This window comes from Pseudomonas sp. Tun-23181 (genome assembly GCF_057415455.1).
The window spans coordinates 2,243,177-2,356,087 of the sequence record NZ_CM171630.1 but is presented as its reverse complement, the minus strand read 5'-3'; the positions used below and the strand labels follow the sequence as shown (position 1 = coordinate 2,356,087).

Sequence of the window (112,911 nt, the reverse complement as noted above, 5' to 3'; positions counted from 1 at the left end):
CCCTGGGGGTACTGGTGGGGTTCTGGGGCATCGGCCTGGTGCTGCTGGGGGGGGATCGTTGGCGGGGCAGGCGGTTGCCGGGGATGGCGCAGTCGCGGTGAATCGCTGGGGCCCCATTCGTGGGCAACTCCCACAGGGGCCGAGTCGACCACAAATGATGCGCTTTGCAGGGGCCCTCTAGGGGAGGGCTTGCCGGCGATGGGGCGCGAAGCGGCCCCAAACGGCATCGGGGCTGCAAACCTCATTCGTCGTCAGCGCTACCGTCCACACGCCAGTAGGCCGCAGCCTTCAAGGCATCCTCCGGCACACCTTTCTCCAGCAGCAACGCCTTGGCTTGGCGGGTCAGGGTTCTTTCCAGGGCGATCCAGCCGTACAGCCGGCCCGCTGGCAGTGCCAGGTGTCGCACCCGGTCGAGCAGGTCTTCCTCGTGGCGACGCACCCAGATCACTTCCACCTGGGCCTTGCTCGGTAGTGGCTGGCGTTCCTGTTCATCCTCGACCTGGATCACCGCCAGTACCTGGCGGCCGGTCGGCAGTTCCTCCAGGCGCCGGGCGATGGCGGGAATGGCGGTCTCGTCGCCGACCAGCAGGTAGCTGTCGAAGATGTCCGGCACCACCATCGAGGCGCGTGGGCCGGCGATGTCCAGGGTCTGGCCTGGCGTGGCCTGGGCCGCCCAGGTGGAGGCGGGGCCGTCGCCATGCAGGACGAAGTCGATGTCCAGCTCGTTGGCCTGCAGGTCGATACGCCGTGGCGTGTATTCGCGCATGGTCGGGCGAGCGCCGCCGTCGCGGCCCAGGTCGCGGGCATCGATGGCTTGTTGCTGCTCGGGCGTGAGGGCGAACAACAGCTTGATGTGGTCGTCGCTGCCGAGGCTGGTGAAGCCGGCGAGCTCAGGGCCGCCGAGGGTGATGCGGCGCATGCGCGGGGTCAGCTCGGTGACCCGCAGTACCTGCAGGCGGCGTTGCTTGATCGTGTGGTTGACGCGGTGGATGGTGTCGCTCATGGGGTGTTCTCCTGAACGGAATCGGCCGGCCCGGAGGCGATGGCCTTGGCAGTGTCGTTGAGCAGCGTGCGCACCCGCTCGATCTCTTCGGGCGACCAGCGTCCGCTGTGCATGTGCAGCGCGTGGCGCAGGTTGCCGACGGCTTCGTGGATTTGTGGGGGGCGGTCATGGCCACGCAAGGCGCGCTTGCTCACCTCAATACGCATGCGCACGCCGTCCAGCGCCACAGCCTGGGCGAGCAGGGCGTCGCGGCCGCTGTCGGTGATGGCGTAGAGACGTTTGCTGCCCTGCACCTGGCCGCTGATGAGTTCGGCCTCCTCGAGGAAATTGAGGGTCGGGTAGATCACCCCTGGGCTGGGGCTGTAGCTACCATCGAAGAGGCTTTCGATCTGGCGGATCAGGTCGTAGCCGTGGCCGGGTTGTTCGGCGAGCATCGACAGCAGCAGGAGCTTGAGATCGCCCGGGGCGAACACTCGAGGGCCGCGCTCGCCGCGACCAGGGCGGCGTTCGAATGGGTCATGGTCACGCATGCAAGGCTCCGTCTTTGACGATATATCGCTAGATATTACTCAAGATATATCTTTAGACAAGCCTTGAATGATGATGATTATCATCTGGATATTCGATGCATTTCCCAGGGCTCGGGTAATGCCCATTCAAGGGGCCGCGTGCGCGACCTCCGGCGCCTTGCATTGGGTGGCGCTGCCCGGTTCCAGGTACGGCATGAGGATCGGCGCCATGCCCTTGAGCACCTGCACCGGCAGGGCCGAGGTGAACTTGAACGCTTCGGCCGCGCGCCCTGGGACGAAGGCGGTGAGGGTGCCGAAGTGGTTGTCGCCGAGGAAGAACACGAAGGTGGCAGTACGGTTGAGCGAGCGCGAAGCGATCAGCCGGCCGCCGGCGCCGAAGCTTTCGATGCGGTTGTCGCCGGTGCCGGTCTTGCCGCCCATCACCAGCGAGGTGCCGTCGTGCAGCTTGAAGCTGCCGGAGATGCGCCGCGCGGTACCGGCATCGACCACCTGCGACAGGGCGCCCTTCAGGGCCCGGGCGACTTCCACCGGGAGGATCCGCTGGCCACGGTCCGGGTCGCTGATCAGCTTGGTCTCGTAGGGTGTATCGGCGGCGAAGTGCAGGGTGTCGATGCGCAGGGTAGGCAGGCGCACGCCATCGTTCTGGATGATGCCGACCAGCTCGGACAACGCCGCGGGGCGGTCGCCGGAGCTGCCGATGGCCGTGGCCAGGGACGGCACCAGGTGGTCGAACGGATAGCCCACGCGCTTCCAGCGCTGGTGGATATCCAGGAAGGCCTCGATCTCGACCATGGTGCGGATGCGGCTGTCGCGGGCCCCCTGGTGGCGGCTCTTGAACAACCAGCTGTAGACCTCCTGGCGCTCGAAGCGGCTGGCGTTGATGGTCTCGGTGAGCGAGGCGCCGGGGTTCTTCAGCAGGTAGCCGAGCAGCCATAGGTCCAGCGGGTGGACCTTGGCGATGTAGCCCTGGTCGGGCAGGTCGTACTTGCCGGGGCCATAGGCATCGTACATCTGCGACAGGCGCCCGTCGGTGAGCTTGGCCAGGGCTTGCTTGTCCTTCTGGCTATGGGCGCGGACGAAGGCGTTGAAGGTTTCCTGGCCGGCCTCGGGAAACAGGTAGCGGTGCACCGCGGCCAGGCGCTGCGGGGTGACGCGCATGCTGTCGAGGAAGGTGTCCAGGCGCTGCTGGGAGGTCTTGCGCTGGTACTTGCGCCAGAAGCGCATCAGGTAGCTGGTGCCTTCGCGATCGGCGAAGCGGGCCAGGTACTCCTGGCGGCGCGGGTCGGCATCGTCCTTGAGCAGCGGCTCGCGGTTGTAGGGCTGCTGGTAGGTGACGTAGCGGACCAGATCGCGCATCAGGCGGATGAACGGCAGGTTGATCGACTCGCGCAGGGCCACCTTGAGGGTCGGGTTGCGGCTGTTGTCTTCCTTGCGGAAGTTGTTGAACACATGCATGCCGCCGCCGGTGAAGAAGGCTTCGCCGGTGTTGGCCGAATACTTGCGCTCCAGGGCGGCATCGAGCATGGCGTCGAGGTTCTGGTCCTTGCTGTTCTGCATCAGCCAGTCCAGCGACCAGCGGGTGATGCGGTCAAGGGCTGCCACCTCGACCTGCTTCAGCTCGGCCACCGGCTTGCCGGCGTACTTGTCGTGCAGTTCGGCGATGATTTCCAGGTAGGTGGTCAGGACCCGCAGCTTGGCCGTCGAACCGAGCTCCAGCTTGCTGCCTTCGTTGATGTCGAACGGCTGGTCGGTGCTGTCGGTCTGCACCCGTACCCGCGAGCCGTCGGCCGTACGCTCGAACAGAGTGAAGCTGTAGCGCACCTGATCGGTGGTCTTGGGCGTGAGCAGGCGCTCGCCGATCAGCCCAATCTGGGCGGCGAACTCGGGGTCGGAGAGGTTCCTCAGGTACTGGCTGACCTGCATCTGCAGGTCGGCCTGCAGGGTACTGGTGGCTGACAGGTCCAGGCGATCGAGGTCGTACAGCGGGCGATTGAGCATGGCCGCCAGGCGGTTGCGGGCCAGGCTGATGCCCTTGTTGGTGATGATCGGCACGATGGTCGGCTGGGCCACCCAGTCACGGTACACCGCCTTGCTGGCCAGTGCCGCATCGGCCAGCGCCTGGTCGATCACGCCATTGGCGCTCAACACGCGGATGTGCGCATCGGTGAGCCGCGCCAGGTCTACCCGGCCCTTGGTCAGGTAGTGGGATGGCCGGCGCTGGGCAATCATCAGCGACAGCACCTGACGCAGGGCCAGGCCGCGCTCGGCCATGCTCTGGGCATCCGTGGCGGTGGAGGCCAGGGCCCGGTTGACCTGGGTGAAGTCGGCGCCATACCAGACCCGCAGCCCTTCGGCCATGCCATGCACTTCGCCATGGCCGGGCACGGCCGACAGCGGCACGCTGTTGAGGTAGTCGCGCACGATGCGTTGGCGCGCCACCGTGGTATCCGGCCCGCCCTGGTAGGCGCGTACGCTGGCGGAAATCATCTGGCGGATCTTCTCGGCGCCGGAAACGGTCAGCCCGTCGGGCGAGTGGCGGTATTTCTCCAGCTGGGTGGCCAGGGTGCTGCCGCCAGCGGACTGGCCGGGCAAGGCCAGGTACTTGGCCACCTGGCTGTACGCCGCCTTGGCGAAGCGCGGCCAGTCCACGGCCGGGTTGTTGCGTGGATCGTTCGGGTCGAGCAGTTCGCGGTTCTCGATGAACAGCAGGCTGTTGACGATCACCGGCGGGATCGAGGCGAAGTCCGGGTACAGGTGTTGTGGGTATTTGTATTGATAGAGGGTGTCGCCGCGGCAGTCGGTGATCGACAGGCCGGTCTGGATCTTCTCCACGTAGGGCGCGAACAGGCCGTGCTCGACATAGTTCATCAGCGCCGGCGAAAAACGCACCTGTTCGCTGATCAGATAGTCACGCTTGAGCAGGCGTGGCAGGAACTCGCCCAGCGAACTGTAGCCCAGGCGTTTGTCGAACGGGCCGTCGCCTGGGTAGATGATGGCATCGCTGGGGCCCGGCTCCAGGGAGTAGGTGAGGGTGCTGGCCAGGCGGCTGAACTCCCGAGACTGCAGCTTCGAAGTCTGCACTTCGTCATAGACGGCGAAGCCGATGGCGATGATCGCCAGCAGCAGGACCAGGACGATCAGCCTCCACCACAGGCGGCGTTGGCGTGGGGTCTTTGGCAATGGGGCTTCAGCCAGATGTGTTTCGGGTGCTTCCATTCTGGTTGGTTCCGATTGCCACAGTGCGCCCATAGTCTTCAATCCGGCCGGGTATTTTCGTCTTGCTTGTCTGAAGCTTAGACGTTGGCCGGATTTGGTGAAAAATTTGTAAGAAGCGTCGAAAACCGAGGTGGGAATATGCGGCTTTGGTGCTGCTTCCATTCTTCGGCAATGTTGCTATGGTAGCCGCCCCGATCCGTGGAGAGGGGCTGGAAGGGCTTGAATGCCCTCCGCGAAAGGCTTTTTGACCGAGAATTCTCGCCAAATTTCCTTGTTTATATAGTGAAAAGCCCTACCGGCGGATTCCTATACTGCTCGACCCCTTCGCCCTGCCGGCTGCCTTGCGCAGCGGTGGACGGGCTGGCCCACAAGGCTCGCCCGGCAAGACGACACCCGGCCCATCGGCAGGGTCGGCTCTGCACGAAGGTCATATCCAATAACAAAATGAGGTTGTATTGCTATGCCAGTCGGCAACCACCCTGCCCATGGTGAGACCGCCCAGGGCGGCCCACTCAAGCGAGAACTGGGCGAACGGCACATCCGTCTGATGGCGCTGGGCGCCTGTATCGGTGTCGGCCTGTTCCTCGGTTCGGCCAAGGCCATCGAAATGGCCGGCCCCGCGATCATGCTTTCCTACATCATTGGCGGCCTGGCGATCCTGGTGATCATGCGCGCCCTCGGCGAGATGGCCGTGCACAACCCGGTCGCCGGTTCCTTCAGCCGCTACGCCCAGGATTACCTCGGCCCGCTGGCGGGCTTCCTCACCGGCTGGAACTACTGGTTCCTGTGGCTGGTCACCTGCGTCGCGGAAATCACCGCCGTGGCCATCTACATGGGCATCTGGTTCCCTGACGTACCGCGCTGGATCTGGGCCCTGGCGGCCCTGGGCAGCATGGGGGCGATCAACCTGATCGCGGTCAAGGCGTTCGGCGAGTTCGAGTTCTGGTTCGCCCTGATCAAGATCGTCACCATCATCGCCATGGTCCTGGGTGGCATCGGCATCATCGCCTTCGGTTTCGGCAACGACGGCGTGGCCGTAGGCATTTCCAACCTGTGGAGCAATGGCGGCTTCATGCCCAACGGCGTGACCGGCGTACTGATGTCGCTGCAGATGGTGATGTTCGCTTACCTGGGCGTGGAAATGATCGGCCTGACCGCTGGTGAAGCGCGCAACCCACAGAAGACCATTCCCCAGGCCATCGGCTCGGTGTTCTGGCGCATCCTGCTGTTCTATGTCGGCGCGCTGTTCGTGATCCTGTCGATCTACCCGTGGAACGAGATCGGCAGCCAGGGCAGCCCGTTCGTGATGACCTTCGAGCGCCTGGGGATCAAGACCGCTGCCGGCATCATCAACTTCGTGGTGATCACCGCCGCGCTGTCGTCCTGCAACGGCGGTATCTTCAGCACTGGGCGCATGCTCTATAGCCTGGCGCAGAACGGCCAGGCACCGTCCATCTTCGCCCGCACCTCGAACAACGGCGTACCGCGCAATGCCCTGCTGCTGTCGATCGGTGCGCTGTTGCTGGGCGTGCTGGCCAACTACCTGGTCCCGGAGAAGGTGTTCGTCTGGGTGACCTCGATCGCCACCTTCGGTGCGATCTGGACCTGGGTGATGATCCTGCTGGCCCAGCTCAAGTTCCGTGTCGGGCTTTCCACTGCCGAGCGCCAGGGCCTGAAGTACCGCATGTGGCTGTGGCCACTGAGTTCCTACCTGGCGCTGGCCTTCCTGGTGCTGGTGGTGGGGCTGATGGCGTACTTCGAGGACACCCGCGTGGCGCTGTACATCGGCCCGGCGTTCCTGGTGCTGTTGACGGTGCTGTACCACGTGTTCCGCCTGGCGCCCAAGGGCCAAGCGCAAGGGGTGGCGAGCACCGCCTCCTGACCCAGTGGGCCTGGGGCTGCAAAGCAGCCCCAGGCCACGATGAATGCTTCAGGCCGCCACCTCGCTGTGCGGCTCGAAGCTGTCGGCCCGGGCCAGTTGCCACATGCGTGAGTAGAACTGGCCATTGACCTCGCCGGTGAGCAATTCACCGGGCTTGAGGAACACGTGCATCTGCGAGAACAGCTTGATCTCGGTGGCGCTGATGCGTCGCACCAGGTGCTTGGCCTCCAGCTGCGACGGATGCTCAAGGCCCGCCGCGGCGAGCATCTCGGCCAGGGCGCGCAGGGTGTTGTGGTGGAAGTTGAGCACCCGCTGGGCCTTGTCCGGGACTACCAGCGCACGCTGGCGCAAGGCATCCTGGGTCGCCACGCCGGTCGGGCACTTGTTGGTGTGGCAGCTCTGCGACTGGATGCAGCCGATGGCGAACATGAAGCCGCGTGCCGAGTTGGCCCAGTCGGCACCGATGGCCAGCACGCTGGCGATGTCGAAGGCGCTGACGATCTTGCCGCTGGCACCGAGCTTGATCTTGTCGCGCAGGTTCAGGCCGACCAGGGTGTTGTGCACGAACAGCAAGCCTTCGCGCAGCGGCACGCCGATATGGTCGGTGAACTCCACAGGGGCCGCACCGGTGCCACCCTCCTTGCCGTCGACGACGATGAAGTCCGGCAGGATGCCGGTTTCCAGCATGGCCTTGGCGATGCCCATGAACTCCCAGGGGTGGCCCAGGCAGAACTTGAAACCCACTGGCTTGCCGCCGGACAACTCGCGCAGGCGGGCGATGAACTGCATCATCTCGATCGGCGTGGAGAACGCGGTGTGGCGTGACGGCGAGATGCAGTCCTCGCCCATGAGGATGCCGCGGGTCTCGGCGATTTCCTTGGTCACCTTGTGCTTGGGCAGGATGCCGCCATGGCCCGGCTTGGCGCCTTGGCTCATCTTGATCTCGATCATCCGTACCTGCGGGCTGCGCGCCTGTTCGGCGAAGCGCTCGGGGTCGAAGCGCCCGTCTGGCGTGCGGCAGCCGAAGTAGCCGCTGCCCAGCTCCCAGATCAGGTCGCCGCCGTGTTCGCGGTGGTACGGGCTGATGCTGCCTTCGCCGGTGTCATGGGCGAAATTGCCGAGCTTGGCCCCCTGGTTCAACGCACGGATGGCATTGGCACTGAGCGAGCCGAAGCTCATGGCCGAGATGTTGAAGATCGACGCCGAGTAGGGCTGGCTGCACTGCGGGCCGCCGACCTCCACGCGAAAGCTCGCCGGGTCGGCCAGTGGCGCCGGGCGCATGGAGTGGCCGATGAACTCGAAGCCAGACTCATAGACATCGATGAGGGTACCGAACGGTTTGTCCGAGGCTTCGTTCTTGGCCCGTGCGTAGACCAGCGAGCGCTGTGCCCGGGAGAAGGGCAGGGCGTCGCTGTCGGCTTCCAGCAGGTACTGGCGGATTTCCGGGCGGATGCCTTCGACCAGGTAGCGGATATTGCCGAGGATCGGGTAGTTGCGCCGTACCGCGTGGCGTTGCTGCAGCAGGTCGAACAGGCCGATCAGGCTGAGCACGGCGGTGGCCAGGGTGAATGGCCACAGCCACTCGTGGTGGAGGAACGGCAGGCTGGCCAGGGTGAACAACACGCAGGCAGCGAAGAAGGCATAGCGACTGAGAAGTGACAGGCTCATACGGGGTCCTTGCGAATGGCTCGGTCAGGCTCAGGGCCTGGGCAAACCCCGACCATAGCCCGGTTGGACGGCGCTTTGCCAGCGTGCAGGGGAGGAGAAAAATGAAAAATCGGGTATCGAAAATCATTCTCGATAAATTATGTTATAAAGTATCGATTCAAACCTGAGGTGATTCACCATGAAACCCGATATTCATCCCGCCTACCGTCCTGTGCTGTTCCATGACACCGCTGCCGATGTGTATTTCCTGATCGGCTCCACCGTGGAGACTGACCGTACCCAGGTGCACAGTGATGGCCAGACCTATCCCTATGTGGCCCTGGATGTGTCCAGCGCCTCGCATCCGGTCTACACCGGCCAACAGCGCAAGGCTACCGTCGAAGGGCGGGTGGCTGGGTTCAACAAGCGCTTCGCCGGGTTTGCCGGCAAGGTCAGGTGATACGGTTGCGCTGCTTCATTCGCAGTTAAGGGACCTGGTTGCCATTTGGGGCGCGAAGCGGCCCCAAATGACTGTGGCCATCCACCTCGCCAAGCCGCATCAGCCCGAATACACGTCCCGCAGCAATTTCTGCCGCCAAACCTCCTGCTCCGCCCCTGGCGCCTCGACGAGAAACCGATACTGCCCGGCAACCCGCGTCGCCACTGCCACTCCGTCCCGGTACAGCAGGCGATTGCCGCCCACCGCCGGCACCTTCGCCCCCGGCAGCAAGGTTCCTAGCAGGTTCAACGGGTCGCACGCACTGACCATCACCAAGGCGCCGTCCATGCCCCGGCGCCTGACCTGGCGCAACAGCCCGACCGCCTCCGGCAGGGCGAACTGCTCGCCGGCCAGCCCGGCGATGAAGCGCCCACCGCGAATCTCCCCTCGCGCCTCCAGTCGATGATAGCAGCGCAGCAGGTCGCGCCAGGGCGGCAGCACATCGCTTTCCCGTTCCAGCAGGCGCCAACAGATCACCCCGTAGCGCCGCAGCAAGGTACGGGCGATGTGTTCCAGGCGCTGCTCGGTGTCCGCAGTGCCGCCCCCACGCCGGAGCAGCGCCCAGCGTCCGGCATGGGCCATGCTGCTGGACAGCGGCGGATGGCCACGGCGGCTGTTGCGCGACGTGCGCTTCGCCGCCGGCAGGATCAGGCTGCGCAGGCCGCTGAAACTGTCGGCCCCGACCAACCCCGAACCCACCAGCTCCTGCAGCGCCGTTTCCAGTTCGCTGGGCAGCAGATGGGCCTCGTGGGCCAGTTCGTCGAAGAACAGCGCACCCTGCTCCCGAAGAGCCTGGTGCACCCGTTGCGCACGCGGCGCCAATTGTTCGGGGTCGGGGGTGTTGGCCAGGCTGCGCCACAGCCCGAGGTGTTCGCGGGGCAGCAGCACCAGGGGCGTGCTGGACAGCGTACTGGTGGACACCGTGGCGGCCAGCCGGCTCCAGGCCCATTGACCGCTGCGGCAGGCATCGTCCAGCCAGTACCGGCTGTAGTCCTCGATCCGCGCCGGCAGCAGCTCCGCCTCCCAGGCCCCCGCGGCGCAGGGAAAACCCTGCAACTGGCCGAGCGCCTCGGCCACCGCCTGCGGGCCGCGCAGCCGCGTCCCGGTGGCCAGGTGCTGCCAGTCGAACAGAAAGCGCATGAAGTCCTGCAGGCTGACCGGTTCGATCTCCCGGCGCAGGCGTTTGATCGTGTAGCGGTGGATGCGCGCCAGCAGGTGCCTTTCGCACCATTGCTGCGCTTGCTGGCCGGGGCTGAAGTGACCACGCAGCACATAGCCTTCGCCCTCCAGGCGAGCCAGCGCCTGCTCGATGTCCGGGCTCGGCTGGCCCAGGGGCGCGGCGATCTGCGTCACCGTCAACGGGCCGAAAGCGCTGAGCCGGGCACGCAGCAGTTCGGTCAGCGCGGTATCGGCGTCGATCGGTTGGTCGAAGCCGGGCAGCAGCCCCAGGGGTGGTTCGAGACGGCCCAGGGGATACAGGGCCGTCAGCAGGTCGAGGCGTTCGCGGGCCAGCCACAGGGCCTGCCCTGCATCCTGCAGCAGGCAGGCGCGACCGGCCTTCGCCAATTGATCGAGCAAGCTCTCCCAGCCAGCATTGGCCTGTGCTTCCGCCCGGCTGATCGCGCCCAGGCTCATCAGCGCTTCGTGCATCTCGTCGGTGCTGGCCGGTTGCGGCCAGGCTTCGTCCCTTACGGCGGCGATGGCCTCGGGATCCAGCGCGCCCAGGTCGTCGCTGCTGCTTGTCTCGTTCCAGCGTCGGTTGAGCACGGCCTGGGTGCGGCGCTCCTCCAGCGGGGCGTCGTCGAGGAAGGTATACGGCCGTGCATTGAGGATGGCCGAGGCCAGTGGCGAAGGGGCGGGCAGGTCGCGGCTGAGCAGGCGCACCTCGCCGTTTTCCATGCGCCGCAGCAGGGCCAGCCAGCCTTCGCAATCCATGGCGTCGTGCAGGCAGTCGTCGAGGGTCTGCGCCACCAACGGATGGTCGGGGATCTGCCGCTCGCCGACGATGTTCTCGAGGCAAGCGATCTGGTCGGGGAACACCGCGGCGACCAGGTCCTCGCTTTTCATTCGTTGGATCTGCGGCGCCACTTTGCGTCCGCCGACATAGCGCGGCAAGGCCAGGGCCACGGCTGCGTTCCAGCGCCAGCGCACCCCGAACAGCGGGGCGTCGAGCAGGGCCTGGACCAGGATCGGCTCGGCGCTGCGGCTCGCCAGGTAGCGCCAGACCTCGTCCAGCTCGAAGCTGTGGCTGGTGGACAGCGACAGCACGATGGCGTCCTCGCTGGCCGCGGCCTGCAGTTCGAAATTGAAGGTCCGGCAAAAACGCTTGCGCAGGGCCAGCCCCCAGGCACGATTGATACGGCTGCCATAGGGCGAGTGGATGACCAGCTGGGTGCCGCCGGACTCATCGAAGAAGCGCTCCATCACCAGGGTCTGCTGGGAGGGCAGGGCACCGAGGACCTGGCGGGTACGGCCCAGGTAGTCGAGCAACTGGCTGGCGCTGTCCGGGGCCAGTGCGTAGTTTTCCTGCAGCCATGCCAGCACCGTGGCGATGTCGCCGGCGCTGCGCTGCAACTGTTCATCGAGCCGTGCCTGCAGGCGGGCGACTGCGGCGGACAGCTCGTCACTGCGCCCGGGAGCTTCGCCCAGCCAGAACGGGATGGTCGGCGGCAGGCCATGGGCGTCCTCGACCCGTACCCGCCCGGGCTCGACCCGCAGGATGCGGTAGGAGGCATTGCCCAGCTGAAAGATGTCACCGGCGATGCTCTCGACCGCGAAGTCTTCGTTGACGCTGCCGATGTTCAGCGCCTGCGGCTCGAGCAGCACGGCATAGTCGGCGGTCTCGGGGATGGTGCCGCCGCAGGTCAACGCGGTCAGTTGGCTACCCCGGCGCCCGCGCAGGGAACCGCTGACGGCATCGCGGTGCAGGTAGGCGCTGCGCACGCCCTGGCGGCCATTGAAGCCTTCGGCGAGCATGCGCAGCACGGCCTGGTAGTGTGCTTCGTCCAACTGCGCGTAGGGCGTGGCCTGGCGCAGGCAGTGGTACAGCGCCTGCTCCGGCCAGGGCTGGTTGCTCACCTCGGCGACGATCTGCTGGGCGAGCACGTCCAGCGGGGCCCGGGGGACATGCAGCTCGTCCAGTTCACCACGGCGCACGCAGTCGAGCAGGGCCACGCATTCGATGAGGTCGTCCCGCGAGGTCGGAAACAGCCGTCCCTTGGGCACGCCGTCGATCTGGTGCCCGGAGCGGCCGACGCGTTGCAGGAAGGCCGCGATCGAGCCGGGCGAGGCAATCTGGCACACCAGTTCGACGTCACCGATGTCGATACCCAGTTCCAGCGAGGCGGTGGCCACCAGGACCTGCAGCTCACCACCCTTGAGGCGTTGTTCGGCGGCCAGGCGATATTCCTTGGCCAGGCTGCCGTGGTGCGCCGCCACCGCCTGCGTGCCCAGGCGCTCGCCCAGGTGACGGGTCAGGCGTTCGGCCAGGCGCCGGGTGTTGACGAACACCAGCGTGGTGCGGTGCTCGCGGGCCAGGGCGGCGATGCGGTCGTAGACCAGGTCCCAGACATCCGTGGCCATGACCGCGCCCAAGGGTACGGGCGGGACTTCGATGGCCAGGTCGCGGCGGCGGGCGTGGCCGATGTCGACGATGGCGCAGGGGCGCTCGTGCCCCACCAGGAAGTGTGCGACGCGCTCCACCGGTCGTTGCGTGGCAGACAGCCCGATACGCCGCAAGGGCCTGGCGCACAGCGCCTGCAGGCGTTCCAGGGTCAACGCCAGGTGGCAGCCGCGCTTGTTGCCGGCCAGAGCATGGATCTCGTCGACGATCACCGTGTGCACGTTGGCCAGGCCTTCGCGCCCGGACGCCGAGCCGAGCAGTACATAGAGCGACTCGGGGGTGGTCACCAGGATGTGCGGCGCCAGCTTGCGCATGGCGGCACGCTCCTTCTGCGGGGTGTCGCCGGTGCGCAGCGCGGTGGTGATGCGCGGCGCTTCGAGGCCCTGGGCTTGCAGGGCCTGGCTGATGCCTTCGAGGGGAGCCTGCAGGTTCAGGCGGATATCGTTGGACAGCGCCTTGAGCGGCGAAACGTACACCACCTGGGTTTGGGCGGGCAGGGGGCCGGCGTGCGCCAGGCCCTGGCGGAACAGTTCGTCGAGGACGGCGAGGAAGGCGCTCAGGGTCTTGCCCGAGCCGGTCGGCGCGGCGAGCAGCATCGATTGGCCAGCATGGATCAGCGGCCAGGCGCGGGCCTGGGCGTCGGTCACGGTGGCGAACTGCTGGCCGAACCAGGCGCCGACGGCGGGGTGGAACAGTTCGAGCACCGGGTGGTGCTGGGCGGGGAGGTTCATGTGTCGTTTATGGCGGGCCTGGGACAGGTTGGCAAGGGGCCGTTCGTCCGCTGAAAGGGCTGCAACGCAGCCCCGATGTCGCTTGACTGGGCCTTGCCCGCGAAGCGGATGGCACGAGGCTTGTCAGCCAGGCCACCCCATGTGATCCTTCCGCGCCTTCAGCCAGCCCAAGAGCCCAGCCCATGAGCAAGATCATTCGCATCGCCGCCGCCCTGCTGATCGACCCCCAGGGGCGTACCTTGCTGGTGCGCAAGCGTGGCACCCAGGCCTTCATGCAGCCGGGTGGCAAGATCGATGCCGAGGAGTCGCCCGCAGCGGCCCTGGTGCGCGAGCTGCATGAAGAACTGGGGTTGCGGATCGACCCGCAGCAGGCCGTCTACCTGGGCAGCTTCAGCGCCCCGGCGGCCAACGAGCCGGGTTTCGAGGTGCAGGCCGAGTTGTTCCGGGTCGACAGTGCCGAGGCCGTGGCCCCGGCGGCGGAGATCGAGGAGACGGTGTGGCTGGCCGCCGACGAAGTGCCGGCCCTGCCCCTGGCGCCGCTGACCCGTGACCTGATCCTGCCGCTCTACCGCAAGGCCCTCAACGCACCGCGCTGACCCCGTCGAGGGTGGCGAAGGACGTATCCTTGGCCGTCAGCAGGAAGTCGCGCATGTACGGCGCATCGAGCATGTCGGTGCGTACTGCCGCGTAGAGCGTGGCGAACAGGCCCTTCTCGCCCAGGCGCTTGCCCTTCACGTAGCCCCGTGAGCTGTATTCGTGCAGCGCCCAGTGGGGCATGCCGCACACGCCACGGCCGCTGGCCACCAGTTGCATCATCATCACCGTCAGCTCCGAGGTACGCACCGCGGCCGGCTCGATGTCGGCCGGCTCCAGGAAGCGGGTGAAGATATCCAGGCGGTCGCGCTCCACCGGATAGGTGATCAGGGTCTGGTCGGCCAGGTCCTGGGGCACGATATAGGGCTTGCTGGCCAAGGGGTGCTGGTTGGCCACGGCGAGCATGGCCTCGTAGGTGAACAGCGGTACATAGGTGATGCCGGCCAGGTCCAGCGGGTCGGAGGTCACCACCAGGTCGAGGTCGCCCCGGGCCAGGGCCGGCAACGGTGCGAAGGCGAAGCCCGAGGCCAGGTCCAGTTCCACCTCTGGCCAGGCGTCGCGGAACTGGTCGATGGTCGGCATCAGCCACTGGAAGCAGCTGTGGCACTCGATAGCCATGTGCAGGCGCCCGGCGGTGCCACCGGCCAAGCGGGCGATGTCGCGTTCGGCGCTGCGCAGCAGCGGCAGGGTGGCATCGGCCAGTTGCAGCAGGCGCAGGCCGGCGCTGGTGAAGCGGATCGGCTTGGTCTTGCGCACGAACAGCGGCAACCCCAGGCGTTCTTCCAGTTCCTTGAACTGGTGCGACAGTGCCGACTGGGTCAGGTGCAGGCGTTCGGCGGCCTCCACCAGGCTGTCGGCCTCGCGCAGGGCATGAAGGGTTTTCAGGTGGCGGATTTCCAGCACTGCAGCACTCCGGGGAAACACTTGGTAAAAAATACAGGGTGTTGAGTTTCCCTCATGTTGCAGGTGCTGTCGACTGGCAACGCCCGCTGACCGCTCGGCGCCATTCATCAAACTGTCACGCAACTGTGGCAGCGCGCCCGCATGAATTTCATCAGACTCGCGCTCTACTGGGGATTTGCATTCTGGTGTTTCTTTTCATGCGGGTTTTACTGGTTTTCTTCTTCTTGCTGTGTAGCGTGCCGGCCAGCTTCGCCGTTCAGCGCTGCGACGCCCAGGTGCCGGTGCAACGGGCCGAGCTGGGCGAACTGAGCCTGGTGTACCAGAGCGTCGGTGCACCGTCGGACCCTGCCTTGCTGCTGGTCATGGGCCTGGGCGGACAATTGATCCACTGGCCCGACGACGTGGTCGAGGCCCTGTGTCGCCAGGGCTTTCGGGTGATTCGCTACGACAATCGGGATGTCGGCCTGTCGCGCTGGAACCAACTGCCGGCCTCGGCCAACTTGACGGTCGAGCTGTTGCGCTACCGCCTGGGGCTGCCAGTGGCTGCGCCCTATACGCTGACCGACATGGCCGGGGACGGTTTGCGCCTGATGGATGCACTCGGGGTCGAGCGGTTCCATGTGCTGGGGGTGAGCATGGGCGGGATGATCGCCCAGCACCTGGCGGCCATGGCGCCCGGGCGTGTGCGCAGCCTGACCCTGGTCATGTCCAGCTCGGGCGCCGAGGGCCTGCCGGCGCCCAGCCCTGCGTTGGTGCAACTGTTGGCGCGCCGCGATGCGCCGAACCGGGCGCTGGCCATCGAGCACCAGGCCGACCTGCTGGCGGCCTTGGGCAGCCCCGAGGTCGCCGATGACCGTGCGGCCCTGCTGCACCAGGCGGCGATGGCCTACGACCGGGCCTTCAACCCGGAAGGGGTGAAGCGCCAGATCATGGCGATCCTCGCCGAGCCGAGCCGGGTGGCGCTGCTCAACCAGTTGCGCGTACCCACGCTGGTGGTGCATGGCACGGCCGACCCGCTGTTGCCGGTGATGCATGGGGTGCACCTGGCTGCGCATATCCGGGGGAGCCAGCTGCGGCTGATCCCGGGTTTGGCCCATCGCTTCCAGGAGCCGTTCAAGGCGCCGTTGCTGGGGGCGGTGCTGCCTTACCTGAAGGCGCATCGTGAAGACCTGACCCACCTTGCCAGGCTTTGACGCTGCACCGTCTCGAGGCCGGTCAGTTAAGCGGCGGGTTGTCATTTTCGGGGCTGCCGGCGATGGGGCCGGTACAGACGCGACCAGTCTCAGTGAAAGCGCATCCACAGTGTCACCAGCACGGTCGCCGCCACCAGCCAGGCCAGCGTGGCCAGGGCCAGCGAGGTCTCCAGGCGCATCCGGTCGACCAACAGGTACAGCGCCGCCAAGTAGACGAAATAGGGAATGATCGACCACATGCCGAACAGGATGGTGGTCTTCAGGTCCGCCAGCGGTCGCCCCTTGCCCACGATGTAGTGGGCGATCAGGGCAAAGGTCGGGAACAACGGCACCAGGCCTGCGATGTAGTAGTTGCGGGTCTTGGAGAGGATGGCCAGGAGCACCACCACGGCGGCACCCAGGCCGGCTTTCAGTACGAGGTCCACGTCGGTTTCCTTCGGCTCAGGCGAGGCCGTATTTCTTCACTTTGTCGAACAGCGTGGTCTTGGCCATGCCCAGCTCCTGGCTGGCTTGGCTGAGGTTGCCCCCGGTGCGTTGCAGGGCATCGCTGAGCAGGTTGCGCTCGAAGGCCTCCACCGCTTCGGCGAAGCCCAGGCCTTGGCTGGCACCGCCGCCGCTTTTCTTGAATGCCGGCAGGCCCAGCGCGTAGCGTTCGGCGACATTGCGCAGTTCGCGCACGTTGCCCGGCCAGTCGTGGGCCATCAGACGCGACAAGGTCTGGCTGTCCAGCTCCGGCACCTCGCGGTCGAAGCGCAGCGCCGATTGCTGGAGAAAGTGCTCGAACAGTTGCAGGATGTCCTCGCGGCGCTCGCGCAGCGGCGGCAGCTCGAGGGTGACCACGTTCAGGCGGTAGTACAGGTCGCTGCGGAACTGGCCGCTCTGGCCCATGGCGTCGAGGTCGGACTTGGTCGCGGCGATCACCCGGCAGTCCACCGGGATGCTCTGGTTCGAGCCCAGGCGCTCCAGGGTGCGTTCCTGCAGCACGCGCAACAGTTTGATCTGCAGGTTGAGCGGCATGCTCTCGACCTCGTCGAGGAACAGGGTACCGCCATTGGCATGCTCGATCTTGCCGATGCGCCGCTTGCCGGCACCGGTGAAGGCGTTGGCCTCGTGACCGAAGATCTCGCTCTCGAACAGGTTTTCCGGCAGGCCGCCGCAGTTGAGGGCGACGAAGGGCTGGCCCTGGCGTCGGCTGAAGTCGTGCAGGCAACGGGCGACCAGTTCCTTGCCGGTGCCGGTCTCGCCCTCGATCAGTACGTTGGCCGAGGTGTCGGCGACGTTGGCGATCAGCCCGCGCAGGTTCTGCATGGCCGGCGAGCGGCCGATGATGCGCCCTTCGAGCGTGCTCTGGCCGGCCAGCTGGCGGCGCAGCGCATGCACTTCGCGGGACAGCCCGCGTTGCTCCAGGGCCCGGCGCACCACGTCCACCAGGCGCTCCGGGGAGAAGGGTTTCTCCATGAAATCGTAGGCGCCGTTACGCATGGCTCCGACCGCCATGTCGATATCGCCATGGCCGGTGATCAGCACCACCGGCAAGCTGCGGTCGCGGGCCTTGAGCCGGCCGAGCAGTTCCAGGCCGTCCATGCCCGGCAGGCGGATGTCGCTGACGACGATACCGGCGAAGTCGTCGCCGATGCGTTCCAGCGCCCGTTCGGCGCTGCCCACGCCTTCGCAGGCGATGTCTTCCAGGGCCAGTGCCTGTTGGCAGCCGAGCAGCACATGCGGGTCGTCTTCGACGATCAGGACGGTGAGGGGCGCTTGGTTCATAGAGGCTCAGCCAATTCGGTTGGGGGCGTGACCAGGGGCAGGGCGAGGACGAAGGCGGTGCCGCCGCTGGCGGGATGCTCGACGCCCAGGGTGCCCTTGGCGGCGGCGGCGAGGCTCGCCGACAGGGTCAGGCCCAGGCCCAGGCCGTGCTCGCCCGGTTTGGTGGTGAAGAAGGGTTCGAACAGGTGCTTGCGTGCCTCGGCATCGATGCCGTGGCCGTTGTCGCGCACCCGCAGGCGGTACTTGTCGCCCTGCGGTTCGCCTTCCAGCCACAACTGCGGCTGAGGCTGGCCGGCCATGGCGTCCAGGGCGTTGCCGATCAGGTTGACCAGGATCTGCTCCAGGCGGGTCTGGTCGATGGCCAGCCGCTGGTCGTCGAACTGGCTGTGCAACTGCAGGTGGCAGCTGGCGATGCGGTTACCCAGCACCTGCAAGGTGGCCTCCACCGCTTTGGCCAGCGAGGCCTGGCCGCTGTCGTCGCCGCGGCGGGCGAACGAGCGCAGGCTGGCGGTGATGCGGCCCATGCGGTCGATCAGGTCGTTCATGGTGCGCAGGTTGGTGCTGGCGGTCTCCAGGGCACCGCGCTCGAGAAAACGCACGGTATTGCCGGACAGGGTACGCAGGGCCGCCAGGGGCTGGTTCAATTCGTGGGCGATGCTGGTGGACATCTGCCCGATGGCCGCCAGCTTGCCGGCTTGGACCAGTTCGTCCTGGGCGTGGCGCAGGGTCTGTTCGGCATGCCGGCGCTCGCGGATCTGGCCCTTGAGCCGCTCGTTGCTGGCGCGAAGGTCCGCGGTACGCTCGGCGATCCGCCGCTCCAGCTGGCTGTTGGCCTCTTCCAGGGCCTCGCGGGCGGCCAGGCGGGTGGCGATCACCTTGCGGCGCTCGTTCCAGGCGATCGCCAGGATGGCCAGCAAGGCGAAGGCCGCGCCCACCAGGATGCCCTGCACCGTGGATTCGCGGTGCAGGTCCTGCAGCGGAGTGAGCAGGGTGAAATGCCAGGGGGTGTCGGCCAGGCGCCGGGTCTGGGTCAGGTAGGCCACCTCGTGGGGCTTGCTGCGGCCGTTCTCGCTGTTGGCCGGGAAGGTCAGCTTCTCGACGCCATCGGCCAGGGTTTCGCGAGCCAGGGGCTGCAACTCGTTCAGCGGCCACCAGTAGTACTGCAGGCTGCGCGCCAGGCGCTCCTTGATCTGCGGGGTCAGCGGGCGCACCGACTTGAGGCGGCGGGCCGGATCGCTGGAGAGGATGATGATGCCGTTCTCGTCGCTGACGAACGCCTCCAGGCGGGCGCGTTGCCAGCGCTCCTCGAGGGTGTCCAGGCGGACCTTGATCACCGCCACGCCGATGATCTTGCCATGCTCCTCCAGGCCGTGGGCCAGGTAGTAGCCGGCCTCGCCGGTGGTGCTGCCGATGCCATAGAAGCGCCCAGGCTCGCCGCGCACGGCATCCTGGAAATAGGCACGGAACGACAGGTCCTCGCCGAGGAAGGAGTCGGCATCGCGCCAGTTGCTGGTGGCCTGGACCCGGCCGTTGGTGTCGAGGACGAAGATCGCCCGGCTGCGGCTGCGGCGGTTCAGGCCCTCGAGGTATTCGTTGACCCGATGGCGAAAACCGCTGTCAGGGTCGGTGAGCAACTGCGAGACGCTGTTTTCCAGCTCCAGCAGGCTCGGCAGGTAGGTGTACTTGCTGATCTCGCTCTCGACGGTGCGCGCGTGCAGTTCCAGCTGGCGCTCGCCATTCTCGCTCAGGGCGCGGATGCCGTTGCTCTCGCTGACCAGGTAGCCGGCCATGCCCAGGCCGACCATCAGCAGGATGATCAAGGGCGGTAGGAGCAACTGGCGGATCAAGCGGGATTTCACGGCAGGCTGGGCTGGGCGAAGGAGCGAAGGGTCGCATTTCATCACAGTGGCCTTGTCACCACCAGCATCCGCTGCCCGGCGGGGCCGGGCAGCGGCGTGGGGCCTGCTCAGTGCTGCAGGATCTTGCTGAGGAAGTGCTGGGTACGCTGGTCGCGGGCGGCCTGGTCGCCGAAGAACTCTTCCTTGGTGCAGTCTTCGATGATGTTGCCCTTGTCCATGAAGATGACCCGGTTGGCGACCTTGCGGGCAAAGCCCATCTCGTGGGTCACGCACATCATGGTCATGCCTTCATGGGCCAGTTCGACCATCACATCCAGGACTTCGCTGACCATTTCCGGGTCCAGTGCCGAGGTCGGTTCGTCGAACAGCATGACGATCGGGTCCATCGACAGGGCGCGGGCGATCGCCACGCGTTGCTGCTGACCGCCCGAAAGCTGGCCAGGGTGCTTCTTGGCCTGGCTGCTCAGGCCGACCCGCTCGAGCAGGGCCAGGCCTTTCTTGGTGGCCTCCGCTTCGCTGCGGCCGAGCACCTTGCGTTGGGCGATGGTCAGGTTCTCGGTGATGGTCAGGTGCGGGAACAGCTCGAAGTGCTGGAACACCATGCCGACCCGCGAGCGCAGCTTGGGCAGGTTGGTCTTGGGGTCGGCGATCGAGGTGCCGTCGACCACGATGTCGCCCTTCTGGAACGGCTCGAGGGCATTGACGCACTTGATCAGGGTGGACTTGCCCGAGCCGGACGGGCCGCAGACCACCACCACCTCGCCTTTCTTGACTTCGGTGTTGCAGTCGGTCAGCACCTGGAAGTCTCCGTACCACTTGTTGACGTTCTTGATGGAAATCATACGGCGATCCTTTTTTGCAGGCGCTTGACCAGCCACGAAGCGGTGAAGCTGATGAGGAAGTAGACGACACCGGCGAAGATCAGGAACTCATGGGAGCGCCCGATGATGTCGCCGTTGGAGCGTGCCGAATTGAGGAAGTCCACCAGGCCCACGGTGTAGACCAGCGAGGTGTCCTGGAACAGGATGATGCTCTGCTGCAGCAGCAGCGGGGTCATCTTGCGGAAGGCCTGGGGCAGGATGATCAGGCGCATGGTCTGGCCATAGGTCATGCCCAGGGCCTGGGCGGCGCCCATCTGGCCCTTGGAGATCGATTGCACGCCAGCCCGCACGATTTCGCAGAAGTAGGCGGCCTCGAACATCATGAACGCCACCACGCAGGAGGTGAAGGCACCGACCGGGGTGTCCTCGCCGGTGATCCAGCGCAGCACGAATGGCACGGCCAGGTAGAACCAGGTGATCACCAGCAGCAGCGGGATGGAGCGGAAGTAGTTGACGTAGGCGCCGGCGATGTTCGACAGCAGCTTGCTCGACGACAGGCGCATCAAGGCCAGGATGGTCCCCAGCACGATGCCGCCGATCACGCCCATGACCATCAGCCTGAGGGTCATCAGCATGCCTTCCCAGAGCGCAGGCAGGGCCGGGACGATCTCGGTGAAATCCATGTCCATTACTTACCTCCCACGGAAATCAGGCCAGGTACCGAGACTTTCTTCTCGACCATGCGCATGAGCAGCATCAGGCCCATGTTCAAGGTGAAGTAGATCAGGGTGGCCAGGGTGAACGCCTCGAACAGGTTGGCGGAGAACTCGGCGGTCTGCTTGGTCTGGGCCAGCAGCTCCATGAGGCCGATCAACGAGGCCACGGAAGAGTTCTTGAACACGTTCAGGAACTCCGAGGTGAGCGGCGGAATGATGATCCGGTACGCCTGCGGCAACAGGACGTTGGTGTAGATCTGCGGCATGCTGAAGCCCATCGCACGGGCGGCCGCTTCCTGGCCGCGCGGCAGGGCCTGGATGCCGGTACGCACCTGTTCGCAGACCCGCGCGGCGGTGAACAGGCCCAGGCAGATGACCACGCTGATCAGCGCCGAGGTGGTCGGGTTGAGGTCCTGCTTGAACCATTCCTGCAGGCCTTCGGGCAGCAGGTCCGGTACCAGGAAGTACCAGATGAACAGCTGCACCAGCAGCGGCACGTTGCGGAACAGCTCCACGTAGGCGGTGGCGATGCCGGCCACCAGGCGGTTCGGCACGGTGCGCATGACGCCGAGTATGGAGCCCAGCAGCAGTGCGATGATCCAGGCGGAGACGGCGATGGCGATGGTCCATCCCAGGCCGGTTAGGTACCAGTCCAGGTAGGTTTCGCTGCCCACGCCGGTGGACTTGAAGAACACGCCCCAGTCCCAGTTGTAATTCATCGGGATTTCCCCTCAGACGGTTGTTTCACGGGCACCTTCGAACATCCGAGGGCGGTATGCGCCCTCGGATGAAAGGTTAGACACTAACGAGTGGCCCGTCGGGTTAATTCGCGCTCGAGGTGAGCCACGGGCCACGTTCAGGGGTCAGGACTGCTTTTCGTCCGCTGCCTTGTCGGTCGGCTCGGCGATCAGCTTCTTCAGTTCTTCGCTCATCGGGAAGTTCAGGTTCAGGCCTTTTGGCGGGATCGGTTGCTGGAACCACTTCTCGTAGGTCTTGTTGATCTCGCCCGACTTGTAGTACTCCACGATCGCCTCGTCGACCGCTTTCTTGAACGCCTCGTCACCCTTGCGCACCATGCAGCCGTAGATCTCGTAGGACTGCGGGGTACCGGTGATGACCCAGTCGGCAGGCTTGCGTGCCTTGGCCATTTCGCCGGCGAGCAGGGCATCGTCCATCATGAAGGCCACGGCGCGGCCGCTTTCGAGCATGTTGAAGGCTTCGCCGTGGTCCTTGGCGGAGATCACGTTCATCTTCATCTGCTTGTCGGCGTTCATCGCCTTGAGGATGCGCTCGGAGGTGGTGCCGGCGGTGGTCACCACGTTCTTGCCGGCCAGGTCCGGGAAGTCCTTGTAGGCCGGCTGGCCGTCCTTGACCTTGGTCAGCAGGCGGGTACCGACTTCGAAGATGCCCACGGAGAAGCCGACCTGCTGCTGGCGTTCGACGTTGTTGGTGGTGGAGCCGCATTCCAGGTCGACGGTGCCGTTCTGCACCAGCGGGATGCGGGTCTGGGAGGTGACCAGGTTGTAGCGGACCTTGATGTCGGTGCCCAGTTGCTTTTTCAGGTGCTCGACGACGGCCAGCTGGATGTCGTGGGAGTAGCCCACGGGTTGTGGCTTGCCGGCCAGGTAGGAAAACGGAATGGAGGAGTCGCGGTGCCCCAGGGTGATGGTCCCCGAGTCCTTGATCTTCTTCAGGGTGCCGGTCAGTTCCTCGGCCATGACTGGCGAAGCGATGACCGCGGCCGCGATGGCGGCGCCCAACAGATGACGAACGATGCGCATCAAATTTTCCTCGACGTTGTTTTTTTTATGGAGCCGTTGGCGGACTCTTCGTTCAACGAATACAGCATGAAGCGGTGTGCATTCGGCTACCAAGTGTAGAGCATGACTCATGCCAAGCCCTGATACTGATCATAACGCCGCGTAAATACTGGGGATTAATCTTTTCTGACGGTTTTCCAGGGAATGTTTGTGTACGGATTTCCGAATGGATGGGTGTGAGCCGTTCGGGAATCCGAACGGGTTGGCGGTTGTGTGCAGGCCTGCCATTCGGGGCCGCTTCACGCTCCTTCGCCGGCAAGCCGGCTCCCAGGTTCGGCACCGATCTCAAGAACAGCGCGACCACCCTGTGTGGAGTCGGTTTGCCGGCGATGGGCTGCAAAGCTCTATTGGCAGAAGCAGGTCCAGGCCAGGCTCAGGCCGCACGCACGCGCGCACGGTTCGACTCGGCACGCTGCAGGTACTCGCGCAGCCCCTGCTGCTCGGCCTGGCTGGTGAACAGACCCAGCTTGGTGCGGCGCCAGAGGATATCGTCGGCGCTGATCGCCCATTCCTCGCTGCACAGGTAATCCACCTCACGGCTGAACAGGCCGCCGCCGATGGCCTGACCGAGGTCCTCCGGACCCTGCACGCCTTCGAGCAGGCGCCAGGCTCGGCTGCCGTAGGTTTGCACCCAGCGCCTGGCAATATCCTCCGGCAACCAGCTGCAGCGGGCCAGCAGGCCGTCGACCAGGGCCTGGACGGTGGTCATGCGCTCACCGCCGGGCAAGGGCGCGCTGGCGGTCCAGCTGTCGCGCATGTGGGTGAAGAACGGCCGTAGTTCCGCCATGGCCGACTCGGCCAGCTTGCGGTAGGTGGTCAGCTTGCCGCCGAACACCGACAGCAGCGGCGCCTGGCCCTCGGCGCTGGACAACGCCAGGGTATAGTCGCGGGTGACCGCCGAGGGGTTGTCCGATTCGTCGTTGCACAGCGGCCGTACCCCGGAATAGGTGTGCAGGATGTCGGCCCGCCCGAGCTGGTGGTTGAAGTGCTCGTTGACCACCTTCAGCAGGTAGTCGGTCTCCGCCTCGGTGATCGCCACCTTGGCCGGATCGCCGCTGTATTCGCGGTCGGTGGTGCCGATCAGGGTGAAGCGCTCCAGGTAGGGGATGGCGAAGACGATGCGCTGGTCTTCGTTCTGCAGGATATAGGCATGCTCGCCCTCGTACAGGCGCGGCACGATCAGGTGGCTGCCCTGGATCAGACGGATGCCGTAGGGCGCGTCGAGCCCCAGGTCGTCCTTGATGAAGCTGGCGACCCAGGGGCCGGCGGCGTTGACCAGGGCACGGGCACGGATGGTCTGCCGGCTGCCATCGGCGAGCGACAGCTCTACCTGCCACAGGCCATCGACCCGCTCGGCGCCCAGGCAACGGGTGCGAGTGCGGATGTGTGCGCCTTTCTCGCGGGCGGCCATGGCATTGAGCACCACCAGGCGGGCGTCGTCGACGGCGCAATCGGCGTATTCGAAACCGCGGGTGATGGCGGGCTTGAGCGGGTTGCCCGGGCCGAAGCGCAAGCTGCGCGAGGCGCCCAGGCGCTTGCGCTTGCCCAGGTGGTCGTAGAGGAACAGGCCGGCGCGGATCATCCAGGCCGGCCGCAGGTGCGGGCGGTGGGGCAACACGAAGCGCATCGGCTTGACGATGTGCGGCGCCTTGGCGAGCAGCACCTCGCGCTCGGCCAGCGCCTCGCGGACCAGGCGGAACTCGTAGTGCTCCAGGTAACGCAGGCCGCCGTGGATCAGCTTGCTGCTGGCCGACGAGGTGTGACTGGCGAGGTCGTCCTTTTCGCAGAGCAATACCTTCAGGCCGCGCCCGGCCGCGTCGGCGGCGATGCCCACGCCATTGATACCGCCGCCGATCACGGCGAGGTCGTAGCAATCGGCGAGGGGGAGCAAGGACGAAGCGGGCTGTGACACGGCAAGGCCTCCGGGAGTGCTGTTCATATCGAATGTGAACATTTATGTTCGTTTTCGAAAATACTAGCGCAATGAAACGCCTGTCGCCAGTCAGTCCTTATAGGAAAAGCTGATCAGATGACAAGAAAATGAACATTATCGAACATAAGGTTGGCGCTTTGCGGTGAGGCAGTTGCCGTTTGGGGGCTGCAAGGCAGCCCCAGCGCCCTTGAGAAGGAGCGCGAGTGGTCTGGACAGCAGCCCTGGGCTGCTCAGACCACTTCCAGGCGGATCTTGTGCTGGTTGAGTAGCTGGGTCAGGGCGGGAGAGGGCGCCTGGTCGGTCACCAGGCAGTCGACCAGGCTGATCGAGCCGAGGCGTACCATGGCGTTGCGGCCGAACTTGCTGGAGTCGGCGGCGAGGATCACCTGGCGGGCATTGGCGATGATCGCCTGGGATACCCGGACTTCCTGGTAGTCGAAGTCCAGCAGGCTGCCATCCTCGTCGATGCCGCTGATGCCGACCAGGGCGAAGTCGACCTTGAACTGATTGATGAAGTCGACGCTGGCCTGGCCGACCACACCGCCGTCGCGGCGTACGGTGCCGCCGGCCACCAGCACCTCGAAATCATCCTTGGCGCCGAGGATCGCGGCCACGTGCAAGTTGTTGGTGATGACCTTCAAGTGGTTGTGGTTGAGCAGGGCACGGGCGATGGATTCGGTGGTGGTGCCAATGTTGATGAACAAGGAGGCATGGTCGGGAATCTGCCGGGCCACGGTTTCGGCGATGCGCTGTTTCTCGTCGCGCATCTGGTCGGCGCGCATGGCGTAGGCGGTGTTCTCGATGCTCGAATCGTAGGCTGCGCCGCCATGGTAGCGGCGCAGCAGGTTGCCTTCGGCGAGCTGGTTGATGTCGCGGCGGATGGTTTGCGGGGTGACGACGAACAGCTGGGCCATTTCTTCGATACTGACGTAACCGCGCTCGCGCACCAGTTCGAGGATTTGTTGTTGGCGGGGAGGCAGATTCATGGGCGGTCCTTTTGGGCTGCCGGACAAATTCTGCAATGAAACCAAAAGGCAGCGGCAAGCGGCAAGCTACAAGCGACAAGAAAAGCCGAACACGCCAGCCGGTGTCCCTATGCTTGGCTTGCAGCTTGCAGCTTGCAGCTTGCAGCTTGCAGCTTGCAGCTTGCAGCTTGCAGCTTGCAGCTTGCAGCTTGCAGCCTACGCCTCCCAATCGCGGGTACGATCCACCGCTTTCTTCCAGCCGGCGTAGAGCTTCTCCTTCTGCGCCTCGTCCAGCTGCGGGCTGAACTCGCGCTCAATGATCGCCTTGTCGCGCAACTCGTCCAGGCCGCTCCAGAAGCCGCAGGCCAGGCCGGCCAGGTAGGCGGCGCCGAGCGCCGTGGTCTCGCGCATCCTTGGCCGTTCGACGCAGGTGCCGAGGATGTCGGCCTGGAACTGCATGAGGAAGTTGTTGGCCACCGCGCCGCCGTCCACGCGCAGTTCGCTCAGGCGCTGGCCGCAGTCCTGCTGCATGGCGTCGAGCACGTCACGGGTCTGGTAGGCGATCGACTCCAGGGCCGCACGGATGATGTGATCGACCTTCACCCCACGGGTCAGGCCGAACAGTGCGCCACGGGCGTAGGGGTCCCAGTACGGTGCGCCAAGGCCGGTGAAGGCCGGCACCAGGTAGACGCCGTTGCTGTCCTTGACCTTGCTGGCGAAATATTCGGTGTCGAAGGCATCGTTGACGATCTTCAGTTCGTCGCGCAGCCATTGCACGGTGGAGCCGCCGTTGAATACCGCGCCTTCCAGGGCATAGGCCACCTCGCCGCGAGGGCCGCAGGCGATGGTGGTGAGCAGGCCATGGGAAGATTTCACCGCTTTGTCGCCGGTGTTCATCAGCAGGAAACAGCCGGTGCCATAGGTGTTCTTGGCCTGGCCGGGCTCCACGCACATCTGGCCGAACAGTGCCGATTGCTGGTCGCCAGCGATGCCGGCGATGGCGATGCCGCTCTTGGTATGGCCGTACACCTGCGAAGACGGACGTACCTCTGGCAGCATCTGCCGTGGAATGCCAAGGATCTCGAGGAGCTTCTCGTCCCACTGCAGGGTGTGGATGTTGAACATCAGGGTGCGCGAGGCATTGGTGTAGTCGGTGACATGCACCTTGCCGCCGGAGAATTTCCAGATCAGCCAGCTGTCGACGGTGCCGAACAGCAGCTCGCCCCGTTCGGCGCGGGCCCTGGCGCCGTCGACGTTGTCGAGGATCCACTTGAGCTTGGTGCCGGAGAAATACGGGTCGGTGACCAGGCCCGTGGTTTCGCGGATGTACGCCTCATGGCCGTCGCGCTTGAGCTGCTCGCAGATCTCGGTGCTGCGCCGGCATTGCCAGACGATGGCGTTGTACACCGGGCGGCCGGTTTCCTTGTCCCAGACCACGGTGGTCTCGCGCTGGTTGGTGATGCCCAGCGCGGCCACCTGGGCATGGCTGATGCCGGCCTGGGCCAGGGCTTCGACCATGGTCGCGCTCTGCGTGGCGAAGATTTCCATCGGGTCGTGCTCGACCCAGCCGGCCTGCGGATAATGCTGCACGAACTCGCGCTGGGAGGTACCGACCACGTTGGCGTCACGGTCGAAGATGATGGCCCGCGAACTGGTGGTGCCCTGGTCCAGGGCGATGATGTAGTTCTTGTCCTGGGTATCTGTCATGTCGGTGGCCTTGCACAAAATAGGAGTAGGTCAGGGCAGGCCGGGCCCGGGGCCCGGCGGCGTCAGGAAACCTGGGTGTCGCCCTGAGGATTATCGTCTGTTTGCCGGTTCGCGGCTTGTGCCATCGGCAGGTGGCGGGCGATCAGGCCGCGATACAAGGCGGCGCCCAGGCAGGCGCCGAGGATCGGAGCGAACAGCGGCACCAGGAAGTAGGGCACGTCGCGTCCGCCGGTGAAGGCGATCTCGCCCCAGCCGGCCAGGAAGGTCATCAGCTTGGGCCCGAAATCCCGCGCCGGGTTCATCGCAAAGCCGGTGAGCGGGCCCATGGCACTGCCGATCACGGCGATCAGCAGGCCGATGAGCAAGGGCGCCATGGCGCCGCGGGGCAGGCCGTTGTCGTCGTCGGTCAGGGCCATGATCACCGCCATGAGGATAGCGGTGATGACCAATTCGACCAGGAAGGCCTGGGCGATGGACAGCGCCGGATGCGGGTAGGTGGAGAACACCGAGGCGAGCTCCAGGCTGGCCTGGCTGCCACGGGCCATGGCGTGGGCTTGTTCGAAATCGAAGAACAGGTTGCTGTACAGGGTGTAGACCAGCGCGGCGGCGCAGAAGGCACCGCAGACCTGGGCGAGGACATAGAACGGCAGCTTGCGCTTGTCGAAGCCGGCGAACAGGCACAGGGCGATGCTCACGGCCGGGTTCAGGTGCGCGCCGGACACGCCGGCGGTGAGGTAGATCGCCATGCTCACGCCGATCCCCCAGATGATGCTGATTTCCCACAGGCCGAAGCTGGCGCCGGCGACCTTGAGCGCGGCGACGCAGCCTGTGCCGAAGAAGATGAGCAGAGCGGTGCCGAGGAACTCGGCCGTGCACTGGCCGGAAAGCGTCGGTTGTCTTGCAGCAGTCGTCATGTATGACCTCGGTTCTTGTTGTTGTGAGGCGCTGGGCGCTCGACAGCAAAGCCCGGTGTCTATCCCCATTGACCCCGGGCGGACGTAAGAAAATGCACCTTAAAAGTGCATCGAATATTCGCAAACGAAAAAATATAGACAAGAAACGCTGATGTCAAAGGTCGAAAGTGAACGGTCGGCCACAATCTGACTGGTTGCATTCACTGCGAACTCGGAGGTCGTGAGGCATGTCAGCCATGTGCTGGCTGGCCTGTAGGATTTGCCCTAAAGTAGCCGCCGACCTGTCATCGACTGGAGCCGTACATGACCCCCGCCCTCGACCTGCTGAAGAAGGCACGTGCCGAACACCGCGTGCACAGCTACGAACATGATCCCAAGTCTGCGTCCTATGGCCTGGAGGCGGCGGAAAAGCTCGGGCTCGATCCCCAGAGGGTGTTCAAGACGCTGCTGGCCTGCAGCGAGAAGGGTGAGTTGCTGGTGGCGGTGGTGCCGGTGGGCGGCACCCTCGACCTGAAGGCGCTGGCCCAGGCGGCGGGTGTGAAGAAATGCGAGATGGCCGATCCAGCTGCGGCGCAGCGCGCCACGGGGTACCTGGTGGGCGGGATCAGCCCGCTGGGGCAGAAGAAGCGCTTGCGCACCTTCATCGACGAATCGGCGCAACAGTTCGAAACCATCCATGTGAGCGCTGGACGACGCGGGTTGGAGGTGGAGCTGGCGGCGGCGGTGCTGGCTACGCATACCCAGGCGACGTTCGCCGGGATTGGGCGGGGCTGAGTTTTTGCCGTTGCGAAGCTTGAGCTGGCCCTTTCGCGAGCAAGCCCAAGCTCCGCTGAAACTCAGGTCGCCGAACTGTAGCGTCGTACCCCGTTCTCCGGGCGTGGCAACTGCGCCGCGACGCTGCCTGGTGCCGGGAACAGCACCAGGTGGTCGGCAGACACGGCAATGCCGACATCCTCGCCGACCTGATGATCGACATGGCTCGGGAAGATCGCCTCCAGCTGGCTGCCGGTGGGCAACAGCAGGCGATACAGGGTAGAGGCGCCGAGGAAGCTCTTGCCGATGATGTTCGCCCGCAGGTCGCTGTCCGGTGCGTAGACGATGTCGTCCGGGCGCAACAGCACATCCACCGAACTGCCTGGCGCCATGATGTAGGCACGGTTGCCGCGCAGCTCGCCCAGCTCGGTATTGACCGCCTCGTGGCTGCTCATCTGCCCGCGGATGAAATAGCCCTGGCCGATGAAGCTGGCCACGAAGGGCGTCTGCGGTTCGTGGTAGAGGTTGTAGGGCGTGTCCCACTGCTCCAGGCGTCCTTCCCTGAAGACGCCCACATGGTCGCTGACGGCGAAGGCTTCTTCCTGGTCATGGGTCACCAGGATGGCACTGGTCCCGCGGCTCTTGAGAATGTCGCGGACCTCATGGCTCAGGCGCCGGCGCAGTTCCACGTCGAGGTTGGAGAAGGGTTCGTCGAGCAGCAGCAGTTGTGGTTCCGGAGCCAGGGCCCGGGCCAGGGCCACGCGCTGTTGCTGGCCGCCGGACAACTCATGAGGATAGCGTCCCCCCAGCTTGCCGAGCTTGACCAGCTCGAGCATCTCCTCGACCACCTCGCCCTGGCGTGGATGCTTGCCCAACCCGAAGGCGATGTTCTGCGCCACGGTCAGGTGCGGGAACAGGGCGTAGTCCTGGAATACCATGCCGATCCGGCGTTTTTCCGGCGCGAGGGTGAAGCCGGCGCGGGAAATGACCTCGCCGGCCAGCTGGATCTCGCCTTCGTGCACCGGCTCGAAGCCGGCGATGGCGCGCAGGGTGGTGGTCTTGCCGCAGCCCGAGGAGCCCAGCAGGCAACCGATGTCGCCTGCGTTCAGGTGCAGGTTGAGGTTCTGGACGATGCGCTGGTCGCCGTAGCCGCAGGCGAGGTTGCGCAGGTTGAGCAATAGGGGTTGACTCATGCGTGGTGGTAAGCCGGTTCTACAAGGAATTCCAGAAGGGCCTTCTGCGCATGCAGGCGGTTCTCGGCCTGGTCCCAGGCGACCGAGCGTGGGTCGTCGAGCAGGTCCAGGCTGATTTCCTCGCCACGGTGGGCGGGCAGGCAGTGCATGAACAGGGCGTCGGGTGCCGCCAGGTCGAGCAGTTCGCGGTTGACCTGGTAAGGCGCGAAATGCGCCAGGCGCCGTGCAGTTTCCTCCTCCTGGCCCATGGAAGTCCAGACATCCGTGCTCACCAGGTGAGCGCCGCGCACCGCTTCCTTCGGGTCGCGCATGACTTGCACGCGATCGCCGGCCTGGGCGAGGAAGCGCGGATCGGGCTCATAGCCCTCCGGGCAGGCCACGCGCAGTTGGAAGTCGAACTGGATCGCCGCTTCGACATAGGTGTTGCACATGTTGTTGCCATCGCCGATCCAGGCCACGGTCTTGCCCTGGATCGAGCCACGGTGTTCGAGGAAGGTCTGCATGTCGGCCAGCAGCTGGCAAGGGTGCAGGTCGTCGGACAGGCCATTGATCACCGGGACGCGCGAGTGAGCGGCGAACTCGGTCAGGGTACCGTGGGCGAAGGTACGGATCATCACCGCATCGAGCATGCGCGACATGACGATGGCGCTGTCGCCGATCGGCTCGCCGCGGCCCAGCTGGGTATCGCGGGGCGACAGGAAGATGGCCTGGCCGCCGAGCTGGATCATGCCGGCTTCGAACGACAGGCGGGTGCGCGTGGAGGACTTCTCGAAGATCATCCCCAGCACGCGGTTCTTCAGCGGCTCGAACAACACGCCGCGGTTACGCAGGTCCTTCAGCTCGATGCCTCGACGGATCACGCCGAGCAATTCGTCAGCAGTGAAATCCATCAGGGAGAGAAAGTGCCTAGCGCTCATGATTGACTACCTTATCTGCAACGGTTTGCAGGTCGACCGTATGGGTTTTCTTGACAACGGGAGTGACCTGCGGCGTAAGCCGCACGGGGCGGACGGAATAGGGAAAGGCGCAATACTATAATTAAATGTCGCCTCAAACCAAGGGGGGGAGCGGTCGCTCTGTTGCAAAGGATGTCGTAACCCGTTGTGCAGCGACTGTTTTTTATTTTCTACAGGTTTTGTACACGGCTTGCAGGCCGCTTGGCAAACCTTGCGTCGCCAATCGTGCCGCCTGATGTCGCGGGATTCATGCGGCGAACCTCGCTGGTCGGCGCTGCGGCGCGAGCGCATAGTCGCAGTTCCACAACGTCACGGCGGAGGCGGCCATGAGCACGACCTTGCATCACCGAGCCTGTCACCTGTGCGAGGCCATTTGTGGCCTGAACATCGAACTGGCCCACGAAGCCGATGGGCGGGTACGCATCGCCTCGATCAAGGGCGGCCCGCACGACCCGTTCAGCCGTGGCCATATCTGCCCCAAGGCCGTGGCCCTGCAGGACATCCAGGACGACCCCGACCGCTTGCGCCAACCCCACCGGCGGGTCGGCGGGGGCTGGCAGCCGATCGCCTGGGACGAGGCCTTCGCCCTGGCCGCCGACAGGCTGTGGAGTATCCAGCAGGCCCATGGGCGCAATGCCGTTGCGGTGTACCAGGGCAATCCCAGCGTGCACAACTACGGGCTGATGACCCACAGCAACTACTTTCTCGGCCTACTCAAGACCCGCAACCGTTTTTCCGCCACCTCGGTGGACCAATTGCCCCACCATCTGGCCAGCTACCTGATGTACGGCCATGGCCTGCTGTTGCCGGTGCCGGATATCGACCACACCGATTTCATGCTGATCCTCGGCGGCAACCCGCTGGCTTCCAATGGCAGCATCATGACCGTGCCGGATGTGGAGAAGCGCCTGAAGGCCCTGCGTGCGCGGGGTGGTCGGCTGGTGGTGGTGGATCCTCGGCGCAGCGAGACAGCGGCGATGGCCGACCGTCACCTGTTCATTCGCCCCGGTGGCGACGCTGCGCTGCTGGCGGCGATGCTCAACACCCTGTTCGCCGAGGGCCTGGCCCAGGGCTCGCACCTGCCAGTGAACGGGCTCGAGCAGGTACGCGAGGCGATTATGCCGTTCAGCGCCGAGGCGATGAGCGGGCTGTGCGGTATCGCGGCGGCCGATATCCGCCAACTGGCAGAGGATTTCGCGGCGGCCGAGCGGGCGGTGTGCTATGGGCGCATGGGCGTTTCCACCCAGGCCTTCGGGACCCTCTGCCAGTGGCTGGTGCAATTGATCAACCTGGTCAGCGGCAATCTCGACCGCGAGGGTGGGGCGCTGTGCACCGAGCCTGCGGTCGACCTGGTGGGCAGTACCTCGGGCGGGCATTTCAACCAGTGGCAGAGCCGGGTCTCGGGCCTGCCGGAATATGGTGGCGAGCTGCCGGTGGCTGCCTTGGCCGAGGAAATCCTGGCGCCCGGCGAGGGGCAGGTGCGGGCGCTGGTGACCGTGGCCGGCAATCCGGTGTTATCCACGCCCAATGGCCGGCAGTTGGACGAGGCCTTGGCGGGGCTCGACTTCATGCTCAGCATCGACCTGTACATCAACGAGACGACCCGTCACGCCGACCTGATCCTGCCTTCTACCTCGGCGCTGGAAAACGACCACTACGACACCACCTTCAACCTGCTGGCGGTGCGCAATGTCACGCGCTTCAACCGGGCGATCCTGCCCAGGCCGGAGGGCGCGTTGCACGACTGGGAGATCTTCGTCGGCCTGGCCAGGGCCTACGCCGAGCGTGCCGGGCTGGCACTCAAGCCGACCCTGGCACCGGCGCAGATGATCGACCTGGCCCTGCGCCAGGGCCGCCATGGCGACGATTCACCCTGGCGGTTGTCGCTGCAGACCCTGGATCTCCATCCCCACGGCCTGGACCTGGGGCCGTTGCGGCCGAACCTGGCCGGGCGCCTGCGCACCGCCAGCCAGGCCATCGAGGCGGCGCCTGCGGCCTTGCTGGACGACCTGCAACGCCTGGCTCGGCAGAGGCCGCCTGCACCGGACCAACTGCTGCTGATCGGTCGCCGGCATGTGCGCAGCAACAATTCCTGGATGCATAATTTCCATCGGCTGGTGAAAGGCAAGCCACGCCATCAGTTGCTGATGCATCCGCAGGACCTGCAGGCGCGCGGGCTGGCGGATGGCCAATGGGTGCGGATCCGCTCGCGTACAGGTGAGCTGGAAGTGCAGGTCCAGGCCAGCGAGGAGATGATGCCGGGCGTGGTCAGCCTGCCTCATGGCTACGGGCACGGGCGCCAGGGCGCGCAATTGCGCATCGCCAGCAGCCAGCCCGGGGTCAGCGCCAATGACCTCACCGACGAGCACCTGCTCGATGCTGTATCGGGCAATGCCGTGCTCAATGGCGTCCCTGTGCATGTGGAGGCCGCCTGAAGGCCGGCAGGGCCGAGCATGCTGCTCGGCTTTCCGTTACAATGCGTCACCGTGCCGACGACCGCGTCGGAAAGTTCAGCCGAGGTGCTCCATGGATATCATCGAAACAATCAAAGAGCAGATTGCCAACAACACCATTCTGCTTTACATGAAAGGCTCGCCGAATGCCCCACAGTGTGGCTTCTCGGCGCGTGCCGCGCAGGCCGTGATGGGTTGTGGCGAGAAGTTCGCCTACGTCGACATCCTGCAGAACCCGGAAATCCGCGCCAACCTGCCCAAGTACGCCAACTGGCCGACCTTCCCGCAACTGTGGGTCGGCGGTGAGCTGGTCGGCGGCAGCGACATCATGCTCGAGATGTTCGAGAAGGGTGAGCTGCAGACCCTGATCAAGGAAGCTGCCGCCAAGGCCAAGGCTTCCGAGGCCTGAATCGGCCATCGTCTGGGAGGCCGCTGACGTATTCACGGCCGGTCTTTCAGCCGCCATTCTGGGGCCGCTTCGCGGCCCATCGCCGGTTTGCCGGCGATAGGCTGCAAGCAGCCTCAATGCCGCTTGCCTGGCTGGCATATGAAACAAGGCCGCTCCACAGGCATGGCGCTATTCTTCATAAGCGCTGTGCGTGTGGAAGCGGCCTTGTGTCGTGAAAGGACTGCGAGGCAGCCCTGACCATTGCTTGCCTTATTCTTCGCCCATCTGCGACTGCAGGTAGTTCTCGATACCGATCTTGTCGATCAGGCCCAGCTGGGTTTCCAGCCAGTCGATATGTTCTTCCTCGGATTCGAGGATGTCTTCCAGCAGCTCGCGCGAACCGAAGTCGCCGGCAGTCTCGCAGTGGGCGATGGCGGCCTTGAGGTCGACCAGGCCTTTCTGCTCGATCTTCAGGTCGCATTCGAGCATTTCCTTGGTGTGCTCGCCGATCAGCAGCTTGCCCAAGTCCTGCACGTTGGGGATGCCTTCGAGGAAGAGGATACGCTTGATCAGTTTGTCAGCGTGCTTCATCTCGTCGATGGATTCCTTGTACTCGTGCTTGCCGAGCTTGTTCAGGCCCCAATCTTCGTACATGCGCGCGTGCAGGAAGTACTGGTTGATCGCGACCAGCTCGTTTCCGAGGATCTTGTTGAGATGCTGGATGACGCTTACGTCGCCTTTCATGTCGGGTTCCTGCCCTGTAGAAGTGTGCCAATACAAGGAAGTTTGAGCCCGATAACTTCTTCTGTCAAACCTAAGTTATTGAATAATAAGTGAAATTTAATAGGAATAAGAATGTTTGTGAACCGCGTTATGGTGCTAACTTATTGAATTTCAGACATAAAAAAACCGGACACAAGGTCCGGTTCTTCGAATTCGTTGTCTAGGCCACGTTGAATTCAACGGGGTAGGGCAGGGCGGCTTGCTGGCTGACCTGCAGGTCGGTCAGGGTTTCGCGGACCACCTGCTTGGCCAGGCAGGCGCATTTGCCGCATTGGCTGCCGACATTGGTGGCGGCTCGGACTTCCTTGTAGCTGCAGCATCCTTCATAGATCGCATCGCGGATCTGTCCGTCGGTGACGCCGACACAAAGACACACATACATAAGGTCAGACCATAGCTGGTTGATTTGATGGCTTGGAGATTAATGGTAATGAGAATGCTTGTCAAAGCGCATTCTCGCCCGGTGCGCATTCGCGCGACCGGCGGTTGGCATTCGGCCTGTCACGCGAAGCCGTGTATGATGGGCGGCCTTTGTCGGATGCCGGGCGGGTCTACCCGTCCGGGCCACGGTTTTTCACCATCATCAGGAGATAACGAATGAGCGTGCTCGTTGGTAAACAAGCCCCGGATTTCACCGTTCCAGCCGTGCTGGGCAACGGCGAGATCGTCGACAGCTTCAACCTGGCTTCGGCCATCAAGGGCAAGTACGGCCTGGTGTTCTTCTACCCGCTGGACTTCACCTTCGTCTGCCCGTCCGAGCTGATCGCCCTGGACAACCGCATTCCTGACTTCCAGGCGCGCGGTGTGGAAGTGATCGGCGTGTCGATCGACTCGCACTTCACTCACAACGCCTGGCGTAACACCCCGGTCGACAAGGGCGGTATCGGCCAGGTCAAGTACACCCTGGCGGCCGATATCTCTCATGAGATCTGCAAGGCCTATGACGTCGAGTCCGAGGGCGGCGTTGCCTTCCGTGGCGCCTTCCTGATCGACAAGAACGGTGTCGTTCGCTCGCAGATCATCAACGACCTGCCGCTGGGCCGTAACATGGACGAACTGCTGCGCCTGGTCGACGCCCTGCAATTCCACGAAGAGCACGGCGAAGTCTGCCCGGCCAACTGGAAGAAAGGCGACAAGGGCATGACCGCTTCGCCGGAAGGCGTCGCTGCCTACCTGAGCGAGAACGCCGGCAAGCTGTAATCGCCCGCGAAAAAAACCGGCCTTCGTGGCCAATGTCAGTCAGTTAAGCGGCGCTTTGTCATTTTTGGGGCTACCTTGCAGCCCATCGCCGGCAAGCCGGCTCCCACAGGGACCGCGGCGACCACACATGATGCGGTTTGCACGGACAGTGTGGGAGCCGGCTTGCCGGCGATGGGGCGCGAAGCGGCCCCAAATGACAACTGAAAGTCTTAACTGACTGGCATTGGCCTTCGTGGCCGGTTTTTTTTCGCTTGGGGTTTCGAGAAAAAGCTGTTCGTGCCCGACTCTCGCTTGCCGCTCAGTCGTTGAAGTCCCGCCAGCCGCCCATTTCCTTCCAGCGATTGACGATGCCGCAGAACAGCTCGGCAGTCTTCTCCGTGTCGTAGCGTGCCGAGTGGGCCTCGCGGCCGTCGAAGTCGATGTCGGCGCTCTGGCAGGCTCGCGCCAGGACGGTCTGGCCGTAGGCAAGGCCCGCCAGGGTGGCGGTGTCGAAGCTCGAGAAGGGGTGGAACGGGTTGCGCTTGAGGTCGTTGCGCGTCACCGCGGCATTGAGGAAGCCCAGGTCGAAGCTGCTGTTGTGGCCGACCAGGATCGCCCGCTTGCAGCCATTGGCCTTCAATGCCTTGCGCACCCCGCGGAAGATGTCGGTGAGCGCGGTTTCCTCGCTCACCGCCATGCGCAGCGGGTGATCCAGCTTGATACCGGTGAACTCCAGGGCCGCCGGCTCGATGTTGGCGCCTTCGAACGGCTCGACGCGGTAGAAGTAGGTGTGCTCCGGGAACAGGAAACCCTTCTCGTCCATGCCGATGGTGACCGCGGCGATCTCCAGCAACGCATCGGTGGCGCAGTTGAAGCCACCGGTCTCGACGTCGACCACCACCGGCAGGTAGCCGCGAAAACGCTCGGCCATCGGATGGCGCGAACCACCGCCTTGACCTTCCTGGTCATCATCAAAGAGAACTTCGCTCACGCCTTGCCCTCCAGCAGGCGCCAGCGCAGTTTTTCACCGGCGCGCAGCGGGACCACGGTGTTGTCGCCGAACGGCAGGCTGTCCGGGGCGGCCCACTCTTCGCGGACCAGGGTAATGGTGTCGGTGTTGGCCGGCAGGCCATAGAAGGCCGGGCCGTGCAGGCTGGCGAAGCCTTCCAGCTTGTCCAGTGCGTTGCGTTGCTCGAATGCCTCGGCATACAGCTCGATGGCCGCATAGGCGGTGTAGCAGCCGGCGCAGCCACAGGCGGCTTCCTTGGCATGGCGGGCATGCGGCGCCGAGTCGGTGCCGAGGAAGAACTTGGGGTTGCCGCTGGTGGCCGCGTCCAGCAGCGCCACCTGGTGGGTGTTGCGCTTGAGGATCGGCAGGCAATAGAAGTGCGGGCGGATACCGCCCACCAGCATGTGGTTACGGTTGTACAGCAGGTGCTGGGGGGTGATGGTCGCGCCGACGTTGGCGGGCGCCTCGGTGACGAATTGCGCGGCATCGGCAGTGGTGATGTGCTCGAACACCACCTTCAGCGTGGGGAAGCGCTCGACCACACGCCGCATATGCTCGTCGATGAAGCGCTTCTCGCGATCGAACACGTCGATTTCCGCGCGCGTCACCTCACCGTGCACCAGCAGCGGCATACCGGCCTCGGCCAGGGCCTCGAGGGCTGGGAAGATATTGTCGATGCTGGTCACGCCCGAATCGGAGTTGGTCGTGGCGCCGGCCGGGTACAGCTTGGCGGCGTACACGAAACCGCTGGCCTTGGCCGCGCGGATATCCTCGGGGCTGGTGCGGTCGGTGAGGTACAGCACCATCAGCGGCTCGAAGCGGCTGCCGGCAGGCCGCGCGGCGAGGATACGCTCACGGTAGGCACCGGCTTCGGCGGCATCGCGCACCGGCGGAACGAGATTGGGCATGACGATGGCGCGGGCGAAGGTGCGCGCCACATCGCCGACGGTATGGGGGAGGACGGCACCATCGCGCAGATGGATGTGCCAGTCGTCGGGGCGCAGGAGGGTCAGGCGATCGGACATTGGGGATTCCAGGCGGTTCGAACTCAAGGACGAATGCTACCGGAAAACCCCGGGGCGAGCACGGCTATCAAGTTTTCCGGGCGGCGTCCGATAGCCTGCTGGTAAGCCGCCAGAATCTGTGGAGCCGCCTGTGCACCAGCGTTACCTAGCCCTGTTCACCCTGCTTGCCAGCCTGCCGGCTGGGGCACTGACCTTCCAGACGCGCGTGGAGAACATCGCCTGGACAGTCGAGGGCGATCAGTTCGAATGCCGGCTGGTCCAGCCGATCGACGGTTTCGGCAGTGGCGAGTTCGTGCGGCGAGCCGGTGAACAGGCGGTTTTCCAACTGCGCTCGCACAGCAACGTCCTGGGCGCAGGCTCGGCGACCTTGCTGGCCGCCGCGGCGCCCTGGCAGCCCGGGCGGGGCGACATCAACCTCGGCGCGGTACGACTGGGGCGCAGCGGGGTGCTCTTGAGCTCCTCCCAGGGCCAGGCCAGCCGTTTGATCAATGGCCTGCTCGATGGGCGCAGCACGGTGGTGCGCAACTACACCGGCGAAGGTGGCAGGCCCATGGAAGTGCGCGTGCTGCCGGTGAGTTTCGCCAAGGCCTACAGCGACTACCAGCTGTGCGTGGGCAAGCTGTTGCCGATGAACTTCGACCAGATCCGCCAGACCCAGGTAGGCTTCCCCAGCGCGGGCATCGACCTGGACAGCGCGGCCCGCGCCCGCTTGGACGTGATCCTCGACTACCTCAAGGCCGACCCGTCGGTGAACCACATCGAGCTCGACGGTCACTCCGACAACAGCGGCAATCGCCTGACCAACCGTGACACCTCGCGGCGCAGGGCCCTGGCGGTCGCCGACTACCTCAAGGCCCACGGCGTGCCCGAAGAGCAGATCAGCGTGCGCTTCCATGGCGAGCGCTACCCGCTGGTGAAGAACAACAGCGCCGCCAACCGTGCGCGCAACCGCCGGGTCAACATCACCCTCGATCGTGTCACGCCGGTCGAGCAGCCCCAGCAAAAGCCTGCTGCGCAGCCACCTGCGGCGCCGGCAGCCAACGCACCGGCCCCTGCTACCGCCGTACCACCGGCCGGCAAGGCGTCCTGAGTGCGACCGGTGGTCGCGCTCTCGACAGTTCTTGTCGCTTTGTCGTCACAAGCTGTCGCCCCACTGTAAATTTTTCGGCAGGGCCGGTAGAATCGACGGCTTTCCGTACAACCCCGTGGAGTGATGGCATGGCGGACGTAAAAAAGGTCGTACTGGCGTATTCCGGCGGCCTTGATACTTCGGTGATTCTCAAGTGGCTGCAGGATACCTACAACTGCGAAGTGGTGACCTTCACCGCTGACCTGGGGCAGGGCGAGGAGGTCGAGCCGGCCCGCGCCAAGGCACAGGCCCTGGGCGTGAAAGAAATCTACATCGACGACCTGCGCGAAGAGTTCGTGCGCGATTTCGTCTTCCCGATGTTCCGCGCCAACACCGTCTATGAAGGCGAGTACCTGCTGGGTACTTCCATCGCCCGTCCGCTGATCGCCAAGCGCCTGATCGAGATCGCCAACGAAACTGGCGCCGACGCCATTTCCCATGGCGCCACCGGCAAGGGCAACGACCAGGTGCGCTTCGAGCTGGGCGCCTATGCGCTCAAGCCAGGCGTCAAGGTCATCGCGCCATGGCGCGAATGGGACCTGCTGTCCCGCGAGAAGCTGATGGACTACGCCGAGAAGCACGGCATCCCGATCGAGCGCCACGGCAAGAAGAAGTCGCCGTACTCGATGGACGCCAACCTGCTGCACATCTCCTACGAGGGCGGTGTCCTGGAAGATACCTGGACCGAGCACGAGGAAGACATGTGGCGCTGGAGCGTCTCCCCGGAGAACGCCCCCGACAAGCCGACCTACATCGAGCTCACCTACCGCAACGGTGACATCGTCGCCATCGACGGCGTCGAGATGACCCCGGCCACCGTGCTGGCCACCCTCAACCGCATCGGCGGCGAGAACGGCATCGGTCGCCTGGACATCGTCGAGAACCGCTATGTCGGCATGAAGTCCCGCGGCTGCTACGAAACCCCCGGCGGCACCATCATGCTCAAGGCCCACCGTGCCATCGAGTCGATCACCCTGGACCGCGAAGTCGCTCACCTGAAGGATGAGCTGATGCCCAAGTACGCCAGCCTGATCTACACCGGCTACTGGTGGAGCCCGGAGCGCCTGATGCTGCAGCAGATGATCGACGCCTCCCAGGTCAACGTGAATGGCGTGGTGCGCCTGAAGCTGTACAAGGGTAACGTCGTCGTCGTCGGCCGCAAGTCGGACGACTCGCTGTTCGATGCCAACATCGCGACCTTCGAGGAAGACGGTGGCGCCTACAACCAGGCCGATGCCGCTGGCTTCATCAAGCTCAATGCACTACGCATGCGCATTGCCGCCAACAAGGGCCGTTCGCTGCTCTGATCGGCATGTAGGGCAGACAGACCCCCGGCCTTGTGCCGTAATGCTGCTCACTTAAGTCGGATATGACATCGATTGGGGCCGCCTTGCGGCCCTTCGCGGGCGAGCCCGCTCCCACAAGCTACGCTGCAAACCTCAAGGAATGCACGATCCTGTAGGAGCGGGCTCGCCCGCGAAGGGCCGCAAGGCGGCCCCAATGGCTTAAGTGAACAGCATTACGGCCTTGTGCCGGTTTTTTTCAAGCCCCGGGATCAGCGGGGCGTCCACTTCTCTTCGCCATGCTCCAGGGCGTTCACCGACAGGTGAATGCAGGTCCGGGTATCCAGGTTGTGGAGCACCCAGGTGCGTGCGCGCGCATGAGGCTGGGTCAGGGTCCGCAGGATATGCTGCTCGATCATCTTGCGCGTATCGGGGCCGGATAGCGCAATGGTCATGGCTTTCCGTGCATCGGCCTGATCCGTACTCACCTTCGACGACGAGGCGTCAGCCTGGGCTGCCGGTTCCGGCCGTGCCGGCTGGTACAGCGACCGATAATTGAAGTTCAGGGTGAGAAAAAACAATACCGTCAGGAAAAACGGAAAACCGACCAAGAACCAGGTGTAGATCGTCTGGCTGTTTTCGCTGAGAAACGGCAACGATGCCAAGGCGGACGCCTCGATGATGCCGGCGAAGATGGCGATGATCGTCAGGGGACTGATGGATTCTGTATGCCGCATGGCGCTTGCCTGATTAGCGATTTTTCCTATCTCTATCCCGTTCCCGTTGTGGACGGAAAGATGGATTATTTCCCGCTGAAGCAATACTTCCTTAATTCTGCCCGATTGCAGTTATTAATTACCGATACGACTGGAATATTCCTTCAGTTAGGAAGAACGATACGAACTTGGCCCGGGTAGAAGTCAGTGCTAGCGTTTGGGCATCTTTGAACGGGCGGCCGATGGGACTGCCCTAAAAGCAAGGCTGTAGGATATTTCTCTAACTTATGTAGGCTTCTTCTTTGTCTGGCCGTGTGCCGTAAATCACCGCACCATTCAGTGATTGGCTAAGTTATTGTGGTGCTTCAAATTAGAATAACGAATCAATGGATATCGCATGAATAAAGTGCTTATCGTGGATGATCATCCGGTTATCCGCCTGGCCGTACGCATGCTGATGGAGCGGCATGGTTACGAGGTGGTGGCGGAAGCCGACAATGGTGTGGATGCTTTGCAACTGACCCGGGAGTGCCTGCCCGATATCGTGGTGCTGGATATCGGCATCCCCAGGCTCGATGGGTTGGAGGTCATCGCCCGCATGACCGGTGCCAGCCCGGGGAGCAAGGTCCTGGTGCTCACCTCCCAGGCGCCAGGGCATTTCTCGATGCGTTGCATGCAGGCCGGCGCTGCTGGCTACGTATGCAAGCAACAGGAACTGACCGAGTTGCTCAGTGCGATCAAGGCGGTATTGTCCGGATACAGCTACTTCCCCAACCAGGCCTTGCACAAGAGCCGTACCTGCGTGAATGGCGGCAGCGAGAAGGAAATGGTCGAACGTCTCTCCGGCCGGGAGATGATGGTGCTGCAGCAACTGGCGCGCGGCAGGAGCAACAAGGAAATCGCCGACAGCATGTTCCTCAGCAACAAGACCGTCAGTACCTACAAGACCCGGCTGTTGCTCAAGCTCAATGCCCGGTCGCTGGTCGACCTCATCGAACTTGCCCAGCGCCACGACCTGACCTGAAACGCAAAAGCCTCCGCAAGGGAGGCTTTCTCGGGTGTCCGATGGCTACAGGTCGTAGTCGTAGTCGGCCAGCTGCTTCTGCAGGCGCCGCTCCTCGAGAAGGTTGTCGATGGTGCGGCGTTTGCTCAGGTTGGTCTTCGCGGGTTCCACCGGAGGCTCTACGTCGTCTTCCAAGGTGGTGAGATCATCGTCGATCGACAGGTCGTCTTTATCGGTGCTCATGATTTACTCCAAGCCAAGGGGCCATTGGCCGTCCTTATAGCGAGAAAGCTGAGTCCGGTAAAAAAGATTTTTTCAATCGTATACGCGCGTTTTTCTCTATTGCTTCAATCGTCCGAGGTCTTGTGCTTGTACTCGCACAAATCCTCGATACGGCAGCTCCCACAACGCGGCTTGCGGGCCTGGCAGACATAGCGGCCATGCAGGATGAGCCAATGGTGGGCGTCGAGCAGGTAGTCCTTGGGCACGAACTTGACCAGCTTCTTTTCCACCTCCAGCACCGTCTTGCCGGGGGCGATGCCGGTCCGGTTGCTGACCCGGAAGATATGGGTGTCGACCGCCATGGTCGGTTGCCGGAAGGCAGTGTTGAGCACCACGTTGGCGGTCTTGCGGCCTACCCCGGGCAAGGCTTCGAGCGCTTCGCGGGTCTGGGGTACCGCACTGCCATGCTGCTCGATGAGCAGGCGGCAGGTCTCGATGATGTTCTTCGCCTTGCTGTTGTACAGGCCGATGGTCCTGATGTATTGGCTCAGGCCATCGACCCCCAGGGCATAGATGGCCTCGGGGGTATTGGCGACCGGATACAGGCGGGCGGTGGCCTTGTTGACACCCACGTCCGTCGCCTGGGCGGAAAGGATCACGGCGATCAGCAGTTCGAAGGGGGTGGTATAGGCCAGTTCGGTCTTGGGGTCGGGATTGTCTTCGTGCAGCCTGCGAAAGATCTCCAGGCGTTTGGCGGCATTCATGGGGTCAGAGGCTTCCTTGACGGCGTGAGGGGGCAGGGCCCGGACGCAGACGATTGTACAAGGCCAGCAGCAGGCCGAGCAGTATCAACCCGCCCGGGGCCAGGCTGGCCAGGTGCAGGCCCGGCCCCAGGGTCAGCCATTGGCGGCAGGCGCCGAGCAGCACGTACAGGGCCAGCAGGCCGGCGAGATGGATCGCCAGGTAGCGCCAGCGTGATGCGTCGGGGAGCAGACAGTCCGCTGCCAGGCACTGCACGCTGAGCAGGGCCGGGTAATGACCGAGCGTCAAGGCAAGCGGCAGGGCCCAGGCCCGCAGCCCCAGTTGCAGGCAGCTCGCCAGGGCCGCCAGCAGCAGCAGGCTCGCCAGCAGGCGCGCGGCCCCGGTAAGTGGCGCGCGCAGCGGGGCCATCAGGCCCTGGTGCAGCACCATCAGCACCAGGGTGCTCAGGCCTATCGTGATGGCTTGTGCCAGTGTCGAAGTTGCGCCGAGCAGCGGCACGAGGCTGATGCCCGGCAACCAGAACCTATTCATGGGCGTCTTCCCCCAGCAAGGAGGCACGGTGTTCGTCGAAGTAGCGCAGGGCATCCTGCAGCGCCGCGATCACTGCGCGCGAGGTGACGGTGGCGCCTGCCAACTGGTCGAACTCGCCCTGGTCGCGTTTCAGTGCCCAGCTGCCTGCGCGCGTACGGCCCGAGAACTGCTCCAGCCAATGCGCCTGGGGATCGGCCAGGCGGGCGCCCAGGCCTGGGCTCTCCTGTTGTTCCAGCACCTGTATCCCCAGCAGGCGCCCGTCCGGATCGATGGCGATCATCAGCAGGATCGGCCCGCCATATCCCTGGGTCTGGCTGCGCAGCAGGATAGCGCTGGGTTTGCCGGCTCGTGTCGCGCGGTAGCCGGCCAGCAGCTGGCTGTGGGGCAGGCGCGTAGCGGCCAGGGGCAGGGGCGCTTGCAGGGGCTGGTTGTCGTATCTGTCCTGGGGAAGTGCCGCCAGCCAGCGCCGGGCGTGCAGTTGCTGTTCGGCTTCGGCGATCGGGGCCTGGGTCCACTGGCGCCAGGCCAATGTCACCGCCACGGCCAGGCCGGCGACCAGTGCCAGCAGCACGGCATTGCGCAGCGCCGGCGTCATGGGGTGGCCTGCTGGCGGCGTGCGGCCTGGCGCTCCAGGGCGGGCACGGCAAGGTTCATCAGGAGGATGGCGAATGCCGTACCGTCGGGGTAGTTGCCCCAGGTGCGGATCAGGTAGATGAGCACGCCGGCGCCGAGCCCGAACAACAGCCGAGCCAGGGGGGCCTTGGGGCCCGACACCGGTTCGGTGGCGATGAAGAAGGCGGCCAGCATGGTCGAACCGGAGAACAGGTGCAGCAGCGGCGAGCCGTTGGAGTCGGAGCCCGAACCGTTCCAGCACAGCAGGCTGAACAGGAACAGGCCCGCCAGCAACCCGGCTGGCGCATGCCAACTGATGACCTTGCGCTGCAGCAGGAACAGCCCGCCAAGCAGGAACGCCAGGTTGACCCACTCGCTGTCGCGCCCACCGATGCTGCCGAATCCCGGATGCTGGGCGAACAGTTCCTCGACGGTCAGGCTGCGATTATGGCGCAGGCCGTCGAGCACCGTGGGCTGGGCCCAGGCATCGATCTGCCCGTGGCCGGTGAAGGCCAGTTGCAGGCTGTCCAGGAACCCGCTCGCCTGGCCCGGCCACTGGGTCATCTGCAAGGGAAAGCTCAGGAGAACGAAGGCATAGCCGACCATCGCCGGATTGAACAGGTTGCGGCCGACGCCACCAAAGGCCTGCTTGCCGATGCCGATGGCCACGGTCGCGGCGATGACCGGCAACCACCAGGGCGCATGGGGGGGAAGGGCGACGGCCAGCAGCACGGCGCTGACCAGGGCACTGCCATCGGCCAGTGCCGGCGCCGGGGGCTGGCCGCGCATGGCCAGCAGCAGGGCTTCACAGGCCAGGGCGGTGCCGGCACACAGCAACAGGTTGAACAACACCCCCCAGCCCTGGAGCCAGAATAGGCTCAGCAGGCCCGGCACGCAGGCCAGCAGCACCAGGCCCATGGCCGAGCGCAGGCGTGGGTCAGGCGCTGACATGGCCTGGCCCGGCCAGCAGAGCATCGAGGCGTTGCTGGGCCTGTTCGGCGGCCGCTTCCAAGGCGTGCAGTTGGGCGCGTTGTGCGTCGTTGGGGGTAGCGCCGAAGGCGCTGCGGGCTTTGCTCAACTGCGCGCGGCTCATGGCCGCGGCGATCTTCGCCTGCTTCAGCGTGGCATCGGCATTGGCGGCCTTCTGCGCCTTGACCCGCTCGATGGCCGCCTTGATCGGGTCTTGGGGGGCGGCGCTGTCGGGCGTCGAGACGGCCGCGCCTCGCTGGCGCGCCAGCTGCTGCGCCTGCCGGCGTGCTTCTTCGCGTCGCAACCTGGCATTGCGTTGTTCATGGCGATGACGGGCATGGTCGCGTCGCTGGGTGCGTGCGCTCAATTGCTCGGCGGTACGTGCCAGGCCACTGACGATGGGCACCACATTGTCCGGTACGGCGACCAGGTCGATGCAGTCGACCGGGCAGGGGGCCAGGCACAGGTCGCAGCCGGTGCACTCGCTGGCGATCACCGTGTGCATCAGTTTGGCGGCGCCGACGATGGCATCCACTGGGCAGGCCTGGATGCACTTGGTGCAGCCGATGCATTCGGCTTCGCGGATATAGGCCACCTGGGATGGGGCGCTGCCACGGGTCGGGTCGAGCGCGATCACCGGTACATCCAGCAGTCGTGCCAGTGCGGCGATGGTTTCGTCGCCGCCCGGCGGGCATTTGTTGATCGCCTCGCCAGCGGCCAGCCCCTCGGCGTAGGGGCGGCAACCGGCATGGCCGCACTTGCCGCACTGGGTTTGCGGGAGCAGGGCGTCGATGCGTTGAATCAGGCTCATTGTGTGAATAATCCGTTGAAACCGGAGAAGGCCATGGCCATCACCCCGGCGCCGAGCAACTCGATGGGCAACCCGCGCAGGGCGACGGGCATGTCGATATGATCGCTGCGCTGGCGCAGGTCGTCGAACAGCGCCAGGGCGAGCCAGAAGCCCAGCCCGCCGGCCAGGCCCCAGGCCAGGGTCGCCAGCCATCGTTGCGGGTCGTGGGAGGCCTGCAACAGCAAGCCTAGCAGCACGACAGTGGCCGCCAACTGGGTGGGCATGTGCTCCAGCGGCCAATCAGGCCGCAGGCGTGCCAGCAGGCGTGGCACACCCCAGGCCAGTAGGGCGAGCAGGGGCAGGAACAGGAACAACTGCAACGCCTGCAAGCCCAGCGGCACCAGCACCAGGGCCTGCAGCAGCTGCCCGCAAGTCAGCCCCAAGGCGATCACCAGTGCGCCGGACAGGCCGAGCGCATGGATCCGCAGGCGAGAGACGGGCTCCCTGTGCAGGATCAGGTGAGTGACCAGCGCAGCGCTGACCAGGACCAGGATGTAGTCGCTCATGGGGATGCCGATGGCTGGGAGCTGCCGTCATTAAACATAGCTTATTGAGGTAGCAGAGGGCCTGTGGGGCGGGGCCCTGTGCTGGTCAAGCGGTGCCTTGCAGTCCTGGGGCCGCTTCGCGCCCCATCGCCGGCAAGCTGGCTCCCAGGTATTGCACAAGCCCCGGGGGCGGCGCTTTTCTTGTGGGAGCCGGCAAGCCAGGCCCCACCGGGGCCGTGCTGCCTACTTGATGCGCTGGCCCGGCTTGGCGCCGCTGTCGGGGCTGAGCAGGTAGATTTCCTCGCCGCCAGGGCCGGCCGCCATGACCATGCCTTCGGAGACGCCGAAACGCATCTTCCGTGGCTTGAGGTTGGCCACCATCATGGTCAGGCGACCCTCCAGCTTGGCGGGGTCGGGGTAGGCCGACTTGATGCCGGAGAACACGTTGCGGCGCTCGTCACCGATGTCCAAGGTCAGGCGCAGCAGCTTGTCGGCACCTTCCACGGCCTCGGCCTTGACGATCAGTGCCACGCGCAGGTCGACCGCGGCGAAGGTGTCGAACTCGATCTCGGCCGACAGCGGATCCTTGGCCAGTTCGCCATTGCCGGCCGGAGCTGCCGGTTGGGTGGCGGCCAGGTCTTCCTTGCTGGCGGCGACCATGGCTTCGACCTTGGCTGGCTCGATGCGGCTCATCAGCGCCTTGAACGGGTTGAGCTTGTGGTTTTCCAGGCGCGACAGGTGATCGTTCCAGGTCAGCGGGGCGACGTTGAGGAAGGCTTCGGCATCGGCAGCCAGCACCGGCAGCACCGGCTTGAGGAAGATCACCAGGTGGCGGAACAGGTTGATGCCCTGGGCACAGATGGCCTGGACCTCGTCCTGCTTGCCTTCCTGCTTGGCCAGGGCCCAGGGCGCCTTGTCGGCGATCCAGGCGTTGGCGCGGTCGGCCAGGGCCATGATCTCGCGCATGGCGCGGGCGAAGTCACGGCCTTCGTAGGCCTCGGCGATCGAGGGGGCGGCATTGAGGAACGCCTCGCTCAACTCGGGCGCGGCGTCACCGGCAACCAGTACGCCGTCGTTGCCCTTGTGGATGAAGCCTGCGCAGCGGCTGGCGATGTTGACCACCTTGCCGACCAGGTCGGAATTGACCTTCTGCACGAAGTCGTCCAGGTTCAGGTCGAGGTCGTCGACGCCGCGGCCCAGCTTGGAGGCATAGTAGTAGCGCAGGTATTCCGGGGCCAGGTGGTCCAGGTAGGTGCGCGCCTTGATGAAGGTGCCGCGCGACTTGGACATCTTGGCGCCGTTGACGGTCAGATAGCCGTGCACGTTGATGCCGGTCGGCTTGCGCAAGCCCGAGCCTTCGAGCATGGCCGGCCAGAACAGGGCATGGAAGTTGACGATGTCCTTGCCGATGAAGTGGTACAGCTCGGCCGTGGAGTCTTCTTTCCAGAACGCATCGAAGTCCAGCTCCGGGCGGCGCGCGCAGAGGTTCTTGAAGCTGGCCATGTAGCCGATCGGCGCATCCAGCCAGACGTAGAAGTACTTGCCCGGCTCATCGGGGATCTCGAAGCCGAAGTACGGCGCATCGCGGGAGATGTCCCATTCCTGCAGCCCGGAGTCCAGCCACTCGGCGAGCTTGTTCGATACTGCTTCCTGCAGGGTGCCGCTGCGGGTCCACTGCTGCAGCATGGCCTGGAAGTCCGGCAGCTTGAAGAAGAAGTGCTGGGAGTCACGCAGCTCCGGGGTGGCGCCGGAGATCGCCGACTTGGGGTTCTTCAGCTCGGTGGGCGCGTAGGTGGCGCCGCATTTCTCGCAGTTGTCGCCGTACTGGTCCTCGGCCGCGCACTTGGGGCAGGTGCCCTTGATGAAGCGGTCGGCCAGGAACATGCCTTTCTCGGGGTCGAAATACTGGGTCACCGAGCGGGTGGCGATGTGCCCGGCATCGCGCAGGCGGGTATAGATCAGGCTCGACAGCTCGCGGTTTTCCTCGGAGTGGGTCGAATGGAAATTGTCGAAGTCGACCAGGAAGTCGGCGAAGTCGCCGCTGTGCTCGGCCTGGACATTGGCGATCAGCTGTTCAGGGGTGATGCCTTCCTTCTCGGCGCGCAGCATGATGGCCGAGCCGTGGGCGTCGTCGGCGCAGACATAGATGCACTGGTTGCCACGCAGCTTCTGGAAGCGAACCCACATGTCCGTCTGGATGTACTCGAGCATATGGCCAAGGTGGATGGAACCATTGGCATAGGGCAGGGCGCTGGTGACGAGAATCTGACGTGGCTCGGACATGGTGGCTCGGCTACTTAATCGGCTACGGGTGAAGAACAAGGATGATCGGCCACTATAAAGCGCCGACGAATATATTTCACCCCAAGGACGCATCTGTTGACGACTGACGGGTTAGCATAGGTGCCTGTTCCACATTCGAATTGCCAATGGGAGTCTCCATGAGTGCCGTCACACGTGCCGCCGTCGAAGGCGTGCTTCGCCAGTACACCGACCCCTACCTGAACCAGGATCCGGTCAGCGCCGGCTGCGTGCGCACCATCGATATCCAGGGCGGGCAGGTCAAGGTGCAACTGCAGTTGGGCTATGCCGCCGGGTTGTTCAAGAACGGTTGGGCGCAGGTGCTGGGCACGGCCATCGAGAACCTCGAGGGGGTCAGTGCCGCGCAGGTGTCGATCGACTGCGTGATCGCCGCGCACAAGGCCCAGGCCCAGGTACCGGCGATGGCCAACGTGAAGAACATCATCGCCGTGGCCTCGGGCAAGGGTGGGGTGGGCAAGTCGACCACCGCCGCCAACCTGGCCCTGGCCCTGGCCCGCGAAGGTGCCCGGGTGGGTATCCTCGATGCCGACATCTATGGTCCGAGCCAGGGGGTGATGTTCGGCATCCCCGAAGGTACGCGCCCACAGGTGCGCGAGCAGAAGTGGTTCGTGCCGATCCAGGCCCATGGGGTGGAAGTCATGTCCATGGCCTTCCTCACCGACGACAACACACCGATGGTCTGGCGTGGCCCGATGGTGTCCGGCGCCCTGCTGCAACTGGTGACCCAGACCGCCTGGGATGACCTGGACTACTTGGTCATCGACATGCCGCCGGGCACCGGCGATATCCAGCTGACCCTGGCGCAGAAGGTGCCGGTGGCCGGCTCGGTGATCGTCACCACGCCGCAGGACCTGGCTTTGCTGGATGCCAAGAAGGGCGTGGAGATGTTCCGCAAGGTCAACATCCCGGTGCTGGGCGTGGTGGAGAACATGGCCGTGCACATCTGCTCCAATTGCGGCCATGCCGAGCACCTGTTCGGCGAAGGGGGCGGCGAGAAGCTGGCGGCGCAGTACGGCGTCGACCTGCTGGCCTCGCTGCCGTTGTCGATGCTGATCCGCGAGCAGGCCGACAGCGGCAAGCCTACCGCCATCGCCGAGCCGCAGAGCCAGATCGCCATGGTCTACCAGGAGCTCGCCCGCCAGGTGGGAGCGCGGATCGTGCTGCAGGAAGCGGCGGCGCCGGCGATGCCGAGCATCACCATCAGCGAGGATTGACGCCTTCGTGGGAGCGCCCCGGTGCCGGTTCTGCTGCCATTGGGGCCGCTTTGCGGCCCATCGCTACAGATTGCAGGCACAAAAAAACCCGCCAATTGGCGGGTTTTTTTGAAGCGCGTAAAGAAGGATTAGCCTTCGATGCGAACTTCTTCAGCCTGCATGCCTTTCTGGCCGCGGGTAGCGACGAAAGTAACAGCTTGGCCTTCTTTCAGGGTTTTGAAGCCGTCAGCCTGGATGGCCTTGAAGTGTACGAACAGGTCGTCACCCGACTGAGGGGTGATGAAGCCGTAGCCCTTCTCATCGTTGAACCACTTGACGGTACCGGATTGGCGGTTGGACATGGTCTGTCTCCTTGGACAAAGTTGGTTGCGGCACAGGAAACGCCCTGGCCGGGACTGAGTGCAAAGAGAGCGGAAAATTCAGCGATGGGCCGATGGGAATCGTGCATCAAACAGAGATTCTCGGTGTCACGTGCAGCACAGTGGCGTCACCTTAACCCACTTTCCGCGACCTGCCAATGGCCAAGAAGCGCTTTGGCGAAATTCGGATCAGTGGCCTGTACAAGCCCCGTCCGACGCGGGATAGGGCGTGGAACTTTAACCCAGGCGCCGGGACCGGTAAGATGCGCGTCTCGTTTTTCACCTTGCACTCTCAGGACACCCCCGCCATGAGCATCAAATCGGACAAGTGGATTCGCCGCATGGCGCAGGAACACGGCATGATCGAGCCGTTCGTCGAGCGCCAGGTGCGCGGCGGCGAGGACAGCCGGGTGATCTCCTTCGGCGTCTCCAGCTACGGCTACGATGTACGTTGCGCCGACGAATTCAAGGTATTCACCAACATCAACTCGGCCACCGTCGACCCGAAGAACTTCGATGCCGGCAGCTTCGTCGACGTCAAGAGCGACGTCTGCATCATCCCGCCGAACTCCTTCGCCCTGGCCCGTACCGTCGAGTACTTCCGCATCCCGCGCAACGTGCTGACCATCTGCCTGGGCAAGAGCACCTATGCGCGCTGCGGCATCATCGTCAACGTCACCCCGCTGGAGCCGGAGTGGGAGGGCCATGTGACCCTGGAGTTCTCCAACACCACGACCCTGCCGGCGAAGATCTATGCCAACGAGGGCGTGGCGCAGATGCTCTTCCTCGAGTCCGATGAAGAGTGCGAAGTGTCCTACAAGGACCGTGGCGGCAAGTACCAGGGCCAACGCGGCGTCACCCTGCCGCGCACCTGAGCCGACGAGCGCGTGGAATTCCGCGCGCGCCCGGCACTCCAATGGTAGAACCGCCCCGGCGCGCATGACGTGCGCCGGCTCTCGCCAGGAGCTGCCGATGAAACTCCATCCTGCCATCAGCGCGAAGCTGGCCGTCCTCCAGCCCAACCAGATCGGGTTGCTGGCATGGTCGCTGCTTGCGCATCCCCCTACGCCGGTACAGGCCGGTGGCGTACCCCACCAGCCCGATCCCGATACACCGCAACCGCCGGAACCCGGCGAAGCCCCACCCATGGAGCCGGGTGAACCGACCCTGCCCGACGAGCCGCCACCGTCCCCCGTGGCCTGACGGCCACGGCTGCCTGGGCGAGGCTCAGTTGGCCAGCAGGTAGCCGCTGCGGCAGAGCTGTTGCCCCGCGACGTGGGCGATGACCATCCCCGCCGTGGCCATGCGCCGTACGCTACGGGCATAGAGCAGGCCGGGCTGGGTATTGTGCACGGCCGTCACCCGGTCGCTGAGCGGGTCGATGACCTCGGCGACCAGTTGCCCGGCCTGCAGGTACTGGCCTGGGCTGGCATGGAACACCAGCAGCCCGCCCAGTGGCGCCGTGACCGGCTCCACGGCCGCCAACGGCGTGGCCGGGTGAGCCAGGGGCGGTAGCGGTGCTGCCTGCCCTTCGATCACCCCGGCATGGGTCAGGAAATCCAGTATCGCCTGGCAGTCCTGGCTCGCCAGCGTGTGGTTCACATCCGCCTGGCCGCGCAATTCGATGGTCACCGAGAAGCTGCCCAAAGGGATCGGGAAGCGTTTGCCAAAGCGCTGTTGCAGCTGCCACCAGACTAGGCTGAAGCATTCGTCGAACGACTGGCCGCCGGAGTCGGTGGCCAGCAGGCTGGCCTGGGCGCCGAGGTAGCGCGCCAGGGGCTCGACCTGTGGCCAGGCCTCTGGCGTGGTGTACAGGTGTTCGACCGCTTCGAAGTCGCAGTGCAGGTCCAGCACCATGTCGGCGTCGCAGGCCAGGCGTTGCAGGGTCAGGCGCTGGGATTGCAGCGGCGTGCGTGCCGGGTGGGCATCCAGGCCACGGCGCAGGTACTCGCGGATCAGCGCCAGGTTGTGCGCCGGGTCCTGGGTCAGGTGGCCTTCGATCTGGTCGCCGATGCTGTCCGAAAGGTCGACGAAGTTGCGGTTGAAGTTCTCGCCGCTCTGCAGTTCGAAGCGTCCCAGGGGGGCGTCCAGCAGCACCTGCTCCAGGCCCACCGGATTGGCCACCGGCACCAGGATGATTTCCTGCTGCAGGCGCCCTTGCTGTTCCAGTTCGGCCAGGCGCCGCTTCAGGTGCCAGGCCACCAGCATGCCGGGCAGTTCATCGGCGTGTAGCGAGGCCTGGATGTATACCTTGCCGCCACCGCGCGGGCCGAAGTGGAAGCTGTGGAGCTGGCGGGCGATACCCGGGACGGGAGACAGCAGGTCGTGGGTCGAATGGTGCATGGTGGTCCTGACTGGTGACGACAATGGTCTGCGGCATGGGCTTGGCTAGAAGGATAGAAGCATAACTTCGGGCCTTGCGCCTACTCCTCGCGGGCGTGGTGCTGGAACTGGCGTTGCCGGTTCATCCGGCCCATTCGCCGGCAAACCGCATCATGTATGGTCGACTCGCATCCAGTGGGGCTTGCCGGCGATGGGGGGCGAAGCGGCCCCGGTCAACGGCCGGGCACCAGGGTCAGGCGCTGGGTGCCATAGGCGCGGGCGAAGTGCTGTGGCTGCAGCGGCAGGCTCATGAAACGCCCCTGGAACCAGGCATCCAGCCCGTCGGTGTGGTGCCGGCTGGCCGGGTTGCCGGACTGGCCGCTGCTGGTCAGCACCTGCAGCGGTTCAGCCTGGCCGAAGTCGACGATCATGCGTGCCGAGGCCGGCAGTTGGGTGTCGAAGCTGCTGCCCCAGGCATAAGGGGTGAGCGCCAGGGTGCTGAAGTCGCCACCGGCGGCCTGTGGCGAGCGACGGATGGCATCGCCCAGGCCATGGTAGGCCGGCGCCGGCCAGCGGTACTGATGCAGCTTGCCCCATTGCCAGGTACGGCGATCGGCCCCCAATTGGGCGATGCCGGCATCCACCGCCGCCGCCAGGCTGCGCGCGAGTATGCCGGGCTTGTCTTCCTTCTGTGGGGTGGCGCGATCGTCCCAGAACGGGCTGTCCTCGCGGCCCAGCAAGTGATCGGCCTGGGCCGAGTAGGAAAGCCGGGCGTTGCTGACGAAAGCCTGCCACGCCGGGCTGGACTCCGGGCCGAGATCGTCGAGGAAGGTCTGCCGGGCCACTTCTTGGAGGAACAGCTCGTACAGCGCGGCATCTGCCGACACCGGGCTCAGGCGGCCGTCGAACGCCTTGAGCCGGGCCAGGGTATCGCGGGCCTTTTCGCGCTGGTCGGCGGGCAGGGCAGCGATGGCCTGTTCGAGCGGCTGGGCCATGCCGGGGGCCTCGAACATCTGCTTGAGCTTGTCGGCCAGCAGGCTGACCTGGTCGTTCTGCAGCGCCGCCAGGCTGCGGCTGTCGTGGCGGCCGTTTTCGGCCAGCTGGGCCAGGCGCTCGGCGCGCTCGGGGTAGTACCAGGTGTTGGACAACTGCATACCGTAGCCGCGTGGCAGGCTGCGCTGATTGGCATGGCCGATCCAGCCTGCGGGCGGGTCCTGGTCGTAGGGGTGGAGCATCGGGTCGGCAAAACCGTCCCAGTCGTAGCGCCCGTCCCAGCCTGGGGAGGGCAGCAGGCCTTGGCCTTCGCGACGGTTGGGATAGCGGCCGCTGACCTGCCAGCCGATGTGTTGTGGCTCGGCGAAGACAAAGTTGAGGGCCACGGCGCCGACTTCGCGGGTGCTGTCGAAGGCGCGCTCCACCGTCTGGGCACGGGTCAGGTCGAACAGCGCGTCGAGGCTGCGGTCGCCCTTGGCGAGGGGCAGGTGCAGCGCCAGGCCCAGGCCAGCATTGCCCGGCTGGCCGAGCAGGGTGCCGTGGCGGGTCTCGTACATCACCTCGCGCTGGGGGCGCTGGCCGCGGACGAAGAAGGTCTCGTTGCGCGCCCGGGCGGGCAGCCACTTGCCGTCGGCCAGGTAGTTCAACTGGTTGCCCTGGCGGCGCAGTTGCTCCAGGTACAGGTCCTGGTTGTCGGCCATCACCGCGCTACCGCTCCAGGCCAGCTTGCCGTTGTAACCGGTCAGTACGATGGGCAGGCCAGGCAGCGACAGGCCGGCGACCTGGTACTTGGTGGTGTGGATCTGCACTGGGCTCAGGGCCCAGGTGGCCTGGCTGTCGCTGGCCAGCAGGCTCTTGCCGCTGCGGCTGCGCTGAGGCCCCAGGGCCAGGTTGGCCGATCCGGGGCTGCCAAGCAGGCCGAGGTCGGCGAGCGTCTGCCCGGCCGCCGCCAACGATGCCAGGCCCGGCAGTTGGCGGGTGAGGTCCAGGCCCTTGAGCTTGTCGATCTCGGCTTCGGCCAGCGGTTCGTCCGGGGCGCCGGGCAGCAGCCAGGCCAGCTTGTCGCTGCCGGCCTGCTGGGCCAGGGTCAGGGCGGCCAGTTCTTCCTGCAGGTTCACCGACTGGCTGAAGGCATAGAGGCTGAAGATCAGCGCCGAGTCTTCGGGTTTCCAGTATTCCGGGCGGTAGCCGCTGCGGGCGATGTCGGCCGGCAGCTTGTCGCGGTAGCGGAACAGGTAGGCATTGACGCCGCGGGCATAGACCTCGAAGAAGCGTTGCAGGCGCGGCGAGGCGTCGGCATACAGCTGGCCGGCGCCCTGCTTGAGATTGGCGGCGCGCATCAGCCGGTCGATGTCCAGTGCCTCTGGCCCCGCCAGCTCGGCCAGGCGGCCCTGGGCCAGCAGGCGCATGGCGAGCATCTGGCCGATGCGGTCGCCGGCATGCACATAGCCGAGGCTGAACAGCGCGTCGTGGAAGTTGCTGCTTTCGATCAGCGGCGCGCCCATGGCGTTGCGCCGCACCGAGACGTTCTGCGCCAGGCCCTTGAGCGGTTGTACGCCACTGCTCGGCGGCACGCTGTCCTGGTAGCCACCCAACTGACAGCCACCAAGGCCGAGCAGGCCAAGCAGCACGGCGGTGCCGCCGAAGCGGGGACGGAAGGGCGGAAGAACGGGGGCGGCCATGACAAGGCTCCTGCGGGGCGTGGCGGGGGTTCGAAAGGCGCTAAATTGCCGGGGAAAGCGGCAAGCTGCAAGCTACAAGCTGGAAGAAAAAGCAGCAGAGTGCACGGCCCACGCTTTCTTGTCGCTTGCAACTTGCAGCTCGCCGCTCAAGAGAGCCTCAAGCCCCGTGGCACTTCTTGAATTTCTTCTGGCTGCCACACGGGCAAGGATCGTTGCGCCCGACATCCTTCAGGGCATTGCGGACCGGCTCCTGGTGGCCGTGGTTGCAGTGCGGGCCGTGCACATGGCCATGATCGTGGTGGTGGTCGTGACCGTGGTTGCAGTCGGGGCCATGGACATGGGGTTGCTGGGTCATTGCAGGGTTACTCCGGTTGAAGATCGCCGGGGATTATCTCACCACTGCGCGACAAGTGCAGGTCCCGGCGAATGAGCAAGCCGGTATTCAGTTCGCCCTGCAGCCGGTAGTGCAATGGCTGCTCGCTGCGCAGCAGCTTGGCCAGGGGCTTGAGCTGCCGCCACAGGTTGGTCCGTGCGGTGATCTTGAAGGTCCGCCGGGCATGGCCGCCGACGCTGCGCCAGAGGCTGGCCTGGTCCTCGACCAGCAGCAGGTCGTTGAGCCGCACCGAGTAGGCCAGGTTGCGGATGAACAGGCGGTTGTCGTTGGGGTTGTCGACGCGCAGGTGCAGGACGAATTCCTGCTGGTGCAGCCGGGCCTTGACCGTCTCGACCTTGACCAGGTGCACCTCGGGCTGGCGCCAGTCGCTGCCGCCCCAGCCGGCGCAACCTGCCAGCAGCGTCAGCACGAAGCTGAAGACGAGCAGGCGGGCCAGGGCGATCATGTTCAGCTACCGATGTAACTGGCGCAGCACTTCTTGAACTTCTGCCCGCTGGCGCAGGGGCAGGGGTCGTTGCGTCCGGCCTTCAGCCCCACGGTCGGGTCGATGAAGTACCAGCGCCCGTCGTGCTGGACGAAGGCCGACCGCTCGCGGTGCTGGTGGTCGCCTTCCTGGTCGTGCCAGCGCGCGGTGAAGGTGACGAAGGCATGTTCAGGCTGACCACCGAGCACCTCGGCGCTCTCCACCTCCAGGCCCAGCCAGGTGCTGCCGGCACTCCAGGCGGCCATGGCGGCGCAGTCCAGGCCGGACTGCTGGGCCGGCAGGGTGGTGGCCACCAGGTAGTCGACCAGGCCCAGCACATAGGCGCTGTAGCGCGAGCGCATCAGCGCCTGGGCATCCGGGGCCGGGGTACCGGCATGGTAATGCCCGCAGCAGGCGTCGAGCAGGTTGCCACTGCCACACGGGCAGACCGAGACACTCATCGGATCACCACCAGTACTTGCCGAAGTTTTCAGGGTTGGCCCAGAACTTGGCGTTGAGCCAGTCGGGGACCTGCTTGTAGTCATGTAGATCATAGGTGAACAGGCTCAGCACCTGCTCGTCGCGGCGAAACTTCTCGCTGGCCGACAGGGCCAGGGCGAAGAAGTCGGTATCCTGCCAGCCACAGGCGGCCAGGTCTGCCAGCACCGCGACCCTGCTGGCATTGAGATTGCGGATGCCACCCAGCAGTTCCAGGCCGGCGCGCCGGGGCAGGTGTTCGAGGCAGTCGACCAGCACCGCCAGGTCGAAGCGCTGGGCAGCCAGCGGGGCCGGCAGCGGGCCTGGCGCGGCGACCTCGATGCAAGTGCCGGGGTGGGCCTCGGCAAAGGCGTCCAGGGCCGGAAAACGGCTGCCGACCAGCAGCAGGCGCTGGGGCGTGAAGCGCTCGAGCAGGGCGGCCAGCGCCTGCTGCGGCGTGCGTTGGGAAAAACCGTCGGTCATTGCCAATCCTCGTTCAGGTCGCTCAAGACTAACGGGCCGGCGCGCGCGGGCAAAGGGGCGAGCGGCCGCGTCGTGGCTTATTGCTGGCAGAGAGGTAATGCGCGGTCTTTACTCCCAAGGATCGGTCTTATGCCGATTCCCCCTAGGAGAAGCAACGAAATGAGCATAGTACGCACAGCGATACCCCTGGTTCTGCTCACCAGTGTGTTAACTGGTTGTGCAGGTTTGCAAAAAACCGACTGGCCGAAGTGTGCTGCCGTCGGGGGTGTGAGCGGCGCGGCCCTCGGCGCCATCGAGAGCTCCAGCTGGGCCGGATGGGGCGCGCTGCTCGGCGGTGGCCTGGCGGCGGGCTACTGCTGGGCCCATGGCGATGGCGACGAAGATGGCGATGGCGTGCCGGACAGCCGCGACAAGTGCCCTGGCACGCCGCGTGGCGTGCAGGTCGATGCCAATGGCTGCCCGCCGGAGCCGGTCGCCGTGGTGGAAGAGGTGGTGGTGGAGAAAGAGGAAGTCATCGTCATCCGTGACGTGCACTTCGAATTCGACTCCGCACGCCTGACCGCCGCCGACAAGACCCGGCTAGACACCATCGCCACTCGCCTGAAGCAGGAAGCGCCGAGCGCCCGCCTGAGCGTCACCGGGCATACCGACAGCGTCGGCTCCGACAGCTACAACCAGAAACTGTCCGAGCGCCGTGCCCACTCGGTCACCGACTACCTGGTCGACAGCGGCGTGCCACGCAGCAGCTTCGTCTCGGTGGTGGGCGCAGGCGAAACCCAGCCGGTCGCGGACAACGCCACCGCCGATGGCCGTGCCATGAACCGTCGCACCGAGATCAAGATCGAGCGTTGACGGCAGGCGCCCGCGCCTTGAGAAGTGGCGCGGGCGCGTCTTTACTCCTGAATGACCGGTTCGGGCCGGTGACACAGGAGCATTCATCATGAGTGTTTTGTCGAAGGCGGCACTGCCACTGCTGGTGGCCTCCAGCCTGCTTACCGGTTGCGCCACCCACAGCGATGGTAGTGCGCCCCTCAATCAACGGAACTGGCCCCTGTGCAGCCTGCTCGGCGGGTTGGTCGGCGGTGGCCTGGGCGCCATCGAGAGTTCCAGTTGGGCCGCCGGTGCCGGCGTCGCTGGCGCCATCGCCGGTGGCTTGATCTGCTACGCCCAGGATGGCGACGAAGATGGCGATGGCGTCTTCGACCGTCGTGACCGTTGCCCCGATACCCCGGCCGGTACCGCGGTCGACCACATGGGCTGCCCATTGCCGCAATACCCACCCTCCACGCCCAAGGCCGAGGCGCCAGTCCCCGAGGTGATCACTCTCGACGACCAGGGGCAGGTGTTGTTCGCCTTCGACTCGGCCGAGTTGACGGCGGGTGCCAGGGAACGCCTGCTGGCCTTGCTACCCACGCTCAATGACCCCCGTGTGGCCAGCATCAGGGTCATCGGCCACACCGACAGTGTCGGCACCGATGGCTACAACCAGGGGCTGTCCGAGCGTCGCGCCAGCAGCGTCGCTGAATTTCTCATCAGCCAGGGGGTGGCGCCGAACAAGGTGACCAGCCAAGGGCGTGGCGAAAGCGAACCGGTGGCCGAAAACGGCACCGACGAAGGCCGCGCGCACAACCGCCGGGTGGAACTGCACCTCGACTGACTAGCAGGGAGGGAACATGAAATTCATCCTGGGGCTGGGCAAGGCCTTGACGGTGGTGTTCTGGTGGGTGGTGCTGGTGAACCTGTTCATACCCCAGCCGTTGCCATTCAACCTGTTGATCAATGCCGCGGGCATCGCCCTGCTGGGGCTGCATTTCCTGGAGGTGCTGTTCTTCAATGGCAGCCTGCGCGGGCGCAGCCATCGCTGGTTCGACCGCCTGCAGATCCTGCTGACCGGCATCTTTCACGTCATGTCCATTCCCAAGCCGCTGGAGGTGCCGCGCAAGGCGTAGATCGAGGCTGCCGAGGTGGCTCAAACCAGCAGCCGCGAACTGGCCACCGCCACCACCAGCAGCCCCAGCAGCAGGTTGATCCCCACCATCCGTCGTATCCGCCCCAGCACCCCGGCACCTGCCGCCCAATCCTCGGCCTGCACCGCCGCGCGCAGCTCCGGCAGCAGCAGCGCCTGGATCCGCAGGAACAGCGCGAACATGGCGATCCCCCCGCCGATCATCACCTGGATGTAGCGCGGTGCCGTCTCGAAGCCGGCGAAGCGCATATGCAACATGCCGATGCCGCTGATCGCCAGGATCGCTACCGCCAGCCAGACCCATCTGAAGAACCGTCGGAAAACTTCCACCCACAGCCGCAACCGTGCCGGCCCCTCCAGGGCCGCGACCGTTGCCGGGCGCAGCACCAGCCAGGCGAAGAACATGCCGCCGACCCAAACCAGGGCGGCCAGGACATGCAGGGTGTAGGGCAGGGCAAAGGCGAGCATCCGGATCTCCATGCGGCATAAAGGGCAATAGCGGGGTATGATAGCCGGCCCATGCGAAACACTGAAAATATATCCAGCCCTGCGGGCGCCCCCAGATCATGATCAGCAACGAACTCAAAGCCACCATCCAGGGCGCCTACACGCGTTTTCTCGAAGCCAAGAGCCTGCGCCCACGCTACGGCCAGCGCCTGATGATCGCCGAAGTGGCCAAGGTCCTCGGCGACATCGCCTGCGACGACGAAGGCCGCCGCGCCGGCGAGCCCGCCGTGGTGGCGGTGGAGGCCGGTACCGGTACCGGCAAGACGGTCGCCTACAGCCTGGCCGCGATCCCCGCCGCCAAGGCCGCCGGCAAGCGCCTGGTGATCGCCACCGCGACCGTCGCCCTGCAGGAGCAGATCGTCTTCAAGGACCTGCCCGACCTGATGCGCAGCAGCGGCCTGAACTTCAGCTTCGCCCTGGCCAAGGGGCGCGGCCGCTACCTGTGCCTGTCCAAGCTCGACGTGCTGCTGCAGGAGGGCCATGCCCAGTCGGCCACCGCCCAGCTGTTCGAGGAGGAGGGCTTTCGCATCGAGGTCGACGAGAAGAGCCAGAAGCTGTTCAACAGCATGATCGAGAAGCTCGCCGGCAACCGCTGGGACGGTGACCGCGACAGTTGGCCCGAGGCCCTGGAGGACCAGGACTGGGCGCGGCTGACCACCGACCACAGCCAGTGCACCGGCCGCCACTGCCCGAACTTCCAGCAGTGCGTGTTCTACAAGGCCCGCGAGGGCATGGGCAAGGTCGACGTGATCGTCACCAACCACGACATGGTCCTGGCCGACCTGGCCCTGGGCGGCGGCGCCGTGCTGCCCGACCCGCGCGACACCATCTATGTGTTCGACGAAGGCCATCACCTGCCGGACAAGGCCATCGGCCATTTCGCCCACTATTCGCGCCTGCGCTCCACCGCCGACTGGCTGGAGCAGACCGCCAAGAACCTCACCAAGCTGCTGGCCCAGCACCCCTTGCCAGGCGACCTGGGCAAGTTGATCGAGCAGGTGCCGGAGCTGGCGCGGGAGATCCGTACCCAGCAGCAGTTCATGTTCACGCTGTGCGAGCAGGTGGCCGACTTCCGCCCCGGCGAGGACATGGAAGGCCGCGAGCGGCCACGCTACCGCTTCGAGGGCGGCGTGGTGCCGGAGCAGATCCGCGAGGTGGGCATCGAGCTGAAGAAAGGCTTCGCCCGTCTCAACGACCTGTTCACCCGCCTGGCCGACTTGCTCAAGGACGGCATGGACGGCGAGACCAACATCGGTATCGCCAGCCACCAGGCCGAGGAGTGGTACCCCCTGTTCGGCAGCCTGGTGACCCGCGCCCAGGGCAACTGGGAACTGTGGACCGCCTTCACCGCCGAAGACCCGCAGGACAGCCCGCCGATGGCGCGTTGGCTGACCCTGGCCGAGAGCGGCGCGCTGTTCGACATCGAGGTCAACGCAAGCCCCATCCTCGCTGCCGAGATGCTGCGCCGCAGCCTGTGGAACGTCGCCCATGGCGCCTTGGTGACCTCGGCCACCCTGACCGCCCTGGGCAAGTTCGACCGCTTCCGCATGCGTTCGGGCCTGCCCCGCGACGCGGTCACCTGCGTGGTGCCCAGCCCGTTCCACCATGGCGATGCCGGCCTGCTGCGGGTTCCGGACCTGGGCGCCGATCCGCGCGATGTACCCGGGCACACCGCGGCGATCATCCGCGCGTTGCCCGACATGCTCGAGGACGCCCGTGGCGCGCTGGTGCTGTTCTCCTCGCGCAAGCAGATGCAGGATGTGTTCGACGGCCTGGACCGCGACTGGCGCAAGTTGGTGCTGATCCAGGGCAACCTGTCCAAGCAGGAAACCCTCAACAAGCACAAGGCGCGGGTCGACGATGGCCAGCACAGCGTGCTGTTCGGCCTGGCCAGCTTCGCCGAGGGGGTCGACCTGCCCGGCGCCTACTGCGAGCACGTGGTGATCGCCAAGATTCCCTTCGCCGTACCGGACGACCCGGTCGAGGCGGCGCTGGCCGAATGGATCGAGGCCCGCGGCGGCAATCCATTCATGGAGATCGCCGTGCCCGATGCCTCGCTGCGCCTGATCCAGGCTTGCGGTCGCCTGCTGCGTACCGAGCAGGACCGTGGCGTCATCACCTTGCTGGATCGGCGCCTGGTCACCCAGCGCTATGGCAAGGCTATCCTCAACGCCCTGCCGCCGTTCCGGCGGGAGATTTCCTGACGGCCGGAGCATGATGCGCCGGTCCTCCGTCCACCTCTGTCGTCACCCATCGAGAGGAGAACGACCGCCCCATGATCCGCCGTACCCTGCCTGCCGTGTTCGCCCTGCTGTTCAGCTCGCCGCTGCTGGCCGGGCAGCAGACGTTGTTCAGCTTCGTGCGCCCGGCCTCCGTGGTCACCGTGACCACCACCGATGCCGACCTGCCGCAGTACAACGCGGAGCAGACAGCCGAGGGCGAGGTACTGCGGCGCGTGGTGTTCAACCCGGTGGCGCGGCCGACCTTGCGCTTGAGCCCGCAGAGCGGCGCCTGGGACTGGTCTGCCGGCCAGGCCCTGACGCTGCGCCTGCAGAGCGCCATGGATTGGGCCCTGACCGTGGACGTGACGGTGCAGAGCAGCGATGGCCGTACCCTGACCAGCCGTGTCGACCTGCCCGCAGGGCCCGCGCAGACCGTGATGGTGCCACTCAAGGCCCGTTCGCCGCTGAGCCAGGGCATGCGCGCCGGCCCTCCGATGCCCTGGGTCCATGAGGGCCAGCGCCTGCTGCTGGCCAGCAGTGAGGGGGAGGTCGACCTGGGGCAGGTCGTTTCCGTCAGCCTCAGTATCCCCAACCCCCGGGTAGCGCAGAGCCTGTTGATCGAGAAGGTCGGCATCCAGGACGATGACCTGGCGTTCAAGGCGGCCTACGAAGGGCTGATCGACGCCTATGGCCAGTCCACCCGAGGGCGCTGGCCAGAGAAGATCATCAACGACCAGCAGCTCAAGGCCGCCGAGCGCCGCGAACGGCAGCAACTGCAAGGCTGGCTCGCCGAGCGTGGCAAGCAGCGCCTGGACATCTACGGCGGCCTGTTGGCGGGGCCGGTGTTCGAGGCCAAGGGCTTCTTTCGTACCGAGAAGCGTGATGGTCGTTGGTTCCTGGTGACGCCGGAAGGCCACCCGTTCTACTCCCTTGGCGTCAATGCCGTGGCCAGCGACGGCGGGCGCACCTACGTGGCCGGCCGCCAGACCCAGTTCCAGGCCTTGCCGGGCGAGGGCGAGCCCCTGGCGGCGTTCTATGGCGAAGGCAACAACGACGACGGCAATCCGTCGTCGCAAGGGCGCAACTTCAAGCAGGGGCGCTGGTTCGATTTCTATGCCGCCAACCTGCAGCGTACCTATGGCGAGCCTTGCCCGGAGGTACTCGAGGGGCAGACGGCCGAGGTTTGCCCAGCGCCGGCGGTGGATGCACCGCGTTGGCAGGCCCATGCCCTCGACCGTCTGCTGGCCTGGGGATTCAATACCCTGGGCAACTGGAGCGACCCGGCCTTGGGGCAGGCCAAGCGGGTGCCCTATACCTTGCCGCTGTCGATCGTCGGCGATTACGCCAGCATCAGCACGGGCATGGATTGGTGGGGACGCATGCCCGACCCGTTCGATCCACGCTTCGCCATGGCCACTGAACGTGCGGTGGCCATCGCCGCCCGCGATCATCGCAACGACCCTTGGCTGATCGGCTATTTCGCCGACAACGAGCTGGCCTGGGCCGCGCCCGGGGACGACCCCAAGGCCCGCTATGGCCTGGCCTACGGCACCCTGCGCCTGACCACCGACGTGCCGGCCAAGCGCGCCTTCCTCAAGCAGTTGCGCGACAAGTACCGCAACGAGGAGGGGCTGTCCAAGGCCTGGGGTATCGACCTGCAGGGCTGGGAGCTGCTGGAGGACCCCGGCTTCGAGGCGCCGCTGCCCAGCCCCGAGCACCCGGAGATCGAGCGCGACTACCAGCATTTCCAGCTGGTGTTCGCCGAGACCTACTTCAAGACCATCGCCGACTCGCTGCAGTGGCATGCCCCGAACCACCTGCTGCTGGGGGGACGCTATGCCGTGAGCACCCCGGAGGCGGTCAAGGCCTGCGCCGAGTTCTGCGATGTCCTGAGCTTCAATTTCTATACCCTCAAGCCCGAGGACGGCTACGACTTCGCCCAGCTGGCCGAGCTGGACAAGCCGGTGCTGGTCTCGGAATTCCAGTTCGGCTCCCGCGACCGTGGGCCGTTCTGGCCGGGGCCGCTGGAGGTCGCCCGCGAAGAGGACCGGGGGCCTGCCTATGGCAATTTCCTCAAGGCGGCGCTGGCCCAGCCGATGATCGTCGGCGCGCACTGGTTCCAGTACCTGGACCAGCCGGCCAGCGGGCGACTGCTCGATGGCGAGAACGGCCATCTGGGGCTGGTGGCCATTACCGACGTGCCGTACCCAGGCTTCGTCAAGGCGGTACGCAGGAGCAATCTGCAGTTGATGGACGAGCTGGGCAGGATCCTGGAAAAGCCGGCTCCCTGATTTTTCGTTGCCCGTACCGGCCCATTCGCGGCGGTACAGGCAGCGCAAGCCTCGAATCCCGACAGCACAGGCGACCACCCAGCCACAGGTTGTTTGCAAATCCGTCAACTACTGAAACAATGCATCCTTTTGTAAGACGAGTCGACGGAGAACAGGCGGGTGCAGATCCAGGGTCACTATGAGCTGAAGTTCGAGGCGGTGCGCGATGCCTTCGCCGCGTTGTTCGAAGATCCCCAGGAGCGTGGTGCGGCGCTGTGCATCCAGGTCGGTGGCGAAACGGTCGTCGACCTGTGGGCCGGTAGCGCCGACAGGGATGGCCAGGAAGCCTGGCACAGCGACACCATCGCCAACCTGTTCTCCTGCACCAAGACCTTCACCGCCGTCACCGCGTTGCAATTGGTGGGCGAGGGCAAGCTGGCCCTGGATACCCCGGTGGCGCGCTACTGGCCGGAGTTCGCCCAGGCCGGCAAGGACGGCGTGACCTTGCGTCAACTGCTCAGCCACCGCGCCGGCTTGCCAGCCATCCGCGAGCTGCTGCCGGCCGAGGCCCTGTACGATTGGCAGGCCATGGTCGATGCCCTGGCCGCCGAGGCGCCCTGGTGGGTGCCAGGCAGCGAGCACGGCTACGCTGCCATCACCTACGGCTGGCTGGTCGGCGAGCTGATTCGCCGCGCCGATGGGCGTGGCCCGGGTGAGTCGATCGTCGCCCGCACCGCACGGCCGCTGGGCCTGGATTTTCATGTGGGCCTGGCGGACGAGGAGTTCCACCGCGTGGCGCACATCGCCCGTGGCAAGGGCAACCCCGGCGACGCCGCGGCCCAGCGGCTGCTGCAGGTGACACTGCGTGAGCCGGAGGCACTGTCGACCCGCGCCTTCACCAACCCACCGGCGATCCTCACCAGCACCAACAAGCCCGAATGGCGGCGCATGCAACAGCCTGCGGCCAACGGCCACGGCAACGCCCGCAGCCTGGCGGGCTTCTATGCCGGCCTGCTCGACGGCAGCCTGTTGGAGTCGGAGCTGCTCGACGAGCTGACCCGTGAACACAGCCTCGGCCAGGACCGTACCCTGCTGACCCAGACCCGCTTCGGCCTGGGCTGCATGCTCGACCAGCCCGACGTGGCCAACGCCACCTTTGGCCTGGGCGCGAAAGCCTTCGGCCATCCCGGCGCCGGTGGCTCGGTCGGCTTCGCCGATCCCGAGCACGATGTCGCCTTCGGTTTCGTCACCAATACCCTTGGCCCCTATGTGCTCATGGACCCCAGGGCACAGAAACTGGTGCGCGCCCTTGGCACGTGCCTTTGATCGGGTTGTGCGGGTATTGCCCGGATCCTTTGACTATCCTCAATGCCAACGCCTGGTGTGCGCGGGCAAAATCTCTTTCAATTTCATGGTGTATCGCTGATGTCTTCACATAAAACCTTAGCACTTGCCCTGTGCCTGGCCGCCACCGGTTGCGCCCAGCACCCGCAGACTGCCTCGAACGACACGAGCCACAGCTGGTGGCCATTCGGCTCGGACAAAGTGGCCGAGCAGGAAGTGAAGGAGGCTGTGACCGAGAAGGTGGCCAAGGCCGAGGCCAAGTCCGAGAGCGGCAGCCGCTGGTGGTGGCCCTTCGGCGGCGCAGAACAGCAGGCCAAGGGCCCGGCGGTGCCGAAGATCGACGAGAAGGCCACCCAGGCCTGGCTGGACGAGTACGAGCCCAAGGTGCGCGAGGCGATCAAGGGCAGCAAGTTCGAGCTGGAGCGCCGCGACGATGTGCTGGCGGTGACCATCCCGGTGGATGGCTCCTACAACCCGGATCGCCCGAACATGCTGCTGCCGATGACCCTGGGCCCGATCACCCGCGTGGCCAAGCTGGCCGAGGCCGATACGAAGAGCGCCGTGCTGATTCTGGGTCACGCCGACAGCAGCGGTGCCGCCGCGGCGAACCAGAAGCTCAGCCTGGAACGTGCCGCGTCGGTGTCGGCGATCTTCCGTCTCAGCGGCCTGGAGCGTGATCGCCTGATGCTCAAGGGCATGGGTTCGGACATGCCGCGTGCGGCCAACGACAGTGTCGAGGGCCGGAAGCTGAACCGTCGGGTGGAAATGCTGCTGACTCCGCAGAACACCATGGTGGCGCTGCTGGCCAGGTACCAGCAGGCCGCCCCGGCACCGGCCGCAGCCTCCATGGTTGCAGTCCAGGACGCCAAGGCGCCGGCAGCCAAGGCCGCCGCCAGCAAGCCTGCGGCGAAGGCCCCGGCCAAGACCGTGGCGAAGAAGCCTGCGGCCAAGACCACCGCGAAGAAGGCCTCGACCAACAAGAAAGTAGCCGCCAACAGCCCTGCGAAGAAAGGCAACTGATCGTCTTAAGGAAACGCAGTCATGACCCAATCCCTGGCCGATATGCGCCGCGACTACACCCGTGATGGCCTGGCCGAAGCTCAGGCCCCGGGTGAGCCGTTCGCCCTGTTCCACCAGTGGTTCGCCGATGCGGTGAAGACCGAGCAGCCACCGGTGGAGGCCAACGCCATGACCCTGGCCACTGTCGACGGCGAAGGCCGGCCGCATTGCCGGGTGCTGCTGCTCAAGGGGCTCGATGAGCGCGGTTTCACCTTCTTCACCAACTACGACAGCGCCAAGGGCCAGCAACTGCTGGCCAACCCCTTTGCCGCCATGACGTTCTTCTGGCCGGCATTGGAACGCCAGGTGCGTATCGAAGGGCGGGTGGAGAAGGTCACGGCCAAGGAGTCCGACGACTACTACCAGGTACGCCCGCTGGGCAGCCGCCTGGGGGCATGGGCGTCGCCGCAGAGCCGGGTGATTGCCAGCCGCGAGGCGTTGGAGAACCTGGTCAAGGCTACCGAGGCGCGTTTTTCCGATACCCAGCCGCATTGCCCCGAGCACTGGGGGGGCTATCGCTTGCTGCCCGAGCGCGTCGAGTTCTGGCAGGGGCGCGCGAGCCGCCTGCACGATCGCCTGAACTATCGCCTGGTGGATGGCCAGTGGCTGCGTGAGCGCCTGGCTCCCTAACCCGGATAGGCGGCGGCTTCGCGTTCCAGCCAGGCCGCCAGTTCCTTTCGCTTGATCTTCTGCGCCCGCGCCTGCTCGAGGCGTTGCAGCATGTAGGTGCGCTTGGCTTTGTCGTTGCCGGCCAGCGACAGCGCCAGGTCACGGTCCATCCAGCGTCGCATGCGCACGTACAGCCACCAATGGAAGTACAGGCCCGCGACGGTCGCGACCACGACGATGAAGTAATCCATGGCTATCCTTGGTCAGAATGTTTAGCCGCAACACAGCCGGCGCAGGCTGTACCTGAGCTGAATGAAAACAATTTTATAACCTTTGCGCCGTGACAGTCGTCAATCCACGGCGTCTAATGGACACATGACCTATGGAGAGTTATCCCATGCGTAAATCCGTTTTGCTGGTGGCGAGCTTCACCACCATGTCGCTGCTGCTCGGCGGTTGTGCCTCGAACCTGACGGGCGACAGCTATTCCCGGGATGAGGCCCGTCGCGTGCAGACCGTGCGCATGGGCACTATCGAATCCCTGCGCCCGGTGAAGATCGAAGGTACCAAGACCCCGATCGGCGGTGGCGCGGGCGCGATCGTCGGTGGCGTGGCCGGCAGCGCCGTGGGGGGGGGCCGTGGCAGCATCGTGGCTGCGGTGATCGGTGCCGTTGCCGGTGGCCTGGCCGGTTCTGCCGCCGAGGAAGGCCTGACCCGCACCCAGGGTGTCGAGATCACTGTGCGCGAGGACGACGGCAGCATGCGCGCCTATGTGCAGGAAGTGCAGCAGAACGAGATCTTCCGCGTCGGCGAGCGGGTACGCATCATGACCGTTGACGGTACCAGCCGCGTCACTCACTGAAGTTGCACTAAAAACAAACCCCGACACGGCGAGGCCGGTCGGGGTTTTTTCTTGCCTGCAAGGCGCTGTCAGGCATCCAGCCCCAGGATGTCCCGCGCCACCGCCTCGGCGACGCGAATGCCATCGACCCCGGCCGAGAGAATGCCGCCGGCGTAACCTGCGCCTTCGCCAGCCGGGAACAGGCCCTTGAGGTTGAGGCTCTGGTAGCTGGCGTCGCGGGTGATGCGCAGGGGCGAGGAGGTGCGCGTCTCGATGCCGGTCAGCACCGCATCGTGCAGGTTGTAGCCTTTGATCTGGCGATCGAAGGCCGGCAGTGCCTCACGGATGGCCTCGATGGCGAAATCGGGCAGGCTGGGTGCCAGGTCGCCGAGGGTCACCCCCGGTTTGTAGGACGGCTCGACACTGCCCAGCTCGGTGGAGGGCCGCCCGGCGACGAAGTCGCCGACCAGTTGCGCCGGTGCCTGGTAGTTGCTGCCGCCCAGCACGTAGGCATGGGCTTCCAGGCGCTCCTGCAGCTCGATACCGGCCAGCGGGCCGCCCGGGTAGTCGCGTTCGGGGTCGATGCCGACGACGATGCCGGAGTTGGCGTTGCGCTCGTTACGCGAATACTGGCTCATGCCATTGGTGACCACCCGGCCCGGCTCGCTGGTGGCGGCGACCACGGTGCCGCCTGGGCACATGCAGAAGCTGTAGACCGAGCGGCCGTTGCTGGCGTGATGCACCAGCTTGTAGTCGGCGGCGCCGAGTTTCGGGTGCCCGGCATACTTGCCCAGGCGCGCCTTGTCGATCAGCGATTGTGGGTGCTCGATGCGAAAACCGATGGAAAACGGCTTGGCTTCCATGTAGATGCCCTTGCCGTGCAGCATGCGGAAGGTGTCGCGAGCGCTGTGCCCCAGGGCCAGGACCACATGGCGCGAATGCAACTGCTCGCCGCTCTCCAGCACCACGCCGTTGAGCTGGCCATCGTCGATGAGCAGGTCGGTGACCTTTTCCTGGAAACGCACTTCGCCGCCCAGGGCGATGATTTCCTGGCGCATGTTCTCGACCATGCCGGTCAGGCGGAAGGTACCGATGTGCGGCTTGCTGATGTAGAGGATCTCGTCCGGGGCGCCGGCCTTGACGAACTCTTCCAAGACCTTGCGGCCATGGTGCAGCGGGTCCTTGATCTGGCTGTAGAGTTTGCCATCGGAGAAGGTCCCGGCGCCGCCTTCGCCGAACTGCACGTTGGACTCGGGGTTGAGCACGCTCTTGCGCCACAGGCCCCAGGTGTCCTTGGTGCGCTGGCGCACTTCCTTGCCGCGCTCTAGGATGATCGGTCGAAAGCCCATCTGTGCCAGCAACAGGCCGGCGAAGATGCCACAGGGGCCGAAGCCGACCACGATCGGGCGCTCCACCTGGTTGGCCGGAGCCTGGCCGACGAATGTGTAGCTGATGTCGGGGGCGACGCTGATGTTGCGGTCATCGGCGAACGTGTGCAGCAGTTGCGCCTCGTTGCTCGCTTCCAGGTCGATGGTGTAGATGAACAGCATCTCGCTGTTCTTCTTGCGGGCGTCGTAGCTGCGCTTGAACAGGGTGAAGCTGAGCAACTGCTCGTCGAGGATGCCCAGGCGCTGGACGATGGCCTCGCGCAGGGCCTCGTCGGAATGGTCCAGGGGCAGCTTCAGTTCGGTGATTCGTAGCATGGCAGGATCCAGTATCCCGGCCATGGGGTGGCCGGCGGCTTTACACAAACCGCCAAGTATAAGCTGTTCGCCACCTTGACTGGCAGGATAAACGCATCCGGGCGATCAGTTGTCGCGGGCGCCGCCGTAGTAGCCGCAGCCTTGCAGGGTCTGGCCGTCGATGCGCAGTTCGGCGCGCAGGTGGCGTATCGCGCCGGTGGCGATGTCGACGCAACGCTGCGGAGCGACCCAGAGCTCGATGTGTTGCCCATTGGCTTCGCTGGACAGGCTCAGGCCGCCGTTGGGCATCTGTTCTTCCAGGTAGGGCAGTGGCAGCGGATCCTGGCCGAGCCGTTCCAGGACCATACCCTTGCCGCTGGCCTTGATCGCCCAGCCTGGTTCATGGCCATCGGCGCGCAGGGTCAGTTGCTTGAAGTTGGGGTCGCCGCAGGCATTGGCGGAAGGCTCGAGACGGTACAGGCGTGTCACGTCGAGGCGACCATCGCTGTCGGCCTGCTTGCTGCCGGCAAGGCGGCCGCGCACGTCGGCGAACAGTGTGTCGCCAGCATCCTCGGCGAGGTTGGCGGCTTCCTGCAGCAGGCCGGTGGCACCTACATCGTTGACCTCGAAGTGGCGGCTTTCGCTGCAGGGCTTGAACAGCAGCTTGCCACCTCCGGCACTCAGTTCGCCCTGCATGCGCGTGGTGCCGATGTTCGGGTCGGTTGGCTTGTTCGCCAGCGCCTGGCAGCCTGCGAACAGGGGGAGCAGGGTGACGAGCAGCAGGGAAGGGGTGACGCGCATGGGGCAGGCTCCGGGCGATCCAGCAAAAGAAGTGGCCACGTTACTCAGCCTGGGGGGCGATCACAAGGTTTCATGTGTTCCGCTCTGTTGGCAGCGGTCTGGTGGGCCGGGCGAAGCCCCAATTGCCATTTGGGGCCGCTTCGCGCCCCATCGCCGGCAAGCTCCCACATGGCCCGTGCAAACCGCATCATGTGTGGTCGACGCGGTCCCTGTGGGAAGCCGGCTTGCCGGCGATGGGCTGCGAGGCAGCCCCAAATATGACAAAGCGCCGCTTAACTGACAGGCGTTGGCCCGAAGGCCCTTTTCCACACCATGACGATCAACCGCCCAGGTAGGCGTCGCGCACCTTCGGGTCGCTGAGCAGCGCCTCGCCGGTGCCCTGCATGACCACGTGGCCGTTCTCCAGCACGTAGGCGCGGTCGGCGATCTTCAACGCCTGGTTGGCGTTCTGCTCCACCAGGAACACGGTCACGCCATCGCGGCGCAACTGCTCGATGATGTCGAAGATCTGCTGGATGATGATCGGCGCCAGGCCCAGCGACGGCTCGTCGAGCAGCAGCAGCTTGGGCTTGCTCATCAGCGCCCGGCCGATGGCCAGCATCTGCTGCTCGCCGCCGGACATGGTGCCGCCACGCTGCACATAGCGCTCCTTCAGGCGCGGGAACAGTTGCAGGACCCTGTCCAACTGCTCCTGGTAGTCGCCCTTGCTGGTGAAGAAGCCGCCCATGGCCAGGTTCTCCTCCACGGTCAGGCGGGCGAACACGCGGCGGCCCTCCGGGACCACGGCGATGCTCTTGCGCATGATGTGCGAGGAAGGCTGGCCGACCAGCTCCTCGCCCAGGTACGTGATGCTGCCGCTGTGTGCCTGGGGCGAGCCGCAGAGGGTCATCAGCAGGGTCGACTTGCCGGCGCCGTTGGCGCCGATCAGGGTGACGATCTCGCCCTGGTTGATCTCCACGTTGACGCTGTGCAGCGCCTGGATCTTGCCGTAGAAGGTGGAAACGTTCTCGAACTTCAGCATTTACGCCTCCCCCAGGTAGGCCTTGATCACATCAGGGTTGCCGCGGATCTCCTCCGGCGTGCCGTCGGCCAGGGGCGTGCCCTGGTTGATCACCACGATGTGGTCGGAAATGCTCATCACCAGCTTCATGTCGTGCTCGATCAGCAGCACCGTCACGTTGTGCGACTCGCGAAGGTAGCTGATCAGGGCCTTGAGGTCCTCGGTTTCCCGGGGGTTGAGGCCAGCGGCCGGCTCGTCGAGCATGATGATCCGGGGCTGGGTCATCATGCAGCGGGCGATCTCCAGGCGACGCTGCTGGCCGTAGGCCAGGGTACCGGCGGTACGGTTGGCGAAGGCGGTCAGGTTGACCTTCTCCAGCCAGTACTGGGCCCGTTCCATGGCCTCCTTCTCGCTGCGGCGGAAGCTCGGGGTCTTGAGCAGGCCGGCGAAGAAGTTGGTGTTCAGGTGCCGGTGCTGGGCGATCAGCAGGTTTTCCAGCGCGGTCATTTCCTTGAACAGGCGTACGTTCTGGAAGGTCCGCACCACGCCCTTGCGGGCGATCTGGTGGCCGGCCAGGCCCTGGATCGGCTGGCCATCGAGCAGGATGGTGCCGCCAGTGGGCTTGTAGAAGCCGGTCAGGCAGTTGAACACGGTGGTCTTGCCGGCGCCGTTCGGGCCGATCAGCGCCACCACCTGTTTTTCCTTGACGGTCAGGCCCACGCCATTGACCGCCAACAAGCCGCCGAAGCGCATGCTCAGGCCGCTGACTTGCAGAATTTCGCGGCTCATCGACGCAGCTCCATGTGTGGACGTTGCATAGGCAGCAGGCCTTGCGGACGCCAGATCATCATCAACACCATCATCGCGCCGAACATCAGCATGCGGTACTCGCTGAACTCACGCATCAGCTCCGGCAACAGGATCATCACGATGGCCGCGAGGATCACGCCCAACTGCGAACCCATGCCGCCGAGGACGACGATGGCGAGGATGATCGCCGACTCGATGAAGGTGAACGACTCCGGTGTCACCAGCCCTTGGCGAGCGGCGAAGAAGCTGCCGGCGAAACCGGCGAAGCAGGCACCCAGGGTGAAGGCCGACAGCTTGATCACGGTCGGGTTCAGGCCCAGGGCACGGCAGGCGATCTCGTCCTCGCGCAGGGCTTCCCAGGCGCGGCCGATCGGCATGCGCAGCAGGCGGTTGATGACGAACAGCGCCAGCAACGCCAGCAGCAGGGCTACCAGGTAGAGGAAGATGACCTTGTTGATCGAGTTGTACGGCAGGCCGAAGAACTCGTGGAAGGTCTGCATCCCCTCGGCGGCGCGGCGTTCGAAGGTCAGGCCGAAGAAGGTCGGCTTGTCGATGTTGCTGATGCCGTTGGGGCCGCCCGTGAGGCTGGTGAGGTTGCGCAGGAACAGGCGGATGATCTCGCCGAAGCCCAGGGTCACGATCGCCAGGTAGTCACCGCGCAGGCGCAGCACCGGGAAGCCCAGCAGGAAGCCGAAGATGGCCGCCATCAGGCCGGCGATCGGCAGGCACACCCAGAAGCTCAGGCCGTAGTAGTGCGACAGCAGGGCGTAGCTGTAGGCGCCGACGGCGTAGAAGCCGACGTAGCCCAGGTCGAGCAGGCCGGCAAGGCCCACCACGATGTTCAGGCCCAGGCCCAGCAACACGTAGATCAGGATCAGGGTGGCGATGTCGACCGCGCCACGCGAGCCGAAGAACGGCCAGACCAGCGCCACCACGATCAGGCCCAGGATCACCCAGCGCTGGGTCTTGGGCAGGGTCAGGTAGTTGCTGACGGCTGGCGGGATCAGCTTGCGCTCGGAGCGCCCGCGCATCATCGAGTTCCATTGCTTGTCGAACAGCACGCGCAGGAACATCAGTACCGAGCAGACGGTGATGACCGTGAGGGTGAACGGGCCCTGGCTGTGGACCACCAGCCGGATGCCGTCGATGCTGAGTTTCAGGCCCAGCACCGGGAAGGCCACGGCCCAGACCAGGGCGGCGCTGAACAGCGCCTGTTTGAGATGTCTGTTCATACTTTTTCAACCTCCGGACGGCCCAGGATGCCGGTCGGCCGGAACAGCAAGACGAGAACCAACAGGCCGAACGCCACCACGTCCTTGTACTGGTCGCCGAAGATGTCGGCGCCGAAGGCTTCCGCCACGCCCAGCACCAGCCCGCCGAGCATGGCGCCCGGGATGCTGCCGATGCCGCCCAGTACCGCCGCGGTGAAGGCCTTCAGGCCCACCAGGAAGCCGGCGTTGGGGTTGATCACCCCGTACTGCATGCTCAGCAGTACGGCCGCCACCGCCGCCAGGGCGGCACCGATGACGAAGGTCAAGGCGATGATGTTGTTGGTGTTGATGCCCAGCAGGTTGGCCATCTTGAGGTCCTCGGCGCAGGCGCGGCAGGCGCGACCCAGACGGGAACGGGAGATGAACAGGGTCAGGCAGGTCATGGCCACGAGGGTGACCACGAAGACCAGGATCTGCATGTAGGACACCAGCACCTCTTGCGCGCCGCCCGGCCCGAAGGAGAAGGAGCCCGGGATCAGGTTGGGGATGGACTTGTCCTTGGAGTCCTGCGACAGCAGGACGGTGTTCTGCAGGAAGATCGACATGCCGATGGCGGAGATCAGCGGGATCAGGCGGTTGCTGTTGCGCAACGGCCGGTAGGCGACCCGTTCGATGCTATAGCCATAGGCACTGGTCACGACCATGGTGGCGATGAACGCCACGGCCATCAGCAGCGGCAGCGAGTCGATGCCCATCATGGCCAGGCCCGCCAGGGCGATGAAGGCCACGTAGGAACCGATCATGTACACCTCGCCATGGGCGAAGTTGATCATGCCGATGATGCCGTACACCATCGTGTAGCCGATGGCGATCAAGGCGTAGGTGCTGCCGATGGTCAATCCATTAACCAGTTGTTGGAAGAAATGGTAGATCTCAGGCATTTACAGCGCTCCTAAAAACCTGATTAGCATTTCGCTGGCGGGTGATGAACCCGGCTCGCCTCGTAGGCGTTGGCAACGAGGGCGGGCACGGCCAGGGAACCGCGGGTGACGGTTTTAAGATTTTCAGGTGAACCCCCTCCCGGATCGCGGGAATCGGGCCCATGAACCTCGTAAAACAAAGCCCACTGCTCACACAGTGGGCTTCCAGTTAGCTAGTCACGCTGTTACTGAGGGGAGACTTCGGTCTTCGGCTTGCCGAAGTGCCATTCGTAGACCACGAACTTGAAGTCCTTCAGGTCGCCTTTCTCGTCGAACGACAGGTCGCCGGTCGGGGTGTGGAAGGTGCCCTTGTGGATTTCCTCGGCGACTTTCTCGGCGTCGTCGCTGGTGCCGGCGGCCTTGATGCCATCGGCGATCACCTGGACGGCGGAGTAGGCCGGGAACACGAACGGACCGCTCGGATCCTTGCCGTCACCCTTGATGGCGTCGACGATCGCCTTGTTCGCAGGATCCGCGTCGAAGGACTTGGGCAGAGTCACCAGCAGGCCTTCGGAGGCGCTCTGGGCGATCTGCGAGATGGAGTCGTTGCCCACGCCTTCCGGGCCCATGAACTTGGCGTTCAGGCCTTTTTCCTTCGACTGGCGCAGGATCAGGCCCAGCTCTGGGTGGTAGCCGCCGTAGTAGACGAAGTCGACGTTGTTCTGCTTGAGCTTCTGGATGATCGAGGAGAAGTCCTTGTCACCGGCGTTCAGGCCTTCGAAGACGGCGACCTTGACGCCCTTGCCTTCGAGGGTCTGCTTGACCGCGGTGGCGATGCCTTCGCCGTACTGCTGCTTGTCGTGCAGGACCGCGACGACCTTCGGCTTGACGTGGTCGGCGATGTAGTTGCCGGCGGCCGGGCCCTGGGCGCTGTCCAGGCCGATGGTGCGGAACACCAGCTTGTAGCCACGGGCGGTGATTTCCGGGCTGGTGGCGGCTGGGGTGATCATGATCACGCCTTCGTCTTCGTAGATGTCGGACGCAGGCTGGGTGGAGCTGGAGCACAGGTGGCCGACCACGAACTTGACGCCATCGTTGACCACCTTGTTGGCGACCGCGACGGCCTGTTTCGGGTCGCACGCGTCGTCGTATTCCTTGGCCTCGAGCATCTTGCCGTCGACGCCGCCCTTGGCGTTGATGTCCTTGATGGCTTGTTTGGCGCCGATGAACTGCATGTCGCCGTACTGGGTGACCGGACCGGTCTTGGGACCGGCGATGCCGATCTTGATGGTGTCGGCGGCAACCGAATGGCTGGCGACCCCAGCCAGGACCATTGCGGCGAACAGCTTGGAAATCTTGATCATAGTGCTCCACTCATTCTGTTGTAATTCTTATAGTCCTGGCGGCCAGGGCTACAGATCGGGCGGGAACGCCGGCATGGCCACGCCATGTCGCAAGCCCACCTTCCCCCGGAACGTGTCCCGGAACTGTACCGGTACAGTGTAGAGCGCTGTCCAAGCGCTTGAAAAGCGGGCGAAAAGCGTCTGTTTCCCGGGGTGTCGCCTGGTCGACATAAAGATACAGAAAAGCGCCATTACTTTGCCTGCATCCCTGGCCCCACCCCACAAGTTCGGGGCCAATCGACCAAATTACATATTTGAAACCGGGTTTTTCTGCAAAAATGCCGGCCTTTTCATTGGCCGTTTTTCTGCTGGTAGGAACCCATGACTGATCAAGCAAGCACCCTCTATGCCAAATTGCTCGGCGAGACGGCAATCATCGAGTGGAAGGCACTGGAGCGTTTCTGGGCCAAGGGTGACCTGATTTGGGTCGACCCGAGCTTGGACCTGATCGCCGTTGCCGAGGCGATGGCCGAGAATCGCAGCGAGATCTTCGCCAAGTGGCGTAACGATGGCACTGTCGCCCCGGTCACTGCGCAGCAGGCGCTAGACCTGCAGAACCGCGATCCGCAGATCTGGGCGGTGGTGGTTTCGCCATTCGTGGTGATGCAAGAGAAGAAAGCGCAGTGAGGCTGCGCTTTTTTGGTGCGTGAAAACGCACAGGTCTTCCGTGCTGGTGCGTATCGACGTTCAGGTGGGGTGGATGTTGGTAACAGTCGGGTGAGTGATTCGGCTGCGCGGTAACAGTTTACGGTATGCGTAATAGGGGCTGCTTCGCGCCCATCGCCGGCAAGCCGGCTCCCACAGGGTGAGTCGATTGCAAATGATGTGATTTGCAGGGTATTGCGCTGCTTTTGGGATCAGCACAATACCTGTGGGAGCCGGCTTGCCGGCGATGGGGCGCGAAGCGGCCCCGTGCCGTCAGTAGTCGACCCGCCCGGTATGGTTGTTCAGCGAGATCACTCGCGTCTTGCCGATCCGGTGGCGGAAGATCTCGCGCAGGTACTTCACCGCCTTCTTCACGCAGTCGCGCGACAGGCGGATGTCGTTGATCGAGACGAAGCGGCTCTTGTCATTGATCAGTTCGCGGTACTTCTTCTCGTACATCGGCTTGATCGCATACCAGTTGGTGTCGAGTATCTTCGCCGGGTTCTCGAACTCGTTGAGCAACTCGTCGATGCGTGCCTCGTCGAACTGCTCGCTGGTGATGAACTCGAGGATGGCGTTGTCCAGGGTGTCGTCGAAGCGATACGGGTTGCGGGCGAAGCAGCGCTTGATGAAGGCCACGATCAAGGTCAGGAAGTCGTCCGACAGGCACGGGCTCTTGGCGATCAGGGTGGTCAGCGAGAGGTTGGCCGAGGCGCCGATCACCAGGGCGTAGCGCTTGAGGGTGGTGTTGGGGAACAGGCTGTTGAGGTGCGTCTTGAGCCGGTTCAGGTCCATGTACGACAGCTTGTAGTCCTTGGGCAGCGAAACGATCGACACCACCGACGAGCAGTTCTTGAAAAAGTGCAGGTCATGCAGCGCCGCCGCGTCGTAGCCCGAAGCCTGGTACTGCTCCAGGGCCGCGCGGTAGCGGCGTGACTCGATCGGCAGCAGGCTGATGCCTTCGATGGCCTGGGTCTGCTTGTTGAAGTGCGGCAGGTCGATGGAGCGCAGGAACAGGTCGTCGATGTCCAGTCGCGGGTTTTCCTTCTCGAACACCTTGAACTTGTCCGAACCGGGCACAGGCTGCTCCGGCACCACCGATTCGGCATAGGCGATGGCCACCGGGCCGGCCAGGCTCATGAACAGGTCATTGGCATCCAGGCGAATGGTCTCGCCGATATCGATGCCGGCACGGCGGAAGTAGTTCTGGTCGTAGTCGGTGGTCACCGCCTGGGCCGTGAGGATGTTGAAGATCTGCTGGGAGATGTACTGGTTGGCGTGCTTCTCCATGGCGTTGACGTCGATGTTCTGGATCGTGCCGTCGTCGTTCTCCTCGGCGTAGCGCATGATGTCGTTGGAAATCAGCATCATCGCGTTCCACGGGCGGATGCGGCCCATGACGCTGGCTTCGCTGCTGTCTTCGTTGTCGAAGTTGTACGAGAAGTCCCACTCTTCCGAGAGGTACTTGCACAGCAAGCGCCCGGCGTTGATGTGCAGGGCTTCGGACATCTCGCTGCGATGGTCGGAAACGTTCGGCAGTACGCAGATGCCGCTGGTGAAGATCGGCTCGAAGACGAACGAATGCCCGCTCTTGCCGTCATTCTCGTCGGCCGGCTTGGTGTCGAAGGTTTTGTTCATGTACGAGTACTGCTGGGCCAGGCCGAACTCCGAGGCCATGCCCGAGCCAGTGCCGCCACCGGCGCTGAAGATGTAGAAATACAGGCGCGACTGGTTGGCCTTGATACCGCAGGAGTCGATCAGGTACGAGTGGATCAGCTTCCAGTCGCTGCTGGAGAAGCGCTGGGTGTCCTTGTTGAGGATGATCTTGGCCAGGTACTGGCCGAGGATCGGCGCATTGCCGGCACCGCCGGCGTGGACCTCGGACAGGTCCATGATCTTCATCTTGCTGTAGTCGCGCAGGAAGCCCCCGCGCTCGCCCTTGCGCGAGAAGCGGATGCGCCCGGCGATGTCCTTGTCCAGGTCGCCCAGCATCACCAGCGGCTCGACCAGGAATACCGGCTTCGCCACCTTGTTCTGCACCAGGCGCAGGTTCTGGCGGATCCAGCGTGCCGGGCTGTAGCCGGCCTCGCCCTTGTTGCGCTCCTCGTTGTTGAACTCGTTGAGGAAGAAGGTGCGGGCGTTGTAGACCAGTTCTGCCACGTCCAGGGCGATGTTCGAGCCGCAGCGGCCCAGGCCGATCAGGCACACCGAGGGGAACTGCTGTTCGAGGCGTAGCTGGCTTTCGTCCTCGACGTGCAGGTTCTGCGGGAACACCAGGTCGCGCAGGCCGTCGAGGTTGTCGAGGATGCGCTGGATGTCCTGCTCGGTGTAGTAGAGGTATTGTTGCGTCGGCAGCAGGCGCGTGGGCTGCAGGTCCCGCGGGGACAGCGCGGCCGGCGAGGAAGAGGGGATGGACGACTCGGGCAGCGCATTGGCAGAAGTGTTGGTAGAGGTCATAGTGCGCCATTCGCCTTGGGTGGTGGGCCGTCGACAGGTATGTCATATAGCCATCATTGGGAAATTTCGCGACTGTATCAGTGCGCCTTTCACGTAGGCGATAGGGGTTTGCCTTATATCCCGTGAGTTGTCTTGTCGCCTTCGCAGTGCATCGCCCGATTGCCCTGCTTCTTTAATCATCTGCCTGGAGTTGCTCATGAGTACTGCATTGCCTTCGCTGGGATTCGCCGGAATCGGCCTGATGGGCCTGCCGATGTGCCGGCGCCTGCTGGCCGCGGGCTACCCGCTGACGGTCTGGAACCGTAGCCCGCAGAAGTGCGCTGAACTGGTTGCCGCCGGCGCGCGCCTGGCCGCCAGCCCCGCCGAGCTGTGCCGTGACACGGACATGGTGCTGCTGTGCCTGGCCGATACGGCGGTGGTGCGCGAGGTGGTGTTCGGCGAGCAGGGCGTGGCCCAGGGCGGGCGCAGTGGCCAGTTGCTGGTGGACTTCTCCAGCCTGGAGCCGACCGCCACCCGCGAGATGGCCGCCGAGCTGGCGGCACTGTGCGGCATGGCCTGGCTGGATGCGCCGGTATCGGGTGGCACCCCCGGCGCCGAGGCCGGCACCCTGGCGATCATGGTCGGCGGCGAGGCCGAGGACCTGGCGCGGGCGCGCCCGGTGCTGCTGACCCTGGGCCAGCGGGTGACCCACATGGGGGGCATCGGTGCGGGCCAAGTGACCAAGGCCTGCAACCAGATGATCGTGGCCTGCAATGCCCTGGTGATCGCCGAGGTGGTGGCCCTGGCCGAGCAGTCCGGGGTCGATGCGCGGCTGATCGCCGAGGCCCTGGCAGGCGGTTTCGCCGACTCCAAGCCGTTGCAGATCCTCGCGCCACAGATGGCCGAGAGCCGTTTCGAGCCGATCAAGTGGCACGTGCGCACATTGCTCAAGGACCTGGATACTGCAGTGAAGTTCTCGCGCGAGCAGGGCTCGGCAACGCCGCTCAGTGGCCTCGCCGCGCAATTGATGCGCTTGCACGGTAGCCAGGGCTATCTGCAAAAAGATCCAGCGACCCTGGTAGAACTGTATCGCAACAAGGGCTGAAGTCGCTGTCCTGGCGGTCGAGCCGTTCGAGGATCGGGCGTAGCTCGGCCAGTGGCACCGGGCGGCTGAGCAGGTAGCCCTGGAGGAAGTCGCAGCCGTGGGCGGCGAGGAACTCGTGCTGCTCCACGGTCTCGACGCCTTCGCAGACCACCTGCAGGTGCAGGGTATGGGCCATGATGATGATCGCCTGGACGATCTCGCGGTCCTTCTGGCTACCCGGCACGTCCTGGATGAACGAGCGATCGATCTTCAGCACGTCCAAGGGCAGGCGCTTGAGGTAGGCCAGCGATGAATAGCCGGTACCGAAGTCGTCGATCGACAGGGCCACGCCCTGGGCGCGGATACGCTTGAGCAGGCTGACGGTGCGCTGGATATCGCCCATCAGGGCATTCTCGGTGACTTCCAGTTCCAGTTGGCGAGGTGTCAGGCCGGCCTGGAACAGCGCCATCTCCACCTCGCTGGCCAACTCCTCGCGCCCCAGGGTCACTGCCGAGCAATTGACCGTGACCTTGAGCGCGCCATAGCCGTGGCGGTTGAGCCGGGCCAGGTCTTCGCAGGCGCGGCGCAGCACCCATAGATCAAGGTCGACGATCAGGCCGTTGGTCTCGGCGATACCGATGAAACGGTCGGGGGCGAGCAGCCCATGTTGCGGATGCTGCCAGCGCACCAGGGCTTCGAGCTTGGCCACCTGGCCGTTGTGCAGGTCGAAGATCGGCTGGTAGTGCACGCACAGGCCGCATTCTTCGAGCAGGGCCAGGCGCAGCTCTTCCTCCAGTTGCAGCTCCAGGGTGGCGCGGGTCTTCAGGCCGTTGTCGAAGAAGTTCAGGCTGTTGCGCCCGCAGCCCTTGGACTGGTACAGCGCCAGGTCGGCGTTCTTGAGCAGTTCTTCGGCGGTGCGGCCGTCATCGGGGAAGATGCTGATGCCGATGCTGGTGGTCATGACCATGCGCCGCCCGCCCAGGTCGATTGGCTCTTTCATCCGTTGCATGATGCGCTGGGCCAGGTGGCGTGCTTCGTCGCGGCTGTTGAGGCTGGTGACGATGCAGAATTCGTCGCCACCGAAACGCGCCACCAGGTCCTGGTTGCGGGTGGCGGCCTTGATGTGGTCGGCGATCACCTTGAGCAACTCGTCGCCGGCGGCATGGCCGAGGCTGTCGTTGATCCGCTTGAAGTGATCGATGTCGAGGAACATGACGGCCAGCATGCCGTCGTTGGCACTGTGTTCCACCAGACGCTCGGCGAATACCTGGTTGAAGCCTCGGCGGTTGACCAGGTTGGTCAGGGCATCGTAGTGGGCGGCCTGCTGCAGCGAGACCCGGGCCTGGTCGAGCTGGCTGAGCAGCACGTTGACCCGGCGCAGGTCGCGTTCCTTGCTTTGCAGCTTCTTGTCCGACAGCGCCGCGCTGATGCTGCCGCCACAGATCAGCAAGGTGATGGAGGCGAGGGTCAGCCCCAGTTGCAGGCTGTTGTCCACCGAGGGCAGGCGCAGGGCGGTGTCGGCCGGGATCACCAGGGTCATCGCGGCCATGCCGGTGAAATGGGTGGCCACGATGCCGGCGGCCATCAGCAGGCTGGCGCCGTACTTCAGCACCAGGTGCAGGGTGCCGGCGCCATTGCTGAAGTAGCGGGCCATCAACAGGGCCAGCAGGCTGGTGGCGATGGCGATGCCCAGGGACGCCACTACCAGGCCGGCCTGGTAATACTGCTGGGCACTGGCCTGCAGCGCGGCCATGCCGACATAGTGCATCAGGGTGATGCCCAGCCCGATGAACAGCGCGGCCTGCAGGTAGTGGCGCGGGCGCATCGCGCTGCGATCGAGGGTGTTCATCGCCAGCCAGGCGGCGAGCAGGGCGATCAGCAGCGACAGCCCGGTCAGGGGCACGTCGTAGTGGATCTCCAGGGGCGCCTGGAACGCCAGCATGCTGATGAAGTGCATGGCCCAGATACCGCCGGCCAGGCAGCAGGCGCCGAGCATGCGCCATTGCCGGCGCGCAGCGTCGTCTTCGCTGTGGCATTGGCGTTCGGCCATGTCGAGGGTGGCGAAGCATGCCGCGCAGGCCACCGCATAGGCGAGCACGACCATGAAAGGTTCATGACGGCAGTCGAGAACGATCTGTCCGCTGGTCGGCAGCTCGGCGAACAATTGCAGTCCCAGCCATTCCATTGCTTGCCTCTTCGTCGAGTTCTCGCGCGTCTCCAGGAAGTCTTCACGGAGACCGTTGAGCAGCAGTATAGGAACGGGTGATTAAGCCTTCCTGATTGATGGCACTTTGATTTCAATCATTTGGATATTGGCGTGATAGCGGGGAGATCTAAGGGCGGTGGGAAATTCCATGGGGCTGCTTCGTGCCCATCGCCAGCTTGCCAGCGATGGGCACGAAGCGGCCCCAGCATGTTGCATGTACTAAGGCATCAGCCCGCGACCAGCACGCGGATCGCCTCCAGGCGCAGGGCGGCCTTCTCCAGCATGGCCAGGCCATCCTCGCGCTGCTTGCGCAAGGCGTCGATCTCGCTGTCGCGCACGCTTGGGTTGACCGCCTTGAGCGCCGTCAGGCGGGCCAGCTCTTCGTCGGCCTCGGCGGCGAGGCGTCGCTGGGCTTCGGCCACCCGCTCCTCGTGCGTGGGCATGACCTTGGCTTCGCCACCGGCAATGCGCTTGGCCAGTACGTCACGCTGGGCCTGGACGAACTTGTTGGCGCTGGCCTTGGGCACGCTCTCCAACTGGTCGTTGAGGGTCTCGAAGGCCACGCGAGGCGCCAGGTCGTTGCCGTTGGCATCGAGCAGGCAGCGCAAGGCTGCCGATGGCAGGTAGCGGCCCAGTTGCAGGTGGCGCGGGGCAACCACTTCGCTGACGTAGAGCAGCTCGAGCAGCACGGTGCCGGGCTTGAGCGCCTTGTTCTTGATCAGCGCCACGGCGGTGTTGCCCATGGAGCCGGACAGCACCAGGTCCATGCCGCCCTGGACCATCGGGTGTTCCCAGGTCAGGAATTGCATGTCCTCGCGGGACAGGGCCTGGCCACGGTCGTAGGTGATGGTCACGCCTTCCTCGTCGCCCAGCGGGAAGCTGGCGTCGAGCATCTTCTCGCTCGGCTTGAGGATCAGGGCGTTTTCCGAATGGTCCTCGCTGTCGATGCCGAAGGCGTCGAACAGGGTTTCCATATAGATCGGCAGGGCGAACTGGTCATCCTGCTCGAGGATCGCCTCGACCAGGGCCTGGCCTTCGCCGGCACCGCCCGAGTTGAGCTCCAGCAGGCGGTCGCGGCCGCTGTGCAGCTCGGCTTCCAGGCGCTCGCGCTCGGCGCGCGCCTCGGCCACCAGCTTGTCCCAGGCGCTGCCGTCGCCGGCTTCGAGCATCGGCAGCAGGCGCGGGCCGAAACGGTGCTGCAGGGCATTGCCGGTCGGGCAGGTGGCGAGGAAGGCGTTCAGGCCCAGATGGTACCACTGGAACAGGCGCTCCTGGGGGCTGTCCTGCAGGTAGGGCACGTGCAGTTCGATGGTGTGTTTCTGACCGATCCGGTCGAGGCGGCCGATCCGCTGTTCGAGCAGGTCCGGGTGGGCCGGCAGGTCGAACATCACCAGGTGATGGGCGAACTGGAAGTTGCGCCCCTCGCTGCCGATTTCCGAACAGATCAGTACTTGGGCGCCGAACTCCTCGTCGGCGAAGTAGGCCGCGGCACGGTCGCGCTCGAGGATGCTCATGCCTTCATGGAACACCGTGGCCGGGATGCCGGAGCGCACGCGCAGGGCGTCCTCCAGGTCCATGGCGGTCTCGGCGTGGGCGCAGATCACCAGGACCTTGGTGCGCTTGAGCATCTTCAGGGTATCGATCAGCCAGTCGACCCGTGGGTCGAAGCGCCACCAGCGCTCGTCGTCGTTGGTTTCGCCCTGGGCCTGGAAGGCCACCTCCGGGTACAGCTCGGCGTGCTCGCCGTTGGGCAGGTCGCGGTACTGCTCCGGGTTGGCCAGCGGGTAGGGGTGCAACTGGCGTTCCGGGAAGCCCTGGATCGCCGCGCGGGTGTTGCGAAACAGCACCCGCCCGGTGCCGTGGCGGTCGAGCAGTTCGCGGATCAGGCGTGCGTTGGCCTGGCTGTCGCCAGCGCTGACCGCGGCCAGCAGGGTTTCGCCTTCGGCACCGAGGAAGCCTTCGATGGTGGCGTGGGCCTTGGGCGACAGGCGGCCCTCATCGAGCAGTTCCTGTACCGCTTCGGCCACCGGGCGATAGTGCTCGCTCTCGGCGCGGAACGCGGCCAGGTCGTGGAATCGGTTGGGGTCGAGCAGGCGCAGGCGGGCGAAGTGGCTGTCCTGGCCCAGTTGCTCGGGGGTGGCGGTCAGCAGCAGCACGCCAGGGATGACCTGGGCCAGTTGCTCGACCAGGGTGTACTCGGGGCTGGCCTGCTCCTCGTGCCAGACCAGGTGGTGGGCCTCGTCGACCACCAGCAGGTCCCAGCCCGCGGCGAACAGGGCATCCTGGGCCTTTTCGTCGTCGACCAGCCACTCCAGGGCCACCAGCGCCAACTGGGCATCTTCGAACGGGTTGCTGGCGTCGCTCTCGATGAAGCGCTCGGCATCAAACAGTGCCACCTGCAGGTTGAAGCGCCGGCGCATTTCCACCAGCCATTGATGCTGGAGGTTCTCCGGGACCAGGATGAGCACGCGGCTGGCGCGTCCGCAGAGCAACTGGCGATGGATCACCAGGCCTGCCTCGATGGTCTTGCCCAGGCCCACTTCGTCGGCCAGCAGCACGCGCGGGGCGATACGGTCGGCCACCTCGCGGGCGATGTGCAATTGGTGGGCGATGGGCTGGGCGCGGCAACCGCCCAGGCCCCACAGCGACGACAGCATCTGCTTGCTGGTGTGCTGCAGGGTGTTGTAGCGCAGGGAAAACCACGGCAGCGGGTCGATCTGGCCGGCGAACAGACGGTCGCTGGCCAGGCGGAACTGGATGAAGTTGGACAGCTGGGTTTCCGGCAGGACACGCGGCTGGTTCTGGTTGTCGAGGCCGTGGTAGACCAGCAGGCCATCGGCGTCCTCGACCTCGCGCACGGTCAGTTTCCAGCCGTCGAAGTGGGTGATCTGGTCACCGGGCGAAAAGCGTACGCGGGTCAGCGGCGCATTGCGCAGGGAATATTGGCGGGTGTCGCCAGTGGCCGGGTAGAGCACGGTCAGCAGGCGGCCATCCTGCGCCAGGATGGTCCCCAGGCCGAGCTCGGCTTCGCTGTCGCTGATCCAGCGTTGCCCCGGTTGATACTGCTGCGCCATACTGCCTGAACTCCCGCGATGAAAAAGCCGGCTATGTTAACGGATAGGCCCGGTAGACCAAAGAGTCTAGCTGCTTCATCGACGAATACCGTCTTGCCGAGGAGGGTTGCGCGCCGACATGCCTGCCAAGCACCGCTGGTTGAATGCCTCCCTGGCCATGGGCGGCCTGCTGTCGCTGGCCGCCTGCGAGCAGCAGGGTTTCCAGACCCTGCCGCCGATTCCGGTCGAGCAACTGGAAGTGCTGGGCGTGCGCACGCCGATCAAGAGCGTGCACTTTCGCGACCGCGATGGCGAGGGTCTGCTGGTGCTCAGCCGCAGCGATGGCCAGGCCACCGACGCGCAGGCCGAGCAGGAGGTCGACCAGGTGGTGCTCAAGGCCACCTTGTATGGCCGCGCCGATGGCGATCTGTTCACGCCGCGTTGGCAGAGCGAGCAGGAAACCACCTGCCCGGGCCTGGACCTGGATGTGGACTTCTATACCGATGTCAGTGACGTCAGCGACCTCGACAAGGACGGTGTCGCCGAGGTGACCGTGGCCAGCCATGCCTTCTGCGGCGGTGGCATCGATCCCCACGACATCGCCATCGAGATGCGCCAGGGCCAGGCGGTCTATACCATCACCGGGCAGTCGCTGGTCACTCCGTCGGGCGAGGAGCCCATCGGCGGCGAGCGCCACGACAGCGCTTCGTTGAAGAATGCCTCGCCCGTGTTGCGCGAGCACATGGATGCGGTCTGGCTGCAGGTCTACAAGCGGCCGTGGAGCGAAGGCGGGCCGCCGACCGACGACGAACTGGACGATGCTGCCGGCTGAGATCGTTCTGGCGGCCTCGGCGCTGTTGTGACGCCCCGCACAATCCTGTGCGTGAAGGTTCAAGGTGGCTGATGGCCGGCCGATACAAGGGTCACAGGAGACAATTGCATGTTGCCGCCGATCATTCCAATCAGCGCCGCCCCGGTGACCTCGCAACAGGACCCGGTCAAGCCGACCCCGGACATTGCGCCGGTGGTCCCGGCGCAGCCTGCCTCCAGCGATGGCACCATCGACCTGCGGCACCAGCGCGATCCCCAGGAGCAAGCCTTGCTGCTGCGCGAAGAGCAACGCCGTCAGCAGCAGCGCCGCCGGCATGCGCAGGACGAGCGCTACGACGCCGTGCCTGGCGATGAACTCAATGCCGACAACACCGTGCCGGTGGCGCCGCTGGGCGATCGCCCGCGCCAGGGCCTGCTGGTCGACATCGAAGTCTGACTGGCCAGGGACGCCGCCTGCGGTCATCATGCAAGTCTCTGCTGTCAGTCGAGCCTGCCCATGAGCCAAGACAACCTGATCGACTTCGGCGCCGAGCGCGCCAAACGCATCCATGACCTCAACGAGAAGCGCCTGAACGAAGTGCGCCAGGCGTTCGAGCAGGCCATGCCGTTGGGCAAGGCGAAGAAGAAAAAGCCCAAGGGCAAGCCGAAGAAGCGCTGAAACTTGACGCAGGTCAAACCTGCGCCCGCCTCGCGTGCCTGGCCCCGGGCACCATTGACTCCGGTCAATTTTCCCTCCCCCTGCATTCGTTACCTTGCACCCATCGGACAACGGCAGGCGCAAACGGGAGGCCGACATGTTCTTCGACAATGTGGTTATCGCTGGTGTGGTAACGGTCGGGTTGATGTTCGCGTTCTTTGCCGGTCTGGGCATTTTCATCTGGAAGGACTCGAACAAGCGCAAGCCGCGCTGATCCTCCTGGATTCACGAGCACGCAAGGCATTTGGGGCGACTTCGGTCGCCCATTTTTTTGCCTGGAATTTCTTGTCGACCCATTGGGCTGCTCCGAGGGTAGTTCAGCTACCTTTTGGGGGGCTTTGTGGCCCCGCTAGAGACAGGTGCAACCTCTTCGACTAAAAAGATGATTAGCTAGCTAATTACACCCTTTCCGCTTTATCCTCCCCGCCGTTGTCTATCTTTCTATTCACCATCCCCTCGCAAGGTCCGATTCGTGCCCATCACCCTCAAGGCCCTGTTCGCCCCCAGCGACCTCGCCATCAAGTTCGCCATCAAGACCTTGCTCGGTGGCGGCCTGGCGTTGTGGCTGGCCATGCGTTGGGGCCTGGAGCAGCCTTCGTGGGCCTTGATGACGGCATTCATCGTCGCCCAGCCGCTGTCCGGCATGGTGGTGCAGAAGGGCCTGGCGCGCCTGGCCGGCACCCTGGTGGGGACCTTCATGTCGGTGCTGTTCATTGGCCTGTTCGCCCAGGCGCCCTGGCTCTTCCTGCTCACCCTGGCCCTATGGCTGGCGCTGTGCACCGCCGCTTCCACCCAACTGCGCAGCGCCTGGGCCTATGCCTTCGTGCTGGCCGGCTACACCGTGGCGATCATCGCCTTGCCGGCGATCGACCATCCCTTGCAAGTGTTCGACCAGGCGGTGGCGCGCTGCACCGAGATCTGCCTGGGCATCGTCTGCGCCACCGCCACCAGCGCCTTGCTCTGGCCCATGCGGGTGGAGCAACAGCTCGGCGGCCAGGCGCGCCAGGCCTGGCAGAACGGCCTGCAAGCCTCCAGCGCCATGCTCGGTGGCGAAGACGAGGCGCGCAAGGGGCTGCTGGAGATCCTCGGACGGATCGTCGCCATCGATGCCCAGCGCGAGCATGCCTGGTTCGAAGGCAATCGCGGCCGGCAACGGGCCAGAGCCATCCGTGGGCTCAGCCAGAAGCTGATGGTGCTGCTGCGCATTTCGCGCTCGGTGCGTCGGCAGTGGCGTCAGCTCGACGAAGACCAGGCACAGCGGATGGCTCCCTGGCTGGATGAAGCCCGCGAGCAATTGGCCAAGCCCGATCGACCGAGCCTGTTGCTGCTGCGCCAGCGTGTCTGGGACGCGGCCCACGACGAACGGATCAGCTCCGCCGAACACTATTGCCTGGCGCGCCTGACCTTGTTGTTGGACTTTGCCATGGCCGCCACCCAGGCGTTGCAGGACGTGGAGGCGGGCAGGGCGCCGACGGATGTGGCCCAGGGGCTTGCCGCCCACCGCGACGTGCCGCTGGCATTACTGTTCGGCACGCGCAGCGCCGTGGCGTTCCTGGTGATGGCCTGTTTCTGGCTGGCCACCGCCTGGCCTTCGGCACCGGGTGGGCTGGTGCTGACCTGCGTGGTCTGCAGCCTGTTCGCCAGCCGTGAGAACGGCGCGCAGATCGGCTTGAGCTTCCTGCGCGGGATCCTCCTGGCGGTACCCGTGGCCTTCTTCGTCGGGCAGATCCTCCTGCCGCAATGGAGCAGCTTCGCCATGCTCTGCCTGGGCATGGGGGTTCCGCTGTTCTTCGGTGCCCTGGGCATGGCCCATCCGCGCATCGGCGCGACCGCCACGTCCTATTGCTTGCATTTCATCGTCCTGGTGGCGCCGCTCAATGCCATGCACTTCGACGTGGCGACCATGCTCAACAGTGCCCAGGCCATGCTGATCGGGGTGGGCGCCGCTGTCTTGGCGTTCCGCCTGCTGGTGCTGCGCCACCCGGCCTGGCTTGGCAGGCGCCTGCGGGCGGCGACCCAGGGCGACCTGGTGCGCCTGACCCGGCGTGACCTGCGTGGCGCCGACAGCTGGTTCGGCGGGCGCATGGCCGACCGCCTGATGCAGCTGGCGCGGCATGCCAGCGAGTTGCCGGAAGCCGAGCGCAAGCGCTGGGACGATGGCCTGCACGGCCTGGACATCGGCGATGAGCTGGTGCACCTGCGCATGTGCCTGGCCGTGGCCCAGGCGCCACTGGGCGATGCCGAGCGCCAGTACCTGCAGCAATTGGCGGCGGTGCTGGCCAGCGGGCCGGCGCCAGGGCGCGGCGAGCGCCTGGACGCGGCCAGTGAACAGTTCATCGAGGCCTTGCGCCGACTGCCCCCGAGCGACCCGTTGCGCCTGGCCGAAGGGGCGGTACTGCAGTTGCGCAGGAGCTGGGGCAAATGGTGCCGCTGGCAGGAGGACGTCCATGGGGTTGCGTGAATGGGCGCTGGGTGGCGTGCTGCTCAGCCCGTTCCTGGTCTATGTGTTGATGGCGCTGGTCTTGACCGGCCTGTTGCGCCTGGTGGTGCAGGCCACGCCGTTGGGGCGCTGGATCTGGCACGAAGCGTTGTTCGATGCGGCGTTGTTCGTTTGTGTCCTGTCCCTGGTGGTGCATCTGCTGGGGCCTTTGTAAGGAGTCGATCCATGCGTACAGCGGTACGTATCTTGGTTACCTTGTGTGTGGTGGTGGTCGCGGTGTTCGCCGGCTATCGCCTGTGGCAGTACTACATGCTCACCCCCTGGACCCGCGATGCGCGGGTGCGCGCCGATGTGGTGGTGATCGCACCGGACGTTTCCGGCTGGGTGCGCCGGCTCGCGGTGCACGACAACCAGCAGGTCAAGGCGGGCGAGGTGCTCATGAGCATCGACCGCGAGCGCTTCCAGGCGGCGTTCGACCAGGCCAGCGCGGTGGCCGAGACCCGCGCCCAGCAGTTGCGCCTGCGTGAGCGCGAGGCGGCGCGGCGTACCGCGTTGGGGCCGGGGGCGATCAGCGCCGAACTGCGGGAGAACGCCCAGATCAACGCCGCGATCGCCCGGGGCGAGCTGCACGAGGCCGAGGCGCAGTTGCAGGTGGCCAAGATCAACCTGGCCCGCAGCGAAGTACGCGCGCCGCGTAGCGGGCACATCACCAACCTGCGCCTGGCCGAGGGTAACTATGTCACCACCGGGCAGCCGGTGATGGCGCTGGTGGACGACTCGACCTTCTATATCCAGGCCTACTTCGAGGAGACCAAGCTGCCGCGCATTCGCGAGGGTGACCCGGTCAAGGTCTGGCTGATGGGCGCGGGCGAATCGATCCAGGGGCATGTGGAAAGCATCAGCCGCGGCATCACCGACCGTAACAGCAACCCCGACAGCCAGTTGTTGCCCGAGGTCGAGCCGACCTTCAACTGGGTACGCCTGGCGCAGCGCATACCGGTGCGGATACGCCTGGACCGGATACCCGAGGGCGTGAGCCTCAGTGCCGGGATGACGGCGAGCGTGCAGGTGCAAGAGGACCAGGCCGAGCGTTGAGCCTCATGGATACGGCAGGCGACGGCGCCAATATTGCCGACGATGGGGCGCGAAGCGATCCCAAATGCAACTGAAGCCCCGGCTGTTCAGGGCTGCTGCGCCGTAGCCGCCAGCACGATCTCTCGAATGCATACCTGCTGTGGCTGCTGGTAAGCCCAGACGATGGCCCCGGCCACATCCTCCGCCGCCAGCACCACGCCTCCCATGTCATTGGCCTTCCAGGCCTCGTAGTCGCGCTTGATGCCCTCGTCGGTGGTATGCCCGAGCAACTCGGTCTCCACCGCACCCGGCGCAATGGTCACCACCCGCACGTTATGCGGTGCCAGCTCCTCGCGCAGGTTCTCCGACAACCCATGCACGGCGAACTTGCTGCCCACGTAGGCCACGTGGTTGGGGAAGGTCTTGCGCCCAGCCACGGAGCTGACATTGATCAGCGTGCCGCGGCGCCGCTCGACCATGCCGCCGAGCAGGGCATGCACGCCGTTGAGCAGCCCTTTGACGTTGATGTCGAACATGCGCTCCCACTGCTGCGGATCCTGTTCGTGCATCTGCCCCAGCAGCATCACCCCGGCATTGTTCACCAGCGCATCGGCCGGCCCATACAGCGCTTCGGCTTCCTGCACGGCGGCGGCCAGTGTCGCACGGTCGCGGATGTCCACGGCGCGGCACAGGCAATCGGGCAGGCCCAGCGCTTCGAGACGCTCCAGCCGTCGAGCGACCAGCAGCAGCGGGTGGCCGGCGGCGGAGAACAGGCGAGCGGTAGCGGCGCCGATACCGGAGCTGGCGCCCGTGACGATGATCAGCGGTTTGTTCATGACTGCCTCCCAGGCATAATCGTTTTCGATGGCCGGGATTCTAGATAACCCTTTCGGCCCTGAAAAACGGCTTATTTCTCTGGATGGCATCGGTTCTGTCTATGGATATCCGTCACCTCAAAGCGTTCATCGCTGTGTTCGAAGAACGCAACATCACCGTTGCCGCGCAGCGCTTGTGCGTGGCCCAGCCGACCTTGTCGGTGACCATTCGCCAGTTGGAGGACGACCTGGGCGTCGAACTGTTCCTGCGTCAGGCCCGTGGGGTCGAGGTCAGCGAACAGGCGCGCCAGCTGTATCCGCAGGCGTGCCGCATGGTCGCTGAAGCCGAGGCGCTGCGCCTGCGTTTCCGCCAGGGGCAGGAGCGGGTGTCGTTGGCATTGGGTATCGAGGCGGATATCGCGCCGGCACAGGTCGAAGCCTGCGTGCGCCTGGCCAGCCAGGCCGTCGGTGGCTTGCAGTTGACCTTGCTGGAGGGCTGCGATGGTGATGCGCGGCTGGCCGACGAGGCGCTGCGTTGCGAGGATGAGCTGTTCCTGCCGCTGTGGGAGGAAGCTTTCGTCCTGACGATGGCTACCGGCAGCCAGCCCGACGGGCGCTGGATCACCTGCCCGCACCACCCCTCGCACCAACGGCTGATGAGCCTGTATGGCGAGGGCGAGCAGGTGGGCCAGGCCGCTTCGTTGCAGCAGGCCCTGGCCATGGTCGCTGCCGGCTTGGGCGCGGCCTGGTTGCCGCAATCGCTGGTCGAACGCCACCCGGGCATCTACTGGCAGCCAAGCCCGGGGCTGGCGCTGCGCCGTCGGGTCGGCCTGTGCCTGACCAGCCAGGCCCTGGTACTGCCGGCGCTGGCCAGCCTGCAGCAGTTCCTGAGTGGCCCGGCCAGCCTTTAAAGGAACATGCCGCCGGAAACCTCCAGGCGCTGGCCGGTGATCCAGCCATTGCCTTCTTCCAGCAACAGGGCTATGGCGGCGCCGATGTCGTCGGGCAGGCCGACACGCCCCAGCGCGGTATTGCTGGCGATGAAAGCATTGACCTGCTGGTTGTCGCGTACGACGCCGCCACCGAAATCGGTCTCGATGGCGCCTGGTGCCAGGATGTTCACGCGAATGCCGTGCGCGCCCAGTTCCTTGGCCTGGTAGCGGGTCAGTACCTCCATCGCCCCCTTCATGGCGGCGTAGGCGGCATAGCCGGGCAGGGCGAAACGGGTCAGGCCGCTGGAGATGTTGACGATGCGGCCACCGTCGGCCAGCAGCGGCAACAGGCGCTGGGTCAGGAAGAACGGCCCTTTGAGCTGGATGTTCAGCAACTGGTCGAACTGGGCCTCGCTGGTTTCGGCGAAGGGCACGTTCACGCCGATGCCGGCATTGTTCACCAGGAAGTCGAAATCGGGGCGGTCGAACCGCTGCTGGAGGGTTTCGCCCAGGCGTTCGGCGAAGGCGACGAAGCTGCCGCTGTCGCTGACATCCAGCTGCAGCATGGCGGCCTTCACCCCGGCCTGTTCCAGGCGCTCGGCTACGGCGCGGGCCTCGTCGGCCTTGCTGTGGTAGGTGCCGATGATGTCGATGCCGCGTGCGGCCAGGTGCTCGGCGGCGTTCCTGCCCAGGCCGCGGCTGGCGCCGGTGATCAGAGCGAGCTTGCGGGTCATGTCGGTTACCTCGTTGATGGTGGTGACGATGGCAACAGGTTATTGATCGAGGCAGGGCTGTTAAATCCTGTGAATCCGGAAATACTGTTCGTATTCACCGGACAATAGGGGCCATGCATGAACAAGCTGGAACTCTTGCGAACCTTCGTCAGGGTCAGTGAACTGGCCAGTTTCACCCAGGCTGGCGAACACCTGGGGTTGCCACGCTCGACGGTGTCGGAGCAGGTCAGGGCGCTGGAGAACCTGTTGGGCACGCGCCTGTTCAACCGCACCACTCGCCGGGTGCAGGCGACCCAGGATGGCGTGTTGTTGTACGAGCGCAGCAAGGACCTGCTCTCGGGCATGGACGAGATCGAGCACCTGTTCCGGGGCGACGATGCCGCGCTGGCCGGATGCCTGCGCATCGACCTGCCGACCATGATGGCCCGTCGGGTCATCGTCCCGGCATTACCGGAGTTCCTCGCGCGCTACCCACACCTGGAGGTGGAGATCAGTTGCACCGACCGCCAGGTCGACCTGTTGCGCGAAGGTTTCGACTGCGTGCTACGCATCGGCGCCCTGAGTGACCTGGATGTGGTGGCGCGGCCTGTGGGCCGCTTGAGCATGCGCAACTGCCTCAGCCCTGCCTACCTGGCCCGCCACGGCGAGCCCCGCAGCCTCGAAGACCTGGCAGGGCACCGGCTGGTCCACTACGTGCGCAACCTGGGCTCACGCAGCCCGGGGTTCGAGTACGAGCACAATGGCGAACTGCGCTTCCAGGCCATGGGCGGCGTGGTCACGGTCAACAACACCGAAGCCTATTCCGCCGCCTGCCTGGCTGGCCTTGGCCTGATCCAGGTGCCGGCGGTCGGGGTGGCCGAACACCTGCGCAGCGGCGCGCTGGTGTCGGTGCTCGAGGCCTGGCAGGCCCAGGCGATGCCGGTTTCCCTGTTGTATGCCCGGCAGCGCCATGTGCCGCGCCGGGTCCAGGTGTTCATGGACTGGCTGGCGGCGCTGCTGGCGTCTCAGGTCGATCCACCGGCAGGCGGAAGCTGAACAGGGTCCCGGCCTGTGCGCTGGAGGCCACGTCCATGTACCCGCCATGGGCCAGGGCGATCTGGTTGGCGATGTACAGGCCCAGGCCCAGGCCTTGTTGGGGGGCGTCGGACAATGGCCGGGAAAAAGGCTGGAACAGCTGGGCCAGTGTCTGCGCGGGGATGGGTTCGCCGAGGTTGTGGACGCTGAGCACGAAGGTGCCATCGCGGATGGCCGCGCTGACCGTGACTGGCCCGTCGGGGGCGCCGTGGGTGAGCGCGTTGGCGATCAGGTTGGAAAGCAACTGGGCCACCCGTTCGCGGTCGCAGCGCAGGCCGCCGATGTCGGCGATGTCCAGCAGGATGCGTCGCTGCGGATGCACCCGTTGCAGCTCCGAGGCGACATGGCCAAGGGCTTCGCGCAGGTCTGGGCAGGGCTGCTGGTTGAGGGGGATGCCGGCACCGAGACGGCCTCGGGCGAAGTCCAGCACATCGCGCACCAACTGTGAGGCACGACGGCCACTGGTGAGGATGTGACGGGCGATGGCGCGACTCTTGTCGTCCTGCAGGCGCTGGGCCAGCAGTTCTGCGCCGGCGGTGATGGCGAACAAGGGGTTGCGCAGGTCGTGGCCGAGCACGGCGATGAACTGTTCGCGTACCTCCGCCATGGCGCGTTCCTTCTGCAGGGCGCGCTCGGTGCGCTGGGCGTTTTCCTCGCTTTCGATCTGGATCGACAGCAGGCGGGCGAACGACTCCATCATCGGCTGGATGGCGCTGCCCTTGAGCTGCGCAGGCTCGGGGTCGAGGGCGCAGAGGGTGCCGAAGAAGCGGCCGTCGGCACGTAGCACCGGTACCGAGATATAGCTCTCGAAGCGGTAGATGCGCGGCGTGTGGTGACGGCAGTACTGCTCGTCCTCGCTGGCCTTGTCGATCACGATGGTCTGCTGGCTGCTGCGGATCTCGTGGCACAGGGTGCTGGCCACATCGAGCTCGTCACCGGCCTTGAGGCCGAAGCCCAGGTTGTCGAGCACGGCGCAGGCGGTCCAGCTGTCCTCGGTGACCCGCGCCACGGCAGCAAAGCGCATGCCGGTGGTCTCGCAGATCACCTGGAGGATGGCCGGTACGACATTGATGCGGCCAATGGTGGCGATGTCGGCGCTGACGGCGTTGGTCATGACAATCCAGTGTCAGGGTGGGAAACGGGGGCTGGAGCCTTACAGTCTAGCGGTACAGGCGACGTCGGATGAAAAACCTTGGCGAACGGTCCGGGACTTGCGCTAGGCTGGCACCTGCGCGTTGCCCACCAGAGGCGACCGCTCGTGCCTGGCGTGCGTCACTTCCAAACATCTTGCGAGGTACGTCATGGCCATTACATCACAGGACATCTGCAACGCCGCCGATCGACTCAAGGGTTTCGTCGGCTTCCATGGCAAGCGCGGCACCCACATCGTGCGCTTCTCCGAGGATTCGTTCGGCCTGGACGTCGCCGGCGACAGCATCATCCCCTGCAGCGAATTCGTCTGGCGGCCAGAGGCGGGCCGGCGCATGGTCCTGTGCCGTGAGCGCCTGGCACTGCTGCTGGCGCAGCATGTGGACGATCGCCTGAACATCGGCGAGCCCCTGCGGATCTACCTGCGGCGCACCGACCTGGCGGAAATCGTTGCCGAGCGCAGCGTCTCTCCTGCGTAGTTGTCAGGGGCGGCTGTGCAGTCGCCCTGCATCACCCTCGCGCAGCAGCGCCTCGAAGCTCGCCTGGTCCAGCGGCCGGCTCAGGTAGTAGCCCTGGACTTCATGGCAGCCTTTGTCGGCCAGCATCCTGAGCTGCTGCTCGGTTTCCACCCCTTCGGCGGTCACCGTCAGGCCCATGGCTTTGCCCAGGTCGATGATCGCCTGGACCACGGCCTGGTCGTTGCTGTTCGGGTTGGTCAGGCCGGCGATGAAACGCTTGTCGATCTTGATGCTGTCGAACGGATAGCTGCGCAGGCAACCCAGCGAGGAGTAGCCCGTGCCGAAGTCATCCATGTTCAGGTGAACACCCAGCTCCTTCAGGGCGAGCAGGGTGCCGAGGGCACCTTCTATGTCGGCGAGCATGACGTTTTCGGTGATCTCGAGTTCCAGGCGCTGGGCGGGGAAATCGGTCTCCAGGAGAATCTCGCGTACCTCGGCGACCACGTCGCTGCGGGAGCATTGCGCCGGCGACAGGTTCACCGAGACCAGCAACTCTGCTTGCCAGTGGCGGGCGGTGCGGCAGGCCTGGCGCAATACCCAGCGGCCGAGGGCGACGATCAGGTCGCTCTGCTCGGCCAGGGGAATGAAGGTATCGGGGCCGAGCAGGCCCTGCTGGGGATGCTGCCAGCGCAGCAGCGCTTCGACCGAGACGATCCGCAGGTCCTGCAGGCGGTAGCGGGGCTGGTAATGGAGCACGAACGCCTCCTGCTCGAGGGCCTGGCGCAGGTCGTTCTCCAGTTGCCGGCGGTACTGGATCTGCTGGTTCATCTGCGCGCAGAAGTAACGCCAGGTGTTCTTGCCGTCGGCCTTGGCCTGGTACAGGGCGATATCGGCGCAGCGTACCAGCTCGCCGGCATCGCAGACCTGGGGGCCGGTCTGGGCGATGCCGAGGCTGGCGCCGACATGCAGTCGCTGCCCGTTGACGACGATAGGCTGGCGCAACAGGGCGATCAGGTGTGTGCAGAGGCGATCGATCTCGTTGCGGTCGTCCATGGCCTCGACGACCAGGGCGAACTCGTCGCCGCCCAGGCGCGCCACCAGGTCGTCTTCGCGGGTGGCCTCGCGCAGGCGCGACGCCACTTCCTGCAGTACCGCATCGCCGATGGCATGGCCGAGGGCGTCGTTGATCGGCTTGAAATTGTCCAGGTCCAGCAGCAGCAAGGTCAGCGGTGGTGCATCGCTGCCACGTTGCAGGGCCTGTTCCAGATGGCGCGTGAGCTTGTTGCGGTTGGCCAGGCCGGTCAGCGCATCGTGCAGCGACAGGTGCTGGATGTGCGCGTGGGCGGCGACTTCATGGGTGATGTCGCTGGCGGTTCCGCGAAAGCCGGCGAGCTTGCCGTCGACCAGGATCGGCCGTGCGGACATGCGGCAGTAGCGGTGCTGCCCGTTGGGGTCGTGGTAGGCGCAGCGTAGGTTGGCCATCTGCTGTGGGTCGGCTTCGGCCTGGGCGTCGAGCCAGGAGGCCAGGGGCGTGGTATCGCAGGCCAGCAGTTGGTTCAGCGGTTGCCCCAGCCAGTCTTCGAGCCGATAGCCCGTGACGCTGGCGAAGCGCTGCGACAGGTAGGTCAGGCGCTGGTGGCGATCGGTTTCCCAGATCCAGTCGGAGGTGGCCTCGGCAACGGCACGAAAGCGCTGCTCGCTGGCCTCCAGCGCCTGGTTGCTGTGTCGCAGGCGCTGCAGGCTCTGGTCGATGGCGCGGGAACTGCGCAGGGCATGGCGGAACAGGTAGAGCATCACCAGGCCGAGCACCAGCAGGGCGCCCAGCAGCGGCGGCAGGACCGCCCAGAGCAGTTGCCGGCCTGGCAGCGGGGTGGTCCAGGTCAGGTGGTAGCCGGTGTCGCCCAGGACGATGCGTGGCGTGGCCCGGTGCGTGGTCGTGTTCTTTTCCAGGCGCATGTCGGCCAGCCCCGCGCCTTCGCCCAGGTGGGCCAGCTTGGCCTCGGTCAACTGGTCGACGAACAGCATCACCGGCGCCTTGCCGACATCGATCTTCAGGACCTCCATGTCCGGGCGCACGGCAGCGGCGCTGAGCACCGTGGGCCAGCCATCGAACAGCACGAAGTGAGTGACCTGTTCGCGGTCGACGGCTACCTGGCGGGCCTGGGCGATGATCGGTGCCAGCGGGGCATCGATGAAGGTCTCGGCGGGGAGGTCGGTTGGCTCGCCTCTTAACAGGGCGTAGCGGGTATGCCGGTCGTCGACCACGAAGACACCTTCGAACCCGCTGGCGCTGTACAGCGATTCGCCGACATTCTTCTCGTCATAGGCCCAATGCCAGTCGACCTCGTTGGCCAGGTGCTGGTAGGCGGCATCCCAGACGGCATAGCTGGAGAGAAACTGGCGGGAGGCGAGCAGGCGCTGTTCCAGCGCCTGGGTGGCGTGAAAGGTGCTGCGTTGGCGTTCCTGTCGGTCGAGGGTAGCGGCGATGTTGAACAGGGCGCCCAAGGTGACCAGCGCGGCAAGGGCGAACAGTAGGGAAAAGCCGCCGATCAGACGGCGGACCTGCAGGCGCGGAGCGGGGAGGTCGACGATCCTGTCCATGCGCGGGCGACTCCTTCTTGAACAGCGCCCCCTTGCCAGGCAAGCACCGGGGAGGGTTCAGTCAGGATAGGCCAGCCTGGGCGGGGAAGCCGCGCCCAGGGCGAAATTCAACTGTTCATATGAATAGAGGAGCGTTTCGTGCGGTTGCCTCGGGCATGCGAAACTTTTTTCGACGGGAGTGTTGACTCTGAATTCAAAGCGCGTATTATTCGCCTCCCGCAGCGATGCACTTGCTGCGAGTCAGGTGGCAGTTGAAGTTGAACGCTTTCGATAAGAAAGCAGCTTCGAAAAAAACTTCAAAACAAACGCTTGACAGACTCTGAGGAAAGCGTAGAATGCGCGCCTCGGTTGAGACGAAAGCTCTTAACCAAACGCTCTTTAACAATCGAATCAAGCAATTCGTGTGGGTGCTTGTGAGTACGGACTGATAGTCGCCAAGATTATCAGCATCACAAGTGGCCATATGAGAAATCACATAGTCATTTGAGATTGCTGAGCCAAGTTTAGGGTTACTTAAAAACCCAAGCAGTATTGAACTGAAGAGTTTGATCATGGCTCAGATTGAACGCTGGCGGCAGGCCTAACACATGCAAGTCGAGCGGATGAAGTGAGCTTGCTCATGGATTCAGCGGCGGACGGGTGAGTAATGCCTAGGAATCTGCCTGGTAGTGGGGGACAACGTTCCGAAAGGGGCGCTAATACCGCATACGTCCTACGGGAGAAAGTGGGGGATCTTCGGACCTCACGCTATCAGATGAGCCTAGGTCGGATTAGCTAGTTGGTGGGGTAATGGCTCACCAAGGCGACGATCCGTAACTGGTCTGAGAGGATGATCAGTCACACTGGAACTGAGACACGGTCCAGACTCCTACGGGAGGCAGCAGTGGGGAATATTGGACAATGGGCGAAAGCCTGATCCAGCCATGCCGCGTGTGTGAAGAAGGTCTTCGGATTGTAAAGCACTTTAAGTTGGGAGGAAGGGCAGTAAGCGAATACCTTGCTGTTTTGACGTTACCAACAGAATAAGCACCGGCTAACTCTGTGCCAGCAGCCGCGGTAATACAGAGGGTGCGAGCGTTAATCGGAATTACTGGGCGTAAAGCGCGCGTAGGTGGTTCGTTAAGTTGGATGTGAAAGCCCCGGGCTCAACCTGGGAACTGCATCCAAAACTGGCGAGCTAGAGTACGGTAGAGGGTGGTGGAATTTCCTGTGTAGCGGTGAAATGCGTAGATATAGGAAGGAACACCAGTGGCGAAGGCGACCACCTGGACTGATACTGACACTGAGGTGCGAAAGCGTGGGGAGCAAACAGGATTAGATACCCTGGTAGTCCACGCCGTAAACGATGTCAACTAGCCGTTGGAATCCTTGAGATTTTAGTGGCGCAGCTAACGCATTAAGTTGACCGCCTGGGGAGTACGGCCGCAAGGTTAAAACTCAAATGAATTGACGGGGGCCCGCACAAGCGGTGGAGCATGTGGTTTAATTCGAAGCAACGCGAAGAACCTTACCAGGCCTTGACATGCAGAGAACTTTCCAGAGATGGAGAGGTGCCTTCGGGAACTCTGACACAGGTGCTGCATGGCTGTCGTCAGCTCGTGTCGTGAGATGTTGGGTTAAGTCCCGTAACGAGCGCAACCCTTGTCCTTAGTTACCAGCACGTCATGGTGGGCACTCTAAGGAGACTGCCGGTGACAAACCGGAGGAAGGTGGGGATGACGTCAAGTCATCATGGCCCTTACGGCCTGGGCTACACACGTGCTACAATGGTCGGTACAGAGGGTTGCCAAGCCGCGAGGTGGAGCTAATCTCACAAAACCGATCGTAGTCCGGATCGCAGTCTGCAACTCGACTGCGTGAAGTCGGAATCGCTAGTAATCGCGAATCAGAATGTCGCGGTGAATACGTTCCCGGGCCTTGTACACACCGCCCGTCACACCATGGGAGTGGGTTGCACCAGAAGTAGCTAGTCTAACCTTCGGGAGGACGGTTACCACGGTGTGATTCATGACTGGGGTGAAGTCGTAACAAGGTAGCCGTAGGGGAACCTGCGGCTGGATCACCTCCTTAATCGAAGACATCAGCCTGCTGATGAGCACCCACACGAATTGCTTGATTCCTTGAAGAAGACGATGTGACGCGACCCTGTGATAGGTCTGTAGCTCAGTTGGTTAGAGCGCACCCCTGATAAGGGTGAGGTCGGCAGTTCAAATCTGCCCAGACCTACCAATTTGTTGTGGTGCAGCCTGTATACGGGGCCATAGCTCAGCTGGGAGAGCGCCTGCTTTGCACGCAGGAGGTCAGCGGTTCGATCCCGCTTGGCTCCACCATGTTGCCGTTACCTGCAGAACTTAGAAATGAGCATTCGTGAATGAATGTTGATTTCTGACTTTTGTCAGATCGTTCTTTAAAAATTCGGATATGTGATAGAAAGACTGATGACGCACTTTCACTGGTGTGGCATCAGGCTAAGGTAAAATTTGTGAGTTCCGCTCGAAAGAGCGACATGCGAATTTTCGGCGAATGTCGTCTTCACAGTATAACCAGATTGCTTGGGGTTATATGGTCAAGTGAAGAAGCGCATACGGTGGATGCCTTGGCAGTCAGAGGCGATGAAAGACGTGGTAGCCTGCGATAAGCTTCGGGGAGTCGGCAAACAGACTGTGATCCGGAGATCTCTGAATGGGGGAACCCACCTAGGATAACCTAGGTATCTTGTACTGAATCCATAGGTGCAAGAGGCGAACCAGGGGAACTGAAACATCTAAGTACCCTGAGGAATAGAAATCAACCGAGATTCCCTTAGTAGTGGCGAGCGAACGGGGACCAGCCCTTAAGCTGGCTTGAGATTAGTGGAACGCTCTGGAAAGTGCGGCCATAGTGGGTGATAGCCCCGTACACGAAAATCTCTTGTCAGTGAAATCGAGTAGGACGGAGCACGAGAAACTTTGTCTGAACATGGGGGGACCATCCTCCAAGGCTAAATACTACTGACTGACCGATAGTGAACCAGTACCGTGAGGGAAAGGCGAAAAGAACCCCGGAGAGGGGAGTGAAATAGAACCTGAAACCGTATGCGTACAAGCAGTGGGAGCCTACTTTGTTAGGTGACTGCGTACCTTTTGTATAATGGGTCAGCGACTTATATTCAGTGGCGAGCTTAACCGAATAGGGGAGGCGTAGCGAAAGCGAGTCTTAATAGGGCGTTTAGTCGCTGGGTATAGACCCGAAACCGGGCGATCTATCCATGGGCAGGTTGAAGGTTAGGTAACACTGACTGGAGGACCGAACCGACTACCGTTGAAAAGTTAGCGGATGACCTGTGGATCGGAGTGAAAGGCTAATCAAGCTCGGAGATAGCTGGTTCTCCTCGAAAGCTATTTAGGTAGCGCCTCATGTATCACTGCTGGGGGTAGAGCACTGTTTCGGCTAGGGGGTCATCCCGACTTACCAAACCGATGCAAACTCCGAATACCAGCAAGTGCCGAGCATGGGAGACACACGGCGGGTGCTAACGTCCGTCGTGAAAAGGGAAACAACCCAGACCGTCAGCTAAGGTCCCAAAGTCATGGTTAAGTGGGAAACGATGTGGGAAGGCTTAGACAGCTAGGAGGTTGGCTTAGAAGCAGCCATCCTTTAAAGAAAGCGTAATAGCTCACTAGTCGAGTCGGCCTGCGCGGAAGATGTAACGGGGCTCAAACCATGCACCGAAGCTACGGGTGTCATCTTTGATGACGCGGTAGAGGAGCGTTCTGTAAGCCTGTGAAGGTGAGTTGAGAAGCTTGCTGGAGGTATCAGAAGTGCGAATGCTGACATGAGTAACGACAATGGGTGTGAAAAACATCCACGCCGAAAGACCAAGGTTTCCTGCGCAACGTTAATCGACGCAGGGTTAGTCGGTCCCTAAGGCGAGGCTGAAAAGCGTAGTCGATGGAAAACAGGTTAATATTCCTGTACTTCCGGTTATTGCGATGGAGGGACGGAGAAGGCTAGGCCAGCTTGGCGTTGGTTGTCCAAGTTTAAGGTGGTAGGCCGAGATCTTAGGCAAATCCGGGATCTCAAGGCCGAGAGCTGATGACGAGTGCTCTTTAGAGCGCGAAGTGGTTGATGCCATGCTTCCAAGAAAAGCTCCTAAGCTTCAGATAACCGGGAACCGTACCCCAAACCGACACAGGTGGTCGGGTAGAGAATACCAAGGCGCTTGAGAGAACTCGGGTGAAGGAACTAGGCAAAATGGCACCGTAACTTCGGGAGAAGGTGCGCCGGCGAGGGTGAAGGACTTGCTCCGTAAGCCCATGTCGGTCGAAGATACCAGGCCGCTGCGACTGTTTATTAAAAACACAGCACTCTGCAAACACGAAAGTGGACGTATAGGGTGTGACGCCTGCCCGGTGCCGGAAGGTTAATTGATGGGGTTAGCGCAAGCGAAGCTCTTGATCGAAGCCCCGGTAAACGGCGGCCGTAACTATAACGGTCCTAAGGTAGCGAAATTCCTTGTCGGGTAAGTTCCGACCTGCACGAATGGCGTAACGATGGCGGCGCTGTCTCCACCCGAGACTCAGTGAAATTGAAATCGCTGTGAAGATGCAGTGTATCCGCGGCTAGACGGAAAGACCCCGTGAACCTTTACTATAGCTTTGCACTGGACTTTGAGCTTGCTTGTGTAGGATAGGTGGGAGGCTTTGAAGTGGGGACGCCAGTTCCCATGGAGCCATCCTTGAAATACCACCCTGGCAACCTTGAGGTTCTAACTCAGGTCCGTGATCCGGATCGAGGACAGTGTATGGTGGGTAGTTTGACTGGGGCGGTCTCCTCCCAAAGAGTAACGGAGGAGTACGAAGGTGCGCTCAGACCGGTCGGAAATCGGTCGCAGAGTATAAAGGCAAAAGCGCGCTTGACTGCGAGACCCACACGTCGAGCAGGTACGAAAGTAGGTCTTAGTGATCCGGTGGTTCTGTATGGAAGGGCCATCGCTCAACGGATAAAAGGTACTCCGGGGATAACAGGCTGATACCGCCCAAGAGTTCATATCGACGGCGGTGTTTGGCACCTCGATGTCGGCTCATCACATCCTGGGGCTGAAGCCGGTCCCAAGGGTATGGCTGTTCGCCATTTAAAGTGGTACGCGAGCTGGGTTTAGAACGTCGTGAGACAGTTCGGTCCCTATCTGCCGTGGACGTTTGAGATTTGAGAGGGGCTGCTCCTAGTACGAGAGGACCGGAGTGGACGAACCTCTGGTGTTCCGGTTGTCACGCCAGTGGCACTGCCGGGTAGCTATGTTCGGAAGAGATAACCGCTGAAAGCATCTAAGCGGGAAACTCGCCTCAAGATGAGATCTCACTGGGGTCTTGAACCCCCTGAAGGGCCGTCGAAGACTACGACGTTGATAGGTCGGGTGTGTAAGCGCTGTGAGGCGTTGAGCTAACCGATACTAATTGCCCGTGAGGCTTGACCATATAACACCCAAGCAATTTGCGTGCAGCGGATTGCGGTGGTGAAGACGCAAGGCCGAAAGTTCGCAACCACAAAGATCACATATCCGAATTGGCTGGAGTGTCCATCTGGATGTTCTGGCAACAGAATTTCTTGACGACCATAGAGCATTGGCACCACCTGATCCCATCCCGAACTCAGCAGTGAAACGATGCATCGCCGATGGTAGTGTGGGGTTTCCCCATGCGAGAGTAGGTCATCGTCAAGATTCATTTCGCAAAACCCCTATCTGCGCGAGCAGGTAGGGGTTTTGTCTTTCTGGTTTCTGGCTGGGGATTGACGGTGGCCCCATCGCTGGCAAGCCAGCTCCCACAGGTACAGCGCAGACCTGCAAGCCAGCGCCATCCCTGTGGGAGCCGGCTTGCCGGCGATGGGGCGCAAAGCGGCCACAAAGGCTAGCTCAGCCGCCACCCTTCCAACGCAAAGCTCTTTTGCCCACCACCCCCTCACACTTCCTCCCGCCGGGTGCGACAATTAATGCCGCCAATTGACGTGACTTCTCCGTACCCAGCCTGCGTCAAGGCTTAGGTTCGGGGCAATTCCGGCTTCCGGACCGAGCGATGCCAGCGCACCGTGCTGCGCATTCCTGGACTTCACCACCGTCCTATCACTTGAGGTAGCAAGCAAGATGGCCAAGGCCGCCGATGTCGTAGTGCAATGCCTGGAAAACGAAGGTGTCGAGTATGTGTTCGGCATTCCCGGCGAGGAGAACCTCGACCTGCTGGAGTCCCTGCGCAAGTCGAAGATCAAGCTGGTCCTGACCCGCCACGAGCAGTCCGCAGGCTTCATGGCCGCCACCTACGGCCGCCTGACCGGCAAGACCGGCGTCAGCCTGTCGACCCTCGGCCCTGGCGCGACCAACCTGGTCACCGCCAGTGCCTACGCCTATCTGGGCGGTATGCCGATGATGATGATTACCGGCCAGAAGCCGATCAAGAAGTCCAAGCAGGGCCGTTTCCAGATCATCGACGTGTGCGGCATGATGGACCCCATCACCAAGTACACCCACCAGTTCGCCTCGGCCGACAACATCCCCGCGCGCATGCGCGAAGCCTTCCGCTTGGCTGAAGAAGAAAAGCCTGGCGCCGTGCATCTGGAGTTGCCGGAAGACATCGCCGCCGAGCAGACCGAATCGATGCCGATCCCGCCGAGTCTGCACCGCCGCCCGCTGGCCGAGCACAAGGCCGTCGAGGCCGCGGTCGAGAAGTTGCAGGCCGCCCGCAGCCCGATCCTGGTGATCGGTGCCGGCGCTAACCGCAAGATGACCGCCAAGGTCCTCAAGCAACTGATCGACAAGACCGGTATCCCCTTCATCACCACGCAGATGGGCAAGGGCGTAGTCGACGAGCGCCACCCGCGCTTTCTCGGCAACGCCGCACTGTCGGCTGGCGATTTCGTGCACCGTGCGGTCGAAGCCGCCGACCTGATCGTCAATATCGGCCACGATGTGATCGAGAAGCCGCCGTTCTTCATGGTTCGTGGCGGTACCGAGGTCATCCACATCAACTTCCGCTCGGCGGAAGTCGATGCCGTGTACTTCCCGCAGATCGAAGTGATCGGCGACATCGCCAACGCCGTCTGGCAGATCGGCGAAGCCCTGACCGACACCAGCCACTGGGACTTCACCCGCCTGCTGGCCATCCGCGAAGCCAACGAAGCGCAGGTCGCCGAAGGCGCCGACGACGACCGTTTCCCGATCTACCCGCAGCGCATGGTCGCCGACATCCGTCGCGCCTTGCCGTCCGAAGGCATCGTCGCCCTGGACAACGGCATCTACAAGATCTGGTTCGCCCGTAACTACAAGGCCCACAAGCCCAATACCGTGCTGCTGGACAACGCCCTGGCGACCATGGGCGCCGGCCTGCCATCGGCCATGGCGGCGCACCTGGTGTACCCGGACCGCCCGGTGATCTCGGTGTGCGGCGACGGTGGCTTCATGATGAACAGCCAGGAACTGGAAACCGCGGTGCGCCTGGGGATGCACCTGACCGTGGTGATCCTGCGCGACGATGGCTACGGCATGATCCGCTGGAAGCAGGCCAACATGGGTTTCACCGATTTCGGCCTGGACTACGGCAATCCGGACTTCGTCAAATATGCCGAAGCCTACGGCGCCAACGGTCACCGCGTGGAAAGCGCCGAGGGCTTCCTGCCGCTGCTCGAGCACTGCATCAAGACTCCGGGGGTGCATGTGATCGACTGCCCGGTCGACTACAGCGAGAACGATCACATCCTCAACCAGGAACTGCGTGAGCGTGCGCTGGCGGTTTAACGCCTGACGGCCCTATTTGCAACAAGCCCGTTCCCACAGGTACAGCGTACTTCTGCAATTCAGCGCTATCCCTGTGGGAGCTGTGGCTCGGTGCCTTGGCTGACCCGCAAGTAACCTCAATATTTACTAAAGCGGCGCTTAAATGCCCGTAGGGCTTGCTTGTAATAGCATTAGATCAGACAACACTGATCACGATTCGACGATAAACATCTACCGCTCCCTACCTTGCTAGCTCCGGCATGATCAGGTTTCTCATCTTCCATGGAAACCCGAGATCATGACCATCGGATCGACTCATAACCATCCCGCTGATCTGGCTATCGAGCCAGCATCCCCCGGCCAACCGTGGAGCGCGCGCTTTCCCAATCCTCCCGACCTGTGTTTCGACTACCGTCGTCTCGTTGAACAGCATGGCGGAGTTGGCCGTGCCTCCCGGCCAGAGCATCGCATCTGCATCGTCGGTGCCGGTGTTACTGGTCTTACGGTAGCTCGAGAGCTACTGCGTTGTGGCTTCACCCGAATTACTCTTATCGAACAAGCCCAGCGCATTGGCGGTCGCCACCTGACCGTGAGGAATAGTTCTGGTGATCAGAGGCAACCCTCGGCACCTTTCGAAATGGGTGCTATGCGCATGCCTTTCTTCAACCGAACCGGTGAGTCGCCAAAGGATGGTCGATCCCTGATGGCGCATTACGCGAATCTGTTCGAGCTGCGTCTCTCCGACTTTCCCAACCCAGGCACGCCTTGGGTCAATGCTACTGGGATCTATCTACGCGAGGGGCAGCTTGAAGGAGAGGGCGAGCCCAAGCTGCTGATCTGGAAAAACCCTGAAGGCCACACTTCACCACCTACTGCAGCACTGCAGAGGATTCAAGGAAAATGGCGGCGTTTTGCCGAGCGTTTCGCTGAGAAGGTAGCCGCTGTCTATGGTACGGAAGGCTGGGCACAGATGTGGACGGCGATCGTCGAGCGATACCACAGGTTGTCTTTCCGTGACCTTGTGTTCCTCCCTGCCCTAGATGCCTGGGACCCGGCGGATCCGGGGGATTTCGGTGGGCTAGGCATGGATCGCGATGAATCGGCGATCTTCTATGCAATTGGCATCGGCGATGGTAGCTGGGGAGCATTCTACGACGTTTGTTGCCTATATCCGTTGCGTACCGCGATTTTCGGTTTCAGTAGCCACTTGCAACTGGTGCATGGGCGTGTGGACGAGCACGGGATACCTCTCACAGCTCCCTATCTTGATGTCGATGCGGTGCGTGACAGCAAGGGCTTGTATTTCCAGGCACCAGCCTACGTTGGTCTTGCTGCTATGGATGAAGCTCTACTGTTCATGAACATCGAAGAGCTCGGCACATCGCTATACAGCCAGTGCGTGGCACGTGAGGATGGCTTGCTGACGGACAGTTCGGTTTGCGGCTTGCACAAGCTGGCCGACGGCCGTATTCGGGTTGAATATCGTTGGCACCAAAGTAATCCGGTCAAGGCGCAATTACTGAGCGATGAGTTCGACAGTGTGGTGCTCACCACTCCATCCTGGTTGATCGAGACAGGGATGTGTCTCGATGGCTTCACAAGGGAAATGCTGCCACAGCACATCATTGATGCCTGGAAGCATGCCCATTGGGAAACCAGTTGCAAGGTCTACGCGCCACTGCAGAAAAGCTTCCTCGATCGCAACCCACAGTTGCCACAGATTCTGGTCACCGACAGCTTCGTCCACGACGTCTATGCCTATCGCTATAGCGGTAGCTATGCCCAAGACTGCATACTACTCAGCTACACTTGGGAAGACGATGCCTCCAAACTAGCAGTGTTTTCCGATAGTGAACTGGTGGACAAGTGCGTGAAAGAACTCGACCGGATCTTGCTGCGTTGCACAAATATCGGTGAGCCGATCTCGCCTTACATCGATACTGGAAACATCTGCATACAACGGTGGATTACAGACCGGAATGCGTTGGGTTGTGCGAAGTTGTACCGGGCTGGCACCTACTACGACGCTGTGAGCCTAATGAAGTATAACCGTGACCTGAGCAGCATTTCTGGGCTCTATCTGGCCGGCGAGTCGTTCTCTGTCGATGCCGGCTGGACCGAGCCCTGCCTGCGTACAGCTATCGATACTGTGATTAACCTCTGTGACCGCACTGCTGCACAATTCAACGGTGGTTTCAAGCTCGAATATTATCCGCATTACCAAGCGCGTTAAGGGAGAGTTTGAAACAACTATGTAGGACCGCTCTTTCTACTATCTTTGCTTTTTCTTCCAGATACATCGGACTGCCCTGACTGTCGCTCAGCAAGCAGCCCCCGTTCTACTGGCGGCTTCCATAACAACTCCAAGAAGGAAGCCACCATGCCCGACCACAGCATCCCCATCAGCCCCGTTCGAATCGCAGTCATCCAATACGATCCCCAGGTAGGGCTCGAGCACTGCGAGGGGAACCTGAGCAGGGGGCTGGCCTTGGCCCGGCGTGCCGCACGCGAAGGGGCCAACCTGATCGTGTTGCCGGAGCTGGCCAATACCGGCTACACCTTCCACTCCCGCGCCGAGGCCTACGCCCACGCCGAGACCTTGCAGGACGGTCGCAGCCTGCTGGCCTGGGCTGACTTCGCCCAAGGGCACCAGGTCTATCTTGCCGCCGGATTTGCCGAGCGCGACGGACTCAAGCTCTATGACAGCGCCGTACTGTTCGGGCCCGAGGGCCGCTTGGGGCATTACCGCAAGGCGCACTTGTGGAACCAGGAGAAACTCTGGTTCACACCAGGCGACCTGGGTTTCCCGGTATTCGAGACCCCCATCGGCCGCATCGGGCTGTTGATCTGCTGGGACATCTGGTTCCCAGAGGTCCCCCGGCTCATGGCCGCGCAAGGTGCCGACCTCATTTGCAGCCTCAACAACTGGGTATGGACGCCACCACCACTGTTCGATGAAGCCGGGCGCTGCATGGCGTCATACCTCACGATGAGTGCCGCTCACGTCAACAATGTCTACATCGCTGCGGCCAACCGCATCGGTCGCGAGCGTGGCGGGCGCTTCCTGGGTTGTTCGCTGATCGCCGGCACGAACGGTTGGCCTATCGGAGAGGTGGCGAGCGCCGAGCAGGAGGGCATCCTCTATGCCGACGTGGATCTCAGTACCGCACGCTCGGCCCCCATCTGGAACAGTCTCAATGATCTTCCCCGAGACCGGCGTACGGACCTCTACGACGCCATGCTGGGGTATCGGCTTCATTCACCGATGCCACGTTGAGGAGAGCGCCATGGAACAGACCTTCCCATCGCGTCGACCCCATACACCAAGCGTGATCCTGAGTGGTCTGGCAGTACTGCTCATTGTCAACCTGGCGCTGGGCCAGTGGCCAGACTACGCACAGCTCACAGCGACTCTGGACCAGCCATTGAGCAGGCTGCGCTGGATCATCGGCGACATCAGCGAAGTCGCTTTCTACAAGCACGAATTGCCGGCTCTCGGTTTGCTGCTGGGCGCTGGCCTGGCACATTGGACCCATGTCCGTGGGTACCGCTGGCAAGGCTTCGCCATCTGCTACGGTACAGGCCTGTGGCCATGGCTGTTCACCAGCTCTCTGCTTGGCTTGTTGCTCAGTCATGCGCTATGGGGGTGGACCCTCTCCAGTGGTACCTGGCAGCCGACGTTCGTCGCTTTCGTATCACTACCGGCGGCCATGGTGCTGCTGTTCGGCGGTGGCTGGCGGGTAGCGATCAATGGCGCGCTGCTTGGTGCATTGCTGGTAACGCCCATGAGCCTGTTGCTGGTCAACTACCTGTGCTATCCCCTGCAGTTGCCGGTGGTGATCGGCAATGTCAGTGGCATGGCGCTGGCAAGCGTGGTGGCTTTCCTGCTGTGCCGACGTTTCCCTTCGTTGGTACGTGGTGGCTTGCAACCTGCCACGCCGGTACCCTTTGCGACAAAACCGGATTACGGCGTGTTGTGGACCTTGCGCCGGGTACTGGCCGATTTCAGCGAAGCACCGTTCTTCGGCAATGAACTGGCCAGCCTAGGGCTGCTCCTGGGGGTATTGCTGGCCTACGTGTTGACCCCAGCAGCACCGGCCTATGGCTCGCATCTGGTGCTGCAGATGGTGATTGGGCAGGCACTGGCCTCGCTGGTTGGTGTGCTGGTCTGGCGGCGGCAGTGGATGGAGCATGGCTGGTATCCCACCTATATTCCCATCGTGTCGATCGTTCCTGCCGCAGTGCTCACACTAGGAGGCAGTTGGCAAGTGATAGTCGCCAGCGCGGTCCTGGGAGCATTGGTCGCACCGCCCTTGGCCGTGGCGATCAGCCAGCGGTTACCGGCCTACATGCACGGTTATATCGGCAATGTTTTGTCCATGGCCATCAGCACCCTGGGGATCTTGCCCCTGGTCGGGTTGCTTGCAGGAGGTAATGCATGACACAGAAGACAGAACTACCAAGGTTGTCGATCGGCAGTCTGGGCGGCACGGTCAGCATGCAGTGCGCAGCACCTGGGCAAGGGGTGATACCGAAGCTCGATTGCGAGGCGTTGCTGGCGTCACTGCCGCAGTTGGATGGGCTTGCGTGGTTCAGCACCGCCACGCTGTGTCTGGAGCCAAGCGCATCGCTCGGCTTCCAAGCACTGCTGGAAGTGCTGGCCTGGGTCCGTGGTGAGGTGGAGCACGGCGCTCAGGCCGTGGTCCTCACCCAAGGCACCGACACCCTTGAGGAAACGGCTTATTTCCTCGACCTGCTCTGGCCTTTCGACACCCCGCTGGTCATGACCGGTGCGATGCGTTCGGCCAGTCACCCGGGTGCTGACGGTCCGGCGAACCTGCTGGCGGCGGTGCAGGTGGCGATAGATGCGGGCAGTCGTAGGCGTGGCGTGCTGGTGGTGATCAATGATCAGGTTCACTCGGCCGCCAGGGTTCGCAAGGTGGCCAGCCTGGCGATGGCTGCTTTCGAATCACCCGGTGGTGGACCTATAGGGGAGGTCGTGGAGGGAGATGTGACCTACCGCCACCCGCCCTTGCCGCGCACGGTGCTGCCTGCACCACGGCAGGTGGAGCATCGCGTCGCCTTGCTGGAGGCATGCCTCGATGCAGACACGGCGCTGCTGCAGGTACTCCCCAAGTTAGGGTACGCAGGGTTGGTGGTTGCCGGCTTTGGTGCAGGCCATGTCTCTAGCGCCTGGGCTGATGCGATGGCCAACGTTGCTCGGCACATGCCGGTCGTCGTGGCCACACGCACTGGCAGCGGTCCGACCGCGAGGGCGACGTACGGCTTTGCAGGTGGAGAAATCGATCTTCAGGCCAAGGGCATGCGTATGGCTGGCGCATTGTGCCCTCGCAAGTGCCGCATCCTGCTCTGGCTGCTGATTGGAACAGGCGACCCCGCGCTATTGGACACGTGGCCCCGGCACTTGTGCTAGGGTGCACGCACATTTACCCAGGACACGCTGCCCATGCTTCCCGCTCTCAGCGACAAAGAACTCGACCGCCTCGAAGACCTGCTGATCACCTACGGCAACGACTATTCGGTCCTCAACCTGGCCGAGCTCAATGGCTTCTTCACCGCCTTGGCCAGCTCGCCGGTCAAGGTCAACCCCGAGCAATGGCTGCCTGCGGTCGCTGGCGGCAAGGTGCCCAAGTTCAAGAGCCCGGCCCAGGAAGAGGCCTATACCGCACTGATGCTGCGCTATGCCAACCAGGTGGATGGCGAGCTGGCCGACGACCTCGAGCATTTCGCGCCACTGTTCGAAGAGAGCGAAGGCGAGGAGGGGCCGGCGATCATTCTCGAGGAATGGTGTTTCGGCTACATGCGCGGCACGCAGGTGGCTGAATGGGGCGAGCTGCCGCCTGAGCAGGATCGTCTGCTCAAGGCCATTTCGTTGCATGGGTTGGAAGACAACTTCGAGCTGCTCGATTCGATGAGTTTCGACGAGCATCAAGCCTGCGTGCCGCAGGTGGTCGAGGCGGCCCGTGGGCTGTACCGATACCAGAAGCAGCAGCGGCATTGAGTTCCAGATTGGGCAAGCCTTGCGAGAGGCCTTGTGGGAGCGGGCTTGCCCGCGAATAGGCCGGTGCCGTCTCCCATTATTCCGCCTACCGAAATTATGGATTGCTCCCCGCAACGATTCTGCTGCCAGCCGAACCAGTGCAGCATGTTCTCCAGCAGCGCCACTCCCGGCGCTGACCAGGAGCCGAGAACATGCCAAGCCCGATCAAACTCTATAACTTCCCCAAATCCGGCCACGCCCACCGCATCGAGCTGATGCTTTCGCTGCTGAACCTGCCCACCGAGCTGGTCTTCGTCGACCTGGCCAAGGGGGCCCACAAGCAGCCCGACTTCCTCGCCCTCAACCCCTTCGGCCAGGTGCCGGTGATCGACGACAACGGCACCGTCATCGCCGACTCCAACGCCATCCTGGTCTATCTGGCCAAGGCCTACGGCGGTGAGCGCTGGTTGCCCCAGGACCCAGTCGGTGCCGCGCGTGTGCAGCGCTGGCTGTCGGTAGCCGCCGGGCCGCTGGCCTTCGGCCCCGCCGCCGCACGCCTGGTGACGGTGTTCGGCGCCACGTTCAACACCGACGAAGTCATCGGCCGCGCCCACGCCCTGCTCAAGGTGGTCGACGCCGAACTGGTCGAGCGCCCGTTCCTGGTCGGCAACGAGGCGACCATTGCCGATGTCGCCAACTACTCGTACATCGCCCATGCACCCGAAGGCAATGTGTCGCTGGAACCGTACCCCAACGTGCGCGCCTGGCTCGCCCGGATCGAAGCGCTGCCGGGCTTCGTGCCGATGCCGCGCACAGTCATTGGCCTGCAGGAAACCCTCTGAGCCGAAGGCTCCGCGAGGAATGCCACCATGCACGACCGCCCCGAACATCGCACCTCGCCCTGGCACGCAGGTGAAAAGCAGTTGCAGGTGCAGGCCGGTGTCGCGCAGCGCATGGAGG

98 protein-coding genes, 2 tRNA genes, 3 rRNA genes and 1 pseudogene (2 of these 104 only partly in view) are annotated in these 112,911 nt (G+C 64.3%); 49 read left to right on the top strand and 55 right to left on the bottom strand.

Going from position 1 to position 112,911, the window contains the following annotated elements; genetic code table 11:
- Window positions 1-101 carry the 3' end of a Pr6Pr family membrane protein gene (locus ACDI39_RS11300; RefSeq protein WP_253081254.1) on the top strand. 550 nt of this gene lie to the left of the window's left edge, so only the last 101 of its 651 coding nucleotides appear in the window; its start codon lies off the left edge, out of view; the stop codon is at window positions 99-101.
- Window positions 102-241: 140 nt separating this feature from the next.
- On the opposite strand, the gene ACDI39_RS11295 is transcribed toward ACDI39_RS11300, so the two are convergent.
- The 3 genes from ACDI39_RS11295 to ACDI39_RS11285 form a co-directional block, all read right to left on the bottom strand.
- Window positions 242-1,003: a siderophore-interacting protein gene (locus tag ACDI39_RS11295; RefSeq protein ID WP_225788100.1), complete on the bottom strand. Its 762-nt coding sequence runs from the start codon at window positions 1,001-1,003 to the stop codon at window positions 242-244.
- The gene (locus ACDI39_RS11290; protein ID WP_225788101.1) at window positions 1,000-1,533 is read right to left on the bottom strand and encodes a PadR family transcriptional regulator; all 534 of its coding nucleotides are present in this window, start codon (window positions 1,531-1,533) and stop codon (window positions 1,000-1,002) included. The genes ACDI39_RS11295 and ACDI39_RS11290 overlap by 4 nt, the downstream gene beginning before the upstream one ends.
- A 126-nt stretch (window positions 1,534-1,659) precedes the next feature.
- The gene (locus tag ACDI39_RS11285) at window positions 1,660-4,782 is read right to left on the bottom strand and encodes a biosynthetic peptidoglycan transglycosylase (RefSeq protein WP_486538680.1); all 3,123 of its coding nucleotides are present in this window, start codon (window positions 4,780-4,782) and stop codon (window positions 1,660-1,662) included.
- A gap of 427 nt (window positions 4,783-5,209) precedes the next feature.
- On the opposite strand from ACDI39_RS11285, the gene ACDI39_RS11280 reads away from it, so the two are divergent.
- Window positions 5,210-6,631 (top strand): amino acid permease, encoded by a 1,422-nt coding sequence (locus ACDI39_RS11280; protein WP_225788103.1) that lies wholly within the window; start codon window positions 5,210-5,212, stop codon window positions 6,629-6,631.
- Between the two features lie 48 nt (window positions 6,632-6,679).
- Here ACDI39_RS11280 and ACDI39_RS11275 read toward each other — a convergent pair whose 3' ends face one another.
- Entirely contained in the window at window positions 6,680-8,299 is a 1,620-nt protein-coding gene (locus ACDI39_RS11275; RefSeq protein WP_225788104.1) for an FMN-binding glutamate synthase family protein, read from the bottom strand.
- A 178-nt stretch (window positions 8,300-8,477) separates the two neighbouring features.
- On the opposite strand from ACDI39_RS11275, the gene ACDI39_RS11270 reads away from it, so the two are divergent.
- Window positions 8,478-8,738, top strand: a complete 261-nt coding sequence (locus tag ACDI39_RS11270; RefSeq protein ID WP_225788105.1) for a type B 50S ribosomal protein L31 — start codon at window positions 8,478-8,480, stop codon at window positions 8,736-8,738.
- Between the two features lie 99 nt (window positions 8,739-8,837).
- On the opposite strand, the gene ACDI39_RS11265 is transcribed toward ACDI39_RS11270, so the two are convergent.
- Complete coding sequence (locus tag ACDI39_RS11265) at window positions 8,838-13,130, bottom strand: DNA glycosylase AlkZ-like family protein (protein WP_486538677.1); 4,293 nt, start codon at window positions 13,128-13,130, stop codon at window positions 8,838-8,840.
- Window positions 13,131-13,312: 182 nt separating this feature from the next.
- Here ACDI39_RS11265 and ACDI39_RS11260 point away from each other — a divergent pair, with 182 nt between their 5' ends.
- Complete coding sequence (locus ACDI39_RS11260; RefSeq protein WP_410045349.1) at window positions 13,313-13,726, top strand: NUDIX hydrolase; 414 nt, start codon at window positions 13,313-13,315, stop codon at window positions 13,724-13,726.
- On the opposite strand, the gene metR is transcribed toward ACDI39_RS11260, so the two are convergent.
- The gene (gene metR, locus ACDI39_RS11255; RefSeq protein WP_225788108.1) at window positions 13,710-14,627 is read right to left on the bottom strand and encodes a transcriptional regulator MetR; all 918 of its coding nucleotides are present in this window, start codon (window positions 14,625-14,627) and stop codon (window positions 13,710-13,712) included. The genes ACDI39_RS11260 and metR overlap by 17 nt on opposite strands.
- A gap of 197 nt (window positions 14,628-14,824) precedes the next feature.
- On the opposite strand from metR, the gene ACDI39_RS11250 reads away from it, so the two are divergent.
- Window positions 14,825-15,820: an alpha/beta fold hydrolase gene (locus ACDI39_RS11250; RefSeq protein ID WP_225788109.1), complete on the top strand. Its 996-nt coding sequence runs from the start codon at window positions 14,825-14,827 to the stop codon at window positions 15,818-15,820.
- An 89-nt stretch (window positions 15,821-15,909) separates the two neighbouring features.
- Here the strand turns inward: ACDI39_RS11250 and ACDI39_RS11245 are convergent, their stop codons facing one another.
- From ACDI39_RS11245 to ACDI39_RS11195, 11 genes are all read right to left on the bottom strand, one after another.
- Window positions 15,910-16,245 carry a GlpM family protein gene (locus ACDI39_RS11245; RefSeq protein ID WP_225788110.1) on the bottom strand — a complete coding sequence of 112 codons (336 nt, stop codon included), beginning with the start codon at window positions 16,243-16,245 and terminating at the stop codon, window positions 15,910-15,912.
- A 16-nt stretch (window positions 16,246-16,261) separates the two neighbouring features.
- Window positions 16,262-17,536 carry a two-component response regulator AauR gene (gene aauR / locus ACDI39_RS11240; protein ID WP_253081262.1) on the bottom strand — a complete coding sequence of 425 codons (1,275 nt, stop codon included), beginning with the start codon at window positions 17,534-17,536 and terminating at the stop codon, window positions 16,262-16,264.
- A gap of 47 nt (window positions 17,537-17,583) precedes the next feature.
- Window positions 17,584-19,488 carry a two-component sensor histidine kinase AauS gene (aauS, locus tag ACDI39_RS11235; protein WP_253081259.1) on the bottom strand — a complete coding sequence of 635 codons (1,905 nt, stop codon included), beginning with the start codon at window positions 19,486-19,488 and terminating at the stop codon, window positions 17,584-17,586.
- A 65-nt stretch (window positions 19,489-19,553) separates the two neighbouring features.
- Window positions 19,554-20,288 (bottom strand): amino acid ABC transporter ATP-binding protein, encoded by a 735-nt coding sequence (locus ACDI39_RS11230; RefSeq protein ID WP_225788113.1) that lies wholly within the window; start codon window positions 20,286-20,288, stop codon window positions 19,554-19,556.
- Entirely contained in the window at window positions 20,285-20,956 is a 672-nt protein-coding gene (locus ACDI39_RS11225; RefSeq protein WP_225788114.1) for an amino acid ABC transporter permease, read from the bottom strand. Before ACDI39_RS11225 ends, ACDI39_RS11230 begins: the two co-directional genes overlap by 4 nt.
- Window positions 20,956-21,702 (bottom strand): amino acid ABC transporter permease, encoded by a 747-nt coding sequence (locus ACDI39_RS11220; protein WP_225788115.1) that lies wholly within the window; start codon window positions 21,700-21,702, stop codon window positions 20,956-20,958. The genes ACDI39_RS11225 and ACDI39_RS11220 overlap by 1 nt, the downstream gene beginning before the upstream one ends.
- A 144-nt stretch (window positions 21,703-21,846) precedes the next feature.
- Window positions 21,847-22,764, bottom strand: coding sequence for a glutamate/aspartate ABC transporter substrate-binding protein (locus ACDI39_RS11215; RefSeq protein ID WP_225788116.1), 918 nt, complete (start codon window positions 22,762-22,764; stop codon window positions 21,847-21,849).
- A 412-nt stretch (window positions 22,765-23,176) separates the two neighbouring features.
- Entirely contained in the window at window positions 23,177-24,715 is a 1,539-nt protein-coding gene (gene glpD, locus ACDI39_RS11210) for a glycerol-3-phosphate dehydrogenase (protein ID WP_253081260.1), read from the bottom strand.
- Window positions 24,716-24,966: 251 nt separating this feature from the next.
- Entirely contained in the window at window positions 24,967-25,722 is a 756-nt protein-coding gene (glpR, locus tag ACDI39_RS11205; RefSeq protein ID WP_225788118.1) for a DNA-binding transcriptional repressor GlpR, read from the bottom strand.
- A gap of 195 nt (window positions 25,723-25,917) precedes the next feature.
- Window positions 25,918-27,408 carry a glycerol kinase GlpK gene (gene glpK / locus ACDI39_RS11200; protein ID WP_225788119.1) on the bottom strand — a complete coding sequence of 497 codons (1,491 nt, stop codon included), beginning with the start codon at window positions 27,406-27,408 and terminating at the stop codon, window positions 25,918-25,920.
- A 62-nt stretch (window positions 27,409-27,470) separates the two neighbouring features.
- Window positions 27,471-28,322 (bottom strand): MIP/aquaporin family protein, encoded by an 852-nt coding sequence (locus ACDI39_RS11195; RefSeq protein ID WP_225788120.1) that lies wholly within the window; start codon window positions 28,320-28,322, stop codon window positions 27,471-27,473.
- A gap of 303 nt (window positions 28,323-28,625) precedes the next feature.
- On the opposite strand from ACDI39_RS11195, the gene ybaK reads away from it, so the two are divergent.
- Window positions 28,626-29,096, top strand: a complete 471-nt coding sequence (gene ybaK / locus ACDI39_RS11190; protein ID WP_225788121.1) for a Cys-tRNA(Pro) deacylase — start codon at window positions 28,626-28,628, stop codon at window positions 29,094-29,096.
- Between the two features lie 62 nt (window positions 29,097-29,158).
- Here ybaK and ACDI39_RS11185 read toward each other — a convergent pair whose 3' ends face one another.
- Window positions 29,159-30,268 (bottom strand): ABC transporter ATP-binding protein, encoded by a 1,110-nt coding sequence (locus tag ACDI39_RS11185; RefSeq protein WP_225788122.1) that lies wholly within the window; start codon window positions 30,266-30,268, stop codon window positions 29,159-29,161.
- Complete coding sequence (gene argF, locus ACDI39_RS11180; RefSeq protein ID WP_225788123.1) at window positions 30,265-31,185, bottom strand: ornithine carbamoyltransferase; 921 nt, start codon at window positions 31,183-31,185, stop codon at window positions 30,265-30,267. Before argF ends, ACDI39_RS11185 begins: the two co-directional genes overlap by 4 nt.
- 365 nt (window positions 31,186-31,550) lie before the next feature.
- Here argF and ACDI39_RS11175 point away from each other — a divergent pair, with 365 nt between their 5' ends.
- Both ACDI39_RS11175 and grxD read left to right on the top strand, forming a co-directional pair.
- Complete coding sequence (locus ACDI39_RS11175) at window positions 31,551-33,659, top strand: molybdopterin oxidoreductase family protein (protein WP_486538669.1); 2,109 nt, start codon at window positions 31,551-31,553, stop codon at window positions 33,657-33,659.
- 91 nt (window positions 33,660-33,750) lie between these two features.
- Window positions 33,751-34,086 (top strand): Grx4 family monothiol glutaredoxin, encoded by a 336-nt coding sequence (gene grxD / locus ACDI39_RS11170; RefSeq protein ID WP_043206518.1) that lies wholly within the window; start codon window positions 33,751-33,753, stop codon window positions 34,084-34,086.
- Window positions 34,087-34,335: 249 nt separating this feature from the next.
- On the opposite strand, the gene bfr is transcribed toward grxD, so the two are convergent.
- Entirely contained in the window at window positions 34,336-34,809 is a 474-nt protein-coding gene (gene bfr / locus ACDI39_RS11165) for a bacterioferritin (RefSeq protein WP_225788125.1), read from the bottom strand.
- A gap of 199 nt (window positions 34,810-35,008) precedes the next feature.
- Entirely contained in the window at window positions 35,009-35,230 is a 222-nt protein-coding gene (locus ACDI39_RS11160; protein ID WP_225788126.1) for a bacterioferritin-associated ferredoxin, read from the bottom strand.
- 215 nt (window positions 35,231-35,445) lie between these two features.
- Between ACDI39_RS11160 and ACDI39_RS11155 the strand changes: the two genes are divergently transcribed.
- Complete coding sequence (locus ACDI39_RS11155; protein ID WP_225788127.1) at window positions 35,446-36,048, top strand: peroxiredoxin; 603 nt, start codon at window positions 35,446-35,448, stop codon at window positions 36,046-36,048.
- Between the two features lie 298 nt (window positions 36,049-36,346).
- Here the strand turns inward: ACDI39_RS11155 and rnt are convergent, their stop codons facing one another.
- On the bottom strand, window positions 36,347-37,018 hold the full coding sequence (gene rnt / locus ACDI39_RS11150; protein ID WP_225788128.1) for a ribonuclease T: 672 nt from the start codon (window positions 37,016-37,018) through the stop codon (window positions 36,347-36,349).
- Complete coding sequence (gene pyrC, locus ACDI39_RS11145; protein WP_225788129.1) at window positions 37,015-38,061, bottom strand: dihydroorotase; 1,047 nt, start codon at window positions 38,059-38,061, stop codon at window positions 37,015-37,017. Before pyrC ends, rnt begins: the two co-directional genes overlap by 4 nt.
- 130 nt (window positions 38,062-38,191) lie before the next feature.
- Between pyrC and ACDI39_RS11140 the strand changes: the two genes are divergently transcribed.
- Together ACDI39_RS11140 and ACDI39_RS11135 are read left to right on the top strand one after the other, a co-directional pair.
- Window positions 38,192-39,151, top strand: a complete 960-nt coding sequence (locus tag ACDI39_RS11140) for a flagellar protein MotY (protein WP_253081798.1) — start codon at window positions 38,192-38,194, stop codon at window positions 39,149-39,151.
- A 128-nt stretch (window positions 39,152-39,279) separates the two neighbouring features.
- The gene (locus ACDI39_RS11135) at window positions 39,280-40,497 is read left to right on the top strand and encodes an argininosuccinate synthase (RefSeq protein WP_225788131.1); all 1,218 of its coding nucleotides are present in this window, start codon (window positions 39,280-39,282) and stop codon (window positions 40,495-40,497) included.
- Window positions 40,498-40,745: 248 nt separating this feature from the next.
- Here ACDI39_RS11135 and ACDI39_RS11130 read toward each other — a convergent pair whose 3' ends face one another.
- Window positions 40,746-41,210 carry a hypothetical protein gene (locus ACDI39_RS11130; RefSeq protein WP_225788132.1) on the bottom strand — a complete coding sequence of 155 codons (465 nt, stop codon included), beginning with the start codon at window positions 41,208-41,210 and terminating at the stop codon, window positions 40,746-40,748.
- A 376-nt stretch (window positions 41,211-41,586) separates the two neighbouring features.
- On the opposite strand from ACDI39_RS11130, the gene ACDI39_RS11125 reads away from it, so the two are divergent.
- Window positions 41,587-42,213, top strand: a complete 627-nt coding sequence (locus ACDI39_RS11125; protein ID WP_225788133.1) for a response regulator transcription factor — start codon at window positions 41,587-41,589, stop codon at window positions 42,211-42,213.
- A 45-nt stretch (window positions 42,214-42,258) separates the two neighbouring features.
- Here the strand turns inward: ACDI39_RS11125 and ACDI39_RS11120 are convergent, their stop codons facing one another.
- The 8 genes and pseudogenes from ACDI39_RS11120 to metG all read right to left on the bottom strand — a co-directional run bounded on the left by ACDI39_RS11120 (window position 42,259) and on the right by metG (window position 48,906).
- Window positions 42,259-42,435: a PA3496 family putative envelope integrity protein gene (locus tag ACDI39_RS11120; protein WP_225788134.1), complete on the bottom strand. Its 177-nt coding sequence runs from the start codon at window positions 42,433-42,435 to the stop codon at window positions 42,259-42,261.
- Between the two features lie 104 nt (window positions 42,436-42,539).
- A complete protein-coding gene (gene nth, locus ACDI39_RS11115) occupies window positions 42,540-43,178 on the bottom strand; it encodes an endonuclease III (protein ID WP_225788135.1) in 639 nt (212 codons plus the stop codon).
- Between the two features lie 4 nt (window positions 43,179-43,182).
- Window positions 43,183-43,707 (bottom strand): Rnf-Nqr domain containing protein, encoded by a 525-nt coding sequence (locus ACDI39_RS11110; protein WP_253081546.1) that lies wholly within the window; start codon window positions 43,705-43,707, stop codon window positions 43,183-43,185.
- Window positions 43,700-44,302 carry an RnfABCDGE type electron transport complex subunit G gene (locus tag ACDI39_RS11105; protein ID WP_368816742.1) on the bottom strand — a complete coding sequence of 201 codons (603 nt, stop codon included), beginning with the start codon at window positions 44,300-44,302 and terminating at the stop codon, window positions 43,700-43,702. The genes ACDI39_RS11110 and ACDI39_RS11105 overlap by 8 nt, the downstream gene beginning before the upstream one ends.
- On the bottom strand, window positions 44,299-45,270 hold the full coding sequence (locus tag ACDI39_RS11100) for an RnfABCDGE type electron transport complex subunit D (protein WP_225788138.1): 972 nt from the start codon (window positions 45,268-45,270) through the stop codon (window positions 44,299-44,301). The genes ACDI39_RS11105 and ACDI39_RS11100 overlap by 4 nt, the downstream gene beginning before the upstream one ends.
- Before the next feature lie 16 nt (window positions 45,271-45,286).
- Window positions 45,287-46,099, bottom strand: a pseudogene (locus tag ACDI39_RS11095) (RnfABCDGE type electron transport complex subunit B); the annotation flags it as partial.
- Window positions 46,096-46,644, bottom strand: a complete 549-nt coding sequence (locus ACDI39_RS11090; protein ID WP_225788139.1) for an Rnf-Nqr domain containing protein — start codon at window positions 46,642-46,644, stop codon at window positions 46,096-46,098. The gene ACDI39_RS11090 and the pseudogene ACDI39_RS11095, both read right to left, overlap by 4 nt.
- A gap of 222 nt (window positions 46,645-46,866) precedes the next feature.
- The gene (metG, locus tag ACDI39_RS11085) at window positions 46,867-48,906 is read right to left on the bottom strand and encodes a methionine--tRNA ligase (RefSeq protein WP_225788140.1); all 2,040 of its coding nucleotides are present in this window, start codon (window positions 48,904-48,906) and stop codon (window positions 46,867-46,869) included.
- Between the two features lie 158 nt (window positions 48,907-49,064).
- Between metG and apbC the strand changes: the two genes are divergently transcribed.
- Window positions 49,065-50,159 carry an iron-sulfur cluster carrier protein ApbC gene (gene apbC, locus ACDI39_RS11080; protein ID WP_253081548.1) on the top strand — a complete coding sequence of 365 codons (1,095 nt, stop codon included), beginning with the start codon at window positions 49,065-49,067 and terminating at the stop codon, window positions 50,157-50,159.
- A 128-nt stretch (window positions 50,160-50,287) separates the two neighbouring features.
- Here apbC and ACDI39_RS11075 read toward each other — a convergent pair whose 3' ends face one another.
- Window positions 50,288-50,500 carry a cold-shock protein gene (locus ACDI39_RS11075; RefSeq protein ID WP_043213073.1) on the bottom strand — a complete coding sequence of 71 codons (213 nt, stop codon included), beginning with the start codon at window positions 50,498-50,500 and terminating at the stop codon, window positions 50,288-50,290.
- A 326-nt stretch (window positions 50,501-50,826) separates the two neighbouring features.
- Here ACDI39_RS11075 and dcd point away from each other — a divergent pair, with 326 nt between their 5' ends.
- Together dcd and ACDI39_RS11065 are read left to right on the top strand one after the other, a co-directional pair.
- The gene (gene dcd, locus ACDI39_RS11070; RefSeq protein ID WP_043213075.1) at window positions 50,827-51,393 is read left to right on the top strand and encodes a dCTP deaminase; all 567 of its coding nucleotides are present in this window, start codon (window positions 50,827-50,829) and stop codon (window positions 51,391-51,393) included.
- A 97-nt stretch (window positions 51,394-51,490) separates the two neighbouring features.
- Entirely contained in the window at window positions 51,491-51,721 is a 231-nt protein-coding gene (locus ACDI39_RS11065; RefSeq protein WP_225788142.1) for a hypothetical protein, read from the top strand.
- Between the two features lie 24 nt (window positions 51,722-51,745).
- On the opposite strand, the gene ACDI39_RS11060 is transcribed toward ACDI39_RS11065, so the two are convergent.
- From ACDI39_RS11060 to ACDI39_RS11035, 6 genes are all read right to left on the bottom strand, one after another.
- Entirely contained in the window at window positions 51,746-52,861 is a 1,116-nt protein-coding gene (locus ACDI39_RS11060) for a succinylglutamate desuccinylase/aspartoacylase family protein (protein WP_225788143.1), read from the bottom strand.
- A gap of 212 nt (window positions 52,862-53,073) precedes the next feature.
- On the bottom strand, window positions 53,074-55,515 hold the full coding sequence (locus tag ACDI39_RS11055; protein ID WP_486538659.1) for a penicillin acylase family protein: 2,442 nt from the start codon (window positions 55,513-55,515) through the stop codon (window positions 53,074-53,076).
- A gap of 157 nt (window positions 55,516-55,672) precedes the next feature.
- On the bottom strand, window positions 55,673-55,870 hold the full coding sequence (locus ACDI39_RS11050; protein WP_225788145.1) for an SEC-C metal-binding domain-containing protein: 198 nt from the start codon (window positions 55,868-55,870) through the stop codon (window positions 55,673-55,675).
- Window positions 55,871-55,877: 7 nt separating this feature from the next.
- The gene (locus ACDI39_RS11045; protein WP_486538656.1) at window positions 55,878-56,354 is read right to left on the bottom strand and encodes an LEA/WHy family protein; all 477 of its coding nucleotides are present in this window, start codon (window positions 56,352-56,354) and stop codon (window positions 55,878-55,880) included.
- Window positions 56,355-56,356: 2 nt separating this feature from the next.
- A complete protein-coding gene (locus tag ACDI39_RS11040) occupies window positions 56,357-56,833 on the bottom strand; it encodes a YchJ family protein (protein ID WP_486538654.1) in 477 nt (158 codons plus the stop codon).
- 4 nt (window positions 56,834-56,837) lie between these two features.
- Window positions 56,838-57,332, bottom strand: a complete 495-nt coding sequence (locus ACDI39_RS11035; protein WP_225788148.1) for a DUF6231 family protein — start codon at window positions 57,330-57,332, stop codon at window positions 56,838-56,840.
- A gap of 159 nt (window positions 57,333-57,491) precedes the next feature.
- Here ACDI39_RS11035 and ACDI39_RS11030 point away from each other — a divergent pair, with 159 nt between their 5' ends.
- From ACDI39_RS11030 to ACDI39_RS11020, 3 genes are all read left to right on the top strand, one after another.
- Window positions 57,492-58,184, top strand: coding sequence for a PA1041 family peptidoglycan-binding anchor lipoprotein (locus ACDI39_RS11030; RefSeq protein ID WP_225788149.1), 693 nt, complete (start codon window positions 57,492-57,494; stop codon window positions 58,182-58,184).
- 88 nt (window positions 58,185-58,272) lie between these two features.
- Entirely contained in the window at window positions 58,273-58,989 is a 717-nt protein-coding gene (locus ACDI39_RS11025) for a PA1041 family peptidoglycan-binding anchor lipoprotein (protein WP_225788150.1), read from the top strand.
- 16 nt (window positions 58,990-59,005) lie between these two features.
- Window positions 59,006-59,281: a DUF1145 domain-containing protein gene (locus ACDI39_RS11020; protein WP_225788151.1), complete on the top strand. Its 276-nt coding sequence runs from the start codon at window positions 59,006-59,008 to the stop codon at window positions 59,279-59,281.
- 20 nt (window positions 59,282-59,301) lie between these two features.
- Here the strand turns inward: ACDI39_RS11020 and ACDI39_RS11015 are convergent, their stop codons facing one another.
- The gene (locus ACDI39_RS11015; protein ID WP_225788152.1) at window positions 59,302-59,766 is read right to left on the bottom strand and encodes a CopD family protein; all 465 of its coding nucleotides are present in this window, start codon (window positions 59,764-59,766) and stop codon (window positions 59,302-59,304) included.
- A gap of 98 nt (window positions 59,767-59,864) precedes the next feature.
- Here ACDI39_RS11015 and dinG point away from each other — a divergent pair, with 98 nt between their 5' ends.
- From dinG to pdxH, 5 genes are all read left to right on the top strand, one after another.
- Complete coding sequence (gene dinG / locus ACDI39_RS11010) at window positions 59,865-62,009, top strand: ATP-dependent DNA helicase DinG (RefSeq protein ID WP_486538650.1); 2,145 nt, start codon at window positions 59,865-59,867, stop codon at window positions 62,007-62,009.
- A gap of 71 nt (window positions 62,010-62,080) precedes the next feature.
- Window positions 62,081-64,318 (top strand): beta-galactosidase, encoded by a 2,238-nt coding sequence (locus ACDI39_RS11005; RefSeq protein ID WP_225788154.1) that lies wholly within the window; start codon window positions 62,081-62,083, stop codon window positions 64,316-64,318.
- A 159-nt stretch (window positions 64,319-64,477) separates the two neighbouring features.
- Entirely contained in the window at window positions 64,478-65,623 is a 1,146-nt protein-coding gene (locus ACDI39_RS11000) for a serine hydrolase domain-containing protein (RefSeq protein WP_253168360.1), read from the top strand.
- Window positions 65,624-65,722: 99 nt separating this feature from the next.
- Window positions 65,723-66,661 (top strand): OmpA family protein, encoded by a 939-nt coding sequence (locus ACDI39_RS10995; protein WP_486538647.1) that lies wholly within the window; start codon window positions 65,723-65,725, stop codon window positions 66,659-66,661.
- 21 nt (window positions 66,662-66,682) lie between these two features.
- Window positions 66,683-67,330 carry a pyridoxamine 5'-phosphate oxidase gene (gene pdxH, locus ACDI39_RS10990; RefSeq protein ID WP_225788157.1) on the top strand — a complete coding sequence of 216 codons (648 nt, stop codon included), beginning with the start codon at window positions 66,683-66,685 and terminating at the stop codon, window positions 67,328-67,330.
- Here the strand turns inward: pdxH and ACDI39_RS10985 are convergent.
- A complete protein-coding gene (locus tag ACDI39_RS10985; RefSeq protein WP_486538645.1) occupies window positions 67,327-67,560 on the bottom strand; it encodes a hypothetical protein in 234 nt (77 codons plus the stop codon). The genes pdxH and ACDI39_RS10985 overlap by 4 nt on opposite strands.
- Window positions 67,561-67,706: 146 nt before the next feature.
- Here ACDI39_RS10985 and ACDI39_RS10980 point away from each other — a divergent pair, with 146 nt between their 5' ends.
- Window positions 67,707-68,171, top strand: coding sequence for an outer membrane lipoprotein (locus ACDI39_RS10980; RefSeq protein ID WP_225788159.1), 465 nt, complete (start codon window positions 67,707-67,709; stop codon window positions 68,169-68,171).
- A gap of 68 nt (window positions 68,172-68,239) precedes the next feature.
- Here the strand turns inward: ACDI39_RS10980 and ACDI39_RS10975 are convergent, their stop codons facing one another.
- The 7 genes from ACDI39_RS10975 to ACDI39_RS10945 all read right to left on the bottom strand — a co-directional run bounded on the left by ACDI39_RS10975 (window position 68,240) and on the right by ACDI39_RS10945 (window position 75,938).
- Window positions 68,240-69,853, bottom strand: a complete 1,614-nt coding sequence (locus ACDI39_RS10975; protein ID WP_225788160.1) for an NAD(P)/FAD-dependent oxidoreductase — start codon at window positions 69,851-69,853, stop codon at window positions 68,240-68,242.
- Between the two features lie 105 nt (window positions 69,854-69,958).
- The gene (locus tag ACDI39_RS10970; protein WP_225788161.1) at window positions 69,959-70,633 is read right to left on the bottom strand and encodes a COG3650 family protein; all 675 of its coding nucleotides are present in this window, start codon (window positions 70,631-70,633) and stop codon (window positions 69,959-69,961) included.
- Between the two features lie 319 nt (window positions 70,634-70,952).
- On the bottom strand, window positions 70,953-71,654 hold the full coding sequence (locus ACDI39_RS10965) for an ABC transporter ATP-binding protein (protein ID WP_225788162.1): 702 nt from the start codon (window positions 71,652-71,654) through the stop codon (window positions 70,953-70,955).
- Window positions 71,655-72,422, bottom strand: a complete 768-nt coding sequence (gene livG, locus ACDI39_RS10960) for a high-affinity branched-chain amino acid ABC transporter ATP-binding protein LivG (RefSeq protein ID WP_225788163.1) — start codon at window positions 72,420-72,422, stop codon at window positions 71,655-71,657.
- On the bottom strand, window positions 72,419-73,675 hold the full coding sequence (locus ACDI39_RS10955) for a high-affinity branched-chain amino acid ABC transporter permease LivM (protein ID WP_225788164.1): 1,257 nt from the start codon (window positions 73,673-73,675) through the stop codon (window positions 72,419-72,421). Before ACDI39_RS10955 ends, livG begins: the two co-directional genes overlap by 4 nt.
- Window positions 73,672-74,595 (bottom strand): high-affinity branched-chain amino acid ABC transporter permease LivH, encoded by a 924-nt coding sequence (livH, locus tag ACDI39_RS10950; RefSeq protein ID WP_225788165.1) that lies wholly within the window; start codon window positions 74,593-74,595, stop codon window positions 73,672-73,674. The genes ACDI39_RS10955 and livH overlap by 4 nt, the downstream gene beginning before the upstream one ends.
- A gap of 224 nt (window positions 74,596-74,819) precedes the next feature.
- Window positions 74,820-75,938, bottom strand: coding sequence for a branched-chain amino acid ABC transporter substrate-binding protein (locus ACDI39_RS10945; protein WP_225788166.1), 1,119 nt, complete (start codon window positions 75,936-75,938; stop codon window positions 74,820-74,822).
- 360 nt (window positions 75,939-76,298) lie between these two features.
- On the opposite strand from ACDI39_RS10945, the gene ACDI39_RS10940 reads away from it, so the two are divergent.
- Window positions 76,299-76,604, top strand: coding sequence for a DUF2288 domain-containing protein (locus ACDI39_RS10940; RefSeq protein ID WP_225788167.1), 306 nt, complete (start codon window positions 76,299-76,301; stop codon window positions 76,602-76,604).
- Between the two features lie 291 nt (window positions 76,605-76,895).
- Here ACDI39_RS10940 and ACDI39_RS10935 read toward each other — a convergent pair whose 3' ends face one another.
- Window positions 76,896-79,079, bottom strand: a complete 2,184-nt coding sequence (locus tag ACDI39_RS10935) for a hypothetical protein (RefSeq protein WP_225788168.1) — start codon at window positions 79,077-79,079, stop codon at window positions 76,896-76,898.
- 196 nt (window positions 79,080-79,275) lie between these two features.
- On the opposite strand from ACDI39_RS10935, the gene ACDI39_RS10930 reads away from it, so the two are divergent.
- Window positions 79,276-80,163 (top strand): NAD(P)-dependent oxidoreductase, encoded by an 888-nt coding sequence (locus ACDI39_RS10930; protein ID WP_225788169.1) that lies wholly within the window; start codon window positions 79,276-79,278, stop codon window positions 80,161-80,163.
- On the opposite strand, the gene ACDI39_RS10925 is transcribed toward ACDI39_RS10930, so the two are convergent.
- Both ACDI39_RS10925 and rapA read right to left on the bottom strand, forming a co-directional pair.
- Window positions 80,063-82,327, bottom strand: a complete 2,265-nt coding sequence (locus ACDI39_RS10925; RefSeq protein WP_225788170.1) for a putative bifunctional diguanylate cyclase/phosphodiesterase — start codon at window positions 82,325-82,327, stop codon at window positions 80,063-80,065. The genes ACDI39_RS10930 and ACDI39_RS10925 overlap by 101 nt on opposite strands.
- A gap of 248 nt (window positions 82,328-82,575) precedes the next feature.
- On the bottom strand, window positions 82,576-85,422 hold the full coding sequence (rapA, locus tag ACDI39_RS10920) for an RNA polymerase-associated protein RapA (RefSeq protein ID WP_368816454.1): 2,847 nt from the start codon (window positions 85,420-85,422) through the stop codon (window positions 82,576-82,578).
- 118 nt (window positions 85,423-85,540) lie between these two features.
- Between rapA and ACDI39_RS10915 the strand changes: the two genes are divergently transcribed.
- The 7 genes from ACDI39_RS10915 (at window position 85,541) to ACDI39_RS10885 (ending at window position 90,464) form a co-directional block, all read left to right on the top strand.
- Window positions 85,541-86,233, top strand: coding sequence for a M949_RS01915 family surface polysaccharide biosynthesis protein (locus ACDI39_RS10915; protein ID WP_253081645.1), 693 nt, complete (start codon window positions 85,541-85,543; stop codon window positions 86,231-86,233).
- Between the two features lie 108 nt (window positions 86,234-86,341).
- On the top strand, window positions 86,342-86,668 hold the full coding sequence (locus ACDI39_RS10910) for an aspartate-semialdehyde dehydrogenase (protein ID WP_253081646.1): 327 nt from the start codon (window positions 86,342-86,344) through the stop codon (window positions 86,666-86,668).
- 60 nt (window positions 86,669-86,728) lie between these two features.
- Window positions 86,729-86,890, top strand: a complete 162-nt coding sequence (locus ACDI39_RS10905; RefSeq protein ID WP_225788174.1) for a hypothetical protein — start codon at window positions 86,729-86,731, stop codon at window positions 86,888-86,890.
- Between the two features lie 136 nt (window positions 86,891-87,026).
- Entirely contained in the window at window positions 87,027-87,143 is a 117-nt protein-coding gene (gene ccoM, locus ACDI39_RS10900) for a cytochrome c oxidase subunit CcoM (RefSeq protein WP_008097462.1), read from the top strand.
- Window positions 87,144-87,401: 258 nt separating this feature from the next.
- On the top strand, window positions 87,402-89,390 hold the full coding sequence (locus ACDI39_RS10895) for an FUSC family protein (RefSeq protein ID WP_253081647.1): 1,989 nt from the start codon (window positions 87,402-87,404) through the stop codon (window positions 89,388-89,390).
- Entirely contained in the window at window positions 89,377-89,583 is a 207-nt protein-coding gene (locus ACDI39_RS10890) for a DUF1656 domain-containing protein (RefSeq protein WP_225788176.1), read from the top strand. The genes ACDI39_RS10895 and ACDI39_RS10890 overlap by 14 nt, the downstream gene beginning before the upstream one ends.
- 11 nt (window positions 89,584-89,594) lie before the next feature.
- Window positions 89,595-90,464, top strand: a complete 870-nt coding sequence (locus ACDI39_RS10885; RefSeq protein WP_253081648.1) for an efflux RND transporter periplasmic adaptor subunit — start codon at window positions 89,595-89,597, stop codon at window positions 90,462-90,464.
- An 86-nt stretch (window positions 90,465-90,550) separates the two neighbouring features.
- On the opposite strand, the gene ACDI39_RS10880 is transcribed toward ACDI39_RS10885, so the two are convergent.
- Entirely contained in the window at window positions 90,551-91,279 is a 729-nt protein-coding gene (locus tag ACDI39_RS10880; RefSeq protein WP_225788178.1) for an SDR family oxidoreductase, read from the bottom strand.
- A gap of 101 nt (window positions 91,280-91,380) precedes the next feature.
- On the opposite strand from ACDI39_RS10880, the gene ACDI39_RS10875 reads away from it, so the two are divergent.
- Complete coding sequence (locus ACDI39_RS10875) at window positions 91,381-92,169, top strand: LysR family transcriptional regulator (RefSeq protein ID WP_225788179.1); 789 nt, start codon at window positions 91,381-91,383, stop codon at window positions 92,167-92,169.
- Here the strand turns inward: ACDI39_RS10875 and ACDI39_RS10870 are convergent.
- A complete protein-coding gene (locus ACDI39_RS10870; RefSeq protein WP_225788180.1) occupies window positions 92,166-92,924 on the bottom strand; it encodes an SDR family NAD(P)-dependent oxidoreductase in 759 nt (252 codons plus the stop codon). The two genes, ACDI39_RS10875 and ACDI39_RS10870, sit on opposite strands and share 4 nt — an antisense overlap.
- 117 nt (window positions 92,925-93,041) lie before the next feature.
- Here ACDI39_RS10870 and ACDI39_RS10865 point away from each other — a divergent pair, with 117 nt between their 5' ends.
- Entirely contained in the window at window positions 93,042-93,959 is a 918-nt protein-coding gene (locus tag ACDI39_RS10865) for a LysR family transcriptional regulator (protein ID WP_225788181.1), read from the top strand.
- On the opposite strand, the gene ACDI39_RS10860 is transcribed toward ACDI39_RS10865, so the two are convergent.
- Window positions 93,898-95,112, bottom strand: coding sequence for a GAF domain-containing sensor histidine kinase (locus ACDI39_RS10860; protein WP_225788182.1), 1,215 nt, complete (start codon window positions 95,110-95,112; stop codon window positions 93,898-93,900). The genes ACDI39_RS10865 and ACDI39_RS10860 overlap by 62 nt on opposite strands.
- A gap of 187 nt (window positions 95,113-95,299) precedes the next feature.
- Here ACDI39_RS10860 and ACDI39_RS10855 point away from each other — a divergent pair, with 187 nt between their 5' ends.
- The gene (locus tag ACDI39_RS10855) at window positions 95,300-95,626 is read left to right on the top strand and encodes a DUF2025 family protein (protein ID WP_253081651.1); all 327 of its coding nucleotides are present in this window, start codon (window positions 95,300-95,302) and stop codon (window positions 95,624-95,626) included.
- 3 nt (window positions 95,627-95,629) lie between these two features.
- Here the strand turns inward: ACDI39_RS10855 and ACDI39_RS10850 are convergent, their stop codons facing one another.
- Window positions 95,630-98,206: a bifunctional diguanylate cyclase/phosphodiesterase gene (locus ACDI39_RS10850; RefSeq protein WP_253081652.1), complete on the bottom strand. Its 2,577-nt coding sequence runs from the start codon at window positions 98,204-98,206 to the stop codon at window positions 95,630-95,632.
- Window positions 98,207-98,739: 533 nt separating this feature from the next.
- Between ACDI39_RS10850 and ACDI39_RS10845 the strand changes: the two genes are divergently transcribed.
- From ACDI39_RS10845 to ACDI39_RS10785, 13 genes are all read left to right on the top strand, one after another.
- Window positions 98,740-100,276: ribosomal RNA gene (locus ACDI39_RS10845) — 16S ribosomal RNA — on the top strand.
- Between the two features lie 82 nt (window positions 100,277-100,358).
- A tRNA-Ile gene (locus tag ACDI39_RS10840) sits at window positions 100,359-100,435 on the top strand.
- A gap of 25 nt (window positions 100,436-100,460) precedes the next feature.
- Window positions 100,461-100,536: transfer RNA gene (locus tag ACDI39_RS10835), tRNA-Ala, on the top strand.
- A gap of 234 nt (window positions 100,537-100,770) precedes the next feature.
- Window positions 100,771-103,662 (top strand): 23S ribosomal RNA (locus tag ACDI39_RS10830).
- Window positions 103,663-103,791: 129 nt separating this feature from the next.
- Window positions 103,792-103,907 (top strand): 5S ribosomal RNA (rrf, locus tag ACDI39_RS10825).
- Together the 16S, 23S and 5S rRNA genes with 2 tRNA genes alongside form the textbook arrangement of a ribosomal RNA operon.
- 420 nt (window positions 103,908-104,327) lie before the next feature.
- Entirely contained in the window at window positions 104,328-105,971 is a 1,644-nt protein-coding gene (locus ACDI39_RS10820; protein ID WP_368816806.1) for an acetolactate synthase large subunit, read from the top strand.
- A 277-nt stretch (window positions 105,972-106,248) separates the two neighbouring features.
- Complete coding sequence (locus ACDI39_RS10815) at window positions 106,249-108,183, top strand: flavin monoamine oxidase family protein (protein ID WP_486538633.1); 1,935 nt, start codon at window positions 106,249-106,251, stop codon at window positions 108,181-108,183.
- A 147-nt stretch (window positions 108,184-108,330) separates the two neighbouring features.
- Entirely contained in the window at window positions 108,331-109,227 is an 897-nt protein-coding gene (locus ACDI39_RS10810; protein WP_225788354.1) for a nitrilase family protein, read from the top strand.
- Between the two features lie 10 nt (window positions 109,228-109,237).
- Complete coding sequence (locus tag ACDI39_RS10805) at window positions 109,238-110,392, top strand: hypothetical protein (RefSeq protein WP_225788358.1); 1,155 nt, start codon at window positions 109,238-109,240, stop codon at window positions 110,390-110,392.
- Window positions 110,389-111,384, top strand: a complete 996-nt coding sequence (locus tag ACDI39_RS10800) for an asparaginase (RefSeq protein WP_225788353.1) — start codon at window positions 110,389-110,391, stop codon at window positions 111,382-111,384. The genes ACDI39_RS10805 and ACDI39_RS10800 overlap by 4 nt, the downstream gene beginning before the upstream one ends.
- Before the next feature lie 33 nt (window positions 111,385-111,417).
- Window positions 111,418-111,972 carry a UPF0149 family protein gene (locus ACDI39_RS10795; protein ID WP_225788352.1) on the top strand — a complete coding sequence of 185 codons (555 nt, stop codon included), beginning with the start codon at window positions 111,418-111,420 and terminating at the stop codon, window positions 111,970-111,972.
- A 191-nt stretch (window positions 111,973-112,163) separates the two neighbouring features.
- Window positions 112,164-112,793, top strand: coding sequence for a glutathione S-transferase family protein (locus tag ACDI39_RS10790; RefSeq protein WP_253081710.1), 630 nt, complete (start codon window positions 112,164-112,166; stop codon window positions 112,791-112,793).
- Window positions 112,794-112,820: 27 nt separating this feature from the next.
- Window positions 112,821-112,911, top strand: the beginning of a protein-coding gene (locus ACDI39_RS10785; protein WP_253081709.1) for a pyridoxamine 5'-phosphate oxidase family protein. It continues 1,943 nt past the right edge of the window; 91 of the gene's 2,034 nt are visible here — the first part of the coding sequence; it begins with the start codon at window positions 112,821-112,823; its stop codon lies off the right edge, out of view.

Coding starts and splice junctions, on each gene's coding strand:
- ACDI39_RS11295 (WP_225788100.1), bottom strand. CDS start 1,003: ATGAGCGACACCATCCACCGCGTCAACCACACGATCAAGCAACGCCGC.
- ACDI39_RS11290 (WP_225788101.1), bottom strand. CDS start 1,533: ATGCGTGACCATGACCCATTCGAACGCCGCCCTGGTCGCGGCGAGCGC.
- ACDI39_RS11285 (WP_486538680.1), bottom strand. CDS start 4,782: ATGGGCGCACTGTGGCAATCGGAACCAACCAGAATGGAAGCACCCGAA.
- ACDI39_RS11280 (WP_225788103.1), top strand. CDS start 5,210: ATGCCAGTCGGCAACCACCCTGCCCATGGTGAGACCGCCCAGGGCGGC.
- ACDI39_RS11275 (WP_225788104.1), bottom strand. CDS start 8,299: ATGAGCCTGTCACTTCTCAGTCGCTATGCCTTCTTCGCTGCCTGCGTG.
- ACDI39_RS11270 (WP_225788105.1), top strand. CDS start 8,478: ATGAAACCCGATATTCATCCCGCCTACCGTCCTGTGCTGTTCCATGAC.
- ACDI39_RS11265 (WP_486538677.1), bottom strand. CDS start 13,130: ATGAACCTCCCCGCCCAGCACCACCCGGTGCTCGAACTGTTCCACCCC.
- ACDI39_RS11260 (WP_410045349.1), top strand. CDS start 13,313: ATGAGCAAGATCATTCGCATCGCCGCCGCCCTGCTGATCGACCCCCAG.
- ACDI39_RS11250 (WP_225788109.1), top strand. CDS start 14,825: ATGCGGGTTTTACTGGTTTTCTTCTTCTTGCTGTGTAGCGTGCCGGCC.
- aauS (WP_253081259.1), bottom strand. CDS start 19,488: ATGAAATGCGACCCTTCGCTCCTTCGCCCAGCCCAGCCTGCCGTGAAA.
- ACDI39_RS11230 (WP_225788113.1), bottom strand. CDS start 20,288: ATGATTTCCATCAAGAACGTCAACAAGTGGTACGGAGACTTCCAGGTG.
- ACDI39_RS11225 (WP_225788114.1), bottom strand. CDS start 20,956: ATGGACATGGATTTCACCGAGATCGTCCCGGCCCTGCCTGCGCTCTGG.
- ACDI39_RS11220 (WP_225788115.1), bottom strand. CDS start 21,702: ATGAATTACAACTGGGACTGGGGCGTGTTCTTCAAGTCCACCGGCGTG.
- ACDI39_RS11215 (WP_225788116.1), bottom strand. CDS start 22,764: ATGCGCATCGTTCGTCATCTGTTGGGCGCCGCCATCGCGGCCGCGGTC.
- glpR (WP_225788118.1), bottom strand. CDS start 25,722: ATGAATCTGCCTCCCCGCCAACAACAAATCCTCGAACTGGTGCGCGAG.
- glpK (WP_225788119.1), bottom strand. CDS start 27,408: ATGACAGATACCCAGGACAAGAACTACATCATCGCCCTGGACCAGGGC.
- ACDI39_RS11195 (WP_225788120.1), bottom strand. CDS start 28,322: ATGACGACTGCTGCAAGACAACCGACGCTTTCCGGCCAGTGCACGGCC.
- ybaK (WP_225788121.1), top strand. CDS start 28,626: ATGACCCCCGCCCTCGACCTGCTGAAGAAGGCACGTGCCGAACACCGC.
- ACDI39_RS11185 (WP_225788122.1), bottom strand. CDS start 30,268: ATGAGTCAACCCCTATTGCTCAACCTGCGCAACCTCGCCTGCGGCTAC.
- argF (WP_225788123.1), bottom strand. CDS start 31,185: ATGAGCGCTAGGCACTTTCTCTCCCTGATGGATTTCACTGCTGACGAA.
- ACDI39_RS11175 (WP_486538669.1), top strand. CDS start 31,551: ATGAGCACGACCTTGCATCACCGAGCCTGTCACCTGTGCGAGGCCATT.
- grxD (WP_043206518.1), top strand. CDS start 33,751: ATGGATATCATCGAAACAATCAAAGAGCAGATTGCCAACAACACCATT.
- bfr (WP_225788125.1), bottom strand. CDS start 34,809: ATGAAAGGCGACGTAAGCGTCATCCAGCATCTCAACAAGATCCTCGGA.
- ACDI39_RS11160 (WP_225788126.1), bottom strand. CDS start 35,230: ATGTATGTGTGTCTTTGTGTCGGCGTCACCGACGGACAGATCCGCGAT.
- ACDI39_RS11155 (WP_225788127.1), top strand. CDS start 35,446: ATGAGCGTGCTCGTTGGTAAACAAGCCCCGGATTTCACCGTTCCAGCC.
- pyrC (WP_225788129.1), bottom strand. CDS start 38,061: ATGTCCGATCGCCTGACCCTCCTGCGCCCCGACGACTGGCACATCCAT.
- ACDI39_RS11135 (WP_225788131.1), top strand. CDS start 39,280: ATGGCGGACGTAAAAAAGGTCGTACTGGCGTATTCCGGCGGCCTTGAT.
- ACDI39_RS11130 (WP_225788132.1), bottom strand. CDS start 41,210: ATGCGGCATACAGAATCCATCAGTCCCCTGACGATCATCGCCATCTTC.
- ACDI39_RS11125 (WP_225788133.1), top strand. CDS start 41,587: ATGAATAAAGTGCTTATCGTGGATGATCATCCGGTTATCCGCCTGGCC.
- ACDI39_RS11120 (WP_225788134.1), bottom strand. CDS start 42,435: ATGAGCACCGATAAAGACGACCTGTCGATCGACGATGATCTCACCACC.
- nth (WP_225788135.1), bottom strand. CDS start 43,178: ATGAATGCCGCCAAACGCCTGGAGATCTTTCGCAGGCTGCACGAAGAC.
- ACDI39_RS11110 (WP_253081546.1), bottom strand. CDS start 43,707: ATGAATAGGTTCTGGTTGCCGGGCATCAGCCTCGTGCCGCTGCTCGGC.
- ACDI39_RS11105 (WP_368816742.1), bottom strand. CDS start 44,302: ATGACGCCGGCGCTGCGCAATGCCGTGCTGCTGGCACTGGTCGCCGGC.
- ACDI39_RS11100 (WP_225788138.1), bottom strand. CDS start 45,270: ATGTCAGCGCCTGACCCACGCCTGCGCTCGGCCATGGGCCTGGTGCTG.
- ACDI39_RS11090 (WP_225788139.1), bottom strand. CDS start 46,644: ATGAGCGACTACATCCTGGTCCTGGTCAGCGCTGCGCTGGTCACTCAC.
- metG (WP_225788140.1), bottom strand. CDS start 48,906: ATGTCCGAGCCACGTCAGATTCTCGTCACCAGCGCCCTGCCCTATGCC.
- apbC (WP_253081548.1), top strand. CDS start 49,065: ATGAGTGCCGTCACACGTGCCGCCGTCGAAGGCGTGCTTCGCCAGTAC.
- ACDI39_RS11075 (WP_043213073.1), bottom strand. CDS start 50,500: ATGTCCAACCGCCAATCCGGTACCGTCAAGTGGTTCAACGATGAGAAG.
- dcd (WP_043213075.1), top strand. CDS start 50,827: ATGAGCATCAAATCGGACAAGTGGATTCGCCGCATGGCGCAGGAACAC.
- ACDI39_RS11065 (WP_225788142.1), top strand. CDS start 51,491: ATGAAACTCCATCCTGCCATCAGCGCGAAGCTGGCCGTCCTCCAGCCC.
- ACDI39_RS11060 (WP_225788143.1), bottom strand. CDS start 52,861: ATGCACCATTCGACCCACGACCTGCTGTCTCCCGTCCCGGGTATCGCC.
- ACDI39_RS11055 (WP_486538659.1), bottom strand. CDS start 55,515: ATGGCCGCCCCCGTTCTTCCGCCCTTCCGTCCCCGCTTCGGCGGCACC.
- ACDI39_RS11050 (WP_225788145.1), bottom strand. CDS start 55,870: ATGACCCAGCAACCCCATGTCCATGGCCCCGACTGCAACCACGGTCAC.
- ACDI39_RS11045 (WP_486538656.1), bottom strand. CDS start 56,354: ATGATCGCCCTGGCCCGCCTGCTCGTCTTCAGCTTCGTGCTGACGCTG.
- ACDI39_RS11040 (WP_486538654.1), bottom strand. CDS start 56,833: ATGAGTGTCTCGGTCTGCCCGTGTGGCAGTGGCAACCTGCTCGACGCC.
- ACDI39_RS11035 (WP_225788148.1), bottom strand. CDS start 57,332: ATGACCGACGGTTTTTCCCAACGCACGCCGCAGCAGGCGCTGGCCGCC.
- ACDI39_RS11030 (WP_225788149.1), top strand. CDS start 57,492: ATGAGCATAGTACGCACAGCGATACCCCTGGTTCTGCTCACCAGTGTG.
- ACDI39_RS11025 (WP_225788150.1), top strand. CDS start 58,273: ATGAGTGTTTTGTCGAAGGCGGCACTGCCACTGCTGGTGGCCTCCAGC.
- ACDI39_RS11020 (WP_225788151.1), top strand. CDS start 59,006: ATGAAATTCATCCTGGGGCTGGGCAAGGCCTTGACGGTGGTGTTCTGG.
- ACDI39_RS11015 (WP_225788152.1), bottom strand. CDS start 59,766: ATGCTCGCCTTTGCCCTGCCCTACACCCTGCATGTCCTGGCCGCCCTG.
- dinG (WP_486538650.1), top strand. CDS start 59,865: ATGATCAGCAACGAACTCAAAGCCACCATCCAGGGCGCCTACACGCGT.
- ACDI39_RS11005 (WP_225788154.1), top strand. CDS start 62,081: ATGATCCGCCGTACCCTGCCTGCCGTGTTCGCCCTGCTGTTCAGCTCG.
- ACDI39_RS10995 (WP_486538647.1), top strand. CDS start 65,723: ATGTCTTCACATAAAACCTTAGCACTTGCCCTGTGCCTGGCCGCCACC.
- pdxH (WP_225788157.1), top strand. CDS start 66,683: ATGACCCAATCCCTGGCCGATATGCGCCGCGACTACACCCGTGATGGC.
- ACDI39_RS10985 (WP_486538645.1), bottom strand. CDS start 67,560: ATGGATTACTTCATCGTCGTGGTCGCGACCGTCGCGGGCCTGTACTTC.
- ACDI39_RS10980 (WP_225788159.1), top strand. CDS start 67,707: ATGCGTAAATCCGTTTTGCTGGTGGCGAGCTTCACCACCATGTCGCTG.
- ACDI39_RS10975 (WP_225788160.1), bottom strand. CDS start 69,853: ATGCTACGAATCACCGAACTGAAGCTGCCCCTGGACCATTCCGACGAG.
- ACDI39_RS10970 (WP_225788161.1), bottom strand. CDS start 70,633: ATGCGCGTCACCCCTTCCCTGCTGCTCGTCACCCTGCTCCCCCTGTTC.
- ACDI39_RS10965 (WP_225788162.1), bottom strand. CDS start 71,654: ATGCTGAAGTTCGAGAACGTTTCCACCTTCTACGGCAAGATCCAGGCG.
- livG (WP_225788163.1), bottom strand. CDS start 72,422: ATGAGCCGCGAAATTCTGCAAGTCAGCGGCCTGAGCATGCGCTTCGGC.
- ACDI39_RS10955 (WP_225788164.1), bottom strand. CDS start 73,675: ATGAACAGACATCTCAAACAGGCGCTGTTCAGCGCCGCCCTGGTCTGG.
- livH (WP_225788165.1), bottom strand. CDS start 74,595: ATGCCTGAGATCTACCATTTCTTCCAACAACTGGTTAATGGATTGACC.
- ACDI39_RS10945 (WP_225788166.1), bottom strand. CDS start 75,938: ATGATCAAGATTTCCAAGCTGTTCGCCGCAATGGTCCTGGCTGGGGTC.
- ACDI39_RS10940 (WP_225788167.1), top strand. CDS start 76,299: ATGACTGATCAAGCAAGCACCCTCTATGCCAAATTGCTCGGCGAGACG.
- ACDI39_RS10935 (WP_225788168.1), bottom strand. CDS start 79,079: ATGACCTCTACCAACACTTCTGCCAATGCGCTGCCCGAGTCGTCCATC.
- ACDI39_RS10930 (WP_225788169.1), top strand. CDS start 79,276: ATGAGTACTGCATTGCCTTCGCTGGGATTCGCCGGAATCGGCCTGATG.
- ACDI39_RS10925 (WP_225788170.1), bottom strand. CDS start 82,327: ATGGAATGGCTGGGACTGCAATTGTTCGCCGAGCTGCCGACCAGCGGA.
- rapA (WP_368816454.1), bottom strand. CDS start 85,422: ATGGCGCAGCAGTATCAACCGGGGCAACGCTGGATCAGCGACAGCGAA.
- ACDI39_RS10915 (WP_253081645.1), top strand. CDS start 85,541: ATGCCTGCCAAGCACCGCTGGTTGAATGCCTCCCTGGCCATGGGCGGC.
- ACDI39_RS10910 (WP_253081646.1), top strand. CDS start 86,342: ATGTTGCCGCCGATCATTCCAATCAGCGCCGCCCCGGTGACCTCGCAA.
- ACDI39_RS10905 (WP_225788174.1), top strand. CDS start 86,729: ATGAGCCAAGACAACCTGATCGACTTCGGCGCCGAGCGCGCCAAACGC.
- ccoM (WP_008097462.1), top strand. CDS start 87,027: ATGTTCTTCGACAATGTGGTTATCGCTGGTGTGGTAACGGTCGGGTTG.
- ACDI39_RS10890 (WP_225788176.1), top strand. CDS start 89,377: ATGGGGTTGCGTGAATGGGCGCTGGGTGGCGTGCTGCTCAGCCCGTTC.
- ACDI39_RS10885 (WP_253081648.1), top strand. CDS start 89,595: ATGCGTACAGCGGTACGTATCTTGGTTACCTTGTGTGTGGTGGTGGTC.
- ACDI39_RS10880 (WP_225788178.1), bottom strand. CDS start 91,279: ATGAACAAACCGCTGATCATCGTCACGGGCGCCAGCTCCGGTATCGGC.
- ACDI39_RS10875 (WP_225788179.1), top strand. CDS start 91,381: ATGGATATCCGTCACCTCAAAGCGTTCATCGCTGTGTTCGAAGAACGC.
- ACDI39_RS10870 (WP_225788180.1), bottom strand. CDS start 92,924: ATGACCCGCAAGCTCGCTCTGATCACCGGCGCCAGCCGCGGCCTGGGC.
- ACDI39_RS10865 (WP_225788181.1), top strand. CDS start 93,042: ATGAACAAGCTGGAACTCTTGCGAACCTTCGTCAGGGTCAGTGAACTG.
- ACDI39_RS10860 (WP_225788182.1), bottom strand. CDS start 95,112: ATGACCAACGCCGTCAGCGCCGACATCGCCACCATTGGCCGCATCAAT.
- ACDI39_RS10855 (WP_253081651.1), top strand. CDS start 95,300: ATGGCCATTACATCACAGGACATCTGCAACGCCGCCGATCGACTCAAG.
- ACDI39_RS10850 (WP_253081652.1), bottom strand. CDS start 98,206: ATGGACAGGATCGTCGACCTCCCCGCTCCGCGCCTGCAGGTCCGCCGT.
- ACDI39_RS10820 (WP_368816806.1), top strand. CDS start 104,328: ATGGCCAAGGCCGCCGATGTCGTAGTGCAATGCCTGGAAAACGAAGGT.
- ACDI39_RS10815 (WP_486538633.1), top strand. CDS start 106,249: ATGACCATCGGATCGACTCATAACCATCCCGCTGATCTGGCTATCGAG.
- ACDI39_RS10810 (WP_225788354.1), top strand. CDS start 108,331: ATGCCCGACCACAGCATCCCCATCAGCCCCGTTCGAATCGCAGTCATC.
- ACDI39_RS10805 (WP_225788358.1), top strand. CDS start 109,238: ATGGAACAGACCTTCCCATCGCGTCGACCCCATACACCAAGCGTGATC.
- ACDI39_RS10800 (WP_225788353.1), top strand. CDS start 110,389: ATGACACAGAAGACAGAACTACCAAGGTTGTCGATCGGCAGTCTGGGC.
- ACDI39_RS10795 (WP_225788352.1), top strand. CDS start 111,418: ATGCTTCCCGCTCTCAGCGACAAAGAACTCGACCGCCTCGAAGACCTG.
- ACDI39_RS10790 (WP_253081710.1), top strand. CDS start 112,164: ATGCCAAGCCCGATCAAACTCTATAACTTCCCCAAATCCGGCCACGCC.